This window comes from Rubritalea profundi, from assembly GCF_002954445.1.
GTDB classification, from domain to species: domain Bacteria; phylum Verrucomicrobiota; class Verrucomicrobiia; order Verrucomicrobiales; family Akkermansiaceae; genus Rubritalea; species Rubritalea profundi.
This window is the reverse complement of the sequence record NZ_MQWA01000001.1, coordinates 442221-557563: the sequence shown is the minus strand read 5'-3', so window position 1 is coordinate 557563 and position 115343 is coordinate 442221. Positions and strand designations below refer to the sequence as shown.

The window sequence follows — 115343 nt, the reverse complement described above, 5'->3', positions numbered from 1 at the left end:
CGAGAGCGGTGAACATGGAGTCTTGGAGATCAGCTTCGTGGATTCGGATGGAACCGCCGCCGAGCTCGTAGCCGTTGAGAACGACGTCGTAAGCTTGTGCGCGGAGGCCTGCATATTCACCAGCTTTGAGCTTTGCTTCGTCTTCGGGAACCGGACGAGTGAATGGGTGGTGCACAGCGTGCCAGCGTCCTTCTTCTTTGTCGAAGTGGAGCAGTGGGAATTCCGTGACCCAGAGGAAGTTGAGGTCTGTGTTGCCTTCGAGAAGGTTGAGGTAACCGGCACACATGAGGCGAACACGTCCAAGGACGTCGCATACTGTGTCCCAATCGCCAGCGCCGAAGAGGATGAGGTCACCTTCTTCGATGTTGAGCTTCTCTTGCATTGCTTCTAGTTCTTCAGGGCTGAGGAACTTAGTGATTGGTGAGCGCCAATCTTCAGGCTTAGGTCCACGAACTTGGATGTAAGCTAGGCCACGAGCGCCTGCTTCGATCGCTGCTTTTGTGAGCTTGTCGATCTGGCCAGTGGATGCTCCGCAGAGACCCTTAGCGTTGATTGCTTTGATGCAACCACCTGCTTTGAGTGCGCCAGAGAATACCTTGAACTTAGAGTTCGCGAACACGTCGCCGAGGTCGTTGAGGTGAATGCCAAAACGTGTGTCAGGCTTGTCAGATCCGTATGTGTTGAGCGCGTCGTTGTAGGTGATGCGCTCGAATTTAGCCGGTGCGTCAGCATTGATGGACTCTTTGAATACACGACTGAGAAGTTTCTCAGTGAGACCCATGATGTCATCTTGGTTGACGAAGGATGCTTCGATATCGATCTGTGTGAACTCAGGCTGACGGTCAGCGCGGAGATCTTCGTCACGGAAACAACGTGCAATCTGGAAGTATTTCTCGATACCTCCACACATCAGCAGCTGCTTGTATTGCTGCGGCGCCTGTGGGAGTGCGTAGAAGTTGCCTGGGTGCATGCGTGAAGGCACGAGGAAATCACGTGCTCCTTCAGGTGTGGACTTAGAAAGGATAGGAGTCTCGATTTCGAGGAAACCGCTTTCGTCGAGCACGTCACGAGTCGTCTTAGTGATGCGGTGACGGAGCTTCATGTTGCGCGCCATTGCTGGGCGGCGAAGGTCGAGGTAGCGATACTTGAGACGAAGGTCTTCGTTGTTTACTTCTTTATCGAGTGGGAAAGGGAGAACCTCAGAACGGTTCACAACCTTTACTTCAGAAACGATGAGCTCTACTTCACCAGTAGCGATGTCTTTGTTGAAAGTAGACTGGCCGTCGATCTCTGGACGCACTTCTACTTTACCGATTACTTGAACAACGTCTTCAGAACGAAGCGTCTCAGCGACATCTGAATTCTCTTTAGAATTCTCAGGCTTGAATACAACCTGAGTGACGCCTTCACGGTCACGAAGGTCAATGAAAATGAGGCCAGCGCCTTGATCGCGCTTAGATTTCACCCAACCGATGAGGGTGACTTTGTTGCCGACGTCTGCGCGGCTGATTTGGTTACATGTATGAGTTCTCATGTGAAAAAAGTGGTATTGATGGGTGGTTTAGCGATGTGGCTGCGATTGTCGAGCCAAAGCTGAAAGCATTTTGAACAGAATAAGTTAAGCCAATGCTGTGATGACTTGCTCTAGTTCAAGGGTTTCCTCGGTTCTGGCGTGGAGGTCTTTGAGTTGAAGTTCAGGGAATTCCGAGCCAATGATGACAGCTTTTGAAGCGCCTAGCTTTTCAGCGGTCTTGAACTGTTTGTTGAATTTCGTCTCCGTCATTGCGTATTCGACCTTGTGGCCGACATTTCGCAGTTCGGTGACGACCTTGAGTGCATTGAAGCGTTGCTCTTCATCGGCGATGACGACATAGATGTCGCATGGATTTTGAGTCTTGAGCCAAGCATCCATCTTCGCTTTAGCGTGTGGAGTCTCTTCGACAAAGTTGCGGATCACCATGTCGCCCATGGCAAAGCCGGTGCAGGGGAGGTCGACGACTCCGTTAGAAAGTGACTTGAGTAGATCGTCGTAACGGCCGCCACCAGCGACAGCGCGCATCGAGTGGGAGGTGTCGAAGATCTCAAACACTGTGCCAGTGTAGTAGGCTAGACCACGGACGATAGTGAGATCGAGCTTGAGGTACTTGCCGAGTCCACGTGCATCGAGGTTCTTCTGGATCTGCTGGAAAGCGGGGGACGCGTTCGCTGGATCGTTGATGAACGCGTGGACGAACTCAGATGTGAGATTGTATTTAGCGAGCTTCTCAGAAACCACTTCTGGCTTGTCGCGCTCGATCTTGTCGATGACTCCGAGGAATCCTGTGGTGTCTTCGACGTTGTTTTCAGCACAGAATTTGAGCCAGGACTCACGGTCAGATGCACGGATGACGAAGTCTTCTTCAGTGAAACCAAGTTCAAGCATGGTATCGATGGCGACTGAAATAAGTTCGGCATCAGCAGCTGGATCGTCTTCGCCTATGATGTCAGCGTTGAACTGGATGAACTCGCGGCCACGGCCTTTCTGCGGTTTCTCATAGCGGAAGCACTGACCGATCTCGAACCACTTCATCGGCTTCGGGTAATTGCGCTGGTGACCAGCAACAATACGTGCGAGCGATGCAGTGAGCTCTGGACGCATGGTGATGTCGCGCTTTCCTTGGTCCACAAAACGGAACAACTGAGTGTTCAGTTCGTCGCCAGCTTTCTTTTGGTAAAGGGCTGTTTCTTCCAGAATCGGAGCCTCGTATTCTACAAAGCCGTAGCGATGCGCCACACTGCGCCAAGCGGCAAAGAAGTAGTTGCGAATAGCACAGTCATCGGGTGCAAAGTCACGGAATCCAGGAAGTGAGTTGAAGCGCTTGTCAGCCATGCGCGAGACGTTGCACGTTCAACTCTAATATTCAAGTTTCAACTCACCTAGTTCGGCCTGAATGAGCCAAACTATTCAGCTTGCTTGATCAAGATGCGTCCAAAGTTTGGGCGTTGCTCATGAAATAACTCCCGCATTAGTCTCATTTTAAGATTCCAAATGAGATTCCAAATGAGATTCCATTTGGCTGTACGAGGAGTTCTGCTGCGTGCGTGCTTTGATTTCTTTTTCGGCGAGTCGGTTTTCGAAGTTTTCGACAATCTCGGCATTGCTGATACGGGTCTCGAGTTCGCTGATTCTGGCTTCGAGTTGTTGGAGTTTTTTGAGCGAAGCTGAATCGGACTTCCTAGGACGACCGAAGAACCAGATACTGGCCACTGAGAGTGAGCTCGTGACTAGGATGAGAATTGGGAGGTAGGCTGCGAAGCCGCCTAAGCTGTTTCCCGAGACGGCAGTGGTAATAAAGAGGACGGCGGTGGCTCCTGCCACCGCTGTGGTGGCGAGAGTCTTTGTGACGTTATTACCGAGGCTGTCTTTCATAAAATGAAATTAGGCTGGGGCGGTGAGACTGCCAAACTAATTAGCACCATCTCCATTTTCTAAATGAAGAGGGGCTGGGGTTTCCCAGTGAACCGAGTTGTCTAAGTCTCTCTTGTATCTGAATAAAAAGATCCTACAGATCTGACTCTGTAGGATCTGGAAATTGTTAAAAAGTATGACTGCTACGCTAATCAGTGGCGAGCTTCTCGATACGGAATACCACTGGCTCAGCGGTGGAGCAGTCGAGGGCTTCACACTTTTTGAGCGTTTCGCGAAGTTTGCCAAATGGGCAAGTGTGGAGAAGGAATACCATGTCGCAGAAGTCTTTGTCAGGGTGTTCTGGGTCGACTGGTGATTGAGTGCCTGAGATGCCGATCCCGTCGTTCGCGAGGATGTTGGCGATTTCAGCGATGACACCTGGACGGTCTTCGACTTCGAAGCGCACGTAGTAGGCTGTTTCTGTCTGATCAATGGGTAGCACCTTGCCATTCTCTGCGTATGGCAGAAATCCACGGTGTCCAGCAGCGTGAACGAAAGTGTAGGCGGCTTCGACGAGGTCACCAACAGCGGATGATGCGGTTGGTTCTTTACCTGCTCCACGGCCGTAGAAAAGAGCTTCACCTGAGGCGTCACCACGGACAGCAACAGCATTGAATACACCATTGACGGAGGACAGAATGTGAGACTGAGGAATGAAGGAAGGCTGAGTGCGAATCTCTACCGAGCCGTTAGCGTGCACGCGTATTACGGAGAGTAACTTTACTGCGTAGCCAAGTTTGGTGGCGAAGTCGATGTCGATGGTGCGTACTCGCTCTATGCCGCGAACGTAGACTTCTTCAGGGGGAACAGTGAATCCGTAAGCCAAGGTGGCTAGGAGGATCGCCTTGTGTGCTGCGTCCCAGCCATTGACGTCGAGTGCTGGGTCTGCCTCAGCATAGCCGAGGTCCTGTGCTTCTTTGAGTGCTGTTTGATAGTCTAGGCCAGCAGTGGTCATGCGCTCGAGAATGTAGTTCGAAGTGCCGTTGATGATGCCTGACATGGTCTCGATCCGGTTACCGACATACGAGTCCTGTACCGCCTTGATGACCGGAATTCCACCAGCGACTGCAGCTTCAAAGTGAATGGGGGTGTCATAATCCCGGGAGAGGGCAAAGAGTTCTTTGCCGCGCTCAGCGAGGAGAGCTTTGTTACCTGTGACAACGGGTTTCTTCAGCTTTAGCGCTGCAGCGACAATGTCGAAAGCTGTGTCGGTGCCGCCGATGAGTTCGACTACGATGTCCACCTCAGGGTGATTGACGACTTCTTGCCAATCAGTAGTGAAAAGCTCAGAGGGAGCATTCTCAATGCGCTTTTTGTTAATGTCTCGGACCGCTGCCTTTTTTATGCTGAGTGAGAAGGCACCTTTGGCTCGGTTTGAAATGAGCTGACCATTTCGTTCGAGAGTTTCCCAGACGCCTGTGCCAACTGTGCCGAAGCCAGCCATGCCGATACCTATGTGTTGCGTAGCCATGATAGTAATTTTGAAAATGCTTATTTTTGGGGGACAGCGAGATGTTGTATGAGATCGCGACTGAGTCAAAGCTTTATGGAGTCATATAATGCGCCTCCAGTAACTAACGGTGCTGCTATGTGATTTATTATTTCTTAAATTTGCGGACTTAGTTCGTTTTTGCAGAGAGATATCCTTCGGGCTGGGTGGCCTAGGCTTAGGCGCTGGATTTCCTCTCGGCTCAGAGCTTAAGCTGCACTACCTACAATTAACAGATTGCTGAAAACTCATTGAAAATCAGCAATTTATTGAAGTTTTCATTCTTTGCGCTCGCAATGTCAGTGGAAAATAAAAACCATTGGCGTAGAGACACTAGTCGATGGAGAGAGGACAAGTACCGCAACTCGTAACCCCAAAGCAGCTAAGATTTTAGCCCTCCTTCGAGGGGCGTTACTTGCAGTCATACCATTCCACGAGCACGACCAGGTCAACGGAGCAATGGCTCACTACGCGAATCATCCATGGCAAAACATTAACCTCATCAATAAATTGATCATCAGCGCCCCTAACCAGCCAATTACCCTGTTTGAAGTGTCAAGGCCGTGCGCAATCTTGTTGCTTTGTGCTAACAATTCTGGCTTTATAGGGAGTTAGAGATGCATGACTCCTTTCAAGATACTCTAGATCTGGTGCTGAAAGCCTCCAATGAGGGGATATGGGACTGGAATGTTGGAGAGGACTCGATCTATTATTCTGATCGAGTTTGTCAGTTTTTAGGCTGCAAAAAAGAGAATGCTCCTAACATCCTCAAGAACCCTGAGAGTGTTCTCGTGCCAGAGGATGCAGCGTATTTGAAGAATATTCTGGAACTCGCCTTGATGGACGAGGAGGAAGAACTTTTTGCCATTGATTGCAGAGTAATGCGCCCCACTGGGAAAATTGTATGGTTGCGCGTTCGTGGAGTTGTGGTGCGAGAGGATGGTGAGGCAGTTAGGTTAGTGGGGTCGATGATCGATATTTCTAAACGAAAGCATGCTGAAGAATCTCTGGCTGAGGAACGAGCAATGTTACGGCTAGTGGTGGATAATGTCCCGGTCCAAGTCTACTTTAAGGATATTCATTCAAGATTTACTTTGGTGAATAAAAGACAGGCCGAATGGGTAGGGTGCTCTTCCGAAATGGAATTGATCGGGAAGTCAGACGCAGATTTTTATACACCTACGGGATCAAAATATACCCACTTTGATGAACAGAAAATCATGGACACGGGGAAGCCGATCGTCGGGGAGATTCAGCGTGAAACGTGGCCTCACCGGGGTGACACCTTTGTTCAGGTGGTGAAACAACCTTGGTATGATAGTCGAGGCCGGCTCTCAGGTACCTTTGGCGTTTCAACAGACGTTACTGGCATTGTCGGATCTCAAGAGAGATTGGAAGAAATAGCCCTCGATCTACAGGCTAAGAACCACAGTTATCAAGAAGAATTAGGACTAGCGCGTGAAGTTCAGCAGGCATTACTACCATCTAACGACGGCCACTGGGATGAGCGGATAGCTACTGTTGCGGGCTTGGCAAAAATCGAGAGCAAATACATACCCGCTACCGAGCTTGCCGGTGACTACTTCGACGTGATTCCACTAGGTAAAGGAAAGGTAGGGCTGTTTATCTGTGATGTTATGGGACATGGAGTGCGCTCAGCTTTGGTTGTAGCTATGATTAAAGGCTTGATGGAAAAAGCGTCTCATCATGCAGATTGGCCAGCAAAGTTCTTAAGGAAAATGAATAAAGGTCTTTGTCGTATTTTAGGTACTACCGATGTGGATATGTTTGCTACGGCGTGTTACATAGTGGCTGATTTCAACGAGAACGCACTTCGAGTTGCAAGTGCTGGGCATGATCTACCATTACTTGTTGAGAGAGGGTCACGTGTTCTGATGGATTGCGATGTCCCCAAAGGACCCGCTTTGGGGTTCTTTGAAGATGCGGTGTTCGAGAGTCGCACTTATGAGCTTAACACGATAGCTGAAGCCTTGCTTTATACTGATGGCATTTACGAGTCAGCAAATAAGCGAGGAATTGAGTGGGGTAAGGAGCAATTTGTTGCCTCTTTCCTCGAGGTGCGTCAAAGCGGTGAAACTGAAGAGTTAGACCGACTCTGCGCCAAGGCTTTAAGCTGGGTGAAAGGCAAGGGTTTTGATGACGATGTCTGTATGTTGACGATTCGTATGGATTGATGACGGTTTATTGTTGCGTGGAAGCAATACGGGAGTTTTTATGGTAGTGATGCAAACTGCGGCAGAAGATAGGTTAGAACTTGCGCTACGTGCCTCGAATGAGGGTATTTGGCAATGGGACGTTATTGGCCAAGAGGTGAGTTATTCAGAAAGAGTGCTCAAATTTCTTGGATACGCTAGTGGCGATGCCCCCAATGTTTTTATGCATCCAGACCTGTATTTACATGAAAATGACCTTCCAAAATTCCGACAGTCTATCAGAGATATCATACGGAAAAATGGATCTGAATTGATTGCTGTGGATTGCCGGTATCGTCGCCCAGAAGGTCACTTCGCTTGGCTTCGTATACGCGGCGCTTGTGTGCGAGATGACGATGGAAATGTCACCCACATAGCTGGATCGATGATTGATATATCTCGTAGGAAAAATGCCGAGCATGCATTGGATGATGAGCGCCATTTACTGAGGCAATTAATCGAAAATATTCCCAATAATATTTATTTTAAGGATAAGGACTCTCGGTTTGTCATGGCAAACAAAGCTACCGCAGAAAAGATGGGATTAAGTAGCCCATCTGAATTGGTAGGTAAGTCTGACCATGACTTTTTTGATGCCGTGCATGCCGACAAGTCTTTGTCGGACGAAGTGCGTATCATGAAGACGTTAGAGCGTCAGGAAGAGTCTTTAGAGCGTGAAACCTGGGAGGGCGAGAAAGACACTTGGGTGCTGACCTCTAAGCTTCCTTGGCTCGACAGCAAAGGTGCAGTACGTGGTATTTTTGGGGTGACGAGTGATGTCTCTGACATGGTCAACGTTCAGATTCGTTTATCTAATGCAGCTGCTGAGCTAAAGGAGCGAAACAAAGATTACCAAGAGGAGTTAGAACTGGCCCGTCAGGTCCAGCAATCCGTTTTAGATTTGAAACCAAACCCATTCCCAAGAGGAACTGCGAGCGCTGGGATTACTGCGAAATTTAGCACACTTTATAAACCTGATAGTGAAATGGCTGGAGATTTCTATGAAATCTTCCCGATAAGTGACACTAAGGCTGGTGTCCTGATCTGTGATGTAATGGGCCATGGTGTGAGGGCGGCACTCGTGGTTGCTATGCTAAGGGGGCTGATAGAGAAGGAGAGTGATTCAGCCTCGAGCCCCGAATGGTTTCTCTATGGCTTAAATGACAGCTTGGTGAATATATTCAGCCACGCGGGTATTCAAATGTTCGCCACAGCTCTCTACCTGGTTATTGATGTCAAAGAGGCAACCTTAGAGTTTGCCACAGCTGGACACCCTATGCCAATTCTCGTAAAAGGCGGAGTGGCATCAAAGTTAAATTCGGAGAAAATAGTGAGGGGGCCAGCCTTGGGTCTGGTGCCAGAAGCTCCCTATGGTGCGGATAAAATTTCATTATCTTCAATCGACCAACTCTTTTTATTTACTGATGGTATTTATGAGATTGAGGGGGTAGATGGTGAGGAATTCGGCGTTGAAAGAATGCTAGAGGTTCTTTCTTCCAACGCCAGGAAAACGGGTTCAGATGCGCTTGATCGCTTGATAGAGGCCGGAACCATGCATGCGCAATCTAACAATCTAGGTGATGACGTCTGCATGCTAGCAATTGATATTGAGCCCAACGGGTAAATATTTGACTTCAGTGGGGACGTATTCTAGCGGACTTCACCACCAGAGCCTAAATCGATCTGAAACTGTAGCCATACTGCGTCTTCTGGCCCTTGGCCGTCTATCCAATCGCGGTTGTATTGAAGTCGGACATGGCCGCTTAGGCTGTCGTTGTACTGAAGGGATCGCGTGAGAGCTGCAGTTGACCTGTGGCGTTCTTCGAGTTCCTCGATAGGTTCGTCAACTCCTTGAAGGTAGTCGTATCTAAAGCCAAGTTCCCAGTTTTCTTTGAAGCCCCATCCAAGGCTTGAGTGGATACCCCATTCGTTTGCTGAACCCGAGAGGTCGCCGTCTTCATTGACATAGTCAAAATCTCGGTAGATTGGTTCAAAACTAGCGCGGAGGTGTTTCCCTCCTTGCTCTATCCCATTTTCACGCCAGAGGTAGGTAAGGTCACCTCCCATGATGCGGCCTGATTTTTTATAAGCATTTTTTCCTTGAAGGTAGCTTAAGCCGTAGATGAATTGGTGGAAGTCAGTATGCTGGTATATACCCTTCAATCTAGCTGTTAGAATATCATCTGTTAGTAGTGCTCCTTCACCTTCTACCGTCTCTTCCTCGTCGTGATCGTCGTGATCGCCGTGGTCGTCGTGGTCGTCGTGGTCGCCATCATGATGTTCATGTTCATCATGGGCTATAGCGTCACCAAAGGAGATAGAAAGAAGAGAGTCGTGTTGGATTGGTAATCTATATGAAACCTCGGCACTATTACTGATGAGACCTTCGTCGCCTAAGAAGCGTGTGGTAATAAGGTTGGCATCGACAAAGTTCCAGCTGTGGAGGTGTTGGTTATTTTGCGAAGTAACTCGGTTGAGGAATCGCCCACCACGGAGCTCGAAACCAGCTGGGAGCTCTTCTAACTTTAGGAAGGCTTCTTCGAACTCACCGTCGATTTTATTGTCGCTATCTAAAAATGTGTTGTAGCTGACAAGTCCAGCAATGTGGTCACCATATCTAGCCGAGAAGTTAAGCTCAAGGCCTTGAATAGTAAATTCATCATTGGGGTCATGGGCATGTGTTGCGAGAGCTGCCTCATCGGTTGATGCCTGCCCGAAAGTCATGTTGAGGTGAGCATTGTAATCAAGCTGAAAATCTGCGGCAGTGAGTGTGCCCAGAGTAAGAGCGAATAGTGGTGTATAGTAATTCATTATTTTAGTGATTTAGTGATTTAGTGATGGTGGTGACGTTGTGCTGGAACATACCAATAATAGAATTGGCGTTATCAGCATAAAGTGCTGGAGAGATCTTCGCTCCAGTGGATTTTGCGATTGTCTGCAAACCTTTCGAGTTGGCACCCTTTTCTGGGAAGATAGCTTTCACCCGGTTCTTTTTTACGGTTTCAACGGCCTCCGCAATGTACTGAGGCGTGGCTGATTGTTCTTTATTGAGTCCTTGTATTGGAATTGATTTAAAGCCGAATTCTTTACAGAAATATCCAAACGCGGCATGGGCTGTGGCTAGATTCCTCTGAGATCGGGGGACCGTAGCAATTTCTTTTTTTGCCCACGATTTGAGGCCGGATAGTTGGCTGCGGTACGCTTTAGTGCGTGCTTTATACGTCGAGGCATTGGCGGGATCTATCTCGATCAATGCTTTTTCAACAATGTTGGCCGCACGCCTCCAGTTTTCAATGGAATGCCACCAGTGTGGGTCGATGGACCCTTGGGCATGCTTAGGGCAGCAGGCGTAGATGGATGAATCTCCAGATATTCTCAAGGACGGGATCTTTAGTCCAATTTCTAGTACCTTAGCCTTGCTACCAACTATCGATTTTAACTTAGGTAGGAATGGCTCGAGGTTTTTGCCTGATGCTAGATAGAGTGCTGAACCCTGCGCTTCTACCAATTTGTTAGGACTTGGTTGAAATGTATGTGGGTCGCCATTTGGCCCCATGAGATCCACCACTGTGATTTTATCACCACCTATTTGCTTTGCTAGATCCGCTAGTAGCGGGCTCAAGGTGGCCACTTTAGTTTGAGCACTACACTGAAGTACTGTTGCTAGGATTATGAGTAAGAGCGGTGATTTCATGATGATAATGATTAGTACGCTAAAATTTATCTAAAGCAAGGCGTTAATGCGACAAAGTTGCATTTGTTAATTATCTCGTTTGATGTGCTAGCTTGTGGTCACAGCGAATGCGCTCTAGAGTGCCGGATATGAGCACAATCCCAGCGAATGAAAGTACTATTGAATGGAAGAATTGGAATGCAGAAATTCCAGCGACTTTGATGTTCGTTGTTCAGGATGGAAAGATTCTTCTGATTGAGAAATTGACGGGAATTGGTCAGGGGAAGATCAATGGCCCAGGTGGGAAGATAGACCCAGGTGAAAACGCTCTTCAAGCAATCGTGCGGGAGTGCCAGGAAGAGCTCCATATCACTCCGCATTCTCCAGTAAAAATGGGGGAGCTTCATTTCGCAATGTCAGATATTCCTGACATTCACTGCCATGTATTTATGAGCAACACATTTGATGGCGAACCCACTTCTACCCGCGAAGCCAATCCATTGTGGACCGCGCTCGATGCTATTCCCTATGACAAAATGTGGGAAGATGACAGGCATTGGCTACCTCAGATGTTAGATGGACAACTATTCAACGGACGATTCGAATTCGATGGCGAGAAAGTGGTCTGGATGGAGGTCTGTTTCGGTGACTCAGCAAAAGCCCTCTGGATCGAAAACGCGTAACTAACCCACATTCAGGCGATAAATCTCTTCTGAAAATGCGCATATTTGGATGTGTGCCGTATAGTCGCCATGGGTGAATTTTTTAGACGTCTAACTTACTTGATCAGAGTTAGTAATGATGGGTGTCGAAGATTTAGTAGCATTTCATCGCATTTGATCATCGCTATACAAAGGGATTTTACTTTCAAAGATCGCCGAATTATCTTGCCGCGCACCTTGGCTCTAAGGTAATAAATCCCCGACTTAGCATTGCGGACTATGTTCTCAGCGCTCACCGTCTCCCATTCACTCATGTGACTCTGGTTATTCTATAACCTCCAGTCAGTCAACATGCGGTGGTCAAGAGCGGTGGTCAATTAACTTTGAGAAGTGATTTCCGATCAATGTAACCTATTGGCTTAAAAGGAAAGGGGGTGTAGCTCAGCGGTTAGAGCAGGGGACTCATAATCCCTTGGCCGAGAGTTCGATTCTCTCCACCCCTACCAATTTAAAAGATGCCTCAGTCCCATATAACCAAAGGGATTGAGGCTTTTTCTTTCATAGTTAGTTTTTAGGTAGTTTTTAGGTAGTTTTTAGGTGATTTTGAGATATGTATTGATTTTTTCTTAAGTTCTTTCTTAAGTTTGTTTATGGACGGATCTGTATTTAAAAACCCCAACTCTAAGTTCTATCAAGCATCCTACAAGGTTTGGGACCAATCCAAGAACAAATGGAAGTGGGTTACGAAGTCCACAAAGACCACCAACAAGAAAGATGCTGAAGCTATAATGCTAGGATTGGCTAATACAGCACTGACAGCTTCAACCCTTCCGGAAGCACCACGCTCACTAAGGGACAAGTAGAGCTGATGGTGCTGAGTATTCTAGGCTCGGCGGGGATCAAGGTGGTAAACTCTGATCGCGAGTACATGGGAATCATTGAATACCTTGATCGATACATAGAGAACTTGGAAAGCAAAGTGTCCTCGTCGTCGTACCAAGCCTACAAATCCTACTATAAAAAATTGAAGGAATGGCTCAAAGATGAGGGGGCTCTGAAAGGTGGCTTAGATTGGCTCACTTTGAGGAAATGTGAAGATTGGTATGTGTTACTGCTGAAATCAATGACTCCCAAATCAGCGAACGAGAGATTGAACTACTTGTCTCGAGCATTGGATAGGGCCGTTGATGAAGAGCTCATAGAGGTGAATCCAGCAAAGAAGGTGAAGCGAGTGAAAAGGGGGGAGACGCTAGACAGAATGGCATTCGATCTGGATGAAGCGAATCAATTGATTTCCTGGCTAATCAAGAAAAAGGATCCGCTAATGAAAGAATGGGCTTATGCTGCGATGTTGGCAATGATGGCCGGGTGCCGACTAAAGGATGCAGTGAACATGCCGATCAGCGCGCTAAAGGATGGTGTGCTTACTTATACTAGCAGCAAAAGCAATAAAGAGCTCAAGGTACCTCTTATGATTAGTGAATACGCAGATCTACTAGCAAAAGTGAAAGGGGAGTTCATTTGTCCCGGACTCCATCAGTATTTTGAGAAGTCCGGGAAGAATAGGATGTCGAGTGAGTTCACTGAATTAGTTATCCTGGCCGGAATAAAGCAATCATATCACAAATTTGAGAAGTCTGAACGTGTGATAGCTCAAAAGACATTCCATAGTCTGCGTCACACACTGAGGACGTTGATTGTGTCCGGTGGAGGCTCAGACGCTCAAGCGGATCTAATCCTGGGCCATTCGCCTGGTGAGGGTAAGCGATACACTCACAGCGAAATGGACTCGCTCAAGAAAGTCCTGGATGATGCTTTGAATTAGAATTGTCGGTGTTTACGGATTGCATGACTATGTAGCCCCCCTAAATTTTTATCATGCTTGGCAACGAAGGACATCCAGAATGCAGCTCTGGTGAGCACAAACAACTCATGTTACTTGTTCGGCAGGGGAAGTTATTTGAGTTAATGGATTGGGTAAAAGAGGGCAAGCCCACGCTGATACCCTATAAGCAAAATGTGAGCAGATCTCCGATCATTCGAGCGGCTCGTATAGGTAACCATAGCATGGTGACATTTCTCTGGAAGCATGCTCTCCAAAGCCAATGGGAAATCGATGATCTGATCCACTATACGATGTGGGAGAATAGCCCAGCAGCCGCTGAAATTGTGCTGTATCTACTTGAGCATGGACTACCGATAGGGAGGCTGACTGCCTGCGATGTCTTCCCTACTCACAATGAGAAGTTGATTAGGCTCGCTCTCAAACGTGGTATGGATGTCAGAGGTGGTGATGGGTTTGCAGATGCACTCCTTTCCACAGGTTGCTCCAAGTTCTTGTTGCGACTCTACCGGGAACTCAAAGACGACTACCCAGATTTGATTTTTGAAGCTCACATTGCGCTCCGTTACGCAGCGAAGGAAGGTAAATTAAGGGCAGCAGCATTATTGACATGGGTTGGAGTAGATCCCAAGTTTGAGTTTCTGCAAGACCCCTATAATCCTAGCCTGACTTCGAGTGCATCAGCATTAGGTCAAGTCAGGCTGAATGAGCTGACGAGAGAAATGCTCAAAGCCATGAAGGTTGAGATGACGCAAGATGTGTGGTTTCAATTTTTTGATAAATCTGTGTGGTTGGTTCCTGAGATGTCCGATGAGATTTTCCATTGGCGAAGTGATGGAGAAAAAATATTGGCTAAAGACCCGGAAAAGGCCTCGAAGGTATTTATGTCAGCTCTCAACTGCTGTGCCGATTGGGTGTGCTCCTACCCGGATAAAGAATACCAGAAGAAGGGGCTTATAATCGCAGAATATTTGGCGAGCCGGGGCGTGCCATGTTTACTGCGGTTGAACGAAAGGGATGATTATAACTACTTACGCAGAACTTGCTATGGAGCTCAGGACACGAAGCCATTGGTCAGGGTGTTTTGGGTTCTGTTTCAGCATGGTGACAATGATCAACGCGATCGGCTCCGGGAGTTGTGCAGAGTCGGAAAAATGCAGTCGATTGTCAGGGATCATGACCCACAGTTAATCAGAGACCTTGGTATCGGAACAAAACGACAGTTGGAATACCAAACAGATCCCGAAGACCGACCATGGCGAATGGAGACGTATGAGCCCAGTTCCTTGGGGGGGGTAGGGAGGGGCTTTGCTGAGAATCCAGAACCATCTAGAAAGTCAAAACGTCGGGGCCGTAAGCCGAAAAGTGTGGAGTAGGCTATTTATAGTAGAGTACGGATGGAGGCCATTTCAAATGGATTACCCGACTCTCCCTGTAAAGACTTCTCAGATTCTAACCATGGCAAGGGTGTTTAGCTGGCAGTACTTGTCGAGTTCTTGGTAGATTTCATCCTTACGCTCAGGTGTGCAGTCAGGATGAATGGCTTCTTGGAAGCTTACCATGGCCATGTTGCCGTCCTGCACTCCCTCTAGTTCACTGTAGTTTAGATCTGAGCAGATGACAGGGAGTACCTTTTTTATGCTCCAGCTTCCTTGTTGGCTTGGGTGGTAGTAATGGGCGCGTGCGAGCGGCAGAAGATCCACTAGGCGATCAATGATCGCTGTGAGTTCAGTTTCATATTGGGGGAAACATTCTAATTGTTCGCGGATGATGTGGCTTGTAAATGAGGTCAGACCTCCTATCTACAGGGGTAGTTGGTGGTAGCGCTGATAGGTATTTGCGTGTGAGTTGATCTTTTAAGGTGGTCAAAAGTAAATGAACTCATTATTTCTTCACCATGTTAAAGAAGGTTTTATCACTTATATTGGCTCTCAATTGCCTGAGCTCTCTCTCCCATGGCGCTGAAGATTTTGTACTCGAGGAGTATATGCTAACTGGAGTGGAGAAGTTTTTTGGAATACTATATGAGGGGACTAGCTTAGATGAATCTTCTATCGGGATAACTGAGGAGGAATACAGTGAAGGTGTACTGAAGAAGTTGAGAGGTAGAAATTTGTATTCAGAGAATATCGAAAAAAGGATCAGAGCAAACCAGCCGATCAGAAAGCAGCAGTTCTATATAGACCGTGTAAATAAAATGTTGAAAGGAGCTGCATCAGAGAAATTTGGGAAGCAGTATATAAGTTATTTTGCAGATAAGGGAGTAAGCGTGGGAGAAAAAGAGGTGGTTTCTTTTCTGCTGTCAACGGTCACTTTAACTAAAATCCATAAGATTGAATATCCTGAATTTAATGGGGCTAGTCACGAAGAACTAGCAGCTCACTATCTTGAGATGTTAGCTCAATATTTTCAGGTATCATTTAGTGTGACTGATGTGAAGAGTGCTGAATTGGCCGCGGAAGAATTGGCAACATTAGCTGAGAAATTTGTGTGTATTGGGAAAGTTTTATCAGAGATGCAAACTCCGTCTGATGAGTTGCGCGTCAAAGTTCAGGGTGAGATGGATGTGCTTTCTGAAGCGTTTCAAAAGTCTCTGGCTGAGCTGAGATCTAACAACACAATGGAACCTGCTGCAGGTGTGATTTTTACAGCAGCTATCAAAGATTTCATAAAAAAAAGTGTGCCGGGTATGAATGAATGTGGAAGACACTTTCTGCTACAGGATAAAGATAAGTAGTTCTCATTGTAAAGGGCTTGCATTGTAAATGAGGTCAGACCTCCTATCGCTTATATTCCTAGGCGAGAGAATTGGATCGTCGATAATTTTAAACACTACTTGAATAAAGCACATGAATCATTTGGTAAAAGGTAGCCCACAGTCATCTGTTGAAGCAGGGGTGGAAATAGATGGTAAGCGTTATTATAACCTTACGGAATTGACGCGTCAGGTTGGCCGTAGTCGCTGGTATCTCTCTATGATGGTGCGTGCCGGTTTCGTGCATGAGTTGTCTCGCCGCTCCACTGTGACGCACTATGTGGCATGGCACAAAGAGAACCCTTACTTCGTGGCTAAGGACTATGAAAGCTCACCTATTCGGAAGAGGAGGGGGAGTTCGAGTTGCTAGTTCGAGTTGGGGAGTTTTTTGGTGAGTGGGGGTGTCTATGGTCGGAAGGTCGAAGGGTGTGGTTAGATCGCGTGGTCGCGATGGTTTTTGGGGGGGAGTAGTGAATGATGAATGTGTATTAAAGATTTATAGGTATCACCAGTAATAGCGTTCAGGCTCGAGTCCTTTAGCTACTGAAATTGGAATATGCCTCCATGGACTCCCAGAGCCTAAGAATGGATCGATCATTTCTAGACGAGCCTTCATCCACTGGATTTGTAGAAAGTCGTCCTCCGTAATATCGTAGCCTTCAGACTTTAGTCGAGAAGCTTGTTGTTCACACATCTGAATATACTCTCGCAGCTCCGTGACGTGCTTGTAGCTTGCCGAGCGTTCCAGCAATGATTCGTGTTGCTTTTCCTCAAACCGCTTTTGTTTGTTTCGGGCATCTCGGTACTCAGCAATGAACGCGTACCTTCTCTGTTCCTCTTCCCATGCCAGATTACGGGCTATGGTTTCCTCAACCTGTTTTATGACAGATTCGGATAGCGGCAAAATGAAAGACTCTAGTTTGGTCAGCTTGGTGTCGCGCTTTTTGCGGCTTCCAACAGTAATCTCTAGGAGGCCACTAGGTGAGTAACTATAGTCGTTCGAATTGTATTCTGATTTCTCCATGAAGCGCGTCATAGGCTCCCGAATTGACAACTTTAGTTCTTTATCAGCCCAACGCAGAAGTATTGCACCAGAATCCTCACTGTCGTAATACGCTGGCGTAATTTTTGGGTTGATTTGTACTGGGCAATGGATCTTGACCCCAGATTCTTCGCACAGGTAAAGGAACGAGTTTAGTATTGATAGTGCTCTTTCCATCATTTCTTTTGATGTATAGAGAGCAACATGTTTCCAATCCCACTTTGGAGATATGTATCCATCACTATCCACTTTCTCACCACGTAAGGCAGTGCGTGTAGCCTTTATGATACGGTGCTCCTTTTCTGGTATTCTGTGCGGACTAATTTCCTTTGCTTCCAACACAGCCTTCCTTTCCGTTTGTATTGAGGGTTGATCTCTGACGATCCACTCGAGAAGGTGATCTTCAGTCGGTTTGGGCAATTTAGGACGGCGGCCTGTCTTATGGCCATGTGCCTTTTTAGCCCAATAGCCTTGTGGTGGGCGAGGTACATTTAGCTTGGTGCAGATGCGTGCTATCATCGACCCGGATATTCCATACTCATCTGAGAGCGTTATTGCGGGTTTGGCCCATATGTCTTTGTAGAGCTGTTCTCGTGTGATCGTTTTTTGAATGGCCATCTCCCATACTAGTCGCGGCCGGTGTTCGGCATCAATACGATACATGATGCTGTTGAGCACGCTAGTTTACATCTGCACTCGTTTATCTGCTAAGATCTCACTGATACTACTTGTGGAGCAGTTGCTCATAACGCCACTTGAGAGCTCTCTCAGTGGGGTAGAAGGCTTCTTCGTTAGGTAGCATGATGTCGCTGCCGGCCAGGGCTAGGAGGTCGCTCTCGGCGGAGGATCGTCGTTTGTCGAAGATGCTGCTCACATGCCAAGCTCCATCTGGGCCCGGGCTGATGAGATGACGGTCCATCGCCCAGTGATGGTGCTTGCAGAGTGCCATGCCGTTACTTGGGTGATCGTTGTGACTTTCAGAGAAGGGGATGAGATGAGCGGCATCGACAAAACTCACTTCGTGGCTAGGGAGTTTTATACGGAGTCCACAGGCAGCGCAGCTGGAGTCGTAGAGGTCTGTCACACGCTTTGCGAATGCTGAGCTGCGAGCCGGCTTTACTGAGGTTGTGTTATCTTCCTGGCTCGCTTGATCGTGGCCAACTTGTTGAATGAGGAGCTTGTAGTGATCAGGGAAATAGCGTGAAACTAATAGTTTACGGATACTGTGTCGCTTCTCCGAGGTGTCAGTGGCGCTGATCATCTCCTTGCTGAACTCAGCATGCACTGAGCCAAACTGAGACTTCCTAGGTGGTGCTGCTAGGCCTGCCAGTGAACTCTGATCAAGAGGTATCCAGATCTTGTCCGATGAAAGGTAGAAGAATGGATTCTTCGGTGTGTTGTCATCATCAGCCGCCTTCACGATATTGAAAATCCGAGTGAAGCGATCGCAGAGATCCTTACTCCACGGAATGTGTTCTGGTGTTGCGAGACCATCGTCTATCAGCTCCAGCGCAGCTAAAAGCATCAGCGGCTTGTGCGGGCGCTCGTGGCGATCTTTACCTGAACCAACGCAACCAACCCGGAGGTTGTATAGCGTGTCGATGAGTGATTGGTGAATTGGTGGCATGGTGTGAAGCCTAGCTGAGAGATCAAACCCCAAGTTGTAATTGCTTAATGAGCCGTGAGCCCAGTTGCCTCGTATTCATCGGATTGCCGTTCGAGTTGATAATCGGCATACCGAGATCCGAACTGATCTTCCGTAAAATAGGTTTAGTTACAGGCTCAATGTCAGTATCGTTTATGACCAATATGGAACCAGATTCGAGTTCGCGTATTGTAAAACCTTTGTAGTCCGCTTCAGCTATGACTTGTTGATCCTTGATTGGTCGAATGGGATCGGTTATTTTACGTAGCTTACTGAGACTTAGATTATACTTGCCGCTACTGCTGACCTTGGAGAAAAGGCCTTTAGCTTCGGTTACTGAGCAATCGAGTAAGGTTTCGACCTGCATTTCCTCAGTATTGAGAAAAAAGACCATGACGCGATCCACTTGGTCGAGCGTATTGGAGTTAAAAGACATGTGGCCTCCAGGACCAGATTGGGTAGTAGTCTTCACCGAGATTCTCTCACCGGATGATGAAACTACATCGTAGCCAGCTTGATTAGTCTCCGGAGCCATCTGACCACTGGTCATGAGCGCTGCATAGAGTTCACCAATACGACCCACGAGATGCCGCTGCTCAGCCATTGCGACTCCCCATGATAGTTCGCGTTCTAGCCAGTTCATCGCTTCGCCGAGCGACTGAATGATTTGTATTTGAGTAAGGGCCATAGAGTTTAGATCTGACTTTCGTCATAGGAGTGATATTTCTGGTAGTTACAGTTGATGTACGGAAACCCCTAGTCGAGCTAAAATAAAATATCTGATAGTGTGAAAGATACTTAGGGGGTGTTCATCCCTATAGGTGATAGTTCTAGTGTGACTATTGGTTAACATTCTAAAAGTTAGGCGTGAGCTGTTGTGGTGGCTATAGAGTGGGTTGTTTGTCTAGTAGGGCGATTGAAAATTGGAAAAGCAAGTCGATGGAAATCAGCAATCCCCGAGGCTCCGCGACCTAGCAGCAAGCAAGTCGCGTGTAGAATCAAAAAAGCTTGTCTAATAGAGCCTATTATCGACTCTTTCGAAAGGTGAGGGGGCTTTTATATTTCCACGCGATGCCCCTCCATAGACTGAGATGAAATTTCATGATCCTTTATCACACTACACGAGGAAAATTGAGTTGAAGGTTGTAGAGTTAAGCCAGTGGAGAAATTCCTTGAGTCTGCTTTGATGACCTGAGTCTTTTGAATGGCAATCTGCTAGATTTAAAATATCTTCAAGGCCGAGTCGGAACAGGCTTTTGCGCTTTGTTGCCGCAGAGGTTTTCTGCTCCGAGGATCGAAGATGACATCCCCACGCAAAGCTCAATAGAAAGGCCATTGTAAGGATACCAAAGAGCTTTTCAAGCTTGGCTGGATTGGTCATGTGTGTGGCTTCAAGGTCAAACCCCTTTTTCTTTAAATGCCCAAAAATCCTCTCAATTCCCCACCGTAAACTGTAGAGACTCAGAGCCTCCTTGCCTGTAAATCGATTGCTAATAATGAGTAAATGACTTGTTCGTCCGTCTTTTTTCATTGGCTTACAGGCGAAGAAAAGTTCGAGACCAAAGACGGTTTGTAACCTCTGAGATTTACGACCACGGCGAGTTGCTAATTCCAAGGCTGAAAAACTTCCTACAAGCGTGTTTTTCTTGATACGCACAACATAGCCGACTCCTTTGTTATCGAGCCAAGAGAGCCACTCTTTACCCACAAACTCTCGATCCATAGTCAAGACCTTGATGTCCTTTGCTGGGATGATCTTGAGTAGCTTCTTTGTCAGGGTAATACGCTGAGCCGTGTTAGAGTTCCCTCGTTTCGTTTTAGCTGGGAGGACTTTCCAAATGATCGGAATAGAAACCTTTCCTGCAATAATGGCGATAGCTAAGAAGTTGATATCTTTGCGTCCAAATTGCCAGTTAGTGCGATCCATCGCCAACACGAACCCAGTTGAAGGCTTAGGTATACGGCTAAGAATGAACCTCGAAACAGATGAGAGACATAGAGAGACATTAAGAAAAAAGTCTTGGAAGCGCCTATAGCGGCTTTCGTTAGAGCAGGACTTTCCGTCGGAGGTGGTGGCTAGTATAGTGAGGTTGACAGTGCGATGTCTCAGTACCGCACTAATGAGCAAAGATAGGCACTTGAGTCGGGCGAGATTACAGCTAAGGTCCTTCTCGAGGGCCTGGATGATTTTGGTATTAAGCACCCAAATTTTGAAGGGCCCTCACCTAAGTCAAGGTTATCCGTCACTTTGTGACTATTTTTCAACAGGTTACGGGTTACATTTTCCTCGTGTAGTGTGATCCTTTATAAACAAAGGGATTACTCAAATTTCAGCTCAGTTAGTCTGTCTAATAGATGTGTTAAGTCTAGCAGATTACCACTCTCAAGACTCAGCTCATCAAAGAAAATTCAAGGAGCTTATGCACTGGCTTAATTCTGCCACCCAAAAAGAAAGGTGCGGAAGTCATCTAAATGATTTTTTTTGATACTTCACTTGTTAGGGGTTTAGTGGTAACTTTTATATCTAGAAACATTATGAATTTAGCAATACCCTTCAAGCTCATATATTTGACGATACTCTCCAGCTCACTCCTATTGAATTCCTGCTCAACCAATCCGAATCCAAAGCCAAGTAGATCTGTACATGAAAAGAAGGATTTCTCAGAGGTTATGAGGTTGCCTAATCTTATTGACACGCATGACTTGGATTGGAGAGATGCTTACATGGCGACGATTAAAAATTGCGGAACAGTAGATCTGCATAATTCGAGACTTGTATATGCTCTCAACGGAGCAGGGGCTTTTTTGGGTTACCATTTTCAAGAAGAAGCTCGTATAAGGGGCGAGGCACAGAGGTCGATGCTCAAATTGAATGCTAGAATTCAGAAAGAAATTGTAAGTGCCGAGACAAATTTAAAGCGTAGCCAAATTGGTCTCAGTGATGATGAGATCAATGAGATTAAAAGAAAGAGATAGAAACTGACTCTTTTAAGCCAAAGAGTAAAATAGCTCCATTTGAAAAGATCTATTTCTGTTAGTTCTAAAACATAAAATTACTGAACTAGAGGTAAGTTACCCAAAAAAATGAAAAAAATACATTGGGTTATAATCGCCGTCGTTTCAATCACACTACACTTGTTTGCTGTAGACTATATGAATAAATCATTACATTGGGTTATTCATGAACCACCACGCGGTGGTGATTTGAAATTTTATGAGGATAAGAACTGGATCAGTTATGATACTGATTCTAAACGCCACACAAGAGATGACGGCAGCTATTATACAATCAGTTATAATGTTGGCATTGGAGGTAGGTTTGGCAATACCTTCCTTGAAATACTTATAGGTTTCATTATTCCAAGCTTCATCATTTATCGCGGCTGGCGAGTTCAAAATAAATCAATTATCCTTACTAAGCTTGCCGCACTAGAAAAGGAACTGGCTGAAATGAAGGTCGGTTAGCTGCTCAAGCGAAAGGTATTCAGTTCGGTAGAAAAGAATCTGTTGATTGCAAGCAGCTAAGAGAACTTGTGGAACCTTGTGTCGGCGCAACCCAGATAGCCCAAGAGATGAAAATTGCTCGCTCCACGGTGTATCGATTGATGAAGCAAAAGGTGTGATGAGATAATCGTACTATCGGCGCGATTTTCAGCGGCAATGATTGAGGACAGGGTCTTTTCTGGACTATTATTTATTTCACCATGTTCGAAATTACGGCGTATAATTTTCGAAATCGACAATGTTCAAAGAGAAGTCTTTCTTGGATGGTTCAATCTTAGCAAGAATTACAGGGTTAGTGCGAGCAGAGAGCCACGTCTTAACTAAATCAATCTCATCCTGCCCTGTTCTAGAACCGAAAATTATACGTGTAAGCATCTTTTGGGGGAACTTAACTGAACTTTCCGCCATGTTACGCCGAAAAATTCGAAACTCATCTTCGTGGTTCCATTCCTTAAACTTACTAAAGATGAGATTTGTGAGTAACTTTTCTGACCCATACAACCTATGGTAGTTCAGCTCAGGAATCGTAAGTGGATATTCCACATCACGAAAAATAATTGTTCTTTCGTAAAGGTTGGAGGGATCACTTAAATCTCCATAAGGAATTCCACAAGGAACCTCGATGTCTGAAAACTGCAACTCTATCGCAATTCCGTAGTGATCATCAGCATAATAAGAGAACATTGGAATGGAGTCTGGGCGCTTTGATAGGCACAAGACACTGGAGTCTTCATAAATACTCTTAGCTGTATTTTCTCCAATTGCGCCTACTCGTCCCCATGACTTCTTCCGCTTGACCGTCACTAGTTTTTTTTTATTTTGGGGGTATTGAACTATCATCGAATCAATATAATCGATCCATTCCTTATCTGTTGAATCATCTGTATGCAACTTTAGGTTACAGTCAAAAGGGTCATTAAAAGTATTTGGTGTGGCGTAGTATAATTCTGATGACTTGATTATTGACTTCGTAAATTCATGCGGCGTTTTATGACGTCGGTCTGAATACAGTGGGCGATATTTATAGTAGAGTTTTGTTGGATAGGACATGCGTTATTTTAGCAGGACGTAAAGCTCGCGCACGGTATTCCGTTACGAGGAGTGTCTTTTTATTTTATTTAAGAGTTCAGTGTAAAGCCGAGTATGGAAAAAGGAAAAGTCTCACTGCAAAGCTTTCTGACGACTGTTTGTTGAGATTGTTGTCGATAGTCGCAGACAGTTTAAGCAGCGACACCCTTGATGAAGGTACTCACGTAGTCGATGACTCTGCTTAGCACTCGCTCTCTAGTCGGTTTGCGTTCGCTGAGCTTGAGTTTGCGCTCGATGAGCTGGATGATGTCGGGGTTGGAGAGTGGTTCTTTGCCTGTGTAGATGTAGCGGTCGATCACTTTCTTGAGCTTGTCTTCGTTGAGCTGTTCTTCCTTCACTAGCTCCTCGAATGCTTTGCGCCTTTCTTGTTCCCAGTACTCTTCGAAGCACTCTGGGATTTCGGCGGCGTTGGTGATGGTGGGGAGGGTGGTTTCGATGAACTTTTCGATGAGTTCCTTCTTGGTGCGTAGCTCTGGATCTCCTGCTAGAGCATCGAGAATACGCTTCTTGATTGCTTTCTGTTCGGCATCGTCAGCGTCATAGAGCTGGGCTAGGAGCTGGAGGATGTATTGGACGTTGATCACGTCGCGGTGGATCAGCTCAAGCTCGAAGTCGACATCGTCGAGGATCGAGACTTTCTCTTTCTCGGTGTCAGTTTTGACTTTGTTGTAGAGATCAAGGTAGGCGCTTTTAAAGTCAGCGTAGTCTTGAGCATCGATGCCTAGTTCATTCTGATCGAACTCAGCATAGCTTTCTAGGATGTTCATCAGCCTCATCAGCTCACGGAAGGTCTTGATGAATTTCAGCTCAGCTTCTTCGTCGGGTAGGTCTTTGACGTCATCGGCTGTTTCACACTGAGCGGTAAGGTCGTTGACCACTTCATTGAAGAGTTCGACGTATTTGTCGTAGGGAGGGATGAAGATTTCCTCCTTGGCATCGACGTTAGAGAAAAGTTTGAGGGCTTCATCGGTGCGTCCTTTGAGGTTACGGAACACCACGATGTTGCCCTGTGACTTCACTTGGTTGAGAATCCTGTTGGTGCGGGAGTAGGCTTGGATCAGTCCGTGGTAGCGCAGGTTCTTGTCGACGTAGAGTGTGTTGAGTGTCTTTGCGTCGAAGCCAGTGAGGAACATGTTCACGACTAGCAAGATGTCGACCTGCTTGGCTTTGACCTTCTTGGCGATGTCTTGGTAATAGCCGTAGAAGGACTTGGAGTCCTTGGTCGAGTAGTTCGTGCCGAACATCCCGTTGTATTCGCTGATGAAGCTGTCGAGGTGTTCTCTGGTGTGTTTGTTGCCCACATCACCTCCGACGATTTCACCACCCTCATCAAGAATGCCGTCAGCGTCTTTGTCGTCTTCATTGGCTGCGTAGCTGAAGATCGTGGCGATTTTGAGATTGTGTTTCCCTTCTTTCTTTTTCCTGGCGAAGAGCTGGTAGTATTGGATCAGCACGTCCACCGAACTCACGCAGAACATGGCGTTGAATTGTGGGTGCTTGGTCTTGGCTTTGTGGCGGTCGAGGATGTAGTCGGTGATCTTTTCTAGTCGAGCGGGAGACTCCATTAGCTCCTTGGTATCGATCCCTTCGACCTCGATGTCGACGTTATTAGGGGAGTCAGCCTTCTGCTTGTAGCGCCCCACATATTCTACGGAGAACTTGAGGACATTCTCGTCCTTGATCGCATCCGTGATGACGTAGGAATGGAGCTTCTTGTGGAAGAGGTCTTTGGTCGTGCGCTTCTTGCCATTCTTACTGGCTGCGTTCTCAGCAAAGATAGGGGTGCCAGTGAAGCCGAACATCTGCTGATTTCTGAAGAAATCGACAATGCGCTGGTGTGTGTCGCCGAACTGGGAGCGGTGGCACTCGTCGAAGATGAAGATGATCTTCTTGTCGCGTAGTTGCTCCATCTTGTTCAGATGTTGGGCTTTGCTGATCGCGGTGTTGAGCTTCTGAATCGTGGTGACGATGAGCTTGGTATCATCGGTGAATTGCTCGACAAGCTTTGCTGTGTTGTCGGTGCTATCGACACTCCCTTTGGAGAAGCTGTTGAACTCTGTGATCGTCTGGTAATCAAGGTCTTTGCGGTCGACGCAGAAGACTACCTTATGCACGTCTGTATGCCCTGTGAGGATCTGGGATGCTTTAAATGATGTCAATGTCTTACCCGACCCCGTGGTGTGCCATATGTAGCCGTTTCCGTTCGATTCTGGAGGATTCAGCACTCTATCAACAATCTTTTCGGTGGCGTAGAACTGATAGGGGCGTAGTACCATGAGGATCTTGTTCGCCTCATTGCGTACAATGTACTGGCTGAGCATCTTGGCGAGATGCTGGCGATTGAGAAAAGCATCGGTGAAGGCTGTTAGCTCACGGATGGTTTGGTTGTCTTCCTTTGCCCAATAGAAAGTCTGTTTGAACGACTGCTTACCTTTGCTGTTCGCATAGTACTTGGTGTTCACTCCATTGGTGATCACAAAGAGCTGAATGAAATTGAACAAGCCAGACCCAGCCCAATAGCTGTGGCGTTGGTATCGGTTTGTTTGGTTGAATGCCTCTTTCAGCTCTAGCCCACGGCGTTTGAGTTCTATCTGGAGCAGGGGAAGCCCATTGACGAGGACGGTGACATCGTAGCGGTTCTTGTAGCTTCCTTCCATCGTCACTTGCTGGGTGACTTGGAACAGATTGCGCTCTAGCTGGTTCTCATCTAGGAAATCGAGATAAACCGTTTCTCCATCCTCACGTTCCAACGCCATTTTATCGCGAAGGATCTTGGCTTTCTCAAACACCGCATTGGATCGCGTGAGGTGGTTCATCACCTTGCCGAACTCGGTATCAGTCAGAGCCACTCCATTGAAGGCTTCGAGTTGCGTCTTGAGGTTAGCTAACAGACTAGCTTCGTCTTCGACTTTGACGCGCTCATAGCCAAGCCCGACGAGCTGGTCGACGAGTTCATTTTCGAGGGTTTGTTCGGATTGAGTCATCTTACAATGAAGGAGGGTTAGACGGCTGTCTCAATAGCTGTTTGTTCCATGTGATTATCACACTCATCGATCACATATTGAGGGATTGTGTTAAATTTACTAGGGGCTAGTTGGCAGATGAGTTCGTTCTCTATGTGGTATGATTCGTTAATGAATTTTCGGATGATAGAGTTGGAGTGATCGCTATTTAAAATTCTAAAGATTTGGAGCTTTTCGTAAGCATTATCACATTCGTTATAGCGTTGAGTAATGTGGGAATTATTGCAGATGTCATCGAGTTCTTGTTGGTAATCAAATGTTCCAAACTTCGCTTCGATTATTGCTACGCCACAGTCAAACTCATCTGGGCTTATTGAGTTGACGCCACCAGCAATGGTAGGAATTCTACTGTCAGTAGCTTCTGCTATTGGACGCTTATGGAACAGGTTGGATAATACTTGGTAAGCGTCACCTTTGTCATCGACGATCTCATATAGTCTTCGAAGGTAGACTAGTTTCACTAGAGGACTTTTTTCAGATGCGAGGACAGAGTCGCAAATTTGAGAGAATGTAAGAATATCATTTCGGGTGATTCCAATTTCTGTAATTACGCCTCTGTTTTGACGTAAGAAAGAAGCATCAACTTGATTGTTGAATAGTCCACGTACGGACTTCACTGTGTCGATAATTGGCTCAATATCGTGGGTGAGAACGAGAACAGTTTTTCCTTTTAGACTCTGATTTTGTCGGAAGAGCATGTCCATAATGGCGTATTTCTTACTCTTATCGAAAGAGGAAATTGGATCGTCCAAGATTATGAGATCGGGTTCTCTAGATAAACATTCATACATGAATAGTACTAGAGCGAAGGCATTACGCTCACCGAAACTGAAATGTTGATTGCCTCTAGAAATGTTGTCAGCAAAATCTTTATGTCTGAGCTTCAGTTGGTACCTGTCATCTGCGCTCTCTATAAAAACATGGTATCGATAACCTGCGTTCGAAAGGAATTGGTTTATCCCTTTCTGATGCCTCTCTATTAGTTGTGTTACCTCTATTCTTTGTAGGTTGATTTGACCTTGAAGTGTACCAGCTCTATTAATTACGTCATCGAGCGAAGCATTTAGAGACTCTACTAGTTCGTTCGTTCTATCTGAATTTAGCCTGTCGAAGAACGTGAGATCAATCTTATACTCTGGTAGCTTTTCGGCGACAGTTTCGCCTAGTCCAAAGTGGACGGATGAAAGCACTTTGAGATTTTCTAATCTGCTAATTAGATCATCGATTTGGTTTTTCACACTGACCAGAAATTCTAAATGTTGGCTATTTAGTCCATCGCTAAGTGTTTTGATTATATCAAGTATAGCATTCGCATCGTCCGTAAAATAATGCCCTAGTTTATCAAGGATCTCGATAAGACCAGAAAGGTGTTTGATGGCGGTTTTATCGTACTCTTCACTAACCTTTTTTATTTGCTCTTTTTTATCTGCTACATGAGCTGTGCAGAAAGGGCAGTCATCGGAGATATCGAGAAAGGATTGACCTCTCATTTGCCAGTCAATCCAGCTAACATTATTAGAGTTTCTGAGAAACGCTGAATACGTCTCCAGACCTTCTGGAATATGTACAAGTTTGTTACCCGATCCTAATCCTTTGTAGGCAGGAGAAGCTTTTGAAATGCTTCCAGTGCTGGTAAGCTTTATATTGGATGATAGAGTTTTTAAATCGGTTAAAAATGCCTCTAGGTCTGCATTTTCAGCAAAGACTTGTTTTATGCCCGATACGATAGACTGGATCTGCTCTGTTTTATCTTTATAAGAAGGGGTTTGGATAAAGATGCTGAAACTGTCTTTAATTAGCTCATCTTGTCGGAATACGATCTGATTTACATATTCCTCGTTGAAGCACATAACCTCAGAAATGGAGTCAATCCCACTAACCAGTGGACTTTTGCTCTCTGGGTTGTCTTGGCGTAGCTTAAAAGGCATCAGCGTTTCAAGAGATTGATTGTCTGAAGCGATAGCGGTGGCAATAGTGCTTTTTCCTGTGCCATTTGATCCAAACTTAATGTTTAGTTTATTCTCAGTAAGGAGGATCTCTGCTGAATCGATGTTGTTACAGTTCTCGATTTTTATGGATAGTTGGCTCATTTTGGGAGGTGTGATTGTAAGGGAAGAGAGCTTCGTTAGTTGCTACACAAACATCTGTTGGAGCAGACCTTTTTTGAAGGTTTGGGTTTGGGTGATTTGTTGGGTGACTTGCTCGATTTTGGTGTCGAGGGTGCTGAGAAAATTGGCGATTTTGGTCTGCTCGGTTGGGTGTGGAACTTGAATCAAAATATCGGCAAGGTCTGAACTGTTAATTGCTGGATAGCTGGTGCCTGTGCAACGTTTGAGAACTGAGTCAGTGAACCTGTCTGTGAGCAATAACTGATAAATGAAATCGCTGGAGTTGTTACTTGCTCTTAGCTGAGCAAAGCCTGTTGAAGCCACGTAGTCGCCATCATTCTGAAACTGTAAATTGTTTTTTTGATAGGGTCTTACCATTTGGTAAAGGACGTCTCCTTTTTGCATTAATCGTTGTGCGCGGCTAGGTGCGTCGGAGATAATCATTTCTCTTGGTGGAGACAAGACTCCGTCATTTACACTTTCAAGATCGATGTAGAGGAATGTATCGGGGAGTAGTGCTGACTTGGGATTGATTTCTACAGCATCTCCGAGTTTCTTCTCTTGCCAGTCTGGGTAGGGGTTGCCGTTTTGGTCTTTGAAGCGGAGTTGTTGGGAAAAGAGGCGTTGCATGACGCCTTTTTTGTAGTCTTGGAGGAGGGATTTCTTGCGCTTGAGTTGCTCGATACGCGCGTCCACCGAGGTCAGAAATGCCGCGATCTTCTCTTGTTCGGGGAGAGTTGGGGCTGCGATTTTTAGTTTTTTAAAGAAAGGTAGACCTATAGTTTTGATTGTGCTGCCAACAGCAATTCTCTCAAAATGAGGTTTCATGATTTGCAGCCAATAGTAGAGGAACCATGTAGTCGAGACGCCACTCTTAGGCTTCCACACTATAAAATGCTGACTAACTGCCATAGAGTTTTGCATGACTGCGCTTTTTCCTACGCCAGCATCTCGCGAAAGCAGTACAGTTCCCTTGGGGTGAACTACTGCTGAAGAATTTTTAATTCCTAAGTCAGTTATCTTAGTTTTTGTAGAATCGATGAATCCTTTATCGAGGCTCTTGGAATCGGTTAGTGAGATCCAAGGGATGTCACCATCATAGTACTCTGGATGACTTTTACTAGGCGTGTGACCAGATCCTCTAGTTGCATAGTCGTCAAGCAAGCTTGTAGCCCATTCATCACTAAACTCTCGAAACCGTGACTGCGGCACCATTGTCTTTTCCATACTCATCTTAGAACGGAGCCTTGATGTTGAGTTCTTGGCAGAAGCTGGCGATGGTGGCGTTGGTCGCTTCCATTTCGCCTTCTAACGCCTTGAGTTCTTCGCTGACGGCGTCGAGGTCGACGGGTTCTTCTTCCTCGAAGGTGTCGACGTAGCGGGGGATGTTGAGGTTGTAGTCATTGTCCTCAATCTCGCTGAGTGGGGCGAGGTAGCTCCATTTGTCCTTTGCTTCACGCTGGGTGTAAGTGTCGATGATGTTGGCGATGTCATCGGGGCGAAGTTGATTTTTGCTGCCAACTTTTTCAAAGTGTTCATTACTTGATGCATCGATGAAGAGGACATTGTCGGCATGTTCTTCTCGGTTCTTTTTCAGAACAAGAATACAGACAGGAATACCTACGCCAAAAAAGAGGTTGGCGGGGAGACCGATGACGGCATCGAGGTAGTTGCGCTCGGCGATGAGGTATTTTCTAATCACTCCCTCGGCAGCTCCACGGAAGAGTACGCCGTGAGGGAGGACACACGCCATGGTTCCATTCTCGTCGAGGTGGTGGATCATGTGCTGGATGAAGGCGAAGTCCGCCTTGGTCTTAGGTGCGAGCTTGCCGTAGTCAGAGAAGCGTTCGTCGGCTTCGTGGATGGTGCTGGCTGACCAATCGGCTGAGAAAGGTGGATTGGCGACGATGGCTTCGAAGCGTTTGTCGGCGTGCTGTGGTGCTGGGTGTTCTAGCGTGTCCTCATTGCGCAGGTCGAAGCGGGAGTAGTGGACGTCATGAAGAATCATGTTCATCCGTGCGAGATTGTAGGTGGTGGGATTCATTTCCTGCCCACAGAATTCACCGACATTTTCGACCTCCTTGGCGACTCGGAGTAAGAGGGAGCCAGAACCACAGGTGGGATCGTAGACATTGCGCAGTGAGGATTTCCCTACGGTGACGATCTTGGCGAGGATGGAGGAGACTTGCTGAGGGGTGTAGAACTCACCCGCTTTTTTTCCTGCTCCAGAAGCAAATTGACCAATGAGGTATTCGTATGCGTCACCGAGGACGTCTGAGTCGGCGTCACCGAGCTTGAAGTCGATGGCGTCGAGGTGGGTGAAGACCTTGGCTATGAGTTCGTTGCGCTGGTTGACAGTCTTGCCGAGCTTGGAGGAATCGAGGTCGATCTCTTCGAACAGAGCCTCGAAGTCTTCTTCGGAGTTGGTGCCTTGGGTGGAGTTCTCGATGTGCTTGAGGACTTTGCCTAGGTCTTCGAGGATGAAGTTGTCGGTCTGCTTCGAGCCTTTCTGAGCGAGTGCGTGGAAGAGTTCAGCAGGGTAGAGGAAGTAACCGAGGTTTTGCAGGGCTTCCTCTTCGATGGCATCGAGCATTTCCTTGCCGTCCACCGTGGCGGGGTCGAGCTGGGTGAACTCGGTGATGTCTTCCTCAGCTAACAACTCGTTCGCGTAGAGGTGCATTTTCTCCGAGAGGTACTTGTAGAAGATAAACCCGAGGATGTAGTCGCGGAATTCATCAGCTCCCATTTTACCCCGCAGGGTGTTGGCGATGTTCCAGAGCTGGGATTCGAGCTGTTTCTTTTGGTCTTCAGACATGGATGGTTAGGAAAAAGGAGAAAGTGGGCGAGGGATGCTAGAAAATTCTAACGACGAAGCAACTAAACATAAGGAATCGCTGGGTGCCATATAAAATATGAGCCAGAGAGGAGAAAGTAGAAGAAGAGGCGCGATTGAGGTGTTAGGGGGTAGATTTGAGAGGCGTTACAAAACTCTGTTAGGAGTGTAACAGCTCCAATGGCAGATCTCTGATTAAGTTCCCAGCACTATGAAGAACAACACTAAAGAGAACGTTGCTGGCGCAGTAGGAGCAATTACTGGAGCTGCTGGCGGGATGGGTAGTACAACAGCAGCAATAGCATCGGCTGGTAGCATTACGGGCTTATCTGGTGCTGGAATTACAACTGGACTGGCTGCGATAGGTGGAGGAACTATGCTCGGAGGTCTAGCGGTGGCTAGTGGTGGAGTAGGCTTGTTAGCATTTGCTGGCTACTTCGGTGGACGTGCAATAGTTCGAAAATGCCGAGCAGCATAATCGGGGGGGGGATTGAAGGGGTCATAAGCTGTTTCTTGTTCGTGTCAGAGGCGTTGACTGCACGACGAATACTCGACTTTGACACGTATCCGATTCGGTGTTAGATTTTGATCTCAGCCAATACCCCTATGAAATCAAAGAAGAACCTAACCCGATTCACGTACGAAACCACAGCATTCCAAGGTTGGAGACTCTGCCTAGCTAGAGCTGGCACAACCTTTACCAAGTATTTCTCGGACAAGAAGTATGGTGGTGTTCGTAAGTCTTCAAAAGCTGCTGATGTCGCCTTGAAAGAGTTGAAGGAACTCGTGGATAGTTCGAGAAGAGTGGATGGGAAGCTAAGTAAGACTACTCTGGCGAAGGCTAAAAAGATCCTTGATGCAGCTTAAAGTCTACATTTTCGGTGGAGGTAGCCAGCTACTGAGGCAGTGGTGTTCCATGATTTCTCCGATAATGACAATTTCAAACACAACTCAAAACCTAAGTGTTGATAGTCTGTGAGACGTGCGCTTTACGCTTCTAACCAGTGAAAAAATTATTAAACATCTTCATCGTCGTAGCAGTACTCGCTTTTGTATACGTAAAATCTAGTGGTGGAATATCTGGTCTACCCAATGGCTCCACCAGTAGTGAACAAGTCACAGATGCTTATAATGATCATCGAAGTGGTGTTCAAATGTCTGGTGAAGGGGTCGTATCTAAAATTCTAGCAGACGACACCAAGGGTAGTAGGCACCAGAGGTTTATCTTGAGGCTTGATAACGGGCACACACTACTGATGGCGCATAACATTGATTTAGCTCCTAGGATTAACCACCTCAAAGTTGGAGATGAGATTTCGTTCAACGGGGTGTATGAGTGGAATAACAAAGGTGGTGTCATTCACTGGACGCATGATGACCCTAATGGGCGGCATCAAGCAGGCTGGCTCAAGAAAAACGGGAGTGTTTACCAGTGATGTTCATACACGACAAAGTTGATGACCAACTAGTGCAGGATGTCCTTTCTAGGAAGCACCAGATTGAATATAGTGTTCACGGCTTGCAGCATTGGCAGCGAGTAGAGCGTAATGGATTATTTTTATCCGAGAGGGAAGGTGGGGATGATCTGGTTGTTAGCTTATTCGCTCTGTTTCATGACTCCCAACGTCTGAATGACTTCGAGGATCCAGAACATGGATCTAGAGGAGCAACACTAGCAACCGAGTTCTACGACCAAGGTAGACTGTGTATTTCTGAAGCCCAACTTCAGACTCTCACGGAAGCTTGCCGAGATCACACCGAATCAATATATAGTGATAATGCGACGATCCGTTGTTGTTGGGATGGCGATAGACTGGATCTAACACGAATCAGCGTCATTCCCGACTCTGAGATGCTCAACACGGCGACAGCAAAGGAAATAGCTGACACTATGGACTACAGTATCCTAGATCGCTATAGGAGCTATTCTCGATGAAAGTACGAATGAGTCACAGGAGCTTAAAAGACTAGGAGTGTTTGCACGCTACATTTTAGTAGCGCAAGTATTGTTGTTGATCTAGCAGATTATTATTGCGTTGAGGTCTGTTCTGTAAGAAAAGACTCTAGTTTTTTACCTCTCCCATGTTTTCCGATAGTATTTACGAATTTTTGATAATGGCTGGGATCATACTGATCCTTGTGGATGTTTTCATACGGAATGATGTTTCCAGTCTTATAGCTCATGTCATATTTGCTTATGCTCTGGTCTTATTTGTTGACCTACCTTTGCTCTACAGCATTGCGCTTGGTATCTCGGCTTGGGTGCTGATGGTTTTTTGTCACTACACATTCTTCCGAAAGGGGATACAAATATTTTGTAATAAATATATATCTAAAACGGTGATCGATGAGATGCCGTTAGATCGGTTGATCGGCTATTCCACAAAGGTCGAAACCGTAGACGGAGTTCAAATGATTCGGCTAGAGGGGGATCTGGCACCGTTTAAAGACTCTTCAGAATTTGATGAAGGAACAATCGTGAGAGTTGTTAGCTTTGCTGATGGTGTCGCAGTTGTTTCTGAAGTAAAAAACTAATAAAAATAAAATATATAATTATGGGCTTAATTTACACAGTTCCTCAAAACCATGTCGTTGTTATAGAACGTCTTGGTAAGTATGCTAGACTTCAACGTTCTGGTCTCAGTTTTCGCATTCCTATCTTAGAGCAAATCAAAGAGGTTGGGGCAACATGGGGATCCCAAGCTAATAAGCGTGGATATTTTGTAGAGCTTTCTGAGCAAACATACGACACGCCTCCTAGGCAATGTTTAACCAAAGATAATGCGAACGTGACCACTAATGCTGTCATTTCATATAGAATTACTGATCCAGTAAAAGCTATCTATGAGGTGGATAACCTACCTGTAGCTATCGAAAATGCAGCTCTAAACGCCTTACGTGCTGTAGTTGGCAATTTAGACTTGGATGAAGCAGTTTCACGTAGACAAGAACTTAATGATCTCATTGCTTCTCAGTTGTCAGAATTGGGTAAAAAGTGGGGAGTTCACTTCTTGCGAGTAGAGGTTCAACAGTTTGATGCTGATGAACAGACATTAGCTATTATGCGCCAGCAATTGGATGCTGAAAGAGGTCGACGTGCTGCAATCGCCGAAGCCGAAGGTAAGGCTAAAGCTGCAGTTACTATTGCGACAGCAGAGGCTGAAGCAGCTCAAATCAGAGCGACTGGACAAGCTGCCGCAATTAGAATAATGGCTGCCGCTGATGCCGAATACGCTCAGAGCCTAACTCAAGCATTGGGAGCTAAAAGTGGTGCAGATGTAGTTCTAGCCCAAAAGTATATTGCTGGCTTCGAGGTGATTACTCAGAATCCTGCAGAAAAGGTCTACTTGCCAACAGACTTTAAAGGTATCATCTCTACAGGAGCATAGTTCATCCTCTATGGTCACTATAACGAATACAGAGCACCAAGCTCTTTTGTTGGATTCCCCTAAAAGGCGAATTCTTATCGGTAGTGATCCTAAAAATGACGTGATCGTTAGGGGGGGAGAACCATTTTCTGTAGAGATTAAAATAGGCAAACAGATTCGAATTGTTTCGCGTACTTCTAATCATATTGAAGTAAACGGGGTTACAGGAATAGTACACGACTGCGCCACGCTACCTGCTCTTATCGTACTCGATGGGAATAGGTTTAACTTAACGAATAACCATATCGAAGGCTATGGCACTGCTGGGCAAGAGAAGAATAATGTCAAGGAGTTGCCTAGTAGTTCTTCACGCGTTCAGCCTCCTAAGCTTGTTCTCCCCCCTAAGCTTGTTCCGCCTTCTACAGAGACTGCTAATAAAATAACTAAAGGCTCAAAAACAAAGAAGTTCTCACGGAAGTGGCTAGTCGCCGCAGTGCTTGTTTTTGGCTTTAGTTGGATAAGTTCTTTCTTAGAAAATGAAGAAGAAGCTTCGAAGTCTGAATCATCAGTGGAGACAGCAGAAACTGTAGAGGTAGCAGAGGTAGCAGAGGTAGCAGAGGTAGCAGAGGTAGCAGAGGTAGCAGAAACGAATTCAGCCTCACCCAGTGAAGGTGAAATAACGGTGAGCGAAATTGAGCTGTCTAAGCCAAGTCCTATAGCACAAAGGAAGGACATTTCAGTTGAGGCAGTATTTTCTATGGCTGAAGAGGCTGGGGATATAAAACTTTATGAGAAAGCCGCTACTCTAGGGCATTTAGAAGCGCAGCATATACTAGGTTCTTATTATCTAGGAGGTGAGGTTGAGACTCCTAATGGGCTTAAACCTATAACACGAAGTGAGGGAGCTGATTATAAACAGGCTCGCTACTGGCTTGAGAAGGCTAGTAATGGAGGCTGGGAAAAGTCATACTATCCACTGGCGATGATGTATGCTGAAGGGGATGGAGTGGAAAAAGACCTGAAGAAAGCTTTCGGGTGGTTTCTAAAATCTGCCGAGCAAGGTAATGCTGATGCTCAATACACAATAGGACTATTGTATAATGAAGGGACGGGCGTGGCAAAAAATCAGAAGAAAGCTTTAAAATGGTATCAAAAAGCTGCTGAACAAGGACATTTCTCAGCTCAAGACAATCTAGGATTGAAGTACCTCAATGGTACAGGTGTGGCAAAAGATCAGAAGAAAGCTTTCGAGTTGTTTCAAAAATTCGCAGAACAAGGAAACGCCTTAGCTCAAAATAATCTAGGATCGATGTACGACAATGGGATAGGTGTGGCAAAAGATCAGAAGAAAGCTTTCGAGTTGTTTCAAAAATCCGCAGAGCAAGGATATGCCACAGCTCAATGCAATCTAGGAATAATGTATTACTATGGGAGAGGTGTGGCAAAAGATTTCGAGAAATCAAAGCAACATCTCGAGTTGGCAAAACAGGGCGGAAGTAAGCTTGCAACACGGGTATTGACTGAATTATTAAAGGACGAGGTAAAGGTTAACCCGCAAGACTCGACTATTAACACTTCTGATGTTGTGGGTTTTATGCAGAATTTTTATCTAGCAGGGGAATCCAGCTCACAATCGATTAAGCAGAATACTGAGTTCTATGGAGCTAAGGTAGACTTTTTTGGAGAGGTGATGTCACGGGCTGAGATCCATGCTGACCAGAAAACTTATGAAGATAAATGGGGAACCCGTAAGTTTATAGTCAAACCCCAAGATGTTGTTGTTACTGAAGTGCAAAAAGGTAAACTTTTTACAGTCAGATCTCGATTTCAAATACACCTTGAGAATGATAAAGAGACTCTTCAAGGCGATCGGTCTAGTGAGCTTAAAATCACTACTGACAAAGGCGAATTAAAGATAATTGCAATTAATTCAAAACCTATTGGTAAAGACGTCAGAGTAGAAAAGGCTATAATAGCCCATGACCCAGCTAGTTCAGCCAAGTCAGTTACTCGAAGGATACTACAGAATGAGATTGCTGAGTATGAATCCGTCTACTTTGATGGGACAAATCTTCATTACACATTCAGTGCCCCATCTAAATTCGGAATTATTAAGAGTGTCATTCCCTTGAATTCATTGAGCTTAGATCACGGAGTTAATTCGCTGCATCAAGAACGTGGTTTTACAGGTGGAACATTCACAGTGACTATCCCATCATCCACCTCATTTGCGGTTAAGACGTGGCAAACCATGCAGGGTGATAGTCTAGAAGGTAAGCCAAGAAAAACCGCGTCATCGAACAAATTCTCTGTCCAAGCTACATCAAAATCTAATATTCAAAAAATCATAGAGACTTTAAAAATTCTTAAACAGCAAAGTCAAATATCTAAGGTTCCCGCAGCAGTCCCCTTAAAGCATGAACAAAGGTATCCAGTGCCGTCTGTAGCTGCTCAACGTAAGGAGTTAGAAGCTACTGGCGAGTCAGTTGGGTTGTTTTACATAAAGCATGTGAACAACCAGTCTAAATCAGTATGGAACTCAAGTTACGTTGATACCCATGTTGAAGGGGGCAAGAAAATCACGTACGAAGAAGCGTACCAAGCTAGATTGAAAGATGCTCAAATTAAATTGAAAGCTCTGAACTCTAGTGTGCAAGGTGAACCTCACTACATTCAAGTGGGGGGATACTAAAAATCAAGCACTCAAGTCCATTGGGGACAGACCTGTGGTTTGGTGAAGTTCTCTACAAACGCGAAGTTGATTCCTCAAAAATTACGAGCACATTGGCAGTTACCATTATTTCTAGGGCTCAAAATAATTGACTCGAGCGTGTCGCGCTAGAGAGTGGGCGTATGAAAGATACAATTACAGCGGCAGCGGGCTTACTTGGGGTAATCTTGTTGGCTGCGACACTTGTTCAAGGTGTCATGAGTTGGCGGTTTATGAGCGAATCTGATGAGTTTAAGCAAATGCTAAAGGATGAGCAGTACGCCTATTACGATGAACTAGGGACCGACAAGATCACAATGGCGTCTGAGCAGATACGCTTAACTAAAATTATTAAGGTTAAGAGCTATGCGCTCCATGGGGCCGTGGGCGGTGCACTTCTATTCTTCGTTTCATATGTAAACATGAAGAAAAAAGAAAATGGGTGATGGTGATCACTTTATTGTGATGTCCATTCTGTGTGTACGGAAGAAGCCAAGCTTCTTGTCCATCACGGCGTAAGCTTCATCAGAGCTTCCCTTTTTAAAGTCGCGGTATGCACCAACAGCGTGGCCCAAAGCCCTTGGTGTAATAACGAAGCGGGATGTATTTTCACTCTTAACTGCAGCGCGCACGCTTCCCCATTCTGGGCACTGAAGCTTGAGGTGGGTTTTGGTGAGTGAACACTGTATTGTGCGTACACCGCGCCCGCGGATGGCCTGCCTCATTGTGTTGACGGCTTTGGCAAATTCTATCTCATCGAGGGTAAACTTTATAACTGCCATGATTATTCGGGGGTGAAGAAATAGGTTCTATTTCCTTTGAGGTTTAGCTTGTACCATTTCCCTTTGCTGTCGGCTGCTTTCCAATCGGCCCAGAGTGAAGAGGGGAATTTCTGGTAGAGGTAGCCTTTGGATTTGTTGCTATTGAAGTAGACGATCAACCATTGACGCGGACTGCCGGGGTAGTACTCAACACGATGAATGTCTCTGCTGCTAGGTTCCATCACCTCGGCCGTGTATTCAGAACTAATCCACGCCCTAGCTGACTCATACGAACTGAGATCCTTTGCGGGTTTTGAGCAAGATGTAAGGGCGAGTAGGGTTAGGAGTGTGAGTAGGATTTTTAGGGGTTTCATTTTGTTGGGAGTACCGTTGACCATGCTCAGCATGATCGATTTATGTTATGTTTTTTTGCAATAACGAGACGCTAGTCTTATGATTGTGCAATGGCTATGGCACGTTCGATGCGATCTCTGACATTAGCGGTCAGTCTCTTGATTCCGAATGTGCGAGCTATATCTGTGGCGTCGGTATTGCGGTCTCGGTGAGCTGCTGAGATTTCCTCATAGGGGATTTCTTCGATACGTCTAGTTGACTGGCTGTTGGTTGGGCTGCGGTAGACTGAGTGGGTCGCTGGACCGTCTGGAGTTTTCCAGATGAAGCTACCTTCTACCGGGTCTTCTCTGAGGTGGAAATGCTCGTCGATGAGTTCTAATAGTTTTTCTCTAATTCGGCGGCCTGAGCGTTTGAAGTCGTGAGCACGAGCAATGCGCTGAACGAGTAACTCGTCCGAGATAGGAGCCTCTGATTCAAGAGTGTGTTCAATCATTTCAACCAGCGTGGAGGTGTACGCGTCATCGTAAAATAGGTCTGGATCAATCTTTGGCTGTAGTGATGCGAAATCCGTTGTGATGTAATTGGCCTTAGATGCCACTTCGGGTGTCGTAGCTGGCGTCTGAGGATCGTCTTGAACTACTTCAGTAGGTTCTGATGTCGTGGAGGATGGAGAGCTAGCTACCATTGCTAGAGGCTCTGAGGGGGTGACCTCATCAGCTATTTCAATGATGTTGTCCGGTGTTGATGGAACGTCGGAAATATCTGTTTGTTTTATGTCAGATTCATTGGCGGAACGGCTAGATTTGTAAAGCTCACGTAATGCTGCATCAAGCCTCTCAATTTCACCCTCCGGGTTGGTGAACCAATCTGTGGACCAAACACGAAGAAGGTTCCATCCTAGGCCTTCTAGCACAGCTGCTCTGACTTTATCGCGGTCTCGGGCAGTGGCTCCACTGTGGTAGGTGGCTCCGTCGCACTCGACACCGACGAGGAAGTCGCCAGGTCTATCTGGGTGAACGATACCAAGATCAATACGGAAGCGAGAAACTCCTACTTGAGGAACAACTTGCCAACCTTTTTTCTTGGAGGCGGTTAGACACGGCTTCTTCGAATGGTGAGTCGTAGCCGCCGACTGATCCTTTCACAGCTTCTTTCAAGGCGCGTGGGCCTCGATCAGCAAACTCAAGAAAGTGTTTGAGGTCTCGGACCGCACGTGAGCTGGTGCGGTTGAGGTCGATCATAGATGGATCGAAGGAGGTGAAGACCATCATCTCTTGCTTCGAGCGTGTGAGAGCCACGTTGAGTCGGCGCTCACCACCATCGCGGTTGAGTGGGCCAAAGCTCATCGACATTGTTTGGGAGCCTGGCTCGGTTGGGCCGTAGCCTATACCGAAGAGGATAACATCTCGTTCATCACCTTGAACGGTTTCAAGGTTCTTTACGACGACTGGCTCCGATAGACTATCAGAGAAATACGGCTCGATCTCTGGGTGCTTTTTACGAGCAGAGTCTAGAAGGTCTTCTACTAACCTTTGCTGATCAGTGTTGAGGGTGATGATAGCTAATGAGTAACCGGCATCTGTGAATGCTGAGTCGGTGAGACGTTTGACTGTCTCCGCTACCATGGCTTTGGCTTCGGCTTGGTTGGTGCGTGATTTGCCTTTGGCGTAAACTCCGTCGACCTTCACCCAGCTGACAGCACTCTCACGAGTGACAGCTGCCGGGAAGGTAATGAGATTACCTCCGTAATAACTGTGGTTAGAGAAGGCTATGAGGCTTTCGTGGCGGCTACGGTAGTGCCAGCTTAGGCTGTGACGGGGCACTCCCACTGCGAGGCATTCATCAAGGATACTTTCGAGATCACCTTCTGTATCGTTGTCAAATTCAGCACCACTGGCTCCACGTTGGAAGAAGTTGGTTGGGGGCATCTGGCGAGGGTCACCGGCAATGACTACCTGCTTTCCTCTCGCTATGGATCCCACGGCATCCCATGGACTGATCTGTGACGCTTCGTCAAAGATGACGAGGTCGAACTGTTGTTGATCTGCTGGTAGGTATTGAGCTATGGAGAGGGGACTCATAAGCATACATGGGGCGAGGTTAGAGAAGGCTTCGCCCATTTCACTGGCAAGCTGCCTCAGAGGCTTGTGCATGCGCTTTTTCTGAATCTCGTGTTTAAGGATACCGTACCCGTCTTTTTTACCGACTTCCGATTTCTTAGGAAGGCGTCCGCAGAGTACTGTGCGAGTGTACTCTACTGCGAGTTTGGAAACTTGTTCATCGATACGTCTGAACTCTTCGATGCTCTCCATGTGCTCAGCTGTGACGAAGTCTCGAAGAACGGGTTCGTTATCAATCGCATTTGCGGCGAACCACTTGCTGTAGGCTGTGAGGAAGACTAATTCGAGATCATCCTTCGGTATGCTGCCATTTTCGATGCCCTCTACGAGAGGTGTGAGGTTCTGATGGATTGCGCTGACTCTAACACGACGCCATCCGCACCATGCCCTTAGCGTGGCCTGTTTGGAGGTGACTTTCTTGGACGCAGCTTCTAGCTGATCGAGGGAATAGCCTTGGAGGTTTTCAGATGCACAGAGTTCTGAGAACTGTGACACTGTGGCATCAAGTTCTGAGAGGGCGTGTTGCAGTGCAGAGTTGGCGATAAAGATCTGGCCATCCGGGCTGAGTAGCTCGTTGCCGTCGGTGACTAAACGCTTTACTGAGGTCTTGAGAGAGATGAGTTCATCTGGGGTCGAGATGAGCTGAGGGAGTTGTTGCTGAATGTCGGCAGCAAGCTGAGTGGTTGCTGATAGAACGGTGAGGTCACTAGTCAATGCTGCGTATCCTGGGATGCCTATCAAGCTTGAGGATAGCTGATCCATCTTGGACAGCAGCTCACCTAGATTGCGTAGGACAGGGGAATCTTGTTCTACATTCGGCAGAGCACTGGTGTTAGCCTTCACGCCGAGTTCCTTGCTAATATTCTTTTGCGCTAGTGTTGCGAGGAACCAAAACTTCTGGCCTGCTTCGCTCCATTTTGCGTCGAGTTCATTAGTGTCGATATGACGGGCTGCCTCAGCAGCGTAGCGGACTGAGAGATTCTTTTCCGCTGCATGGTATTCCTCTAGTAGCTGGGTGAATTTCTTCACGGCTTCTAGCTTCTCAGTGAGTCCTGGAGAGAAGGCAAAGCTTAGATCTTTGCCGTGGGCTTTGAGGATGGAAATCAGAAAGTTTGCGAGCAGCTGAGTTGCTTGTGTCGTGTCAGTCAGAATACTAAATTGGCAACATTCCTTCAGCTTGTCAGTAGCAGTACGAAGGTTAGCAATTTTACCGGGCAGTAACTGAGCGGTGCTAATAATAGAGTCCTGCCACCCGTTAGACCATTCTGTCTTTTCGATGATGGAGAAGTCTTTAGGTGATTCTAAGAATGCTGAGTAGTTGAGGGAAAGTCGTCGTGCTGTTTCACCTAGAGCTTCAAATTCTTCGACTGAGTGTTGCGTGCCATTGCTCCATTTCAGGCGAGGGGTAGAGGAGTCGTGGTGACGTACAACTTGGCCTATGGCACGATAGACTGTGAGGCCGTTAGAGTGCGGGAAATGAAGTCTCTCGCAGACTGTATTGAGGCGATCTCTTAGGTGCTTAAGTTGAGATGTCTTTTTAGCCCAGTTACTTGCACTTAAGTCTCCGCGCGTATTCCATGCTCGGTCAAGCTGCTGTAAAATGTCTGTTTTGGATGTTTTATGCGAATGCACTTCTAGGCAAAACTCTGAGAGCCCCTGTTCAGCAAGGCGTCGGTGCACGACGTCCAGCGCAGCCATTTTCTCTGCGACAAACAATACACGTTTACCTATAGAAAGGTTGTGAACGATCATGTTCGCAATGGTCTGGGATTTTCCTGTGCCTGGAGGTCCATCGAGCACGAAGTTACAACCGTTGGCTGATGCTACGACAGCTGCGAGTTGAGATGAATCGGCTGGTAGTGGAGCAAAGAGTTCTGATGGAGGAATAGTTTTATCCAGAGTTGTTGGATCTGGGTACGAAGCTCCTGAGGCATTAAATTTCTCTTCACCTCGTTCCATGAGGTGTCGAACGACGGCATTTGATGTGAGCTGCTCACGGCGATCCGTAAGGTCTTTCCACATGAGGTATTTTGCAAAAGAGAAGGTGCCTAAAGCTGTATCGGTAGTGACCTCAAATCCTGGGATGTCCTTCACTTGAACCCGCATGTGATTCCATATGCCGGTGACATCGATACCGCTGTCGTCTTCCGGTAAACTACCGTCTAGTCCAGGAATATCTAGGTCGAAATCTTGCTTGAGTAGTTCAAGTAAGGTGAGGTTAAACCGTGGTTCATCCTCATGCACGGTCATGGTGACTCCCGACAATGCGCTCTTCCTCTTTAGTTTGACGGGAAGAAGGATTAGCGGTGCTCGGTATACTCGCGTGTCCTCAGCTGATTTTTTCCAATTGAGGAAGCCTAAAGCTAGGAAGAGGGTGTTAGCTCCACCTTCGTTGATGTCAGTCCGAGCCTTACGGTAGAGATCGATCAATTCGGCTTCGAGCTTCTTAGCAGGAAGTGAAGACATGACCTCATTCGAGCTAAGGGCATCTGTTGCGTACTGGGTTTTAAGATCTGCGTTGTTTTGTTGTGCATATAAAGCTGAATCTCGTCCGCCTGAATCGAAATCTGGGAAGGAGGCTATGCGAATAGTTTTACCGGCAGCAAGCAGATCTTCTAGTGTGCCCGGGTCTGGGCATGTTAGGGGAACGTGTTTAGTTCGTTCTGGGAGGTGGAGTAGTTTGTTGCGGGCTGTGAGGTCGAGTAGCTTTCTCTGCCACTGGGCTACCCTGTCATTAGCATTTTCTGGATCTTGTGTGATTTCGACATCAAATCCAGGAAGTGCAGGGGCTTCTTCAAGGCTGTCAATTACCTCAGGTCCAGTAGTGGACGTCTCGGTTGATGTCGTAGTATTCGTTACTCCGAGAGGCTTGATCTTACGCATGCGGGCACGCTGAATATCAATAGCCATGAGGAACTCTTCATCGCTGAGTTTTTTGATGGCTGACTCCACAGCAGTGCTGAATGGGGGAGCTGGAGACTCCGTGATGAGAGTTGTTTCGAAGACTAGAATCTCATTGAGCTCAACACGTTTGCGAACAGCTGAGGCCTCTTCCGTGATGAGCTGGCTAAACTGTTGTGGCTGTAGCCAGACTCCCACAAAGGCGTGGCCCTCGCTCAGGATGATGAGAGGGTTCAAGCGAGCCTGTTCCAATGCTGACGCGAAGAGCATACTGGAATCTAAGCATGTGGCTAGGCGGCCTTCGAGTATGGCTCCTGGAGTTCGAACCTTTTGGCCTGATAATTCAAAGCTGGCAGGGGGGAGAGCGTAGTCTAGATTTAAGCCAGCTACTGCGGACCATATTGCGGAAGTAAGCTCCCATGTGCGAGAGCGAGACCGGTTTTCATAACCGTTGATAGAAGCTTCTTTACCAGCCCTCCTCAGGACGTCAGCAGTAGCTTTAAGAACTTTATCTACAGCTGGGTCGTTAGGCATACAGAATGCCGGGAGCAATTCAGGCATAGAGCCTGTACCGCCCCAGTGTGACTTGGCTAAAAGTTCGATAGGGTGAGACTCATCTAGTAATGTAATCGGTGTCGCCTCAGCGTTTTCAGAGCTTGTGATGCTGACTGAAATTTCACCATTAAGACTTTCGGTTAACCCCATGAGTGTGGCCGCATCGAGCTTTACATTACGATCGGTAATCTTGGTTGTGGCCCCAGCATCAATCTGGTCGACCTTCCAAATTTTGGGCTCCAAGAATGACGGGTTTGAATCTAATCGGACGACTAAATTTGAGAGAGGAGCGTCACCTAGGTTTTCTATTCTGAACTCCTGAATAACAGCGACTGAGTTCTGGTGGGAAGCAAAGCCGATTTTCGTAGCTAAGCTGATATGTGATTTAAGGGACATGAGAGAAGTAGTGTGCTGTTAGCTGGTGGAGCTGAAGCTCTGGGGAGGTTTGCTTAGCCACTTGAGTGGTGAGACCAAGATGGCTGACGATGATTTTTGGATTTATGCCAGTACTTGGCGTCTCTAATTAAAAACTACTGCGTCTTAAGCTGTGTGAATCTAATTTCGATACGACGGGCATCTTGGTTGGGTGACAACCAGTTTGATTTAACTTGGCCGTCTGTGGCTGCTTTGGAGCCAATTGGAGGGGCTGTTTGAGCTGCTGAGTAGCAGCGAATATCAATTCCGTCGTAGAGATCAGATTTCCCTTCTTTACGTAACCAGTCTTTCCACGCTTTACGGATGGCTAGTGCCCGCATCAACCCAAGGTCACAGTTTGATCCTGCTATCATGGTTGAGAAATTGTTACTTCCCGCAAAGTGGGATGCGATGGATTCATCCAAGTTGCTCTTACTCGAAACAGGCGAACCATCGGTGTGACCAACAATTTCTAGAGTATCTACTGTGGTGTATTTTTCTAAGATTGCTCCTACTTTGGGGAAAAGTTTTCCTTCAAGATTTTGCACAAAGCGAGGCTGCAGAGTTGCTTTGCCAGATGAGAAAACAATGGCTGGTGGCGCATCCGGGTCATCAGCATTCTGTGAGCTGCCAGTTAGATTAATGATTGGCGGCTTATCGTTGAGCTGTCGGCGTAAGTCGTTATTCTCGGTTAGGAGTATTCCATAATCATGTTCCAATTGATCAATAATTTTCTGGGCGCTTTCAAGTTTTTTGAGCTGAGCTTTCAATGACTGATTCTCGTTTAGGAGTACGAGGTTCTTGTTCTCTAAAATCAAATTTTCAGATTTTAAGGTAGCGACCTCTTTCCTTAGTTTGGTTAATTCATCAGCTAAGGTATTGGACGAGAGTATTTCGATTTCTTTAATGGCTTCCTGACAGGTCTCTTCGAGCTTACTGATGACTAGCTTAGGTTTGGCGTTCTCGGAAATGGGGGGAAGTTCAAGAGTGGTACGCAGCTCTCCAACAGGTTGACGAATTTTTGACATGTTGATTCCCACAGCGTTGTTTATCGCCTCCTGGTCGCTTAAGTCATTAGTAGGCAGTAAGGCCACAATAATTGCCGCAATGGCAGCGATGGAGATAATGAATAAGGTCATGAAGAGGTCAGCAGCACTTGGCCAGTAGCTGATGCTCTCACTCTCGTCGTATGGATCCGGTAACATTGCAGGAAAGGTGTTTAAGCTTTAATTATTTCGATTAAAAAAGCCGCTCTTTTTCTTATGCTTACTAAGGACGCCCTCTACTTCCTTAAGTGATTTTTCTAGCTTCTCAGACGTAGCGTCTAATTTACCAATGTTAGTAAGATCACTGCTAATTTTCCTGGATGATGACTCAAGGTCTTGAGACGTTTGAGATAGCTTTGTAACTGTCTCCTCGATAATGGAGCTATTGTTGTCAATTTGAGCGCTATTTGTGCTCAAGGTTCCAGTCGCCTCAATAACGGAATCCATGACTTTAGTAAGATTTGATGTGGTTCCGAGCAGTGTGGCTTGACCCAACTTAATCGATTCTAGTGTGGATTCAGAAGTCGCGGATATTTCTTGCTGAGCAACTGATATGAGCTCCTTGGTCGAAGATGAAATATTCTTTTTAAGGATAGAAGTGTCAGACTCCACCGAAACTATTGACTTAGCTATCGAGTTTGCCGAGGTACTTAGTTGGTTAGCGAGAGGGGTGATGGTTTTTGAGATTTCTTGGGTAGCTTTGTCGGCTGATTTGACAAAACGTTCTTCTCTTTTTTCTAGAAGTCCGTCAAAATTTGAAGCTATTTTATCGCCCACATCTACGCATACTTCAGACAGTTGATCAGGGACTTTAGAGATCGACTCTTTGGTTAGCCCTAGCATTGAAACTAATTCTTTATGGGCCTTCTCTCGGTCGACTTCAATATTTTCTAATGCTTCAGAAGCATTGGATACCACACTCTGAGCCTCATCATAGGTAAAGCCAAGATTATCAAGTGAGCGGATGAGTAATGAACCTTCACCCAGGTTATTGTTAAGAGAAACCGATAAAGAATTGGAGTTCTCAGATAAAGCTCTGGCGGCATTGGTACAGGCAGTTGTTGCCGCATTCAATTCTGAGACGGTAGGGGTAATCTTATCAGACCAACCCTGTATAGCATCAACAGCGAAGGCAAAGTTTTTATCACGGTTTTGAATTTGCTCAGTTACCTCATAAAGTTTTTTCGTGATGTTCTCAAATTGCTGATTCAAGGGCGCTACACGAAACCGCGGTAAGATGATGGTGTCTGTCAGCTCATCTAAATCAACAACAAGGTGGTGTAGTTTCGAGACATACATGCCTCTGAAGATGACGACAAGAATGGTTCCACCCAGAGCTACCATGCTAGGAAGGAATGCATCAGCAAGACTATGCATGAGTTCATTTGCTTCAGTGGCATTTGCTGATGCACTAGAAACTTTTCCGTCAGCGTGAATGGCGATCTGAAACTCCTGTAGCACGCCTTTCACGCAATAGAGGGTCGAGACGATTCCGAAGACTAAAAGAGTAGCTGCAATACCAGACGCGAGTCGAGCTGAGTGGCGTTTGCGCTCCCTCCGAGCAATATTAGCATGGAACTCTGCCGCATTGGCCGGGCGACCAAGAAACCAAGATAGCCAAGCAGTACGAATAATAGATCTTACGTGGGATGCTTTCTCAATATTCTGGCTTGAAATCCAGGCGTCCAGGCTTTGCTGGTTGTCGACCTTAGCTTCTTCCCAAGGTGCGGCTGAAATTAACTGAACTCTTGCTCTAGCGAGGTTCTTCTTTTCCTTAGCGATGGAGGCCATCGCTTTAAACGAGGCGATGATTCCTGCAAACGCTACTAGACCGCAAAGAGCAGAAAGGTATACTGGGTAATTCATGATTTTTCTTTTACGGTTTTACTACCCATACTTCAGCTCTTCGGTTCTTAGCTTTTCCAGCCTCTGTATCATTAGATGCTACAGGTAGTGAGGAACCAAGTCCTGACGAGTGAGAATCCACACCAGATGTGCGTAGCTCTGACGCTACAGAGTAAGAACGCTTCTTAGATAATGGAACATTGACATTAGGGCCTCCCGAACTGTCGGTGAAGCCAAGGATGACCACCTTATGGTCAGCGTAGTTAGAGGCCACATATCTAGGTAGTCTTTCTAGGTCAGCTAAGGCTTTGATATCGAGTTTAGCATCGCCTGTGTTAAAGCGTAGGTTAGTGGATAGGCGCGCAGCAGACTGGATACTGTCCACTCCTAATGCTTCGCCGAGGGCAGCTAAAATTTCTGGAGCTACCTTCGTTTTCATTGGCTTGAGGCGAAGGTCAACATAGCCGGAACGATCGACAATAATTTGCCCTTTTTCCGAGGTGATGAATTTGACAAAGTCCAAGGCTTTCGAGCTAGCTGAGGTTGGTGTGTGTGCTATGATACGCCATGTGAATGCGTAGTCCTCTGTGGCAATGGTGAATGGACTAGGCTTGAGCGCGGCAGCAACTGGCGATGCTTTTACTTTGAGACGCTTAGACCGCACGTTAGCTTCCCTGTGGTAAACTCCGAGGGCGACATTGTTGCGACTGTTAAGGGTAAGTTCTTCTGAAGTTCCTTGTGCTTCAGAAGTGTTGCTTAAGCCGAAGCTCGCCGCTTTACTGAGAATGAATGTGTCCCCCTTCGGGCAAATCAATTTCTGAAGTGAGTCCCGTTGCAAGCTGTACAGGTCCTTAGAACTATCCGGGTGGACGAGTAGAGTAAGTGCGTCCAATGCAATCACTTCTGCATTAGATCGAGATAGTGGCTTCTGGTTGCTTTCAGCGCTAAAGGTGAGGTCTGCTTGCGCTGGAGACACACTGATCAGTATGTTGTTCTCACCAGCCTTTAAATATATCGAGCCATCAATCTTGCTAATCACAGCAGACGATCCACTCCATGATTCTAAGAGTGGCCGCACCAGGGTCTGGCTGAGTTCTTGGGGAGCATTGATTCGGAATGTCGCATTGGCTGCAGTGAACGGCAGTCGCTGCGGCTGTGTGACGATAGTTGTAGGAGCAGGTTGGTAGGCGTCTAACGCACTCTTCGTCACAGTTAGCTGTTTCTTGATGGAAGTAAGTGCGTCCTTGAATGCAGCATTAGGGGCTTGTTGCTTTTTCGGGCGAATAATGCCACGGACTGTGCGCATTTCAGAGGATATGCTGTCGAGTAGAGTGTCGAACTCTTCACTGTGATCCCCGCATGCTTGATTGGCTTGCTCAGCCGACAAGTTCACTTCCTCTTCTAGAGTCCGTAGCTCTGTCAGTAGGCGTTTACCTTCTGCTACATTGGAGCCAGTATTTGCACCAACGGCAATTGTAGTTTGAGATGCCTTGTCAATTTTAGCTATGAGCCCAGGATGGAGTGTCTTTAATTGAGCCACCTCTACGTCACTATTATTTGAGATAGCGTGGTTTGCTCTATTTGAGTAATCCTTCGTCGTCGCCTCCAGCTTACTCAAGGTGCCAGCACTGAGAGAGGGCGTAGGCTTACTACTCTTTTGAGCTTTCAGAGCAGACGCGGAGGAACTGATGCTACTGAGCGAGGCCTCATGCTTTTGGATGATGCCGGGGCAACTGTCCGTACCGCTCATAATAACTAGACTCAGAATGAGTAGGGCGGCTGCAGCTAAGATACCATAGAAGAGCCCGGGTTTACCGTTGCTAAGGCCTTCGACGAGTCCTACTTCCTTTTGGAAGCTCTCACACCGGGCGTTCTTCGATGGGCACGTCCACGATGGGTCTCTCTTTACGATTTCTTTAGTGACGCAGAGAGTACACTTCCCCTCAGGGTCACCGCATTTGAAGTATTTGGGGATCATTTAGAGAAAAAGGAGTTAAGGTAAGTGCGTTGTTCAACCCAATCTCTGTAGACTGAACTGGCTACACGATGTTCACTTTTCAGTGAGAGATCGTGTTCTGCGATCATCTGTTCTAGTTTTAGCTTCTGATCGGCAGGTAATTCTCTGACAGTGGATTCGACAGTGTCGGTCACAAGAGTGATGGCTCTCATATCTGGGGTTTGTTTCAATTGCTCCATATTAGAGGCTATTTGGACCGGACTCTCATTCCCGTCTTTATCTGCCAAAATGATGAATATGCCATCATCAAGTTCGTCTTGTATGAGTTCTTGTCCATCAGGGCTTGTTAGGTTTTGACCAAGCCATAATGCTGACTTAAGCATCATAACTCTTACCTTAGGTGCGGGGAGTAAGATGCTAGGTCTCGAACCACGTTCGGCAGATGGGTCCATGTTCGGAAAGTAGGTTTTTTCACCTGTTAAGTCATCAAGTGAGTCTTCAATTGCACGCACTTTGAGTTCTTGAACGACGTTAGCAAATCTTGCTGCCATCCATGTTACAGTCACATAAACTCGAATCTGAGTTTCGTCATCATGCTCGTACACTGATACGGTGTAACCACTCGACAGGTCTATAAGGGACTCGAAGGTGTCTTTAAATTGCTTATTGAAGGCGTGGTTCTTAGGAAGGCCGATGATGTAACTTTTTCGTGGCATCTCATCTATACCGCTTGAGTTTAAGACAACTTTTGGAGATAGTTGGCCATCATCGACTTCGATAAGGACGGCGCAATGACTAATGAAATCTTGAATTTCACTTTCTAAGCTTTCTGGGTCGTTATGATACTTATCCTGTAAAAGGGACATAATATCATGAGACATGGTGCCTTTATTTGCATTGAGAACATTTAAATTGTTCAACTTTCCGTATACTACCTTTTCAGAAAGTTGTTTAAAATGACCGTCTTTGTTATCTGAAATTATCGCAGCTATCCGGTCTAGGCTATCAGATGCTTCTAGTGTCGAATTGATGACCTCGTCTTTAAAAGTAGTAGCCAGAGACTTAGCTATCTCCGCATCCTTGGTTACTTGAGTTCGGATGTCAGCTAGTTGGGCTAGGGTGACTTCGCTCTTGTTTGTGTTATCCTCAGATTCTTGGCCCTCAAGTCCGCTTTCGATTTTGTCTTTGCGCTTGGTAGTTTTTTGAAGCTCCTGTGTAATACATGTTGAGAGCTCTGCGTACCTAGAAGCCAGTCTATTGATGGCTATGACCACTTCATCTCCAAAGAGATCGTTCTCAGCCTTTGTGTCATTGGTTAGAATGGCTAGACGCTGATTGATAATGTCATTCTTATGCGCGGCTAACATTTTTTTTGGCTTAGTGCTGAGCCGTGACAGTGGAGTAAGCTTCATCCATTCACCTTTTCGAGCATTAATTTGTGCATCTAGATCTAAATCACTGTGAGAGCTAACATCCGCTTGGGAATTTCTCATGGAGATAGAATTAGTGGCTGCTTCTAAGGTTTTAGTAATGGTATATATACCTATCCCTTTCTTCCAACTCTCTTTGATGGATTGTTGAATCTTTCGTTCAAGTTCAGCGACTCTTTTAGAGCGAGCTATCTCACTCGAGGAATCATCGAGGATCTCATGGAAATTTTGTTTTTGGGAATCGATCCGTCTGGTGAGGTTTTTCTCGAAGTGCTCTAAAGTTCTATGGTCTGCATTTTCTTTACTCCAAAAGTATTTAGAAATTTCTTCACCGATAGTGTTAAGGTGGTCAGATAATTTGGAGTTGATACGCTTGGGATCAATTTCAGTGTTGAAAATCTTAATGAAGTTAGCTTCCAACACTTCGTCCGAACTCGCGTCTATATCGGAATGGTAACCCTTACGTTTACTCCAGTTGTGAGACAAGAGGTTATGGTAAATTGATTCCAGAGCATCACATTCAAGGAGTTCACTGATTTTTTCTGTGGGTATCTCCCAGCGTTGCATACCGAAGCTAGAGTACCGGTAGCTTCTTAATGGCGCAATTCTGGGTTCAGCGGGAATCAACTTAAGTAAATCTTCACCTGTAAGAAAACGCTGGTCATTGGGGTCTAGGCTTCCATTACAGTATGCGTAGATTCTTTCAAAGGCTCCTTCAGCAATGATTTGACGCTGCTTCTCAAGGCTAACATCTTTGTTGTGTTCAGATACTTGGGAGCTGAGTGTGATTAGGTTGATGGGTGTTTTCCCCACAAATTCCTTACCGTCTATAGTGTTTAATATAGTTGGATTGATTCTCTCGCACATCAGAGCATTTAAATCGTGGAGAGCCGCGTTTTGGTTCAAGTGAAAGTACTCAACTTTTTGTTGGCTGTCTTTGCTTGTGACAAAGAGGTATAGAAAAATAGGGAATCCGTCCTCGATATCCGAATTTTCATATTTATTTCGAAGCATGGTTACCAAATCTACAATGCCGCCACTACCTGTACCCCCAGCGAGTGACGCGAAAATATGAAATGCGCAGCTGTTACTGTTACTGAGCATGGAGTCTACCTTATTGGTGACACCTTTCATTATTTTAGCCGAATTTTGGGCGAATAAGATTCGTCCAAAGCGGCGCTGTTGATTGGCACCCTGCCCAGTTTCTTTACCCTGGCTAATTTTCCGAATGTAGGATAGGTCTCCAATCCAAGGGGCTATGTCTCTTCTTTGTGCTAAGTTATCAATATCGAAACTCTGACTTGAACTCTTGAGCGGTACTAGATCTGCGGTTTTAAGACTCAAGTCTTTGCCGAAATAATTCCAGAGCTTTTTAGAATTTAGTTCACTCCTGCTGGAGTCTATGTACAGAAAGTCGTGAGCTACTGGATTCTTGAGGTTTTGAAGATGGAGGACATCCTTTTTCCGTGTCTCAATTACTTTTTTGAGTTCAGCAAGAGTGCTGCCACCTTGGCCACCAAGACCGATAAATAAGTGATTTTTCATGTTAGGGATAAAGTGATGTTAAGCTTTTGGATTTACTTGAATTTCTCCAAGAGCAATGGAGGGTATGAAGAAAATGAGGAGGGCGGCCAGTAAGCCAATAAGTCCCGTGCAGCCCATTCTGAGGGATTCGATTTCAGGTCCGACGATCTTTCTAAAGGCTTCGAGGGAATGGTTTGCTTGGATAGTTGCCGCTGTGCGAGTCCAGTCGTTGTTTGCTAGGACGATTGCTGGATACTCGCTGTCAGGCAGGCCTACAGCTTCGATTGTGGATGCAGCCGCGACTTCAGGAAGCATTGGTGAGAATGGGACACCCCAGATGAATGGGGCTTTTTTCCGGAGGACTGCTGAGGCTTCACTCGCTGATGCTGAAGCAAGGTGGCTGGCATCTGTTTTTTCGTTGAGTCGGAGCTCTTCGCCGCCTTCGTCAGGGTGGGTTAGTCCTTTCTGATCACTATTGGCAGAGATGATCTCCCAAGCGTCGACAAATACGTCTCGGTTGAATTTTCCGGAGGATGTGACAGAGCGTACGAGTTGGGCTCTTTCATTCTCTAGCCATTGATCAAATTTTTGGACATTGGCGAGGTTGAGGGTGGCGTACCCAGCAAGAATGGAAGCTACGGCTACGAGGGTGACGCGCATACCCGAATCAGTGAGACTCCAGCTTTTATTCCATAGTTTGCCCCAAACCATGCCAAATCCAAAGAAAAAGACGAGGGTGATGAGTATAGCCCAAATCCAAGCTGCAGTGGTTCCGGCCGAGGTGGAGTAGGTGAAACCAAATTGTAGTTTTTCTAGTAGGTTCATGTGAATGTATGTTAGAGCTAGAGGGTTATATAGGGTTTGAGTTTTTCGAGAGTTTTAGGACCGATGCCGCGTACTTTGGTGATGTCGGTGACCAGTTTAAATGGACGACCTTCGATGATCGCATTCGCGGTAGTTTCCCCAATGCCTGGGAGTTGCATCAGTTCGTCTCTTGAAGACGTGTTGATACTGATGCTTTCGGTAATGACTTTATTAGAGTCGAGAGCCATGGATACTAAGCGATCTTCCTCCCGTTGACTTTCTCTCGCAGAGATGAAGTCGTCCCAGTCAGTGTGAGCCCATATGCCTCTCTCTTTTTTAGCCGCGAGCATTTCTAAGTCTTTTAGCGAGGCCTGATAAGTCTTCGCATCGCGGTTGTCCCACGTCTTTCTGTAAACACCGAAGGCTCTGGCTAAGCCTTTCTCGACAAGGACACTTGCTAAGTCTCGGCCGTCACTGAGCTTGATGAATGCATAGTAGCGTTTGTAGCGACGGTCTCCTCGGGCGTCAGCAAAGCCAGTGTAGACAGTGAAGGGCTGCGCTAAGAGTTGTTTTCTAAGTATGGTTGCCTCATCACCGAGCTGCTTAGAAAGTTTGATAGAAGCTTGGGATGAACCATCGGCTTTGGTAATACCAAAATACCTCCTCTGAGCTCTCAGGCGGCGAGCGTCAGTTGTGTTAGTTACAGTGGACTCCAAGGTGTCAGCTCCATAGAGGCGGACAGTAAATTTTTCCTTGTTAGGAGTCTCTACAGGGAAACTGTCTCCGTCTGACCAGTCAGCATCAATAGCTCTGCAGCCTTCGATCATTTTGAGGTCTGCGCCATATGCATTGACGGATAAAGACACGAAAAAAATAAGCAGTAGTATTCTGCAAATTGTAAAATTCGTAATTTTACTGATTAGTCTACGAGGTGTCGGGGTGGTCATCTAGGGAGGGCGTGCAACTTAAGTCACATGGAGCTGGGAGTGAAATCTATGAAGAGGTGCTTGTGAATGACAATAATCATCTTAGCAGATGAGATAACAGGGCTTGAAATACGTTACGAGCTGAAAGTTAGAAAATGTTAATAATCAAAAGGGATAGAGTACACTTGTTGATAAAAATTTGGGCGCGAGTGATCTGCGTGAGCATGTCGGTTAGATGGATCATCCCACCGACACGTGTGCTTACCTTATCGAGTTCAGTCCGAGTCATGATTCAACGTTAGAATGTAGGGAGGGACAAATACAGGTGGATGTCGGCGGTGTGGAGGAAAGTAAACATAGGGAGGAGGCGTAAGCTAAGTAAGCAAACGAATGGAGTGGTGTAGCAATTAGTCAATGGCTCTAGCAAGGGGAAAGTCGGTGGCCAGTTTTGACTGTGTTAGAGGTGTCTTAAGTTGTGTGAGTTAGGGTTTTATTTTAAACGTTGTTTGAGTGGGGGAGGTGTTGCTCAAGGCATCGGGATAACTGAGGGGATGCAAGCCCGATGACTTGAGCGGGTTGGGAGAGTCTTTCGCCTTAGGCGTCTGCTTGCTTCTTAGTTTCTTCTGCGACAATTTCGGAGAGGTCGACGTCGGCGTCTTTGGCGAGTTCATCATCATTCCAAACTTCGCTGCACCGGATACGTGACGCTTTGACTTTGCGGGAGATACTTTGAGTGCTGGAGTGCATTCCTGTTTGGCTGAAAAGGACCTGGGCGGCATTGTTTTTGTCGATACCGTAGTGCGCCGCCGTGGCGATGGCGTCTTCGTTGGCTGCTAGGAACAGAAACTGCCAGTTGTATTGTTTGGTCTGATGTTTGATCATCTCGCGAATCCGAGTGGCGGAGTAATCGGTCGAGGCGTTCTCGTAGCCATCGGTGTAGATGGCGATGGTGACAGATCCTGGACGGTCCTTTTCCGGGGCGCAGGATAGCTTTGCCCCGATGGATTCGATGGTGCGCCCAATGGCATCTAGCAAGGCAGTTGTACCACGCGGAACGTAGCTCAGTGTGTCGAGCTTTTGGACTTCCTTGAGCGGAGCACGATTGGCGTGCAGGATGTATTCGTTATCGAACAGGACGAGAGTGAGACGAGCCTCGCCAGGCGCATCGAGCTGATCGTCGAGGAAGGAGTTGAATCCTGTGATAGCCGCATCGGTGAGTGACTGCATGGAGCCAGAGCGGTCGAGAATAAATGCAATTTCAGTTAGTTCGTTATTCATGGGTATTCTTTCTAGTTAGGGATTAAGCATGGTCGACACGACCAAGGGGTAACCTACTGGAAAGAATATAGAGGGTGGGGTGGGACATTTATGGGGGTAGGGTGGAGGAATTATGAATTATGAATTATGAATTATGAATTGGGGTGCTTACGCCTGGGGATATGGGAGTGAGGAGTCTGATGTTAGTGAATGTTCCCTGTGTACTCTTCCAGTTTGATAAGGGCGTAGCGTCTGTCGGCGCATTTGATGAAGGGGAAGGTGTAGCCTTCGCCAGCCTGGACCTCAGCGCAGTAGCCGTAGACAAGGTTGAGAGTGTCGTAGGCTGCGAGTGCAGGGTCCGTGTCCTCGTCGATATACAGATAATAGCCGGCAGGGGGATCTCCCGGGCCATCAGCGAAGAAGTCGTAGAGTGAGTCAGGGCCTTTAGTACGCTCAGCTAAGGATCGTACCAGCGGGCAATGCAGAGCACGAGTGATCTGCGTGAGCATGTCGACAAGGTGGATCATGCCACCGACACCTGCGCTTACTTTATCGAGTTCTGAGCGAGTCATGTTCCCACGCTAAAGGGAGGGTGGGACATTTATGGGGGTATTATCGAAACTATCCAGGAACTCTTAAAGTTGGTCGTTCATAACCTATGGTTATGACTTGGATGTTGCCATACTGTAAACATTCCCTATTGATTGATTTATGCCTTCTCACTTAGCTCAACAATTCAAGCACTACAGGATGAACGTCAAGAAACTCTCAATGCGCGCAGTCGCGACCGCAGCCGACTGTAATGTAGCGACCGTATTCAAGGTCGAGCATGACAAGCCAGTGTCGTATGAGACGTTTGAGCGCATTCTGATAGAGGGTTTAGGGTATGGCGTTAAGACTAAAGTGTACAAGGAGCTCCAGGCTCTCTGGATAGAGATGCGGGGGAGTGGCAATACATTTAACCTGGAGCTGAGTGAGGAGTTGGCGAATGTGGCCGTGAATAAACGCATGGAGGAGCTGATGAAGAAGGTGGCCCCACTGCTTCAGAATATCCCCTTCGAGATGGAAGAGGATTTTCTAAAAGCATTGGCCAACAAGAAGATCATTAAGCTGATTCCTGGATTAGTGAAGCTGGGTGATTAATCATCTACCATGTAGCCGACTTGGCGAGCGAGTTCACGCATCGCTAGGCCGGACTCTACCGAGATTTCTGCCCTACCATTTTCCCGGAAGGATAGAGTTTTACGGTTGAACCCGAGCATCTTGGCGACTTCCTTTTGTGTGCCTACTAACTTGCGATAGTATCGGTAGTCGTTGATGTCGGAGGCTTCGTTTAGATCATTCATTCGTTGGCTGGTTTTCCTAAAATCCATTATCTAGAGGTCTCCATTGTTTATGGTTAACTTTGATTTCATAATTTATTGAGAAGGTCTAGTGATATAGGTATTTATAGAGTTGGTGTCGCGTCGAAATCAAATTCATCAGTTGTAGTGGTTTCTGAGTCGTAACGTGCTTTAGGTAAGAGGTTAGGTGTGGTTTTGTTCGATCGATCTATGTTGACGCAACCCTTGCCAGATTCTTTGAAGATGTTGCTGACACATGCCGATGCTTTATCGGGGGAGACTCCGCGGCTGATCCACTTATCCAGCGTTTTGGTTAATTGGTTATCGAGTTCTTCAAATGTTGGGGAGCTGACTACGTAGGAGCCAGTCTTTCGGATTGAGGGGATGACTTCATCAGTAACCCATCGGCGGAATCTCTTTGCTGCTGGTTTCCTGGATTTGAACATGAGGTGGTAAAGACCGGACTCTGTGACGTAGGTCATTTCTTGGGAGCCACCAAGGGTGTCAGCTATCGTGACACCCTTTTCATTATCGTCTAATCTAGCGAGTGCTTGGCGGCTGTTCTTAATCTCCAGGACATCGCAGACATCCTTCGCTACGAACATTGGCTCCATTGCTGTTCCTAGAACACGGACCTTGTGGCCTTCAAATTTTGCAGTTAATTCAGTATTCATTATAGTGTTTGTTGTGCGTTATTCAAGTGAGTTGGCATGTTGCTTTTTTGTTGCTTGAGCTCATAACGCTCTAAGCTATTGGTTTTTCCTTTGGTTTGTTCCTAAATAGTCAACATGGGAAAAAATTACCTGCCGTAACCCGAATCGTCAAACACTTTAGAGTAAATATCTACTGCATCTAAATAATATGTGGTTCGAATAGATCGACGAACATGAGTTCTGAGTACGTTAGAGTCGTACCGAAACATAAGATCGCGTTATACAGAGGGAGGTGTAGAACTGTGAGAAATCTAACTGGGATTGTTAGGTTTAACTAAAAGGATAAGAAGCAAACCCCATTATAATGGTAATGCAAAATCCTTTTACCATGTGAATTTTGGGTAAGCAATGATAAAAAATAAATCAGGTCGATACTCATCTACTTTATATAGATAAAGGAATTTGGAAGCTCCGAACTCTAACTACTTCCTAAACAACAACAGTACCCCGCATCGGTACGGAACAATACATAGACGCTCCACGTAGACTGAGCCTTTAAGGGCTCATTACGCAGTGGCTATATGTATTTTTTCATACCAACTGAATGCTCTCAAGCTTAAAATTTAAAATGAACAATTTGCGTCGTAACTAGCCTAAATAGAGTGACTAGTAGAGTTGTTTTCGAGTTACATTTCTAATTTTTTGTTAAAATCGCTCCATGGGTGACACCTAACTAACTAACCCACTGTGGTTTGACTCCATTAATGTCCGTTTTTCTTAGCTATGGATCGCTTCAGCCCCTTCGTTTTTATCTCGTAGGTCCAGCCATGCATATTGTTGAATGTGCTCATGAGGGTAGCTCACGCGAGAACCCACTCTTCAGCCCGTAAGTGTTGTGCACATTGCTGGGCACGAGTTTGATGAAGGCACTGGCCAATGAGTTCATCCGAGCTGAGTTGCAAAAGTCGCATTTGAACCTATGACGACCGAGGTTGAGAAAAAAGGAGCCTAATCAGAATAGCACACGGCATCCAACTCGATGCTGCTCGGCTTTATCTAGCCTACCGAGAGGTGACTCCAGTCCCGCGACAAGAGCAGGTGAACGTCAACTTGGACATGAATGATCTCAATCCTGCTGAACTGATCGATAAGTTGTCAGAATCTCCGGCCATGCGTGAAAAGCTCCGTGAGATGTTGAGCGATGCTGACAAGAAAGCTGCGATCGATGTGTAGCGTGGAACACTAAAAGCACGTATTGCTTGTTGAGACTGACGAATAAGGACAATTTTCGAGGGTGTGAAAACTCCGTGGAACGTATGTGAATGCGTCTTATTGAGACCGGTAACTTAATACAACAGGTCTAATGCGGCGTGTTTTGGCCTGTTTTTTTTGTACATAAATTATGTTTGTTGACAGCATGTTGTCATGTCGCTAAATAGTAAACATGCCCAAGAAGCCAGATAACAAATTACTAGAAGTCTTTGAAAATTTCCCTAAACGTTCAACATACAGGCAAACGCTTCGTTGGATTATAGGGGGCTCGCTCTCAACTAATCAATCATCACTCACAGCTAAAATGGTATACAGTCAGGCTCGTGCTGCTCATGTCATAATAAAGATGGAAGATAATAGTTCAGAATTTGAACTTAACCCGGATTTCTACAAGGAAGGTAAGCCTCAATATTCCAGGTCCTACAAGTCCACGCTATCAACTACGGATGAACGTAGGTCAGAACTTCATGCTAAGTTCTCTAGTATGCAGCCAGGTTCGTTTGTCGAAGTTTTATCCTTCATTTCCGGAGCCGAGATTGTAGATGGAAAGATCCCACTAGCTGACTACAGGAGCGCATCGTTGTTGTGGCAGAGAGCTGATCGTAACAAGGTGATCATACAGGATATTGATAATCAGTGGAGGTACAACGGTCGGATGTTCACGTGACGCCGGGACCTCCACTAGGTGCATTTGCAGTCGCTTGAAATCAACTAGCGATGCAGAATGTCACGGGGCTGCTTATGCAGCCCCGTTTCATTGAGTCACGGCTTCAAGCTCCTTTGCCTGGACAGGCCTAACACTGTTCACAAATATAATATTCGCAGACTGCTATTATAGAGTCTTATCGCGTGACTTCTTTTTTAATACATTTCAAGGAGGGATGCTGCGGGGTTTTTGTCGGTTTTGACAAGAGGGGGGACTATATATCGAGAGCTGCCTTAGTTTTCGCTTCGGCGAGCATTTCTTCTAGTTTGCGAATCATAGCCGGAGACTCAGACAGCTTCTCGACTAACTCCGCCGGGTTCAGGTCATTCATATCCATGTTGTAGTTCACCTGCTCTTGGCGTTGGACCGGGGTGCCAAGGGTGTAGCTCATCACGAGTGTCAGAGCCCGCTCTCTTGTTCTGTAATCTGGCCGAGTGTTTCCGCCCTTGGTGACAATGTCAGCATGGAGCATATCCTGGAGGATTTCAGAAATTTGATTAGCTGAAACAGCGTCACGCATAACCTGAATGAGGTCTGTGCCATGAGAGGCCTTATTCCATTCCTTTTTTGTGATACCTGTAGGGGATGTGTTAGAAGTCGTTGACATGATTTTTGTAGTTACTTTATGAGCCATTTTTGGCATTTTTCACGCACGCGCGCGCAAGATCCTGTGATTTTAACTACAATTGATCGAATTGAGCAACATTCCCTAAGGTGACTTACTTCCTGCTCAGAGCTATATGCGATGATGTAGTGGGGGAGGAAGTGGAGTAGTTTCTTTAATTCACCTCAAAAGTTGAGGGTATGTGCTGAGAGCGTAGTTGCTAACGAGATGGTGCATTGCGTGAGCATGGAGACGTCTTCGGTTGCGAGGATTATCATTGAGTGCTGCCGGCATTTCCCAAATACGTTTGAGGTTCCGAACAGAGGCTATCTCATGGAGCTCTCCGAAACTGAGTTCCTCGAGAACATCAGAGGCGATGTCATGGAGCCTTCGGACAAATCGATTTCTCTCTAGCTGCGGCAGCCCGTACTGATAGACGATACCTAGTTCGGTGTGGAAGTTGTCGGTTTTTTGATAATAGATGGGGTCAAGATCATGTGTTCTCTCTGTGATTTTTTCAAAGAGTTGGTCTATTATTTCGTTCATACTGCGAGGTATTTTTCGGGGGTTAGTTTTGCTTCTCCATCCCAACGGTAGGCGACCATTGGTCCTCCTTTGGCGACGCTGTAGTCGAGGCAGGCTAGGTTAGTGAGCTCTGGCTCGAGCGGGCAGTCCTCGGGCTTGAAGTAGTGACCAAAGAACACAGGTGGTTCAGCTTGAGCATAGCCAGGGATGAGAGCCGCAGTTTCATCTGGAACTAGTTCCGCTGGAATATCGAAGTTGCCGGCTGGGAAGACTAGATCGCACGCCAACTTTCCTTTTGGGGCTTGGTCGAACCAACGCGCACGGAATTTGTCACGCCACTCACCAGTGTGGTCTTTATATTTGTGCTCACCAGGCATTGGGATTTCATATCCTTTTAGGACATTTTCTATCCACCCGTACTCCTTGGTGCCTTTTGTGGCAGCGAGTTTAAGGAAGCCGTCATCATGGAGCGTTTTGCCTGCAAGCTCTGCTATTGCCTCTTCGTGCCAGTAGGCGTGCACCAGGCGAAACCCGTCCAATTCAAGGTAGAAGGGGAGGGTCTTGAACCAGTCGATCCAGCCTTTCCATTCTTGGCCATCGAAGCCGTCTTTAAATGCCTCAAGTGTGATTTTCAGACCTTTGTCTTTATTGGGGAGATGAGGACGAAGGTAGCCACCGTTCCCATCTGGTGTGGCGTGGGCAACAGCATTGAACTCGTGGTTACCCATTACCGCCACAGCTTCTTTTTTATCTACCATAGTTTTAACTATTTCTAGTACGGCAGGAACGTCGTGGGGGATGTCGCCTTTGGGGTCAATGAAGTCACCTAAGAAGGCAACTTTGCGCCCGAGAGGATGACGGTAACACCCATCGACCAGCTTGTAGTCTAGAACGGTTAGTATGAGGAGTAGTTTGTCATGACACCCGTGGATGTCGCCGATTATGTCGTATTTTTGCTTTTCCATTACGTTACTAATGTAACATGAGATAGTTACTTTTGTATCGCTTAAATTACATTATATGTAACTTTATAGCCATGTTTGAAGCGCTCTTCTCGAAGCAAGGATTGTCAATGGATCGATTAAGGAATTTTCTGCTCGTCGTAGAGAAGGGAAGTATAGCTGAAGCGGCTGATAGAGAGCCGTCCCGGCAGAGTCTTATGAGTCGTCAAATTCGAGAGCTTGAAGCGTTCTTCGAAGTCGAACTCACCCGGCGTAAGGGGAAAACGATTGAGGTGACTGATGAAGGTAAAGAGTTAGCAATAGTCGCAAGGCGCTGCTTCAGTCAACTAGAAGACTACAAGCTAAGGAAGTCTGGAGAGAGGCCGGTGTTGAGAGTGGGAGCAGGGTTCAGCACAATGCAATGGGTGATTACTCCTCACACGGTGGGACTAGCTAATTTGTTGAGTGCTGAGCTAGAAATGGTCCAAATGAGGAGTCGCGCTGCTGAAGGGTTACTCAGGACTGGTGAGATTGATCTTGCTGTGGTCCGGAATGATGCAATCTCAGGGAGTAAGGATAAATTGATGATCCTGCCTATCGGGGGATGTGGGTATTCTTTATTTGGAGCAACAAATACAAAGCTCCCGCTGGCTGTTCCGACGGGAGGCGGTCAATTCGCTCAAACAGTGATTGAGGCAGTAGGGGATCAATACCCAGATCGGATCCATTGTGAGTCTCTACTGCAGATGGCGAGCTTGGTCGCGTCTGACCAGGCGTGCTCAATTCTACCTGACATTGCCGAGGCTGGATACAAACGAATGGATTGGGTCACGAAACAGCCATTTCCGGAAATAAAGCATTATCGACGTGAGTGGGTTCTAGCGGCCAATAAAAGACAAATGGAAGCACGTGGAATAACGAAGCAAATGTTAGTTCAGTGCGCAAGTTTGATGAAGGTCCTTTAATAGATGCGGAGAGGCATTAAGAACTTAGGCTTGCCAGCCTAAAGGGTGGGGCTAACTTCTAACATCACTCTATGTAGAGAGTTCTCCATATCATGTCCACTTCACCACCAACTGGCTGCCTCGGCATGCTGTTAGCCCCCTTTTTCAAGAAGACCACACCTCCTACCTATGAACTCAGCAAGGATCGATTACCCTATGGCAAACGAGATGATTTTCTTTCGGCTGCTGAGATCTCGTTTTTCCATGTGCTGCAAACAATCCTGACCGATGAGCATTACCTGCTTACCAAGGTCAATCTGGGAGATCTGTTTTTTGTGCGACGGCCCCATGAGAATAAAGGAGCCAGAGGAAGGATCAGCCAGAAGCATGTAGACTTCGTAATCTGTGACACTAGCACAATGGAGCCAGTGCTCGCCGTAGAGCTGGATGATAGATCTCATGAGAGAGAGGACAGGAAGCAGCGTGATGAGCTTGTGGATAGAGTCTTCGCAGCCGCAGGGCTACCTATCCTCCACATCCCAGCCGCCAAGGGGTATGTGACTCATGACATTCAGGCTCAGTTGAGTGAACATATTCATTTTCCCTCGCCACCTCACGAAGGAAATGGCCCAAGCTCAAATCCTTCCACCCAGAGGATAGAACAGACGCTAATGCAAAATGAAACCGCAGCGACCAAGGATGAGCCGCCTCTCATGCCAATCTCCGATGTGGGCAAAGATGATGACTCCACCCCCGTATGCCCTAAGTGTCACTCTGAGATGATCAGTCGCACCGCAACCAAGGGTAAACATGCTGGCAATACATTCTGGGGGTGCATCAACTACCCCAAGTGCCGCCATACCGTAGATATCTAAACAACCTAACCCCAAAGATAGCTTCTCATCGGAGCGATAGCGGGGCATGAGAGTTATCGGTTGTTGAAAAAAATTCGCTGCATCCGACAGCTAACCGTACTCGGAACGCAGAGGTCACTCACGAAACACCATTTTAGATTTTCGATTGTTGCCTAGGCTGCGGTTGTTCTTTAAGTTAGACTAAATTCACATGGCTTATCTGATACTGGCACTAATAATTCTAATTCCTCTAATCATCTTTGGGACTGGATTTTATTATGGGAATCGCAGAAAGTCTTGGCATGAAAACCAAGGAGAGGGTGCAGTAAGACAGTTACTGACAGAATACTGCGAAGCTTCAACATCACACTTTCTCAACAATGTCACCTTAGATTATAAGGACGGCACAACCCAAATAGACCATATACTCATAACAGAAAACGGCATCCTAGTAATCGAAACTAAGCATTACACTGGCTGGCTATTTGCTCACGAAAGACAACCTCAATGGACCCAGGTTATATACAAACTTAAGTATAAATTTCTTAATCCAATTCTCCAGAACCAAAAGCATCTAAAAGCTGTACGGCACCTGTTGGACTTTCTTCCATCAGATGAAATCCAAGGCTTAGTTGTATTTTCAGGTGACGCACAGTTCAAGACTGAGATTCCAAGGAATGTCATACACATTGAAGATCTTAGCTCTTATGTAGATGATTTTAGATGTGGATCACTGTCTTTAAACAGAGTTCAGTTTTGTGTTGGTAGATTAGAGTGCAAAAGGCTCGAGCTGACCTCTCAGACTGACGTGGAGCATCAAGCATATTTGGAGCGTAAGTTTGGTGAAACTCACGATTAGTACACCATCTAAACTCCATGAAATCGTACAGGTCTAATTCCAGAGATAGCTTCTTATCGGAGCGATAGCGGAGCATGAGAGTTATAGGTTGTTGAAAAAAATTCGCTGCATCCGACAGCTAACCGGCTCGGAGTAGTGGTTATTACTAGCGTGATAGCGTAACTAAAGATTCGAATCCTGTATGGCCGGACAAGGTAGAAGAATTGCACAGCAGTGGGACCTTGTTTTGTATTACGAGTATGGATTGAAGATAAACTGCGCGTTGTACCTATAAACTAACTACTACCTCAGAAAGATTTTCTTAAGTTTGTTCTTAAGTTGGCTGTATCGCTTGTATATGGGTTAAAAATAAAAGCAGGGGACTCATAATCCCTTGGCCGAGAGTTCGATTCTCTCCACCCCTACCAATTTAAAAGCCAGTAACTGTAATAGGTTACTGGCTTTTCTTGTTTGATGAGGAGTGTGTTGAAAATGCGAAAAGTTGCCGAAATACCTTTGATATACAGCCAAATGCAACCAGAAACGGTACTATAGTGGCATTTAGTACCCAGTCGGAAATAGCCAATTTTGGCTAAACAGTTTGTTTTAGAAACAGCATTTGACTGGTATATGAATTTTTTCCGTGATTTCGTTAAATATCCATCATTCTGAGTAGTGTTAGGTGGTCTATGCTTCTTACATGGGCGCAGGTCTCCCACTGTATTAGATTTTTGATCGGGTTAAGTCGCCCGTTTCCTCTTCGCCTTTCCCCGGACTTCGGCTTGTAACTCGTTGCCGATTTTGTGCTGGTTGTAGGCCAATACTCCTGAGCCGACATAACACTTGTATCTAGGGTAGCCTTTGTCTGGACAACTGTCCCGCCCGTGGTGTTCGAGGCAGTTGATGTCGCATTCCATCGCACTGTGGGCGAGCCGAAGTTGTTTCCATTTTTTGTTAGCCTGTTCGGTAACTTCTACCTTACTCAACTTCCCCTTCTTGGGCATGACAACGAGAGGTATCACATTTTCCCCATCTCCTTGTTAGCCTTGCTGCTAAAACCTTTGTCGGAGGAGATGTTTCGATGTTTTCAAACCCTGTCGAGCTAGAGAGGCGTTCGAGCAGCGGCACTTTACGAGCACAGAGATATACAGTCTCCGAGATTTAAGGAAAGAAGCATACCGATGTTGACTCGGATTTTCTGAGGTGATTATTTAGAGTCTTTAATCTCTACAGTAGGGCTCCCCATTGTTTGATAATGGCGGCTCTATAAATTTTCTCTAGCAGCACGACTAAGGCTATTTCGTGCATCAGAGTGAGAGCTGATAGACAGAGGTTGAAATCTGCGTCATCACGCAGTTATTGAGTGTGACTATCACTGGCACCGATAAGCGCAATCTATGAGACAGTAAGCCTGCGAACGTTATCAACAGGTAGGTGAAGGTCCTACTGTAATCCTTAACCTATTCGATTAGAAAGAGATGGTGACGGCTGGTGGGTCATACCCGTATCTCTAATCAACAGTCCGGAACGACGATGAACTGGAAAAATGTTTGAAATCCGTTGCTGATTTTGAGGATTTATGGATGTGTTCCTTTGGGGGAGATTTTTCTGCACATAGCTGTGAACTTAGCCTAGCGATTTAGGCTGTTCACGAAGGATGTCTAGCATGACTGTTTTTAGAGTTGCAGGATCTTGGTGCCAAGTTAGGTTTCGAGCACACAATGATGAGAAGCTGTGTTGTTCAAATGGTTAAGATCATAAAGACTTGTTACGTCGCTTCAGTTGGCTCTCCAACCATCATTCAATGGTGTGCTTTTTTGAACAAACGTTTTTGTAGATCTCTGAAGCTGATTAGCTTGGTGTCACTGAGTGTTTTTCTAGTTGGCTGCGCGACGAAGCCTCCTGAGTCTCAGATGCTCAAGGTAGAGCAAATGGCACCTGATAGTTGGACTGCTAGCCAGGAAGGGAAATCTGGTGTGGACAGGGAGTGGGTGCAGAGCTTTGGTGATTCTAGTTTGAATAAATTAGTGGCCGAGGCGGTCGCCCGAAATCCAGATATGCGCGCGGCTGCAGAGCGTGTGGTGCAGGCGCAGAAGGCGGCCTATGTTGCTGGGGCAGCGGCTCGCCCAGCATTGGCTGCTGAATTTAAGGGAGACAGGAGTAAGAGGCAATTTGTTGGGATGCCCTTTGGTGGTTCATCTGTGGAGAATGGAAGTTACGCGGATCTTCGGGTGAATTGGGAAATTGATCTCTGGGGCCGAATCCGTATGGGCCAAATGGCTGCCATTTCTGACGCTCAGGCAGCGGAGCTCGATGCGAAGGCGGCTGAGGCTGCGCTTGCTGCCGAGGTTTGTAAGGCTTGGTTTTCTTTAGGTGAGGCAAATGAACAACTCACTTTAGCGAAGCGTGTGGCTCAGATTCGCGATGATTCTGTTGAGACGATAGGTGAGAGATTTGCACAAAATTTGGGTAATGATGGTGGATCAGCGAGTCAGTTCCGATTGGCTCAAACTGATCAAGCCACTTCCAAGGCTGTGATCTCGCAGAGGGAGAGTGAAGTGAGAATGGCTCAACGACGTTTGGAGTTGCTCTGTGGTCGATATCCTGCAGGGAAAATGAAGGGGAGTTCGTCCCTCACTAAGATGCCAGCGCGCCCTCCTAGCGGGGTGCCATCCGCTCTTTTGCAGAGAAGGCCGGATGTGATTGCCGCGGAGCGTCGGTATGTCGCATCGGTAGCAAGGCTAAAAGAGGCGAAGCGTGCGATATTCCCAATTTTAAGTCTTACGGGATCGGGCGGCACAGCCAGTGATGCGCTTGAGCAAATCGTGAATAATAATTTTAGTGCTTGGTCGATTGGAGCCACAATCACCCAAAACCTTTTGACAGGTGGGCTAGTTAAGGGGGAGCAGGCAATTCGGACTTCAAAGGAGCGTGAAGAGTTAGCTAATTTAGAGGGCGTTGTTTTGGGGGCTTTCGGAGAGGTTGAAAACGCCCTAATGTTAGAAGGCTGGCTTAAGCGTCGCGTCCAAGATATGGGAAAGGCTTCAGCACTGGCAAATGAAGCAGCGAAGGCTGCCAGTGATGACTATTTAGAAGGTACAGGAGATATATTGACCTTGTTGACGGGCCAGAGCCGAGCTGTCGAGTTAGGCTCACAGTTGTTAGTTTTACGTAGGATCCAGTTAGAGAATAGGGTGGATTTGCATCTGGCCCTTGGTGGAGAATTTAGATTAGAAGGAAAATAGCCATGATTGAGCAGCAGAAAGTAACGAGACCATTGGTGAAGCTAATCGCAGTAATCTTAGTGTTAGGCGTGGGGGTGGCGGTGATGGGCTTCTTTATGGGGAATCCTGTGGAGGCGACAAAGCAGGATAAGGAAGTTTTCGAGCCACGGGTGGAGTTTTTCGATCTTGTGGCTGATGAGTATAAGGTGGAGCTGAGTGCTCAAGGCCAAGTGGTGCCAGTTACGCAAACAACAATAATAAGTGAGGTGGCGGGGGCTATCGAGTTTATTTCTCCCAAATTGAAGACAGGTGGGCAATTTGGAAAAGGTGAGAGTATGCTGAAGGTGAGTTTTGCTGATTACCAAGCCCAGTTGGCTCAGGCAAAATCGAGTGTGGCTGATGCCGAATTTCAGATTATTCAAGAGCAAGCGCGAGCGGTGCAAGCGATGCGCGACTGGAAAAAAATGGGCCGTGGCGGTGAGCCAGGAAAGTTGGTGACGCGTGAACCACAACTCAAGAGTGCGAGAGCAAAGCTCGCAGCTGCCCAAGCAAATACGGTGCAGGCTCAACGTGAGTTAATCAAAACTGAAATCAAGGCGCCCTATGATTGCATGGTGGGTTCAGCTTCGGTTGATACTGGCAGTTATTTATCGAGAGGTGGAAGGGTGGCTGAAGTGTACACTGCGGGTAAGATGCAGGTGCGTTTGCCCTTAAGTTTAGAAGATGTGAGTTATTTGCCGAAGACGCTAGTGGGTGCGAATGTTATTGTTAGAGCTGAGGTGGGTCGAGAGCCTAAGGTGTGGACTGGCTCGATCGTACGTAGTGAAGGAAAAATCGATAGGGCAACTCACACGATGATGATAGTGGTAGAAATCAATGAAGCCGATGGAGATGGAAGGTTTAAAGTTCCACCGGCCGGGCTGTTTGTGAAGGGGATATTTGAAGGTGAAATTTTTGAAAGAGCGGTGAAGGTACCGCGAGAAGCTCTACGGAGCGGCGATGTTGTTTGGGTGCTTGATTCCACTGACAAGTTGGTGGTCAGAAAGGTGCACGTGGAGCGAAGCGAGCGCGATTATGTAGTCGTTACCGATGGGCTCAATGATGGTGAGAGGGTGATCACAAGTCCGATAGAGCTCCCAGTGAATGGGATGAAGGTGGAGCCGGTGAGCAAGCAGACTAACCAATTGAACTGATGGGTGGAATGATCAAATGGTTTAGCCGCAATCACGTGGCCGGTAACTTTCTGATGCTGGTGGTGTTGGTGGCCGGAATTTCAACTTGGTTTAAGTTGAAGAAGGAGGTTTTCCCCGAGACTAGCTTGGATGCTGTCACCATCTCTGTTCCGTTTCCAAATGCTACACCAGAAGAAGTGGAGGATGGTATTTTGTTGCCACTGGAGGATGCCATTGCCGATGTGGATGGGATCAAGCGTTACACCTCGACTGCGACTGAGGGACGCGGTGGTCTTACAGTGGAGGTTGAGACTGGCTATGATGTGCGCAATGTGATGGACGATGTGAAAAGTCGTGTCGATGCTATAAGCAATTTTCCCGAGGAGGCGGAAAAGCCGATCGTTGAAGAATTACTGTTGTCCTATCAGGTGATGAGCGTGGCGGTGAGCGCAGATGTCGATGAAAAGACTCTGCGAGAAATTGCTCAGACAGTCCTTGATGGATTGCTTAATTATCAGGCTGGAGAGCCTGATGATATTTTTGAGCGGTTAGATCAAACCTTCAGAGGTAAGCCGAAAATCACGAAAGCGTCATTGGCTAATGTGCGACCGTATGAGATTTCAATAGAGGTTCCAGACGAGGTGCTGCGTCGCCATGGTCTAAGCCTTTCCGGGATAGCGGATGCCCTACGAGATGCCTCAATCGACCTGCCAGCTGGTAGTGTGCGGGAGCGTGGTGGTGAAGTCGTTGTTAGAGTAATGGGCAAGGTCTCCAACGCTGAGGATTTTAAAGAGATAGTCATCGTCAATAATAGTACCGGCGAACAGCTCAAGTTGGGTGAAATCGCCACTGTGATTGACGGCTTTGAGGATGTAGATCTAAAGGCCCGATTTGATGGGCGCAATGCAGCTTTGGTAAATGTATTCCGTACCGGTGAGCAGGATACGATGCTTTTGGCAAAAGGGGTGCGCGACTATATTGAGAATGTCGCGCCGTCCGAGTTGCCACCAGGTGTGAGCTTGGAGTTGTGGAATGATCAGAGTAAAATGCTGGGTGGTCGCTTGTCCTTGTTAGGCCGCAATGGTGGCTGGGGGCTACTGCTAGTTTTCATAGTGTTGGCTCTCTTCCTGAGGCCTTCGTTGGCGGCCTTGGTGGCGATAGGTATTCCCGTTTCATTTGCTGGTGGAATTTGGCTGATGCCTGAACTCGGTGTGAGTGTGAATATGATCTCACTCTTTGCCTTTATATTAGTGTTAGGTATTGTGGTGGATGACGCCATTGTGGTCGGCGAGAATGTGTATAGTCGCATTCGTAGTGGAGAAGATCCACGAGAAGCTTCTTGGAAGGGTACCCACGAGGTGGGAGTGGTGGTGACATTCGGGGTGCTAACGACTATGGCCGCTTTCACGCCGATGCTTGGGCTGAGTGGTGTCAGTGGAAAAATTTGGCCGAACATACCAATGGTGGTTATCCCGGTATTGTTCTTTTCGTTGATCCAGTCGAAGTTTGTTCTGCCAGCGCATTTGGCGATGCTGAAGTCGCGGGATGCCAATAAGAGCCATGGACCGATCACTCGGCTCCAGCACTGGATTGCCGATGGTCTAGAATGGTTTATAGAGCGTTGCTATCGTCCAGCTCTACGCGTGGTGCTGCACTCACGTTGGGTGGTGTGGTCCTGCTTCGTAGCGGTGTTGTTAGTTACTGTGGGGATGGTGGGGAGTGGCCGTGTGCCGTTCGAGTTCATGCCTAAAGTCGAGGGCGATGTGATCTCCGCGAAGTTGATCATGCCTGTGGGAGTGAACTTTGAGACTACTGACGATGCGATTGAAAGAATAGAAGCTGCGGCTCGAAAAGTGGGTGAAGAGTTTAAAGGCTACGATGGAAAAAGTGTGATTTCTCACTATCTAGCAAGTGCTGGGACGCAGCCTTTCCAGTCAGGATTTACTCCTAACAGCGACTCGGTAAATAGCCATTTGGGAGAAATTACGCTGGAGCTCATTCCTGCATCTGAGCGCGAGTGGAATGGCGGTGAAGTGATCTCAGCTTGGCGTAAAGAGATTGGGCGAATTCCAGGAGTTGTAGAGCTTTCCTTTAAGCAAGAAACCAATAGTGGCGGCAATGCGATAGACATTGAAATCACTGGTAAAAATCTCGCCGAGCTCAAACAAGCGTCTGACTATATCACCGATGGACTGGCGAATATGAGTGGGGTCACCGATATCAGTACTAACTGGCGGATGGGTAAGGCTGAGATGGTTTATCATCGTGATGACCTAACGGATTCTGGAAAGGCTCTGGGGTTTACCGTCGCCAATGTCTCACAGCAGCTACGTTCTTCGTTTTTTGGGGATGAAGTGCAGAGGATTCAGCGGGGCCGTGATGAGGTCAAGGTGATGGTGCGCTATCCTGAGCATGAACGCAAATCGCTGGAAACTCTCGAAGAAATTCGTCTGATTTCTCCCGCTGGAGATGAAGTGCCGATCAAGCAGGTGATCGCTGGTGAGCCCTACCGTGGCTTGTCCTCGATCAACCGAGTCGACGGTCAACGATCGCTGACGATTGCTGCAGATATTGATAAGACTTCTGGAGCTAATGCCAATACCGTGGTTGCGACTTTCAATGAAAGTGTCCTCGGGTCGCTGCAAGCGAAATTCCCTGGAGTAACCTGGGGGTACCGAGGCGAGCAAGAGGATCAGAATACCAGTATCAAGGAGATGGGGCAAAAATTCATCTTTGCAATTTTGATGATCTACATCTTGTTGGCAATACCGCTCAAGAGCTACAGCCAGCCCTTGATCGTGATGTCAGTCATTCCGTTTGGAATAGTGGGGGCTGTCGGCGGTCACGTGCTGCTAGGAATGGAACTGAGCATCATGTCTCTGTGCGGGATTGTGGCGCTTTCAGGAGTGGTTGTGAATGACTCACTCGTGTTGGTGGAATACACCAACCGTCATCGAAAAGATGATGGTGGGGTGATGGACGCTGTATGGAATGCTGGAGCGCGCCGCTTTAGGCCTATCTTGCTGACCTCTTTGACTACTTTTGCCGGTTTGATGCCAATGCTTACCGAGACAGATATGCAGGCGAAGTTCCTAATTCCAATGGCCGTGTCCTTAGGCTTTGGTATTCTCTTTGCCACGGCGATCACACTCATCCTAGTACCGAGCGTTTACTTGATGCTCGAGGATATGAAGAAATTTGGCTCGTGGGTACTCTTTAAGAAAAAGTAGCCGATTCGCCTAAACTAGGAAGCTGGGGTAAGACGCTGCGTTTGGCGTACTGCCAGGCTTCGAGTTCGGCACAGCATCGATAGCGGATGGGGCCATTATTGCTCTCTAGGCTGACGTGGTAGTGGCCAAAGGCGGTAGTGCTCGTTTGGCTGGCTTGGACTATCTGTGAGAGTAGTTCGCGCTCAGCTTTGACTTCGGCGGCGAGTGTCGGGTCTACATCAGCGTAATGGTCGAAAGTTTCCTTGTCGCGCTCGAGCGATGGCATGGCTTCACTCGCTCCAGCGTGGGTGATCAAGATGTCAGCTCTGCCATAGGCCTCGACCATGAGCTCTACTTGTTTTGGTGCCGCAGTTGAGACTCCTTCATTCTTCCACCAAGTTTGGCCTTCCACGCGATCTGGGTGACTGCGGTCTAGTGAGGTGCCTCCACCGACCATCATGACGTGGATGTTGTCTACCTTCATGCGGTGGATATCTGCAGGAATGCGGACGCTCTGGAGTGCTGCATTCCACTCTGAGCGACGGCGAAGCCAAATGTCTGGGTCGTCGTGGTTGCCTCGAATAAGCCAGACTTTCTGGCCGCGTAACGATGCTACAGTATCGACTTCGACTAGGCATTCAGGTGATTGAGAGTCACTGAATCCTAATCCAATGTCTCCAACACAGACCATTTGAGCTCCGATTGGGAGTTCAGAGAGAACTTGAGCTAGTTCGGGGAATTTCCCGTGAATGTCGCCGATACAGTAGAAAGCCATTGTTTTATGCCCAAATAGGTCGCCTAGATGCGAGCTGAGATCAAGTCTTCTAGTTTAACAATGTCAGCGGAGAATTGGCGGATGCCTTCTGCTGTTTTTTCTGTAGCCATAGCGTCTTCGTTGAGCATGAAGCGGAAGCCCTTTTCATCGAGAGAGATTCTTTCGATTTGGTTAGCATCTGCGTTTGCTTTGCTGAGTTTGAGCTCAACCTCACCAGTTGTGTCTTGGAGTTGCTGGAGGAGGCCGGGACTAATTGTGAGTAAATCACAACCGGAGAGTTCGATGATTTGGCTAACATTTCGGAACGAGGCACCCATGATCTCAGTTTTGTAGCCAAACTGTTTGTAGTAATGGAAGATCTGAGTGACAGAGATCACTCCAGGGTCTTCAGCCCCAGTGTAGTCGATGCCATTTTTTGCCTTGTACCAATCGTAAATGCGGCCAACGAAAGGTGAGATGAGTTGGACGTTTGCCTCGGCGCAGGCAACGGCTTGCGCCATTGAGAATAGCAGAGTGAGATTGCAACGAATGCCTTCTTTCTCGAGCTCTTCAGCAGCCTTGATGCCTTCCCAAGTAGAAGCGATTTTGATCAAGATGCGCTCTCGGCTGATACCTGCTGCTTCGTAGCTTGCTATGAGTTGTTTTGCTTTGGCTACAGTGCTAGCGGTGTCGAAGGAGAGGCGGGCATCAACTTCTGTTGAGACGCGACCTGGAACTACTTTAAGGATTTCTAAGCCAAAGAGAATGAGGAGTCGATCGATGATGGATTCCGTGAGTGCAGGACCCTTGAGTGGTGAGTCCGTGTGCTCCTTGATCGCCTGATCAAGAATGTATTGGTACTCGTCCTGCTGACTAGCCTTGAGGATGAGTGAAGGGTTTGTGGTGGCATCTTGAGGTTGGTATTCATTGATGGACTGGAAATCACCAGTGTCGGCAACGATGGTGGTATAGCCTTTGAGGCTGCTTAGTTTATTTGACATAGTTTTTAGATGTTAGTGGCTAAATTGGGCCGCGTATATTACAATGCGAGTCATTATTCCTTATGAAAACTCCAAGTGAACAGGTAGTTCACTTAGTTTTAGTGAAAAGGATCTTGAAGAGGTTTACTCGCTTAATGCTGCGAGAGCTTCTTCGATGTGTGGGTTGACGCTTTGTTCCACAGTTTCCATGGCCACTCGAATCGCGTTCTGCATAGCGAGTGCTGAGGAGCCGCCATGAGCGATGATACAGACTCCGTTCACTCCTAAGAGTGGGCTGCCGCCATAGGATTCATAGGATGAACGTTGTTTTACAGCCTTGAAAACCCCACGTGACATTGCCGCTCCGAGGACTCGGAATGGGTTACGCTTGAATTCGAGTTTGAGCCATTTGGACATGGCTTTAGCTGTAGCTTCGCATGACTTTAGAATGATGTTTCCTGTGAAGCCATCGCAGAGCGCGACATCGAGTTTGGTTTCAAACAGATCATGACCTTCAACGTTTCCTTTGAAAGTGAATGGGCATTTGCCGCTTGCTTCTAATTCTTTGAGTAGAGCAAAGGTTTCTTTTGTCAGACTGTTACCTTTTTCGTTTTCTTCGCCATTGCACATAAGACCTACAACGGGGCTTTTTACGCCCATCACGTGCTTAGAATAAATGGCTCCCATAAAAGCGTAGGCGACGAGGTGTTTGGCTGTGGCTTCAGGATTGGCTCCAGCATCGAGCAGGTTGCAGACGCCGTGTTCGTTGGGCATTGGAGATGCTATGCCGGCTCGCTCGACTCCTTTGAGAGTTCTGAGCTTTAGGGTGGCAGTCGCGACAGCTGCACCGGTGTTTCCGGCACTCACGACAGCATCGGCTTCACCTTGTTTCACTAGTTCTGTAGCGACGGCTATAGAGGACTTTTTCTTTGAACGGAGCGTTTTAGCTCCGGACTCATGCATTTCAACAACGTCAGGTGCATGGATAATCTCGACTCGTGTGTCCTTGAATTGATGTTTAGCGCATTCAGCCTTGAGGGTTTCCTCGTCACCGACGAGAAATATTTTTTCAATCTTTGGATAGAGTGCGAGGGCGTCTTTAGCGCCGATAATGTTGACGAGCGGGGCTTTATCTCCGCCCATGGCATCCAATGCAATCTTCATGACTATTCTGTATGTATTAGTTTGGTTTGGACACGAAAAAAACGTGCGGTAAATGATACTACAGCACGTTTTTGAAAAGTTTCAGGTGGTCGTGCGATTATTGCACGAGGCCTAATTAAAGAGAGTCAACTTCGAGAACCTGACGGCCACCGTAGTTGCCACATGATGGGCAAGCGATGTGACCAGGAACGCGGCTACCACACTCGGAGCAGGTCTGGAGTTTAGGCGCATGCCAACGGTTCGCGCCGCGGCGCATTCTTTGCTTACTTTTGGATGTTCTACGCTTTGGTACTGCCATAATCTTAGGTCTCTATTGGACGGTTAGTCTTTAAATTTTTTGAAATCATCGAGTGCGGCCCATTGGTCGTCACTGTTACTCTCGGGCGCTTCGTCTACACCATCATCGGGGTCTTTGTCTACTGCTAAATATTGTTCTTCTATTTCACAGACGTGCGGCTCGTCGGCTTCATCGCATCTTGGGTAGCTAGGGAAGTTCATCAAAACCTCTTCCCGTAAGGCTTCAGTGAGGTCTACGTTGCCTTCTTCAATCTCAAACGATTGACCAAATTCGTCTAAAGAAATTGTTTGGATAAACTCTTGGTTATCTCGGTTGCATCTAAATTTAAATGCGCTGGAAATGAATCCACGGACTAGAAGTTCGTCTTCAAATCGCTGGGCATGGAGTTCATAGTGGAGTGGTCCGACGGGTTGGGCGTCGTGTTTTGGCAGGTTGTAAATTGCGGGATCAATCTGGCCCTCGAAGGATTTCCCTTCCTCGGGTAGATGGATGAGTTCAATGACTAATGATGACTTCATGAGAAACTATTGGATGTGGATCGAGCGATTTTCAACCAAATTTCCTTAAGAATAGGAGAATTGTGCTCACTGCTTGATGACTTTGTATCTCTGGATGTATGCAGTGTACCCTGTATCAGGGGTGTAGCTATAGGGTTCTTCGTGAAGAATTCTCAATACGTACTCTCTTCCGCGCCCAAGGGGCTTTTCTGAAATGAGGTAAATGAGTTCAGCTTCAAATTCTTTTGGTTAAACGGTCTTTTTACCCACGACGATGGTTTTTCTGCCTCCGAGTGTGGTAGTGATTTGTTGGGTTACATCAATGGTGATTGGGGAGACAACTTTGCACAGGTAGCCATCAGCATGTTTTTTAACAACTTTGACTTTGGTCACTTGTGAGAGTTCTTGCTCCTGTTGCTCGACAATGCGCGAGATCATCGCTCGTTGGCGTTTTCTGGCTGCGATATCATGGGCTATCTGGGCGGATTTCTGAGCGACTGAGCGCTCGCTGTTGCGTTTTTCCCGGTAGGTTATTGCTGAGTCGTTGTAGCTAATGCCAAGTTCCTGCTGGAGAGCAGTTGGAAGATCTTCGACCTTGAGTCGGCAACCGCCGTCTTTGTGCATGATGGTGATGCTGTCGGGCTCGACTTGGAGGACTTTGACCTCTGAGAATTGTTGGCCAGAATGGGTCTTCAGTAGAGGATATATTTTGCCGCCCTCAGCTTGGATTTTAGCGCCAATGAGTAGGGAGCTAAATATGAGGGACTGAAGCAGTGGGTGGCGAAACATCACAAAGACTTATAAAGTGGAGCTGTGGTGATGGCAATACCCCAGTTGCGGAGAGGATTACGATTTCTTATGAGACGGGTCGTAAAAGATCTTAATATCCGCAGTCTTGGTGCCAAGTAGCTCCTGAGCACGTAATAGAGCGTCACGTGTCGATAAATTGGGGTTACTTGGTGCATAAATGAAGACGTTTGTTTCGCCTTGAGAACGGTCACAGTCGCCTTGGATAGTTTCTAGCGCGCCAGAGAGCTTGAGAACTTTGTAGACTTCCCTGGTCGCTCCTGAGATGAGCACGAAGCGTCCCTGTTCTCGCATGTGTTTCACCAGACTCTCTAGGGCCATGACGCTGGTGGCGTCAAGGTGGCGTGCGTTCTTGAGGCGCAGGATAATGACTTTGAGGTTGGGGTCAGAAGCTGTGATTTGGACTTGAGTGTGGAATAGGTCAGCAGCGCCGAAGAAGAGGTCGCCTTCGACGTGCACGATGGAGATCGCAGGGTTTTGGCGATTTTTCTTTTTGTCAAGTTCTCGCAGGTCGCCTTCATCACTTACTTCGTATTCGATGAGGTGTGGTTTAGAGGCCTTACGTAAGAAGAGTGTGATAGAGAGGGCTACACCCGCGAAGATAGCGTAGTCGAGCCGAGTGATGAGTGTGGCGCTAAAGGTGCTGATGATGACGAGGGCGTCATCATGGGTGGCACGGAGGCAGATACGGATTTGGTGCCATTTGATGAGAGTGATGGCGATGCCTATGACGAGGCCTGAGAGTGAGGCCTTGGGGATATGTTCTACAATGGGAAGCTCAACGAGTGCCCAAAAACCGAGCAAGCAGAGTAGCGAGCAATAGATTGAGGCGAAGCGGGTTTTAGCTCCAGAATCGTAATTGAGGGCTGAGCGAGTGAGTGAGCCAGAGGCTGGCATGGGTGAGAGTAGTGACGCTCCTAGGTTGGCCATGCCGACGGCAAACATATCTTGGTTTACATCAGGTCGTTCGCCACTGCGCGAGCCGAGTGATTTGCCCATCACTGTGTTTTCTAACGACGCTAGAAAAGAGATGGCAAAAGCGACTCCGAAAAGTACAGAAATAGTATCAAAATCGAGGGTGGGTAGGCTGGGGGAGAAGGAAAAATCATTGAAGGGAGTGAAGGTGGCAATTTCTGAGAATGCTGGCACAAACATTTTTAGTAGGTAAGTAATCAGTGTGGTGACAGTGAGGCAGATTGCAAAATTGGGGAGGGCTGCAAGCCGTTTTTGCATGTAAAGGTAGAGGGCTAAGGTGCAGCCACCAAGAAGGAAGGGTTGCCATTGGTAGGATTGCCAGAAAGACCCCATCGCATGGAGGATAGAAAAAAAGGTTTTAGCGCCAGCCTCAGCCATGGGTTCGGCTACCCCTAGGATGTGCTTCATCTGATTGGTCATAATCAGGATGGCTGCACCAGTAATGTAGCCGACCAGCACACTGCGGCTGACGTACTGCAAAAGGTCCGCTACTTTAAAATACGCTCCAGCGACCGAGAGAGCTCCGACCATAAATACTAAGAGCGGCATCATTAGCATCTTGCTCTGCATGTCGACCTCCGGGTGGGATACGAAGAAACTAAAGACCATGAATGCCGTAGCATTGGTGGGGCCTAGAATAGTGAAGCGTGAGCCCGCAAAAATAGGTGCTAGAACGCCAGCAATGATCGCGCAAATAATGCCGTAGTATATAGGCAGTTCCGCAATCGCTGCATAGGCCATCCCTTGAGGGAGGGTCAGCAAAGCAACATTGAGTGCCGCTTTGCTGTCGGCTCCTATGTTGCGCGGAGTCAGTTCCGACAAGGAATGGCGAATAGGAAAGGGGTCCAGCGCATTTTCCCGAAAAAATGTGCAGACGTTTCGCCAAAGGTTTCTGTAGGGGTGACTGTGCTTAGCCATGAGGACTGTGAGTTATTTTCTGCTCGCGCGTCGGAACAGGTAAATGCCTAGGAGTAGTGCGAGGAAATTGGGCATCCAGTAGAGAATTGTCGCCAGATCTTCTGAGTCAGCATCGACCTGATTGGCAAAAATGTGGAACAGGAAGTAGCCTAAGCCGATGGCGATCGAGAGCGCGAAGCCGCTGGAGGATTCCTTGCGTCGAGATGACATCCCGAGCGGTACGCCAACGAGAGCGAAGGCGATGCATGCGAGCGAGTACGATTGGCGGTGGGTGATTTGGTTCTTAAACTCGGTGACTTTCTCAGGCTTAAGATTGGGATGGTCCTGCAGGTGTTGCGTGATCTCAGTATTCGTCATCCAGGACGCCTTGATGCGTTTTTTCTTTTCTAGGCTGAAGTCGAAGATCACGGGGTTGATTGCTGAGACTGTGATGGGTGTGTGAATGCCGTCTTTGCTCACGGTCTCAATCGTTGCGTCCTGAAGTTTGAGCTGGAGTTGCCCTTTGGTGATGTCGATATCTAGGTGCGCACTTTCAGCGTAGGTGTAGAGCTTTTCGCCGTATGCTGTGCTCTCGTCGCCAATATCGTGGATGTGCACTCCGTAAAGGATGTCACCCTCGCGGGCTTGAACGTAGATGCGCTTGTCGTCGAGTTGGGTCTGAACAACGCCAGGGTCGAGGAATTTATTGGGGTCTTCTTTGACAGCTTGGATCAACAGGTCCTTCACATTGCCCTTTGCCTCAGGAGCAATTTTGACGTTGAGCCAATAACAAAAACCAGAGAGTAGGATGGCCGAGGCAAATACAGGCAGAGCAATGCGGGGAAGACTACGGCCCGCCATACGCATGCCGACTAGTTCGTTGTCTGCAGAGAGACGTCCAAATACCAACATCACAGCAGCCAAGAAACTGAATGGGATGGTGAACATAAGTGAAAACGGCAAAACGCTGAATATGAACTCTAAAATCAGATAGGCCGATGGATGCTTCCCTACAAAGAGTGGGCGAGCCTCCTTGAAGATGTTACCCAGTAAGAAGACTCCACTGAGGATGAGCACGGCAAAGATTGTGGTGCTTATGATTTGTTTTCCGATGTAGCGATCTGCTGTTAGCATTGGTCACGTCATAATCAGCATAAGCTTGGCAGGTGTCGAGCGTAGGTTTGTGCTTTTTTAGAGGGTGACTGGGCGATTGGCTAGACAGTTACTCAGTCTTACGCGGACTAGAACTCATTTTGCTAAACAGTGAGCCTCATTTTTTCAATAGTAAGCGGTGAAGTTAACCCAATTGCCTATTCCCACTGCGAGGCTAAAACTCAGAACTGCGACTGAAGAAGCTGAAGTCAATCTACTTCGACAAGCTCTCAACCGTGAGCATTATCTCAAAGCTGGGAGGGCTGTAGGTCACTCCCTCTGGCAGGGAATCTACGAAACCAACATCGAAGACGGTAGCTCAAAGTTAGCCCATCACTAGCATGTTAAAGATGGGTTAGCCTATCCCAAAGCCCGAACTCGAAGCATAGAGCTTCCTAATTAGAGAGCTGTGTAGCGCACAAAAAAGCGATGGGCATTGCTGACCATCGCTTTTGAAATTGAGATTTGTTAAGGGGCTAACCAGTGATGGACTTTTGGATAGCTGCGATGACTGTGCTGTCCTCAAGCGTTGTGATGTTTCCTGTGACTTTGCCGGTGGCGACAAGTTCCTTGAGGAGACGACGCATGATCTTGCCTGAACGGGTCTTTGGCAGGCCGGGTGCGAAGTGAATCGCGTCTGGTTTTGCAATCGCACCGATGACTTTTCCGACGTGGTTGCGGAGCTCGACTTTGAGCTCGTCAGTTTCTGTGATGCCAGTTTTGAGGGTGACGAAGCAGACGACTGCCTGGCCCTTGATTTCGTGAGGCTTACCAACAACAGCGGCTTCGGCTACTGAGTTGTGGGCAACGAGAGCGGACTCGATCTCGGCAGTACCGAGGCGGTGGCCTGAGACGTTGAGTACGTCGTCGAGTCGGCCAATGATGTAGATGTTGCCATCTTTGTCCTTACGGGCACCATCACCAGCTGTGTAAATACCGTCGTAGTCACTCCAGTAAGTGTCCTCGTAGCGCTGCTTGTCACCGTAGACGCTGCGGAGCATGGATGGCCATGGCTTGCGGATAACGAGGCGACCTGGTTGGTCGACTTCGCATTCCTTGCCGTCTTCATCGAGGATCGCAGCATCGACACCGAAGAATGGGCGAGTGGCTGTGCCTGGCTTGATGGGTGTGCAACCTGGCAGCGGTGAAATCATCGCTGCGCCAGTTTCAGTCTGCCACCATGTGTCAACGATCGGGCAGCGTCCACCACCGATCTTGTTATAGTACCATTCCCAAGCAGCTGGGTTGATAGGCTCACCGACTGTGCCGAGGAGGCGAAGTGAGGAGAGATCGTACTTGTCGACGAACTCGTCACCGGCCTTGATGAAGGCCCGGATAGCTGTCGGTGCTGTGTAGAAAATAGTCACGCCGTATTCTTCGATGATGCTCCAGAAGCGTCCCCAATCTGGGAAGTTTGGTCCACCTTCGTACATGACCTGAGTCACGCCAGCGAAGAGTGGTCCGTAAGTGATGTAGGAATGACCAGTGATCCAGCCTACATCGGCAGTGCACCAGTAGACGTCGTCTTCTTTCATGTCGAAGATGTACTTGCAGGTGGTGTAAGTGCCGACCATGTAGCCACCCGATGTGTGGAGGATGCCTTTTGGCTTACCTGTAGAACCGGATGTGTAGAGGATGAAGAGTGGGTGCTCGGATGAGAACCCTTCAGGCTTGTGCGTTGCTGTAACTTTGGCCGTTTCTTCGTGCCACCAGAAATCGCGGCCTTCAGTCATGTTGATCTGATTCTCACAACGCTTGAGAACGATGACGGATTTGACGGTGTCGTTGTTTTGGAGGGCTTCGTCCATGTTGTCTTTGAGAGGGACAACGCCAGCGCGGCGCCATGAGCCATCAGAGGTGATTACGGCAACAGCCTTGGAGTCCTCGAGACGGTCTTTGATAGACTCTGAGGAGAAACCGCCGAAGACGATAGAGTGAACTGCTCCGAGACGTGCGCAGGCTAGCATCGCGATGGTTGCTTCAGGAACCATTGGCATGTAGATGAGTACGCGGTCTTCAGACTTGACGCCTTTCGCGATCAGTACGTTGGCCATGCGGCAAACTTCATGCTGAAGTTGCTGGTAGGTGACAGTGCGCTTGTCGCCGGGCTCGCCTTCCCAGATGATAGCAGCCTTGTTGCCACGGCCGGCTTCGACGTGGCGGTCGACAGCATTTTCGCAGACGTTGAGCTTAGCTCCCTGGAACCACTCGGCGTAGGGTGCTTTCCAGTCGAGGACTTTGTCCCACTTCTTCTGCCACTTGAGGTCGCTAGCTTCGTTAGCCCAGAATGTGTCTGGATCTTCGATGGACTGTTTGTGCATGCTCTCGTATTGCTCCATGCTGGATACGCGTGCTTTTGCTGAAAATTCCTTGGAAGGGTGAATGACGGTGTTTTCGTCGATTACGAGTGTGTTATTGGTACTCATGAAATAATTGGGTCACTGGGTGAATAAGAGTGATTTCTGAGCGGAATTTAGCAGCGAAGATCCGCTCATGACAATGATGAATTCTGTGAATATTATACAGATGTATGATAAATGTAACGATTGCGACTGCGATCACGGCTTTGTGGCGTGAAAACGAAAAAGCCCATTCGTATTCGAATGGGCTTTTTTGAAATGGTGAGTAAAAATAAATTCTTTAGCGGCGCTTTCTAAAGGTCTTTTTTGTGGGGAGAGCAGTCCTGTCGGGTGCGCGTCTTCTCGCTGTCTTCTTCTTTGTCGCTGCAATTGGTCTAGCCTTGAGGGTCGCTTTAGTGCGGTAGGCCTTGTCGGTCTTTGGATTGCGCTGGAGGAGCTCGATGTCGTGAGCGTCGAGCTCGGAGTATCTACCAGGTGCTAGACCGCCGCCAGTGACGTGGCCGATACGGATGCGGACGAGCTTTACGACATTGAGGTGGGCGGCCTTACACATCATGCGGATTTGGCGCTTGAGGCCAGTTTCTAGGATGATGAGGAAGCGGCGTGGTGAGAGGCGTTTGACCGCCTTGGCGTGAGCCTTAGTATCGCCAGTCCAGATGCCTTTGAGAAATTGATCGAGCACTTCATTGCTGAAGGCTTGGTTGACGGTGACGAGGTATTCTTTCTCGATCTTCTTTTTCGGATGCGAAAGTTCCTGAGCGAGGTCGCCATCATTGGTCATGATTAGCAGACCTTCGGAATCCTGGTCAAGGCGGCCAACGTGGTTGAGGTGGCGCATATTGGGCGGGAGCAGCTCGTAGATAGTCTCGCGCTTTAGTTCGTCGTCCTTTGTGCAAATAAGACCTTTTGGCTTACAGAGCAGGATAGTCGTCGTGTCACGTGGGAGCACACGGGAGTTACCGATTTTGACAAAGTCGTCTTCGGTGACAGTGGTGGAAAGGTCAGAGCAGACTTTGCCGTTGACGACTACGCTGCCCTTCTTGATGAGCTCATCGCATTTGCGGCGTGAGCCAACCGCGCAGGATGCGAGGTACTTGTTGAGGCGAATGCCTAGTTCTTGGTCTGACATGGTTACTTTCCTTAATGTTTTTGTGCTAATGCTAGCACAAAGGCTATGGACAAGAATACCCGCAGGGTGAAATGAACACCGAGCGGGTATTTAAAGGTTCTAGCAAAAGAAGATTACGAAGTAACCTTTGTCTTAGGAAGACCGATTGGGGACTTGCCCTCTTCCCACCTACCGGATTCCTGAAGGGCTTTTACGCGCTCGAAACGCTTCATTACTGAACGCTTACCTGCTGCGCTTCCTTTTGCTTTGAGACTTGAATGCTTAGACATAATAAAAAATTGTACTTGGGTGTGAGGGCGCAAGCTAGGAGGAAGTTTTGGGATTTGCAACTGGAAATTCACATTTTTCACAGATTTGCTGGGGAACCAAACAAAATAACGCAGAACGGCCTTAGTTGGCGAGCTTTTTAGCGATAATGCTAGTGCCACCGGTGATGCTGTATCCATAGCCGTAACCCTACCCGGCCTCAGTCATTTTTTGGATATTATGTTTCCATTATCCAGAGGTGACCGGATGATGGATAGGATTTCATAGCCGTCTGTGATGAGTGCCTCCACAGCCGCTGCGGCATCCTTTGTGAGTTGTTAGCCATTGATTTCACAATCCGAATCGCGATCGTATTCGAGTTCAGTGACGATTTCTGTCACCCATTCCGCTTTATTGAAGATGCCAGTTTTCGTCTCACCGGTGGGGACTTCTCTGGAAACTTCTTTGTAGAGAGCTCTGAACTTGGCTTTAACCTAGACCTACTTGACTGTGGGTGATGACATGAATGGGTTTGTTGAGCTTAGGTGGCGGGAGCCCATTTCTGGAGCATGAGTGACAGGCCAAAGAGCACGAGACAGACTAAGATCCATGGCCAGCCAAATTGCGCCGCGAAGGTGGCATCCAGCAAGCAGAAGCCAGCTAAAGACATCGAAACGAACTTGTCTTTGTTGCTGTTGATCTGGCGGAAAGCACTGACCATCCAGAGCCAGTAGAGCAGCAGGGCTGAAAGACTAGGTAAGTCGAAGTTAGCTTTGAATAGAATATTGAGGTTCAGTGGTAATGCTAGAAGAGGCAGTAGCAGCATAGTTAACATGAGCGATTTCCTCCAAGTAATGGGCTTCGGTGAAGATTCACTGCGCGCGACACTGGCGAAACAGATGGTGTAGAGTCCGACGCAGAGGGCGTAGAGAAAGGGAATTGGACGCACGCCTTCGTCTCCACAAACAACTGTAATTGAAGTGTCATTGGGAGCTTTTGGGTGGGAGTCGAAAACTTCCTGTAAACTTGGAACTGTCGTGATCGCTATATATGCACCAAAGAGCACAAGAAAGAATCTGCAAGCACCGATGAAGGGAAGGCCAATCCACGGCGAGCGTTTATGCCATAGAGAGTAAATGATAATGGCACCAGCTAGCAAAAGGCTAGCAACGAGAGCTGAGGGAGCGAAACTCCCAGTTGAGAATTTAATATAGGCGAATGGGAGAACGATGCCAGTCGTCAATAAAAAGGCGGCATACCCGTAAATACTATTTCTATCAAGAACACCCATCGGAATCGGCCGGTCGGGCTTATTCGATTTATCAAATTCCACATCGACAGCATCGCCAAGAAAGCAACCACCAACATAAAGGCATGATGCCGCTATACAAGTGACAAGAAACAAAGGGACGGAAAAAATGGAGCTAGGAAAGTCTCCAAACATCACAGGTGCTAGCTGAACCAGCAAAAAGGCCACCAAGACATTACACCAGACAGTCGGCAAGTTAGAGATGCGGCCAGTCGCTAGGATGGCAGAGAATTTGGTCATGAATAATGTGATTTGAAATTTGTGATTTGAAATTGGAGATTGCTAGGACGATGAATCTCGGAATTACGAGTTTCATCGTACAGGATGCTCGCTACTACCTACTCGCTACTTGTTCGAGCGTCCACAGATACTCCTTGGTAAGCTGGTCTTCGATCGGAACTTGAAGAGTGTCTGGCAGAACTCCCCAAGTATACGTCTCCATTTCTAAATGCGGACAGGTTTCTGGCTTTTCTTTGAGATAGGCGAGAGCTGCTTCGGCGTGGTCGCGGGTTGATCCCAGCGGCGACTCGGGATCGTCATAGAGCGGGATATGGAAGTGGATGCGGGCTTCGGTGGCTCCATCGTGTGGGTAGTCAGATTGCTCGGCTGCTGCAAAGTATTCTGGCAGGTCACGGAAGCGTAGGATCGAGCCATCAGACTTCTTGATCAATACTTGGTGGAGGTAGGTGGGTTCGTCGAATGGACGGATTGCCTTTTGCGCCTCACTGTTGTGCGGGTCGATCGAGAGTGCATTTGACAGGTGGATTTTAGAAATGCGGATGCCTGCGTTTTCGAAGCGGGTGAGCGAGTCGTGGCAGTCTTCATATTCGAGGGCGAAGTGGCAGGTGTCGTAGTTGACGCCGATCCGCTTCGAGAGAACGTCAGCGCGAAGTTCGTTATTCTCCGCCCATTGGTGGAAGCGGATGAAGAATTCGATCGTCTCCTGGGTGTTTTCAAAGTGCCCTAGCGGCTCCGGTTCGAGCCCGAGGTGGAGATCTTTTTCGTATTGCTCAGAGAGTAAATCAATGTGCATCGCGCAGGCGTAGAGGTTCTCAAACATTTTTTCCTCGTCGGCATCAAATTCCTTGAAGGAACCTGGCAGAGTAGAGACCGAACCTCCAGCGTCTGCAGGTGCGAGTTCGGCAATGATGTTGAAAAGCTCAAGCGTGTAGCTGAGGCGCTCTGGCGTGGTCCAGTCTGGCTGGTAGACTTTTTCTTTCACCCGTGTGCCGTGGAATGCGCCGTAGGGGAACCCATTGATCGTGTAGACATAGGTGTTTTCCTTTTCTAACCAAGCGATGAATTCATCGAGTTTTGCGCCATCAGTGAACTCACTAACAGCCTTAGCTGAAAGCCTAAGGCCGATGGCAAAGGGAGTGTCTGAGTCGAGCTTCTGGGCTGCTACCACCTTGTCACGCACGACTATCGTGTGCTCTTTAAGCGCCGTAAATGTCTCCTCCCATGTTTCAGCTGGGTGGATGTTGGTGCAGTAGGATAGGTGGATGTTGGAGGACAATTTCATTGTCTTGTTTTTAGGTGTTAGGTGTTAGTTGTTAGGTTGTTACGTGTTACGTCTGGGACGATGAAACAAGTAGGTGCTGCGTTAGACTTTTTTTCAATCTTGGCTTCAGGAGTAATCGTGTATTCTAGTTTCATGGCTATCTTTGGGACTGCTATAAAAAAACGCCAAGCCGGTGAGTTCGGACGAGGCGTTTTGGAAATTTGGGTCAGAGGCGAGACGCCTCTTTTACGATTACTCAGCGAGTGATGGGACACCCGTAGCTGGGTCAATCTCAGCGTCGTAATCAACACCGTCGATTCCGAAACCGAAGAGTTTGAGGAATTCGTCTTTGTAGCCTTTGAAGTCTGCTACGTCTGCGAAGTTCTCGTTGGAAACTGAGCTCCAGATATTTGCGACAGCAGCCTGGATGTCATCACGCATTTCCAAGTCGTCGATACGGATGCGGCCAGCTTCGTCAAGTTTGCGGTCGGCTGCGTAGAGGCGGTCGGAGAAGAGTCGTTCGATTTGTTCGATACATCCTTCGTGGAGACCTTTCGCTTTCATCTCTTTGTAGAGAATCGAAATGTAGAGTGGCACGACGGGGATCGCGGAGGATGCCTGAGTGACGAGAGCTTTGTTGACGGAAACGAATGCTTCGCCGCCGAGTGATGCCTTGAGCTTAGCATCGAGCTTAGCGCAGGATTTCTCCACGTCTTTCTTCGCCCGACCGATGGTGCCATCGGTGTAGATCGGCCAAGTGAGCTCAGGTCCGATGTAGGAATAAGCAACAGTTTTGACGCCTTCGGCAAGCACGTTAGCGTCAGCCAATGCGTTGACCCAGAATTCCCAGTCTTCGCCGCCCATTACTTTCACTGTGTTGTCGATTTCTTCTGCAGTGGCAGCGCCGATAGTGACTTCGTCTACTTCGCCTTTATCGGTATTGAGGGTTTTGTTAGTGTACTCGCCGCCAGTGGTTTTGAGCACAGACTTGTACACTTCGCCAGTGTTAGGGTCGGTGCGTCGTGGCGATGCGAGTGAGTAAACGATCAGGTCGATCTTGCCATCCATGTCGTTCTTGATGATGTCGATCGCTTGTTGCTTGAGCTCGTTAGAGAAGGCATCGCCATTGAGTGATTTTGCAAAGATGCCTTCAGCAGTTGCTGCCTTTTCGAAAGCAGCAGTGTTGTACCAGCCGGCGGATCCTGTGCGCTTTTCTGATCCTGGCTTCTCAAAGAACAGGCCGAGGGTGTTTGCACCTGCTCCGAATGCTGGGACAATACGTGAAGCCAGACCGTAGCCAGTGGATGAACCAATCACCAGCACATTCTTAGGGCCGTTCTCGCTCTTTGGCTTGGACTTTACGTAGTCGATTTGCTCCTGCACGTGTGCTGCACAGCCATCTGGGTGTGAGGTGGTGCAGATGAATCCGCGAATTTTTGGTTTAACGATCATGATTTAGAATATTGTAATGAAAATTGCGAGGAGCGAGTGCGCCTCAGATCGGTACACGCTAGAGGGAGGTCAGGCCTAGGTCAAGCAGGACTGAGGCTACTGAATGAGGTCGTTGGTCTCACGGCCAAATGTGTGAGCTAGTTCCAAAAGAAGCCGTTGGTTAGGCTCTAGCTCAGCTCGCTGTTGGAGAACCTCCTGCGCGGTGGTCGGGGTGTCAGTGATGAGACCGTCGACTCCGCGACTTGCCATGGCTGAAATGTCGAGTGGGGTGTTGACGGTCCAGACAAATACTTGGATGGCATTGTCGTGTGCTCGTTTGACTAATTTTGGAGTTGCAGCACGGCTGTTGAGCCCTAAGAAATCGACGTCAAGCTTGGTTATATCGCCTAACGCTACTGTCGAGAGTAGACCAATTTTCCAATCGGGGCGCATCTTGCGCACTTTCTGGATGCCTTTGTAGTTGAGTGACATGATCATGACTTCCTCGGTCATTTTCTCAGCTTCCACGATGTCGATGACTTTTTGTTCTAACTCTACATCGTGTCCGTAGTATTTGAGTTCGATCAATACTCCCGACTTTCCTCGGCAAATGTCGAAGACTTGCTTGAGTGTCGGGGTTGTCTGGTCAGAGAATTTCGGGTCGAACCACGAGCCGATCTCAATGCCGGGTAGATCGCGTGACTTAGCGTCCCAGATGTTGAGTTTCTTGCGAGCTAGCCGCTTGTAGTCCGAGTCGTGGAATACGACAACGACACCATCGGCTGTTTCCTGCACGTCGATTTCGACAAAGTCAGAGCCAGCATCGACAGCCATTTGAATCGCAGCGAGGGTGTTTTCTGGGGCATCCATTGAGGAGCCACGGTGTGCAATGATGAGGACGTCGTCCTCCTGATGAAGGTTGCCGATCCAGTAGTAGCAAAATACGCCGCAGACCGCGAGTGCCGTGAGTGCAGCGAAGAAGGCATATTTTTCTTTAAGCGGCAGGTGAAATTTTTCGTCAGCCCCAAAGTGGACGGGGACAGTAGTGTCTAGTCCACACTTCTCAAACATCTGGAGGTTCTGGTGGGCTAGCATGCAGATAGAGATGAAGCCTATGATGAAGGAGATCGCGGAAGTGATAGCGAGAGAGCCCCCAAGAGTGAGAGCCAGCAATGGAAGACGGTCTGATAGTTGAGGAATGAGCCAGCCGGCTGCTAGATTGAATGGAGAGTTGAACAGAGAGATCACCAAAGGTGTGCCGAAGAGCCATAATGCGAGCCAAAGAGTGATGTGTTTCTTCTGGCCTTTGCTGATCACTGTACTGCGTTTCTTTGCAGATTTTGCAGAGATCGAGGCAAATAAAACCAGCGGGGGGGCATAGAACCAGCTGACTGCAAGCTTGATCAAGAGTATGGCCATGACGATGAGCAATACGGCTGCGATAATAACAGCTTTGATAAACTCAGGAGGCTTCTCTGCTAGGTAATAGTTGATGTCATTCTCACTGATAAAGTAGAGATAGTCAGCTGCAATCAATGCAACAAAGGGTAGTGCTACAAGCAGAATGGCAAAGGTGAAGCGTAGGCAAAGTTTGACGAGTTGCGGGCCCCTACGAGTGATCGCTCTAAAAATTCCTGTCAGGTGGGCGTGTGAGTGGTGGTAATACGCGTGGCTGCCGACTAACAGGGCGGCATAGGTGATGAAAGCAATCGTGAGCACTAGTGTGGCAATCAGGATGCCTGCGACAGCTCCAATTGGGCTAAGTAGAAATGTGGCAATCTCCGTGTCACTCAAAGCAGCTTGGCCAGAGAGAGAAACAATGGCTTGAATAGTGATGCCTACCATTGGAGCTAGTATGAGTGCTGAGACCAATGAGAAGGCGATATAGATCACCAAGAGGTCTTTCCAGCTTCCCTCGCGTAGAGTCTTCAATGCTTGTTTCGCTTCTAGCAGGGCGCTGGGTGGAGGTGTAGCTTCTTTCATAGTTGTGTGAACGGTATCTAAGTTATAACGGCTCCTAACTTTAAATGGAAGTTCTTTGTTAGTGGCGTCGGCCTAGACGCACCAAAAAGTGAGAGGTTCTACGAAAGCCCCTCACTTTTAGTTGGCTTCTTATGCAGAAGCTTAGATCTGTGATGCGCCTTATTTCATTAGATTTTCAGTCGCTTCCTTACGGGTGAGTGAGACTGCAATGTTGCGGATGTGATTGACGCGGCCTACCTTTGTCTCCTTCTTAGAAATAACCATCGTCTGGTCACAAAGGTCGATTGCGTAAGGGATGTTTCCTGAAGACATCGAGAAAGCTCCCTGAAGACCAAGCTGGGTAAGCGCGTCAATACAGTCGCGGATACGTTCACCTGAAAGCTTCGAAAATGCCTCGTCAATAGGGACTAGACCAATGCTAGGCTCCTTGCCGCGGCGCTCATAGCGATGGTATGCACGGAGGTAACAGGCGAGGATAGCGATGAAGTAGGGTGACTGGTTCTCACCACCTGAGAACTTGCCTGAATGCTTGTCTACTGATGTTTCACGGCCATCTGGGTCGCGGGTGTCGAGTACGGACATGTCGTAGTCGTAGTAGTTTCGGTAGTCGAGGAAGTTGAGAGCTTCAGCATTGTTAGGGTCTTCAACAAGAGTGTCGAAGATTCGTTCGACTTCTTCCTTCGCTTCCGAATCGATGGATTCAAAGAAGAGAGAATCTTCATCGGCGAGTGCGCTGTTATCAACCAATTTCTGATAGATTGCGTAGTCTGGATTACGCTTCTTACGGATCTGGTAGAGATGAACGCCGATCGGTTTGTTGAGCTCTTTGTTGAGGAGCTTGAGAGTGAGGTCGACTCGCATCAGTGCGCTGCGCAACTTGACGAGAACTTGCTTGCGGAAGATTTCTTGCCAGTTGCGTTCCTCGCGCTCGGCTTTGCCTTCGTAGGCTGGAATATCACTTTGCGCAATGCGCTCAAGTCTCTCATTCCAGGGAGTATTGCCTTCATCCTCAGGAGAGAATTCATTGTAGATTGGAAAATCCCTAGCGAGCTCTTTACGCGTTTCTACGACAGATGCCCACGAGATGTGTGCTCTGTCGATACAGGCACGCTCGAGTCTAGCAGACTGTGAGACTGCGAGATCTAGCGCCGGGAACTCAGTCATTAGATTTTGATAGAGTTGTTCACGTCGCTCGTCGTGCTCACCGAGACCGATGCATTCAGCGCGGAATCGAGCGAGTTCAGCATCTGCTTTATCGAGTTGTTCTTGGTAATCTTCTAGGCTGCCTTGTCGGCGTCCAAGTTCGAGCTTGAGTTCAGATTTTCTGAGGCTCTTGAGTTCGCGATCGTAGCCGCCAAGTGTGTAATCGAGGTTGCCGAGCTCCGCTTCCTTTTCTTCGAATCCACCACCTTCGATGGTCTTGAGACGATTGATATTATCCTGAAGTCTGTCTTCAGAGCTTTTGAGCTGTTGGAGGTCGGCGAGTTGGGCGCCGAGGCTTGGGCTATCGAGACGTTGTTTGCGGTAGTTGTTTTCACATTCAGCTAACAACTCAGCGAGTGGCTGGAGACGCTCTAGTTCTTTACGGATTCGCTCACGCTCTTTTTCGAGAGTGATTTTTTGCTGCTCGAGTCCACGGCTACCAATGTACGGAATATTGTCGTAATGCGCTCGGCGCTCAGCGAATGGCTTACGGTAGGTGAAACCATCCGGGAGGATCGATGAATTGTACTTGGTGAGGTCTTTAGCGTCTTCCACGCAAATTAAGCGCCCAAAGAGGTGATCGACAATCGACTGTGCTACTGGGTCGTGACATTCTAGATGGTCAGCTAAACAGTTAGGCTCACAGCGTGAGTTGAGATCGAGCGCTTGATCTGGATTGATCAATGACTCACCAGGTGCTCCACCTTTCATTTCACGGTAGATTGTTTCAGCGAAACGGTAGTTCTCGGGTTCTACGACTACGGCGAACTTTCGGCTAAAGGCAATCTCGATGGCTGGACGCCAGCGTTCGTCTTTGACCTCACAGAGCTCACGCAGGGCGAAGGCTGCTGGGTCGCCATTCCTACGGCGAGGTAGAGTGGTGTTGACGGCGTCTAACAATACTGAGCGCTGGCTGACTTTGCCGCGATCCAGAGTTTCTAGTCGGGCTGAGAGCCCGCGCAGTTTGTTGACCTTTTTCTCCACATCATCACGCAATGGCTTCTCAGCATCTTTCGATGCGTAGTGAAGGTTACGGACATTGTCGGCGAGTTCTTCTAAATTTTCGGTGAGTTCGTGAAGTTCGCAGTTCTCCGTGGCTGTGAGGGATTTCTCTACAGACTTGACCATGCCGTGGGGGAGTTTGATCCCAGTTTTTTGGAGTGACTGCACCCAGTTGCGGATCATGCGGCAGCGTAGCACACGTGCCTCGCTGATAGTTTTTCCAGCTTCACGGAGTTGGTTGATCTGAGCTACAAGCTTGCGGTTGTCTTCACGGATGTGAAGGAACAAGCGACCGTCTTCGGTCTCGTTCAGCGCGTCACGTAAAATATCACGGCGTTCACGACCACCTTTGAGGAGACTTTCAAGCTCTGTCTCACGTGAGTTTTCTGACTTGGCTTGTTTCTCGAGTTCGTTGATTTCCTCTTCTAACTCTTCGACCATTTCACGCAGTTCCTCGCACTGGAGATCGCGGGAAATATCGGCGTAGAGGTCCTTGTCGATGATCGACTGTTTATTCGTTTTGAAGTCTTTACCAATCGACTCTAGTAAATCTAGTTGCTTGCGAAGGGCTGTGAGTTCTCGCCGAAGGGACAGGAATGCGTGGTAGGAATCGCGCACTTCTTGAATGCGTACTTCATCAGGTGGAAGAACGTAATTACGGCAAAATTTGTTGAAATTATCGAGGAAGGTGAAGGACATTGCCGCCGGAAGCAAATAGTCGAGAGTCTGGCGATCGTAGTTGAGGTGGCTTGGTAGAGCCATTTCGCGGCGGTACGACTCCATGGTGTCGAAGACCTTGCCTTCGCATTCACTGACGTAGTCGCGGAAGCTCGACCAATCGAGCGGGAAGTCGAATTGGTCAATCCAGTCAGTCTTATCCAATCGGCGCGGGATCATGAATCCATGACGGCGTGATGCTTGGTTTTGAGCTGCGCTATCGAATTCGATACGCAGCCCCCAAGTTTCCACCTTCTCACTGTTAGGCCAAGTGAATTCTAGTGCGACGTAGGTGGTAGCTCCATCATTACGCATGTACTGGGGGAGACCATCGATTTCATCTTTGGTGTCACCGAGACAATAGGATTTTAGCGTACGTGATGAAGCTTTACCAGTTGCAGATTGGTTATATTTGGACTTCTGGTCACCAATCAGGACAAGCTGGATCAAGTCCATCAAGATGGATTTACCAGAGCCCGTGACACCAGCAATAAGAAGGTTTCCATGGATGTCAAAAACATCTTGGTAACCAAACCAGTTGATAGCGTGGATGCGTGTGAGTTCGATTTTTCGGCTCATGCGTAGAAAGTTTGTTAAGAGTTATGTGGTGTGTGTTATTCCTCGTCTTCATCGAAATCGAGGAGCGCCTTTTCTTCGTTATCATCGTCTTTATCCTTAGCCTGTGCTGATTTGGGCTTGGATGCTCCCTCTGCTTTGTCGGTTTCATCGCTTGTGATGATAGGGGTTTCATCTGACTCGGTGTCGTCATCATCGACGTTGTCGTCATCATCGAGTGTCGGGTCGGTGGACTCCGGCTCGGCCTGGAATATACTAGCAGCTTTGACCCATTGTTCGACGCCAGGAAACGGGATAGCGAAGCGAAGTGTCGGTAGAATCTGGATAACTGAGTCGGTGAATTGCTCTTCCCAATCCATTTCGATCAGGTTGAAGCGCGTGAAGCGGCGGAGGATTTCCTTCATGCGTGACTGCGAGAGGGACTGCATGCTAGGAAATTTATTTTGGAACTGCTCGTTAAATTCTCGGAGGTTGAAATAAACATCGTGCGCTCCATTTTCTCGGACTTCGACGTCGAAGTCGTACCAGAGCGCGAGGGCCACGAGGGTTTCGTCTCGTTTGAGTTTACGGGTGAGGGACGGGACCTCAGGGATCGCCATGATGAGCCTCTCGTCTCGTTGGATAATGATTTTTAGCCCTAACAGCACCGCCCATTCTTCTAACCATGGTTGGTGTTCGACCGACCAATCGTAGAGAGGACGCTCGGCGCCACGTGCACGAAGGAGAGATCCATGTGCTAGGAGACGATGCGCTACATCTTGTAGCATCTGGCGATCTCGATCGCGCAGGGTGTTGTTGAACAATGACTGATCTGTATCAGTTACTATAGCTGTTGGGTTCATCGTGCTTTAGGGTGGATGGTGAATTGATCGAGGAGCATTTCGTCGACTAGATCTGGCTGCGGAAGGGGGGCGTGCGTGGTTTCATCACGCGGTGTGTTGATTTCGTACTCGCTTGCTAGTGTGTCGCTATGGAGTAGGAGACCTACTGTGTTGAGTAACCATTGATCTACGTCAGTGGGGATGTCTTTCGAAGCTAGCCCCTCAGAGCCCACGTTGAGATTTTGGAAGAAGCGATTGGCTCGTAAGGTGGTGAGTGAGGAGTTTATGTTTTTACTCATTTCTTCGAGAGCGTAGAATGAATCATCGTCGTCGTAGAAATCATTGAGAGGCAAAGGTTCCCCTTTGGCTCTTGTCGTTCGAGGTTTGAATAACGAGTCGATACCAGCGAGCAGACTCACTGCTGGGATTTTAAGGCTTGGTAGTTCTAGCTCTTCCGGAAGAGCATTGAGCTTACATTCAGCATAACGCTCATTGACACGTTCAAAGAGTTCACGAACCTCGGATCGTCGGCCACTGGAAACCTCTTGGAGGTAGCGGAAGCGGGCAAAAGAACGGCGGGCGAAATCGGCGGCACGGCGGTCGACAGCCTCAGCCTGTGGCTCCACGCTATCGAGCATGCTAGCCGTGTCAGCGAGGGATGTTTGTACGCGGGAGGCGACCTCTTTGTCAGTCAGCTCTGGGTGACGCTTCTGTAGCTCCAACTCCATCTTAGCAATGACTGTCGGGTTGCTGTGGATCACGTTGAGTTGTTCTCGAGCTAGTGGAATACGCACTGGAATGTCGAGGTCAATTAATGACTTGTAGGCGCGCTGGCCGATGTTCTCTGAGAAGTCGTCGTAGAGAACTCGGAGGTTTTCTTTGATCGAGTCGGATTTAAGTTGGCGCTGAGTGAGTCGGGCCATTCCTTGCTGCATGGAGCGCAATTCCTGTAAGCCGTAGCGCAAGTTGTCGGTGCAGGCTTCAAGGTCGGAAAGTGGGTGCTTATCGAAAGCATCCTTGTCCATGATTCGGGAACACACGAGGTGGAGCTTGTCAGTAAAGGTGACTTGCTCAGGGTACGCCATCCTGCGTAGGCACTCTAGCAGAAGTTCAGCACGGCTATCGAGATAGTAAACGCGTTGGTAATCTGAGCGCTTGGGCTCCTCTAACCACTCGGACTGAAGCATCTGGCGCAGCATTTCAGCTGCCGTGATGCGGCTCAGCTCTTCGTCTAGGTCTTCAGGGAGGTCGATGTTCTCGATGCCTCCAACGATGATGTCGTCACAGACTTGGATCAGCTCTGGGCGTGTGAGGCCTACACCGTGACGGTGGCGCTGGATGCTTTCAATCTTATCAAGCGCATCAATATAGAGTCGACCATAACGCCATGTTAGTACGGCGAAAAATCGGCTGGGTGTGTCTCGAAATATTTGTTGGCTCAGGCTCACAGCCCAGAATTCTATAAATAGTCCCCGCTCTGGAAAGCTGTAAAAATAGTTTTATAGGGGATCTCTTATTAGTGCTTTAAATTTTAAAATTAGAGGGTCTTTTTGTTTGATCCTTACCTGATCAATCACCTCTAAAACCCCCTTATGGGGCTTCATTTATTTCTCTATATCCATAAATTAGAGGCTAATTTTTTTAATCTCACTTTGCTGATGGTTAAGGTATATTGATTACCTATTTACGTGTAACGAGTGTGATTTTAGATGTCACTAATACCATTTGAGCAGTTAGGTTGTCGGAATGACTCAGAGAATTTGAAAGCCTCAGAGTCCCTCAACGACTCAGCTCTGTTGCTAGAAGAAAACCCACAAACTCGTCATTCCGTAAATATATCTGGGAAAATGGTATAAAACACAGGAAGAGTGCGTGCGCAATTTTAGCCTCCTTTGAGCTCGCTCATGAGCGGCAGCTCTTCGAGTTAAGTCTTTAGCTCATCAAGCACTTTCTCGCTGTGGCAACGGTGCTTATAGAGTAAAACAATAGTCGATTAAGGACTAATATTGTCTGTCTTCGCAATTGTGCCCTATGAAAGCCCCTCCGAACATCTCCCCCCAAAAGAAAATTTCTAGCAGTCAGTCAGTGAGAAACATGGAAACTTCTAACTTCCCGACCTTGTCAAGATACCTCTTTGGTGGCCCGTTATTCAGAGTCATGCTGTTGCTTGGCTTAATCATTTCTACCTTTGAATCTTCCGAGGCGATGCCCGCAGGTACGATGGACTCGGCCTACAGACATTAAATCGGAGATGCTAGTTTATTCCATGAACTTGCCAGCAAAGAGGCGGCAAGCTACGGGCCATCGGCCATCAGAAATGATAAAGATTTAAAGGAGTTTGTTCTTAAAAATCCAGATGCTCGACTTCTTAATTTAGAGCGCTCCACGGTAACCGACGCGGGCTTAAAGCATGTGGCTAAGCTGCAAAAATTGGTCGCTATTTTTTTTCAAAAACAATGAAAATAACGGGCCCGGGTCTAGAGCATTTGGCTGGATTGAAGAAGTTGAAGGAATTAGTATTATACAATATCGGGTTTTCAGACTTTAGCCCATTATCGAAATTGAAAAATTTAGAGAGGATCTATGCCCCAATGATATTTAATGCCCGAAGTAGCCTTCAAGGAATGAAAAGCTTGGCACAGCTAAAGAAGTTGCGTTATTGGCATCTGAGTTGGTCATCGATTAGAGCTGAAGAACCTGAAAAGTCTAATCATCCCATCCCATCCTGCGCAGGATCCTCTCATTACTCAGGTGGAGACAGACATTTTTATAACAGCGATGAAAAAATCGTCTCCTACTATAGAAGTGCGAACAGGCTACTAAGGCATATTCGGCGAGGCTAGCATATTGGCCTTACTTTCTGCTTCGGTGAGCAATCTACGGAGCAAACAATAAATAATCTAGGGTAATCTACGGAACAGACAATAGGTGATCTGAAGACACCAATCGCTGTGTTTAAAGGGAATTTCTTCAGATTCACTTTTCTGTGAACGATGCATGGGTGATCTAATAAGATCTAGATGCCTCTGATCTACCCAAACTGCCACTGGCGAAAGATATACCCTAGCCACCGGCTAAAACTGGTTTGAAGCCGGCTTCAGTTAGGATGCGCTTCATCTCGTCTCGTTTGTCGCCTTGGATTTCGATGCAGCCATCCTTGACGGTGCCGCCTACACCGCAGGCTTTCTGGATCTTCTTCGCGAGTTGTTGTTTTTCAGCAAGTCCGATTCCGATGAAATCCTTGGCGACCGTGACCGCTTTACCACCGCGGTGCGCCGTCTGGCGGACGATGTCGACACGCCCTCGATTGGTATTTTTCTGACCGCGGGTTTTCTCAGTGCTGACAACAGGCAGAGATCCTTCCGGCCCTGCCGGCAAGTCTCCGAGCGCGTCTAGGGCTCCAAACGCATTGGGGATTTGCTGATCTTCTGCAGAACTATCAGACTTTCTTTTCTTCCGACTCATGGAGTGGATTCAATGGCGAATCTTAAAAGAATTCACGCTTATTCGATATGAACGGTTAAAATGGGAATCAAAGGACTGATCTAAATGGCATGATTTCAAGCTCAGATTTGTTAACTCTGAGTGTAGTGGCGGTGGTTTCCAACCGCCAAGCCCAAGAGTATCAAATACGGACGAGGCGGTTGGAAACCGCCGTCACACTCCCAAGTATCACTCAGCCAATCAAAAAAACTGATACTCTAAAATAGAGCTCGGCACGCACAAATAAACAGACAGACTAATATCGACTAAATTGCTCCAATCCTCTATTTTATGAGGAATATGCAAAACGATGTCCCTCCTATAAGGCTCTATGAAGCACGAATTGACTAGTAGTATTGTAGCAAGGCAAAAAGATAAAAACCATTTGCTTTACATGTATAGCACGAGAATTCTTCACCCATGCTAGCTATCCGACTAAAGCCCGAACTCGAGGAACGGCTTGCCTCTCTTGCAAAGAAGACGGGTAGGACGAAGACTTTCTATGCCCGCGAGGCCATCGAGCAGCATCTTGAGGACTTGGAGGACTTGGAGGACTATTACCTAGCCGCTGAAGCCGCCAAGAACCCCGGCCGTATTTATAGCTCGAAGGAGATGAAGCGTGAGTTGGGATTATAGTTTCACTGCCAAAGCTCGTAAAGAACTCAAAAAGCTCGGGCACGAGCCAGCACGCAAGATAATTCAGTTTCTTGATGAACGTATTCAAGGTGGTGATAACTCTCGTGAATTTGGCAAGGCTCTAGGAGGCGACCTCGGCGAATATTGGCGTTACCGCATCGAGGATTATCGCATTGAGGATTATCGCATTCTCTGCGAGATCAAGGATGACTCTCTCATTGTTCTTGTCGTCAAGGCGGGACACCGGCGCGATGTCTATCTTTGATCCTCTTTTGCTGCTGATTGCCCGTTAACCTATGAGACATAGAATCCTTGAGATGGTAACTGATTATTTGGTCTAGCGAGCGAGGGATATTCGCCTTTTTCGGAAAACCAACTATCTCTCAACCCCTCTCCCTATCAATGGGCGTGGGTTTTACTATCCAATAGAATATCCAACAGCCAACAAGGAATATCCAATTTTCAAGTAGATTGTGCCATCGCGGTATTTCGACCTAGCGACCTAGGGAACAGACAATATGTGACCTGAAGACTCATCTTCGCGAGTTGTTGTTTTTCAGCAAGTCTGGTCCCGATGAAATTCTTGGTGAACGTGACTTCTTTGCCGTCACGGTGCGGCGCCTGCCTGGCGGACGACGTCCAAACGCCATCGATTGGTATTTTACTGACTACAAATATGGCATTATTAAATAATGCTTAAATAGTGCCGTATACTGGAGCGTCATTTACAGAAAATGCACTTTTTTGAAAAAATTAGCATTTCTTGAATCCGAATTCGAAAAATCGTCGAATACTACAATGAAGACCCCAACTGAGGGTCGATTAACAAAACACAAAATATTAAATAGAAATACTATGAAACACATTACTACTACAATCGCACTCGGTCTTTTCGCTCTCGCCACACCAGTATTTGCGGATGATGCTAAATCTGCCAACAATTCTGCCGTAGCTACCGCTAAGAAAGACATCGTAGATACAGCAGTAGCCGCTGGCTCATTTAAGACTCTCGCTGCCGCACTCCAGGCCGCGGGTTTAATTGACGCCTTGAAAGGTGATGGCCCGTTTACAGTTTTTGCCCCCACTGACGAAGCATTTGCTAAACTGGAAAAAGGAACAGTCGAAAACCTCTTGAAAAAAGAGAATAAAGATAAGCTCGTTGAAATTCTCACTTACCATGTTGTCTCGGGCAAGGTCATGGCTAAAACAGCTGTAACCCTAGATAAAGCTACAGCCCTAAACAAAAAAGATATCGCTCTAGCTGTGAAAGGTAAATCCCTAACACTTAATTCTACCGCCAAAGTTATCAAGGCTGATATCGATTGTACCAATGGTGTGATCCACGTCATCGACACAGTCATCCTACCACCAGCTAAGTAAGAAAGCATCCACCTCAGTCTCTCCGTTGCCACACTTTCGTGGCGACGGAGATAAATATTGACCCACTCTAACCACTTTGTACTCTACTCAGGTGATAGAAAAAAAATTCATACGCCTCTGGCGGTGAGGTCCTCAAAGACGTAGCTCAAGGCATTGAACTTGCTATGAATCACTGTATAGATAAATATAGTGGCCTAGTGTGGACTATTGCCAAACGTTATGTGAAGAATCAATCTTCCGCTGAAGATCTCGTTCAGGAAATTTTCACAGAACTCTGGAAAGTCGCTGATCGCTTCGACCCAGATATTTCTACAGAGTGCACTTTTATCGGCATGCTTGCACGGAGAAGATCTATTGACTTTGTTCGCAAACAAAGCAGACAACCTCAATTTGAGTCACTTCCCGAAGTTGAATCGATGGATCATGCAATAGAAACTCCTTCAATCCCAATCTCCTGCGAAGGTGAAGATATCCGATCAGCAATTAAAGAACTCCCTCCAGAAACTCAGAACATTTTTTATCAATACTTTGATGAAGGAATGACACACTCCGAAATCGCCCAAAAATCCGGATTCCCTCTAGGAACTGTAAAGACGCGACTCAGAAGAGGTCTAATCGAAGTACGAAACAAACTACGCCATCTCGACGTAGTTCAACCCTTAACCTCAGCCAACTAATGAGCGATCAACATAATCATCAACGCTACGAAGAGCTCGAAGCTGGATACATTCTCGGTGACTTAGTTGCCGCTGAGATAAAGGAATGGAAAGATCTTTCCAAGCTATTTAGCAGTGAGAACGACATCTCGCTAGAGCTCACAGCTTCGGCCATAGAAACCGAGTTTCTCCAGTATCAGGGCGCCGTCGTTCCTGAAAACCTACTAGCGGCCTTACACTTGGGAAAAGCTCAATTTATCAATGAGGCAAATGAAGAAACCCAGTCCGAAGATACTATTATAAGGCCGTCAATTTGGAACAAAGTATTTGCTGCACCTCAGACTGCTTGGGCAGTAGCCGCAGCGCTCGCTATTCTATTAGTCATAAATGCAGTCTTACCTAATTCCCAAAAAACTCCTGACCCAGCTATTGCTGCATCCCCTATTCCAGCAATGGAAGCTAGGGACAAACTCATCAACCAAGCAACTGACATAGTTGAACTAGAATTCAGTGGGGGGAAGCAATATGAAGGAATGGCCGGTAAGGTGGTATGGAGTGATAAACTCCAGGAAGGATATATGACTTTTACAAACCTTGCGTCAAATGATCCTAAGATAAATCAATACCAACTATGGATTGTTGACCCGACCCGTGATGAGAAGCCAGTGGATGGGGGAGTCTTCGACATACCATCCGGTGGGGAACCCATGGTCATCCCCATCAATAACCCTCTAATTGTCACAGCGCCCAAAGCTTTTGTCATTACTCTAGAGCAACCCGGTGGTGTGGTGGTATCTAAGCAGGATATTGTAGTTGCCTCAACTGCCAATTCTTAACAACTATCGAAACAAGTTACTACTGTCTCAACTTTAAATGACAAGCTAGCTGATGAGCTGCTTTACGGGTTTGCCTTTGCTGGCGACTTTGAATGAGCGTCCTAGGTGCGACCTGAGAGAACAGACAATATGTGACCTGAAGACTCCGATCCTTTTGTTTACAGGGAATACCTCCACTGTCACTTTTCTATGATGGATGGGTGATCCAAAACGCATGGCTCAGTTTCCAAAGCTCTTCACTCTGTCCAATTTTAGAAATCCTGTAATTCAGCCTAGGTTTACCTGCTCTTTTCCAGAACACCGCGGCATGTGAAAAATGACAGATCTGTTTTGGGGGACAAGCACTAGTAGAGGGCTTGTTGGGGGAGTTGGAGTTTGGCGGTGGGGGCTGTGGGTTAGCAGCTTTGCTGGGTTTTTTTGAGCGACCGGGACGGTCGCGCTACGTGGCAAAGAATCCACGGAACGGACAATAGATGAGATGAGGGCGCTGATTCCTGGGTTTACTTGGAAATATCTCAACGGTCACTTTTCCATGAGCGGTGAATGGATGAAATTATAGGCGCGTAATTTTTGCGGATAAAGGGCTGAGATTTCATCAATAAATCGGCTCGGAGAAACTGCGTTCGCGTGCATGTGCTTGTGGGGATTTTCCCCTTGCTTGAGCTTAGATCAATGGTCAGTGTCCACATAATCAAGCCCATCTCAACCGCAGCCTCAAGGACGCCACTTATATAGCAAATTTCTAGCAGTTAGTTTGAATCATCGGCGAATGCTGCGACCGAACCCATTTCAATGATCATTTATCTTCTCGTTTTTCTCTCAGGTTTTTGCGCCCTAATCTATCAGGTTCTGTGGATGAAGCAGCTGGGCTTGTTGTTTGGTAACACATCGCATGCTGCTGGGGTGACATTGGCGGCATTCTTTGCGGGTTTAGCTGTCGGCAGTTGGTTCTGGGGAAAGCGCTCAGCTCAAAGCCGAAAGCCGCTGCGCATCTATGCTGGGCTGGAGCTGGGGATTGCCACCACAGCGCTGCTGTACTTTGTGGTGATGAAGGGCTACCACGTTATTTATCCTGAGTTGTATCAAAGTGTGCATTCGGGCGCTTGGCTTTTATTGGTCAAATTCCTGCTGGCGCTGGTGCTGATTTTTCCACCTGCATTTTGCATGGGCGGGACCATACCAGTGATCGGGCAACACGCGATCCGGATCAAGTCCCAGTTCGGATCGACCTCGGCATTGCTTTATGGAATCAATACACTGGGAGCGACGCTTGGCGCATTGCTGGCCGGTTTTTTCATGCCGCTCTGGTTTGGGTTTCGGGGGACTTGTTTCACCGCCATCGGGATCACGTTGATCATCGCGGTTCTGGCGATTCTGATTTCCCGTTCGTCTTCGGCATCGCAGGTGGTTGATGCTAATAGTAATGAAGACGAAGCTCCGTCTAGCGGGAAGGAGCCGGCTGGGGTGCTGAAGCGCGACCGGAACCGGATCGTGCTGACGGCGATTTGCTTTATGTCAGGGTTTGGGGTGCTGTCACTTGAGGTGCTTTGGACGCGGATGTTTGCGCTAGTGTTAGAAAATTCGGTCTACACCTTTGCTGCGATTCTTGTTGTGGTGCTGTCCTGCCTTGCCGGCGGATCATTGATCAGTTCCGTGCTTGCCCGATGCAAGTGGTCGCCGAACCTTGTGCTCACGGTCTTGCTTAGCCTTAGCGGGCTGGCGATCGCTCTGACGCCCACTGTTTTCATGGCGTTGACTGATTCATTCCAGTTCCAAGCACTGAAGGCGACGTGGGTGGATTTTGTGTTATTCATATTCAAGATATGCGTGCTGACCATTGGTCCACCGGCCTTGTTGCTGGGTACGGTTTTCCCTTACCTGCTGAAGACTGAGGAGCAATACACCATCTCGCCAGGCAGGAGTTTGGGACGGCTCGCGACGATCAACACCATTGGAGCGGTCCTCGGTTCGATGGTCTGTGCGTTTCTGTTTCTCGAGCTATTCGGCATGTGGCGTTCCATGCAGATCATCGGTGGCATCTACTTTCTGATGGCGGTAGGGATGCCGGCGGTTCGCGGTCGCGCGGGCATTGTGATAAAGAGTGCCAGCGTTGCCGGGCTGATTCTGTTGTTCACGGCGCTCAACCCGTCCCAACTGCCGGTGACTGGTGGGCTCGAGGGGCGCGAGGATGAAGTGACCCTGAAAGCATGGGAGGGGAGCGATTGCACGGTTTCGGTGGTGCGAGGCAACGACGGGCTATCTATCAAAATTAACTCCGACTACGGTTTAGGGTCGACGAAGGGTCGCATCAGGCAAGCTTGTCAGGCTGAAATCCCGCTGATGCTCAAGCCCGATGCGAAGTCGGTCTTTTTTCTGGGAATGGGAACGGGAATCAGTGCGGGTGCAGCTCTGTCTGATCGCTTTCCTCAGGTGGAGCGGGTGGTCACCTGCGAGCTGTCACCCCATGTGATCACCGCCTCCAAAGAGTACATGACCGATGTGGATGGGGTGGATCTCACCAACGGCCTTTTTACAGATCCGCGCTCCACGGTTCTGGTAGAAGATGGTCGGCATTATCTGATGGCTACCAAGGAGAAGTTTGATGTGATCGACGCGGATCTATTCGTTCCCCACCGTTCAAGTGCCGGCAGCCTGTATACCAAAGAACATTTTGTAAGTGTGAAAAATCGTCTCAATCCGGACGGGATCTTCGTCCAATGGTTGCCTGCTTATCAGGTGACGGATTTCGAATTCCACGTGATTGGCCGAACGATGCTGGAGGTGTTTGATCAGGTTTCGCTCTGGCGCTGTGACTTTGCACCATTTGATGAGGTGATTGCCTATGTGGGGCACAATGGTGACGCACCGCTGGCAGCATGTGATATCGACGATTCGGAGGCGAAGATGCGTTTTCTCCAGAGCAATGGGCAAGACGACATTTACACCACCCTCAATCGACAAACGGCGCTGTTGTATTATGGCGGAAACATCACGGCTTCGAAGGAGCTGTTCGCTGAGTATCCGATCAATACGGATGACAAACCGGTGATCGAATACATGGCACCAAGGTATTACCGAAACAAGGGCGAGAATGAGACGCCATGGTTTGTGGGTCCCTACATCCTCAAGCTTATCAAAAATCTACAGGAAGCATGTCCACCAGATAAAGACCCCTTGCTGGTCAATCGCAAGCCAGCCAACCGTCGCTTGCCGCTAGCGGGGAGTGCGTATCAAGAGACCAAGCTGTGGTCTCAATTTGGCAAGAATGATGAAGCGCAGGAGAGTTGGCAACAATTCGTCAAGGAATGGCTGGACCAGTAGAGCCACGAGGACAACGGGCAGGCATAGAAATGTAGGATTTTCGCCTTGAACTCCCTCTGTTCATGCCTTCGTGTTCACACATTCCATTTGAACAGTTCGAATTATTAGACAGACTAATAACGCTGTGAGGTTCTGTTTGACGGCGACGATACCGGCGATAAGCGCACTCTAGTTCTCGATCCCACAGATACTCCATTTACCTCCGTATTTCAAAATACACTGCTGCGAAAAATCTCCTTGGCACGGCGGGGAAGGGGACTAAAATCCCAAATTAGTGAAAGGCACGAAAATGGGTCGTTTCACCGCCAGCACGATGCACTCAGCCACCTCACTCAAAAAACGAATTGCTAGAAATGTGATTATCTTGCTTGTCTGCGGAATCGGCATTGGAATCACCCTGCGAACCATTGACCGTGGAAACGCCCTGGTGGAAGTTGCGATTGCTGAACCCTCAGCCGGAACTTACGAGGAACAGTTCTCGACTGCTCTGAAGCATAGCGACGAAGAGCAACAAAGGTGGGCCGCACGCGCCGTTTTTGCGAATCTCGAATTGGCCGAGCTTACGCCTCTTGTGGCGCGGGTCGAAAAGTTTACTGGAGAATTCTCCGAGAAAGAAGGCGGACGCGGAGGCTGGATTCTCTGCGACGAGTTCTACGGTCGTTGGGGCGAGCTCGCGCCGCTCGAGGCGCTGAAATCCCTCAAGAGCCACAAGTCATACTGGGCTGGGCTAGATGGAGCCGTCTGGACCGGATGGGCGCGGACCGATCCCGATGCCGCGGTGGCAGCCTACGATCCAAAACTCGAAAGTCAGTATTCACGCGAACTGCAAGACGCCATTCTTGATGGACTCTGCGCGGTGGATCCCACCAAGCACTCCGTTTTGCCGATGCACAGGAAATTGGCAGTGATTATAACTTCACTCCTGAAAACCGCGACGAGATCCGTGCCCGCTATTCCGCCAGCTTGGACCTGCTTGAATATGTCCCGGTCGAACGTCCATACGACACCTTCGGGCTGGCTCTCTACTCGTGGATTCACCGGGATCCGGAAGGTGCGCTAAAGGGAATGTTAACACTCCGATACGACTACTTGCAGCAAGCCTCGCTAAACGCCCTTTTTTCCAACTGGATGATACGAGACCCGGATGCCGCGCAACTTGCGCTCGCTAAGATCACCGACCGCGGCCTGCGCGAGTCCACCACCCACACGGCGATGCAGGCTTACCTTCTTCGCCACCCACGAGAGGCCTTCGAGAGAATCATCGAATTACCCAAATACGTAGCATATGTGTATTCAGATGGATCTTCTATTAATGCCGACCCATTCGCGGAAAGTGACCCCTCCGAGGAAGCCGAAATAATCGAAGTTGACGAGGAGGATAGTAACTATCCTCTTCCTGATCGTTTCTGCTATACGGACCGCGGAGGATCCCACGACAGATTGGAACTGATCAGCGAAGCTGCCGCCTCACTCGCTATATTAGAAGGAAAGGCTGCCTGGGACAGAGCTGCCGCAATTAAGAATAAAAACAAGCGTTCCGCAGCGCTCGGTGGAGCGCTCGCCGGTTGGCTCATTTTCGATCTTGAGGAAGCGGCCAGCTTCGCCGCAGCGGGGATTGCCAATCACTCCTTCGAAGATCCCGGCGGTCCCGACTTCCCTAACTTTGCCGCACGCTTGGTCAGCAAGAACCTAGCACAACGCGATTTCAAACAAGCGATCGCCTGGGTAGAGGCTTTGCCCGCTGGTCGATTGCGGGAGGCGGGTATCAAAACTGCTGCGGACACTCGGCTCGATCAGGCTTTGCAGATTGCCCGGAAAGAAGCCTCGCCCGATGGCTGGGTGAATGAGAAGGTTTTCCAAAAAGCCCAGAAGCGGGAGTACGCACCTGTGATGGAATGGCTCGCATCACTGCCTCCCTCCAAGGGTCGGGACGATGCCACTTACTGGCTCGTTCACAAATTGGAAGATCATGATGATCCAAGCTGAGCCTTGAGGTGGGCTGCTACTATAGGCAACCCTCGCTCGCGCCGCCTTTGTTTCGAGTCTCTCGCCAAACATATTTTTCCTAAGAAAAAGCAAAGTGATTCAGTGAGTTTTGATTTCGACGCTTGGTCGGTCGGCCACCCGGAGCTGGCTGCTGAACTGCGGCTGGAACTCATACGAAAAAATAACGACAAAGGAGGAAGCGACGATGAATAAAATCGCGACAGGAATCTTAGCTCTTATAGCGGGAGTCACCATCGGCTGGTTCGCGATGCCGACGGGAGAAACTTCCGTCTCCTCAGACAAGCCAGTTGCCAGTCAGGTTCTTAGCAAGCTTGTAGAGGCGGGTGAGATCATCGACGCCGAGCAGAGGTCGAGGGCGGTGAGGGCGGCTTTTGCGGACGCCAAAGCTGCTGAAATGAAAACTCTGGCAGCCCCAGTCATGCAACTCGCCGAGCGCCGGCCGGACATGAGCATTCGTAAAGAATTTCTAAGCCGCTGGGGGGAGCTTGCACCGCGAAAAGCACTTGCCTATCTCGGCGCCGAGTCTCTGCTCCGTGACCGAACTCCGGTGCTCACTGGTTGGGGCAGAACAGATCCTGACGGAGCCGCCGAGAGCTTTAGTCCTTCGGAAAAAGAATTGTCGGATAATTCCCATGCTGAGGCGCGGGCACTTCTTGCTGGGATCGCCGAAGCGGACCCGGTGAAGGCCCTCCTATTCGCTGACCGCTTCGCCCTAGCCGACCTGACACGCTGGGAGCCTAAACCTAGTATCTTTCCATCGAATCCGTCCTACGAGCCGTCGGGCAGTTACCAGAGGTCGATCGACACCTGGATTCCACACGATCCAACGGGAGCCTTCGAGGTAATGATCGCCCTCAAATCTAGCAGGGTGCGTGAGCAAGCTTTGAACGAGCTATTCACTGAGTGGCCATACCGGGATCCAGAAGCCTCGCAAGCGGCTGCCATCCGATTGTGGGAGCGCGCGCAACTCGACGGTGATTCCAGCGTTCCTTTCCATAGCCTCAAGCTGGTGGAAACTTTGGCTCAAAATTACGGCGAACTGAAAGGCGCGAAGGCATACGATCAAGCGATCAGCCTTGCCGCTCCAGATCAACGCCTTGCCGCCCTTAAAGCAGCGTTAGGAGGATGGAAGGGGTGGAGAGGACAGGGCTTGCCAGCCGTCGCGGATTTTGTCGCTATGCGCTTGAACAGCGACGATAAAACATCCGCTGAATCTGTATTGCTCGTTCATGCCGCGGGATGGACCGCCGGGTGGCTCACTGAAGATGGCGAGAAGGATGAGGGTATAGGGAAAGCAGCAGCTTGGCTGGAGAAACTTCCTGCTGGCGAAGCGCGTGACGCCGCTATCCGCAGCATTGTCTCCGCGTGGTCGTGGAAGCCAGAGCAGCAGAAGAAGTTGGCTGAATGGGCCAATACTCTCCCGCCCTCGCATCAGAGGGACATCGCCGTTGCCACCAGTGTGGCGACAATTTCCGAAAAGGAACCGGCAAGAGCCATGGATATGGCAGCGACCATCGATGACCCTACTCTGCGTGCCGAGGCACTCGCCCACGTAGGGGCTCGCTTTATTTCAAAAGAAGAAGGTGGGGACATGGCCTTTGACGTCCGAAAGTGGATGAGTCAGAATCCCAAAATAGGTAAAGAGCTGCGCGAAAACACCAAGACTAATTGAGCTGATTGAGCTGGAGATTGACTAATCTCGTTGTTTATAATCGGCTTGAAAATAGAGAATTCTCTATGAGGAGCTATGCTGTATCCGGGTCAGAACTTGAAGCCAATCCCTTGATCCAGATTCACTGCTCGAGTTGGCCTTCAGCTTGCAGTGCTTCCATGATCTTCAGGGCGGCGAAGGAGTCGTTGGCGGCGTAGAGTAATTGCCGTGGGGTGAGTTCGCGAAGCGCCCAGTTACTGGTGGTGGTTGATTTGGATTTCTTGAAGCATTGCTGGAGTATAACTCCCATGGCTCCACGGACGCCGATCTGTCCGCGGTAGCCCATCTCGCGGAAGACTTGGTCGAGGTCGAGGACGTGGTTGAGGGCGATTCCAAATCGCCTGCGGATCTGTGCGTGATCGTTCTTCAAGCCGAAGCCCACCTTGAGGACCTGCTTTGAGGCGATGAGATCAGCGGCGGCTTTCTCACACTCACTCCGATGAAGCTGGAAGATGAAGGCTTTGTCGGTGAGTGCGAATTGCACGACGTGGGGGCCGTCACATTTCTGTCCTTTTCGGAAAATTGGCTTGGCTTCGGTGTCAAACCCGCCAATCCCAGCGGCGAGAATTTCATCGACGGCATTGTTGCATTCAGCTCGGGTCCCAGGCACGTAAATTTGGTCTGGAGAAAGTCCTAGGAAGGCGGGTAAGAGAGCTGTATCGGCTTTCGTCGGCCCCATAAGCTGAGTTTTTTTTTGCTGGCCAGCCTCCGCGGGATTGGCACTGGAGTTCGGTGACGACGAGGCCGGGCGGCGACGTCGTCTTTTGGGATGTGGTTCAGGTTGATTCATCTCGTTGTAGTTACTTGGTATCTTTGGGTAAATTGTGTCCCTCAGCAAACTCTATTTCATGAATAAATGTTAGAACTCTACAGGATTTTGAAAATTGACCTCTGTTCCCGAAGTTTTATAAGGGTAGCTCCGCCAACTAGCGATGATGATGCAGGTTTACTTTCCTGCCCGTAGGGTTCTATTTTAATCATCTAAGCTTCACTTACAAATTTTCAACCTAAACATACAAAACAGCATCGTCGGTAGTTGCCGGAGGTGCCGATAAGTCCCAACCTAAGCAAATATGAGATCTCTGCGCACCAAACAACCTGAGTAGACCTGAGTATAACATCGGGGGCCGATAAATTATCAGTTCGTAAAGCAACGTGGATGCTGGTGGCCCGTATTTCAAAAAATATGTTATTGCGGTTTGTGGCTTTGTATAGAAAGTTTCAAGCGACTTTATTGACCAAAGAATCACAAAATAATGAATAAGATAACACGCATTCGACAGACATTCACCGGCCTATTGTTAGGAGTAATGATAACAGGAGCATCTGTCCCAGCTCTGGCGGCGGAGGAGAAAAAGCAAAAGCAGGAGAGCTACACGATTGGCTTGTCGATGTATTCGCTGCGTCATTTGTTTAAAGACGGGAGTTTGAAGCCGTTGGACTATCCTGCATTTGCGAAAAAGACATTTGGCATCACCGAGATTGATATCTGGGACGGTGGGTTCCCGGTAGATAAGAGAAACGATCTCAATTTTTACAAAGAGCTGAAAAAGCGCTCAGACGCAGCAGGAACAAACATTTTCCTTGTGATGGCTGGTGCGGTGGATGCTACGGGTGAAACAGCCGAGGAGCGCAAGAAGGGTGGAGATGCATTTCGCCAGTATGTGGACCATGCTGAGATCCTTGGTTCCAAGTTCGTGCGTGTTTTCCTGAAGGCTCCCGACGGTGGGAAGCGCAAGGTGGCGATCACTAACTCGATCGAAGCCCTGACTCCACTTGCCGATTACGCGAAGCAAAAAGGCGTGATGCTGGTTATCGAACCTGGTGCGTCAACTTGGGCTAGAAACGGGCATTTCCTCGCGGCTCTCGCGCGGACAATGAAACATCCAGCTTGCCGCTTGATGCCGGACTTCGGTAAGCTATCCGATCCATACTGTGGCACGGTGGCTATGCTGCCATACTCAGAGTCAGTTTCAGCCAAGAGCTGGGGATTCAATGAAGAGGGTGACGAGAAGAGCCTTAGTTATTTCCGACTCATCAGAAGTATCAATGATGTCGAATATAAGAAAATTATCTCGATCGAATACGAGGGCGAGAAAATGTCACCAGTGGAAGGTGTGAAAGCGACTCAGAAGTTGCTTGAGCGCCACCGTCCAGAATAAGGCTCATACCACTCGAAATTAGAAAAGAAACACATGCTGGAGTGATTCCTTGATGAGCCAAGACACTACGAAGCCGCGGTGCGAGCACCGTGACTGAGGGTGAGTCTAGAATAATCAAGGAGGCGCCCAGCATTTTACTTCATCAGCTCTGAAGCAACTGAAGAGGCTGGTGAAAAATAGAGTTGAACAACCTACTGCTAAAAGGCGGTAAACATTAATTATGAAAAGAGAATTTTTTATTATAGCCAGTGCAGCGTGTCTGTTGGTGGCTCAGAGTATTTCCGCAGCCGTCACAAGCGCAAAACCATCGAACGTGGTGATTATCCACGTTGATGACATGGGTTGGCGCGATCTCGGATGCATGGGCAGCCCAGTTTATGAGACGCCGCATATTGATGCTCTCGCGAAAACTGGCACGCTCTACACCAGCGCCTACGCGGCGGCTAATATCTGCACGCCGTCTAGATCTTGCATGCTAAGTGGTTCACAGCCCTCACGGCACGGAGTTTATACGGTGGTTAGAAATCGCGGTAAAAAAGAGCACTGGAAGGTGACTCCGCTAAAGAATAACCAATTCATGCCAAAGGATTTCCCAACGCTCGGGACCGTGCTGACAGCAGCTGGCATAGCCAACGGAGCCGTTGGCAAATGGCACGTCGGGGGGGCATCTCCCTCGAACGGTTTTAAGGAAGGCTACCTAGGTGGCTACCTTGGATTGCCGATCGATTATTTCGCTCCATTCAAGCTTCCGTTCCTACCGAAGAATGTTCCAGCTGGATCCTATTTACCGCCCTATGTTAGAGCAGCAGGTGTCGACTTTCTCGAACGCCACCAGAAGGAAAGGTTCTTTCTCTACTTTTCGACCTACCTGCCACATGACCAAATCAAAAATAAAGAAGGAGCGACACTGACTGCACCAAAAGAGGTGGTTGCCAAGTACCAGCGCAAGATCGCCGCTATGAAAAATGCGGGTCAAGATCTGCAGGGTCACAGCAATCCAGTCTACGCCGCCATGATTGAAGAAACCGATCGTTCGGTGGGCGCTATCATCAATAAGCTTGAATCTCTAGGACTGCGCGAAAATACCCTCGTTCTGTTTATTTCAGACAATGGAGGCGTCAGCCAATACACCAGTCAAAAACCACTGCGGGGAGAAAAGTGTGAGCTCTACGAGGGCGGTATTCGGGTGCCGATGATTGCCTCAATGCCAGGCAAGGTGGCGGAAGGTAAGCGCTCGGACGAGCCCATTTCCGGTATCGATTTTTACCCGACGATTTGCTCGTTCATGGGAGTGAAGCCGAGCGATGCAGACAAGGTCGATGGTGAGGATTTAAGCGAAGTATTCTTTGCTGGTAAAGCATTAGGAGAGCGCAACCTATTTTGGAACTTCCCTTCCTACAATAGCCCTAAAAACCCAGCCAGATGCCCGCGCACAGTCCTGCGCCGTGGTGACTGGAAAATCCACCATCGCTATGAGGACAACGGCTATGAACTCTACAATCTCAAGGAGGATATCGGTGAATCCAAAGACCTATCGAAGACCCGGCCTAAGGTTTACGAGATGATGCGTAAAGAACTTGATGCCAGCTACGAGCGCTTTGGCGCCGTCAAATCACTACCAGCCAATCCACAATATAACGCGAAAGAAGCCGAGGCCGAACGCGCCAAGCTCACCCCCGAAACCCTACCGCCAGCAATGACATCGGCACAGGCATACAAACTCTTGAGATGACCAACTCCCTATCCCCCCCCAACATCAGCCAAGAGAGATGAGTTTATTCTGCGGCCGTATCCGCTTTTGATTGATACCGTGGTTTAGCGGATGACTTCCACTAGCGCGACCGTCTCGGTCGCTTTAATTATCGAGGCGAAGCTAAAACCTAATAACGGATTCTAGCGGCTTCGCCGGAATGGTTTGGGGCGACCTAGGCGGTCGCACTACGTTCAACCACTTAATTAATCACACTAGAATCTTGTTCACCACATTGCCGTGTACATCGGTGAGGCGGAAGTCTCGGCCTTGAGATCGGGTGGTTAGTTTGGTGTGATCGAAACCAAGAAGATGGAGAATCGTGGCGTTGAGGTCGTGGACGTGCACTTTGTCTTCGACTGCGTTGAAGCCGAGGTCATCGGTCTTGCCGAGTTCCATACCGCCTTTGACTCCGCCGCCAGCCATCCACATACTGAAGGCGTTAGGGTGGTGGTCGCGACCATCGTTGCCGCCTTGGACCATAGGAGTACGGCCGAACTCGCCACCCCAGACGATCAGGGTTTCATCTAACAGTCCTCGTTGTTTCAGGTCTTTGACTAGTGCAGCGCAGGCTTTGTCGACATCCTTGCAGTTTTTCTTGAGGTCTTTCTCGAGGTTTCCGTGCTGGTCCCATGATTCATGGAAAAGCTCGACGAAACGCACCCCGCGCTCGACCAGGCGACGGGCGAGCAGGCAATTATTTGCAAAGGATGCTTTGCCGGGTTCCGCCCCGTACATTTCTATTGTTTTCTCTGATTCTAGCGAGATGTCGGTCACTTCTGGAGCGACGTCCTGCATGCGGAATGCCATTTCAAAGGCGGCCAAGCGGGAATTAATTTCAGGGTCACCTACCGACTTTAATCGTTTGTCGTTGAAGAAGTTGACTGCATCAATCGTGTCACGTTGCTGCTTTCTGGTAATGCCTTTTGGGTTAGAAAGGTAGAGGACTGGCTCACCGGTGGAGTTAAATGTGACACCATCATGCACGCTGGGTAGGAAACCCGAGGACCAGTTAGAGTTACCGGCGGAGGGGCCCTTAGTACCTGATGACATGACGACGAAGCTAGGAAGGTTCTGGTTTTCCGAGCCTAGACCATAGGAAACCCACGAGCCGAGTGACGGACGCCCGAACTGCTGTGAACCGGTGGACATGAGGATCTGCGCTGGGGCGTGGTTGAACGCATCGGTCTGCATTGAGCGGATCAGCGAGATGTCATCTGCGCAGGAGCCGATGTGGGGCAGGATGTCGGCCATTTCCATACCGCAATTGCCGTAGCGCTTGAATTCAAATTTCGAGCCGAGCAACTTGTTGTTTGGTCGGATGAACGCAGATTGGTAGCCCTTAAGAAGCTCGGGAGGGGGGACTGTGCCATCCATGCGACGCAGTTCCGGTTTGTTGTCGAACAGATCGAGATGGCTCGGCGCACCACCCATATAGAGAAAGATGACGTTCTTCGCTTTGGCGGGAAAATGAGGAGCTTTAGGAGCCTGCGGGTTTGCTATTACCTGGGATGCAGAGGCGGCACCTTTTCCTAACATGGTTGTAAGCGCGACGGAACCAAGGCTGAGACCGCAGTCCTTCATGAACCATCGGCGAGAAAAGGAGCGCTGGGTGTCGTTGAGTGTAGAATTGGGAAACATAGATTAGTTCTTGGTGATGGTTTCGTCTAAATTGAGAAGGGTCCGTGCAACGGTGGCTGCGGCGAAAAGTTTCTCTATAGGATGCGCTGAGAGATCTAGTGTGACCGGGTTGTAGGTCTTCTTGAATAACTTCGCCTGCTCGGAATCGGGAGTGAGGTTTGCCTTATAGACAGAAACCAAGGCTGCGACTTCTTCGGCATCAGGTGTCCTCGATGTGCAGCGCTCGAAGGCGCGGCTGAGCTTTTGCTCCAAGCTTCCTTCGTCGGTGAGCATCCTATGGGCGAGACCAAGCGCGGCTTCTAGCGAGACTTGCTCGTTGAGTGTCACTAGCGCCTGCAGTGGAGTCGTGGAAAGCGTCCTGCGGACACAGGAAATCGCACCGCTCGGTGCGTCAAAGGTCGTCAGCATTGGGTAGGGGACAGAACGGAAGCGGAAGGTGTAGAGCGCGCGGCGGTATCTCTGCGAATCTTCTTCCACAAGCCAGGTCTTAGGGCCGTAGGAGACAGGTCGCTCGAAAAGGTATCTAGGAGCCGGGGGGAAGACACTGCGTCCGCCAAGCTGGGGATTGAGCAGGCCGGAGCTAACGAGTTGGATGTCACGCACGGTTTCCGCAGGGACTCGGAAGCGCGAGGCACGTGCCAGTAAGCGGTTTTTGGGATCGCGATCCTGCAAGGCCGGGCTGACGAGCGAGCTCTGGCGGTAGGTCGCACTGGTGGTGATGAGGTAATGGATACGCTTCATGTCCCAGCCGCTCTCCATGAACTCGACGGCAAGCCAGTCTAGCAACTTAGGGTGCGAGGTTGCAGCAGCCTGATGGCCAAAGTCCTCTGAAGTTTCCAGAAGTCCGATCCCAAAGTAGGCCTGCCATATACGGTTAACCATAACGCGGGCGGCAACCGGAGACGCGGGGTCTACGATCCATTTTGCAAAGGTTAGGCGGGACTCTGGATCTCCCTCCGGCAGTGGATGTAAAAATCCGGGGACGTGCGGCTTCACCAAATGCTTGGGGTGCGTCTGCTCGCCACGGTCGAACAGTCGGGTCTCGCGAGATTTGGCAGTTTCCGCAGCTACCAGCGCCCAGGTAGGCTCGGGGACCTTGCTGTAAATACTCTCGATCTGTTTTGTTTCGGCAGCAAACTTGGGGTTGTTTTCGCGCCAATGAGCGAACATCCGGGCTGACTGCTCGGTGGTGCGTTTCTTCGGGTCTGTCAGCAACGCTTCCAGCACCAATGGCGGCATCTGATCCAGAGTGTTGGGCAAGGTGGGAGCCACCGAGATGCGCACGCGTCCGAAGTTGTATGTCTGGTTGTCGTCAGAGTTGAATCCGCCGTGCGGCTGAACGAGGCGATATTTGAAATGGAGTTTAGCATCCGCCTTGAGTGGCTCGGCAAGCTCAAGCGTGAGCACTGCAGGCTCGTTATTCCGGGCCGGGTCACGCTCGTTGGTCCATGCTGTCTTTCTGTCACCGTCTAGCGCAAAGCTTGCTGGGCCAGTCTTGCGGTCATCTGGATCCCGTTTGGCATTTTTCGGGAAGCGTAGAGGATCGAGCGTGGTAACTGGTGGGTTCACACTGGCCACCGGATTGGTGAACTTAAGATCCTCTAATTTAGCTGGGTCGGTTCCCGCGAGCAGGATGAACTCACCGAGCGCAGCAGTGCCCTTGGTTGAGCGTCCTGGCCCTAGCATCGGTAAATAAGGATCATTCATCGCCTCAAAGCGCACCGAACGGACGACTGGGATTTCCAGCGAGGAGGTAAATGATTCGGTGCCCTTAGTGGCAGCATAGCCCATATTGATGATGGATTTATCTGGCAGTGGGAAGTACTTCTGGCCGGAGTCGCCTAGTTGATAAAGCTCTAGTGCCTGCCACTTTGTGCGTGGTAGCGAGAGCATTTCTTCTTGCCATTTTTTGTAGGCTGTATCGACTTTGGAGGATTTCTTCGTGATTTCTCGATCGATCGCAGAAATCTCAGCAAACAGTTTATCTGTAGCTCGTTGTTGTTCTAGAGTGAGTGCAGCAATTGAGGTTTCCTCAATGCCATTCAGAAAGGCAAACATCCCGTAGTATTCATCATGGGTCAGAGGATCATACTTGTGTGTGTGACATTGCGCGCACTGCGCGGTGAGACCCAGCATGGACTTTCCAATCGCGTCGATACGGTCGAACACTCCCTCGATACGGAACTGCTCGGGCTTGGCTCCACCTTCTTCATTGGTCATCGAGTTTCGCAGGAACCCCGTGGCTATGCGGTCGCTCTGAGTGGCATTTGGCAGCAAATCCCCAGCGATCTGTTTGATGACAAACTCATCATAAGGCATGTTGTTATTCATCGCGTTGACAACCCAATCGCGATAGAAATGATGGTATTAACCC

96 protein-coding genes, 1 tRNA gene and 1 pseudogene (1 of these 98 only partly in view) are annotated in these 115343 nt (G+C 48.1%); 40 read left to right on the top strand and 58 right to left on the bottom strand.

The features are described from left to right. From aspS to BSZ32_RS02450, 4 genes are all read right to left on the bottom strand, one after another. Positions 1-1534: the 5' portion of an aspartate--tRNA ligase gene (aspS, locus tag BSZ32_RS02465; protein ID WP_105041953.1), read on the bottom strand. The gene continues 383 nt to the left of window position 1, outside the view; only the first 1534 of its 1917 coding nucleotides appear in the window; the start codon lies at positions 1532-1534; its stop codon lies off the left edge, out of view. Between the two features lie 84 nt (positions 1535-1618). After that, the gene (hisS, locus tag BSZ32_RS02460) at positions 1619-2869 is read right to left on the bottom strand and encodes a histidine--tRNA ligase (RefSeq protein ID WP_105041952.1); all 1251 of its coding nucleotides are present in this window, start codon (positions 2867-2869) and stop codon (positions 1619-1621) included. 147 nt (positions 2870-3016) lie between these two features. Then, positions 3017-3409: a hypothetical protein gene (locus BSZ32_RS02455; protein WP_105041951.1), complete on the bottom strand. Its 393-nt coding sequence runs from the start codon at positions 3407-3409 to the stop codon at positions 3017-3019. 187 nt (positions 3410-3596) lie between these two features. Then, entirely contained in the window at positions 3597-4919 is a 1323-nt protein-coding gene (locus BSZ32_RS02450) for a homoserine dehydrogenase (protein ID WP_105041950.1), read from the bottom strand. A 635-nt stretch (positions 4920-5554) separates the two neighbouring features. On the opposite strand from BSZ32_RS02450, the gene BSZ32_RS02440 reads away from it, so the two are divergent. Together BSZ32_RS02440 and BSZ32_RS02435 are read left to right on the top strand one after the other, a co-directional pair. Continuing rightward, a complete protein-coding gene (locus tag BSZ32_RS02440; RefSeq protein WP_105041948.1) occupies positions 5555-7132 on the top strand; it encodes a SpoIIE family protein phosphatase in 1578 nt (525 codons plus the stop codon). Positions 7133-7172: 40 nt separating this feature from the next. Further along, positions 7173-8774 (top strand): SpoIIE family protein phosphatase, encoded by a 1602-nt coding sequence (locus BSZ32_RS02435; RefSeq protein ID WP_105041947.1) that lies wholly within the window; start codon positions 7173-7175, stop codon positions 8772-8774. A gap of 26 nt (positions 8775-8800) precedes the next feature. Here BSZ32_RS02435 and BSZ32_RS02430 read toward each other — a convergent pair whose 3' ends face one another. Continuing rightward, on the bottom strand, positions 8801-9961 hold the full coding sequence (locus tag BSZ32_RS02430; RefSeq protein WP_105041946.1) for a hypothetical protein: 1161 nt from the start codon (positions 9959-9961) through the stop codon (positions 8801-8803). Positions 9962-9965: 4 nt separating this feature from the next. Then, positions 9966-10844, bottom strand: coding sequence for a metal ABC transporter substrate-binding protein (locus tag BSZ32_RS02425; protein ID WP_105041945.1), 879 nt, complete (start codon positions 10842-10844; stop codon positions 9966-9968). A gap of 128 nt (positions 10845-10972) precedes the next feature. Between BSZ32_RS02425 and BSZ32_RS02420 the strand changes: the two genes are divergently transcribed. From BSZ32_RS02420 to BSZ32_RS02400, 5 genes are all read left to right on the top strand, one after another. Next, a complete protein-coding gene (locus BSZ32_RS02420) occupies positions 10973-11506 on the top strand; it encodes an 8-oxo-dGTP diphosphatase (protein WP_105044747.1) in 534 nt (177 codons plus the stop codon). Between the two features lie 409 nt (positions 11507-11915). Then, a tRNA-Ile gene (locus BSZ32_RS02415) sits at positions 11916-11991 on the top strand. A gap of 144 nt (positions 11992-12135) precedes the next feature. Beyond that, positions 12136-12348, top strand: coding sequence for a hypothetical protein (locus tag BSZ32_RS02410; protein ID WP_105041944.1), 213 nt, complete (start codon positions 12136-12138; stop codon positions 12346-12348). Between the two features lie 5 nt (positions 12349-12353). Then, positions 12354-13310 (top strand): site-specific integrase, encoded by a 957-nt coding sequence (locus BSZ32_RS02405; RefSeq protein ID WP_105041943.1) that lies wholly within the window; start codon positions 12354-12356, stop codon positions 13308-13310. A gap of 53 nt (positions 13311-13363) precedes the next feature. Next, complete coding sequence (locus BSZ32_RS02400) at positions 13364-14704, top strand: hypothetical protein (protein WP_105041942.1); 1341 nt, start codon at positions 13364-13366, stop codon at positions 14702-14704. A 69-nt stretch (positions 14705-14773) separates the two neighbouring features. On the opposite strand, the gene BSZ32_RS02395 is transcribed toward BSZ32_RS02400, so the two are convergent. After that, entirely contained in the window at positions 14774-15121 is a 348-nt protein-coding gene (locus tag BSZ32_RS02395; RefSeq protein ID WP_276308449.1) for a DUF2779 domain-containing protein, read from the bottom strand. Positions 15122-15225: 104 nt separating this feature from the next. Here BSZ32_RS02395 and BSZ32_RS02390 point away from each other — a divergent pair, with 104 nt between their 5' ends. Then, a complete protein-coding gene (locus BSZ32_RS02390; RefSeq protein WP_105041940.1) occupies positions 15226-16065 on the top strand; it encodes a hypothetical protein in 840 nt (279 codons plus the stop codon). A 112-nt stretch (positions 16066-16177) separates the two neighbouring features. Next, positions 16178-16453 carry a hypothetical protein gene (locus tag BSZ32_RS18190; RefSeq protein ID WP_129589549.1) on the top strand — a complete coding sequence of 92 codons (276 nt, stop codon included), beginning with the start codon at positions 16178-16180 and terminating at the stop codon, positions 16451-16453. 135 nt (positions 16454-16588) lie between these two features. Here BSZ32_RS18190 and BSZ32_RS02385 read toward each other — a convergent pair whose 3' ends face one another. The 4 genes from BSZ32_RS02385 to BSZ32_RS02370 form a co-directional block, all read right to left on the bottom strand. Then, on the bottom strand, positions 16589-17803 hold the full coding sequence (locus tag BSZ32_RS02385; protein ID WP_105041939.1) for a hypothetical protein: 1215 nt from the start codon (positions 17801-17803) through the stop codon (positions 16589-16591). Between the two features lie 46 nt (positions 17804-17849). Continuing rightward, positions 17850-18752, bottom strand: a complete 903-nt coding sequence (locus BSZ32_RS02380; RefSeq protein ID WP_105041938.1) for an HNH endonuclease — start codon at positions 18750-18752, stop codon at positions 17850-17852. Positions 18753-18774: 22 nt separating this feature from the next. Further along, positions 18775-19458 (bottom strand): DUF6998 domain-containing protein, encoded by a 684-nt coding sequence (locus BSZ32_RS02375; protein WP_105041937.1) that lies wholly within the window; start codon positions 19456-19458, stop codon positions 18775-18777. A 429-nt stretch (positions 19459-19887) separates the two neighbouring features. Beyond that, a complete protein-coding gene (locus BSZ32_RS02370; protein ID WP_165788589.1) occupies positions 19888-20973 on the bottom strand; it encodes an IS4 family transposase in 1086 nt (361 codons plus the stop codon). A gap of 332 nt (positions 20974-21305) precedes the next feature. Here BSZ32_RS02370 and BSZ32_RS02365 point away from each other — a divergent pair, with 332 nt between their 5' ends. From BSZ32_RS02365 to BSZ32_RS20275, 3 genes are all read left to right on the top strand, one after another. Further along, positions 21306-21746: a hypothetical protein gene (locus BSZ32_RS02365; RefSeq protein ID WP_105041935.1), complete on the top strand. Its 441-nt coding sequence runs from the start codon at positions 21306-21308 to the stop codon at positions 21744-21746. Between the two features lie 177 nt (positions 21747-21923). After that, positions 21924-22235, top strand: coding sequence for a hypothetical protein (locus BSZ32_RS02360; protein ID WP_129589546.1), 312 nt, complete (start codon positions 21924-21926; stop codon positions 22233-22235). A 17-nt stretch (positions 22236-22252) separates the two neighbouring features. Further along, positions 22253-22393, top strand: coding sequence for a helix-turn-helix domain-containing protein (locus BSZ32_RS20275; protein WP_105041933.1), 141 nt, complete (start codon positions 22253-22255; stop codon positions 22391-22393). 91 nt (positions 22394-22484) lie between these two features. On the opposite strand, the gene BSZ32_RS02350 is transcribed toward BSZ32_RS20275, so the two are convergent. The 5 genes from BSZ32_RS02350 to BSZ32_RS02330 all read right to left on the bottom strand — a co-directional run bounded on the left by BSZ32_RS02350 (position 22485) and on the right by BSZ32_RS02330 (position 31309). Then, positions 22485-23324, bottom strand: coding sequence for a DUF2971 domain-containing protein (locus BSZ32_RS02350; RefSeq protein ID WP_105041932.1), 840 nt, complete (start codon positions 23322-23324; stop codon positions 22485-22487). A 170-nt stretch (positions 23325-23494) separates the two neighbouring features. After that, entirely contained in the window at positions 23495-26347 is a 2853-nt protein-coding gene (locus BSZ32_RS02345; protein ID WP_105041931.1) for a type I restriction endonuclease subunit R, read from the bottom strand. Between the two features lie 17 nt (positions 26348-26364). After that, on the bottom strand, positions 26365-28476 hold the full coding sequence (locus tag BSZ32_RS02340; protein WP_105041930.1) for an AAA family ATPase: 2112 nt from the start codon (positions 28474-28476) through the stop codon (positions 26365-26367). 42 nt (positions 28477-28518) lie between these two features. After that, positions 28519-29721, bottom strand: coding sequence for a restriction endonuclease subunit S (locus BSZ32_RS18605; RefSeq protein ID WP_206018698.1), 1203 nt, complete (start codon positions 29719-29721; stop codon positions 28519-28521). 7 nt (positions 29722-29728) lie between these two features. Next, positions 29729-31309, bottom strand: coding sequence for a type I restriction-modification system subunit M (locus tag BSZ32_RS02330; RefSeq protein WP_105041929.1), 1581 nt, complete (start codon positions 31307-31309; stop codon positions 29729-29731). Between the two features lie 229 nt (positions 31310-31538). On the opposite strand from BSZ32_RS02330, the gene BSZ32_RS02325 reads away from it, so the two are divergent. From BSZ32_RS02325 to BSZ32_RS02285, 8 genes are all read left to right on the top strand, one after another. Beyond that, positions 31539-31805, top strand: coding sequence for a hypothetical protein (locus BSZ32_RS02325; protein WP_105041928.1), 267 nt, complete (start codon positions 31539-31541; stop codon positions 31803-31805). A 128-nt stretch (positions 31806-31933) separates the two neighbouring features. Next, the gene (locus tag BSZ32_RS02320) at positions 31934-32194 is read left to right on the top strand and encodes a hypothetical protein (protein ID WP_105041927.1); all 261 of its coding nucleotides are present in this window, start codon (positions 31934-31936) and stop codon (positions 32192-32194) included. Positions 32195-32331: 137 nt separating this feature from the next. Next, positions 32332-32763, top strand: coding sequence for a DUF3465 domain-containing protein (locus BSZ32_RS02315; protein ID WP_206018697.1), 432 nt, complete (start codon positions 32332-32334; stop codon positions 32761-32763). Continuing rightward, complete coding sequence (locus BSZ32_RS02310) at positions 32763-33263, top strand: HD domain-containing protein (RefSeq protein WP_105041926.1); 501 nt, start codon at positions 32763-32765, stop codon at positions 33261-33263. Before BSZ32_RS02315 ends, BSZ32_RS02310 begins: the two co-directional genes overlap by 1 nt. A 179-nt stretch (positions 33264-33442) precedes the next feature. Continuing rightward, positions 33443-33862 (top strand): hypothetical protein, encoded by a 420-nt coding sequence (locus BSZ32_RS02305; RefSeq protein WP_129589545.1) that lies wholly within the window; start codon positions 33443-33445, stop codon positions 33860-33862. A 20-nt stretch (positions 33863-33882) separates the two neighbouring features. Next, positions 33883-34716: an SPFH domain-containing protein gene (locus BSZ32_RS02300; RefSeq protein WP_105041924.1), complete on the top strand. Its 834-nt coding sequence runs from the start codon at positions 33883-33885 to the stop codon at positions 34714-34716. 10 nt (positions 34717-34726) lie between these two features. After that, entirely contained in the window at positions 34727-37387 is a 2661-nt protein-coding gene (locus BSZ32_RS02290) for an SEL1-like repeat protein (RefSeq protein WP_165788587.1), read from the top strand. 161 nt (positions 37388-37548) lie between these two features. Beyond that, the gene (locus BSZ32_RS02285) at positions 37549-37851 is read left to right on the top strand and encodes a hypothetical protein (RefSeq protein WP_105041921.1); all 303 of its coding nucleotides are present in this window, start codon (positions 37549-37551) and stop codon (positions 37849-37851) included. Between the two features lie 6 nt (positions 37852-37857). On the opposite strand, the gene BSZ32_RS02280 is transcribed toward BSZ32_RS02285, so the two are convergent. The 12 genes from BSZ32_RS02280 to BSZ32_RS02230 form a co-directional block, all read right to left on the bottom strand. Further along, on the bottom strand, positions 37858-38187 hold the full coding sequence (locus BSZ32_RS02280; protein WP_105041920.1) for a hypothetical protein: 330 nt from the start codon (positions 38185-38187) through the stop codon (positions 37858-37860). Positions 38188-38189: 2 nt separating this feature from the next. Beyond that, positions 38190-38540, bottom strand: coding sequence for a KTSC domain-containing protein (locus tag BSZ32_RS02275; protein WP_165788586.1), 351 nt, complete (start codon positions 38538-38540; stop codon positions 38190-38192). A gap of 77 nt (positions 38541-38617) precedes the next feature. Continuing rightward, on the bottom strand, positions 38618-39553 hold the full coding sequence (locus BSZ32_RS19085) for a DUF3320 domain-containing protein (protein ID WP_240610690.1): 936 nt from the start codon (positions 39551-39553) through the stop codon (positions 38618-38620). Next, entirely contained in the window at positions 39549-44492 is a 4944-nt protein-coding gene (locus BSZ32_RS02270) for a DUF4011 domain-containing protein (RefSeq protein WP_206018695.1), read from the bottom strand. The genes BSZ32_RS19085 and BSZ32_RS02270 overlap by 5 nt, the downstream gene beginning before the upstream one ends. A 134-nt stretch (positions 44493-44626) precedes the next feature. After that, positions 44627-45715 (bottom strand): hypothetical protein, encoded by a 1089-nt coding sequence (locus BSZ32_RS02265; protein ID WP_105041918.1) that lies wholly within the window; start codon positions 45713-45715, stop codon positions 44627-44629. Between the two features lie 21 nt (positions 45716-45736). After that, positions 45737-47422 (bottom strand): hypothetical protein, encoded by a 1686-nt coding sequence (locus BSZ32_RS02260; protein ID WP_105041917.1) that lies wholly within the window; start codon positions 47420-47422, stop codon positions 45737-45739. A gap of 10 nt (positions 47423-47432) precedes the next feature. After that, positions 47433-49379, bottom strand: coding sequence for an OmpA family protein (locus BSZ32_RS02255; RefSeq protein ID WP_105041916.1), 1947 nt, complete (start codon positions 49377-49379; stop codon positions 47433-47435). Beyond that, a complete protein-coding gene (locus BSZ32_RS02250) occupies positions 49376-52333 on the bottom strand; it encodes a tubulin-like doman-containing protein (protein WP_105041915.1) in 2958 nt (985 codons plus the stop codon). The genes BSZ32_RS02255 and BSZ32_RS02250 overlap by 4 nt, the downstream gene beginning before the upstream one ends. 18 nt (positions 52334-52351) lie before the next feature. Then, positions 52352-53137, bottom strand: coding sequence for a hypothetical protein (locus tag BSZ32_RS02245; RefSeq protein WP_105041914.1), 786 nt, complete (start codon positions 53135-53137; stop codon positions 52352-52354). 17 nt (positions 53138-53154) lie between these two features. After that, entirely contained in the window at positions 53155-53982 is an 828-nt protein-coding gene (locus BSZ32_RS02240) for a helix-hairpin-helix domain-containing protein (protein WP_165788585.1), read from the bottom strand. A 654-nt stretch (positions 53983-54636) separates the two neighbouring features. After that, positions 54637-55320: a vWA domain-containing protein gene (locus BSZ32_RS02235; protein WP_105041912.1), complete on the bottom strand. Its 684-nt coding sequence runs from the start codon at positions 55318-55320 to the stop codon at positions 54637-54639. Between the two features lie 182 nt (positions 55321-55502). Continuing rightward, the gene (locus tag BSZ32_RS02230) at positions 55503-55871 is read right to left on the bottom strand and encodes a hypothetical protein (RefSeq protein WP_105041911.1); all 369 of its coding nucleotides are present in this window, start codon (positions 55869-55871) and stop codon (positions 55503-55505) included. 139 nt (positions 55872-56010) lie between these two features. Here BSZ32_RS02230 and BSZ32_RS02225 point away from each other — a divergent pair, with 139 nt between their 5' ends. Next, complete coding sequence (locus BSZ32_RS02225) at positions 56011-56442, top strand: hypothetical protein (RefSeq protein ID WP_129589544.1); 432 nt, start codon at positions 56011-56013, stop codon at positions 56440-56442. Here BSZ32_RS02225 and BSZ32_RS02220 read toward each other — a convergent pair. Both BSZ32_RS02220 and BSZ32_RS02215 read right to left on the bottom strand, forming a co-directional pair. Next, on the bottom strand, positions 56439-56645 hold the full coding sequence (locus tag BSZ32_RS02220) for a helix-turn-helix domain-containing protein (RefSeq protein ID WP_165788584.1): 207 nt from the start codon (positions 56643-56645) through the stop codon (positions 56439-56441). The genes BSZ32_RS02225 and BSZ32_RS02220 overlap by 4 nt on opposite strands. A gap of 101 nt (positions 56646-56746) precedes the next feature. Then, positions 56747-57316, bottom strand: a complete 570-nt coding sequence (locus tag BSZ32_RS02215) for a BRO-N domain-containing protein (RefSeq protein ID WP_105041908.1) — start codon at positions 57314-57316, stop codon at positions 56747-56749. A gap of 1423 nt (positions 57317-58739) precedes the next feature. On the opposite strand from BSZ32_RS02215, the gene BSZ32_RS02210 reads away from it, so the two are divergent. Next, a complete protein-coding gene (locus BSZ32_RS02210) occupies positions 58740-59234 on the top strand; it encodes a hypothetical protein (protein ID WP_105041907.1) in 495 nt (164 codons plus the stop codon). A gap of 253 nt (positions 59235-59487) precedes the next feature. On the opposite strand, the gene BSZ32_RS02205 is transcribed toward BSZ32_RS02210, so the two are convergent. The 3 genes from BSZ32_RS02205 to BSZ32_RS02195 form a co-directional block, all read right to left on the bottom strand. Continuing rightward, on the bottom strand, positions 59488-59880 hold the full coding sequence (locus BSZ32_RS02205; RefSeq protein WP_129589543.1) for a hypothetical protein: 393 nt from the start codon (positions 59878-59880) through the stop codon (positions 59488-59490). Between the two features lie 177 nt (positions 59881-60057). Then, complete coding sequence (locus tag BSZ32_RS02200; RefSeq protein WP_105041905.1) at positions 60058-60423, bottom strand: hypothetical protein; 366 nt, start codon at positions 60421-60423, stop codon at positions 60058-60060. After that, positions 60420-61367: a metallophosphoesterase gene (locus BSZ32_RS02195; RefSeq protein WP_105041904.1), complete on the bottom strand. Its 948-nt coding sequence runs from the start codon at positions 61365-61367 to the stop codon at positions 60420-60422. The genes BSZ32_RS02200 and BSZ32_RS02195 overlap by 4 nt, the downstream gene beginning before the upstream one ends. 71 nt (positions 61368-61438) lie before the next feature. Between BSZ32_RS02195 and BSZ32_RS02190 the strand changes: the two genes are divergently transcribed. From BSZ32_RS02190 to BSZ32_RS20495, 3 genes are all read left to right on the top strand, one after another. Then, positions 61439-62308: a LysR family transcriptional regulator gene (locus tag BSZ32_RS02190; protein ID WP_105041903.1), complete on the top strand. Its 870-nt coding sequence runs from the start codon at positions 61439-61441 to the stop codon at positions 62306-62308. Between the two features lie 92 nt (positions 62309-62400). Next, positions 62401-63162 carry a DUF2726 domain-containing protein gene (locus BSZ32_RS02185; protein WP_105041902.1) on the top strand — a complete coding sequence of 254 codons (762 nt, stop codon included), beginning with the start codon at positions 62401-62403 and terminating at the stop codon, positions 63160-63162. A 190-nt stretch (positions 63163-63352) separates the two neighbouring features. Further along, positions 63353-64000 (top strand): nuclease-related domain-containing protein, encoded by a 648-nt coding sequence (locus BSZ32_RS20495; protein WP_105041901.1) that lies wholly within the window; start codon positions 63353-63355, stop codon positions 63998-64000. A gap of 719 nt (positions 64001-64719) precedes the next feature. On the opposite strand, the gene BSZ32_RS02170 is transcribed toward BSZ32_RS20495, so the two are convergent. Both BSZ32_RS02170 and BSZ32_RS20490 read right to left on the bottom strand, forming a co-directional pair. After that, complete coding sequence (locus BSZ32_RS02170; protein ID WP_129589542.1) at positions 64720-65001, bottom strand: hypothetical protein; 282 nt, start codon at positions 64999-65001, stop codon at positions 64720-64722. A gap of 205 nt (positions 65002-65206) precedes the next feature. Beyond that, positions 65207-65287 carry a hypothetical protein gene (locus BSZ32_RS20490; protein ID WP_240610688.1) on the bottom strand — a complete coding sequence of 27 codons (81 nt, stop codon included), beginning with the start codon at positions 65285-65287 and terminating at the stop codon, positions 65207-65209. A 413-nt stretch (positions 65288-65700) separates the two neighbouring features. On the opposite strand from BSZ32_RS20490, the gene BSZ32_RS02160 reads away from it, so the two are divergent. The 3 genes from BSZ32_RS02160 to BSZ32_RS02150 are packed head-to-tail and all read left to right on the top strand — an operon-like array spanning position 65701 to position 71605. Beyond that, positions 65701-67224, top strand: a complete 1524-nt coding sequence (locus BSZ32_RS02160; RefSeq protein ID WP_129589541.1) for an efflux transporter outer membrane subunit — start codon at positions 65701-65703, stop codon at positions 67222-67224. A 2-nt stretch (positions 67225-67226) separates the two neighbouring features. Continuing rightward, a complete protein-coding gene (locus tag BSZ32_RS02155) occupies positions 67227-68396 on the top strand; it encodes an efflux RND transporter periplasmic adaptor subunit (RefSeq protein ID WP_105041897.1) in 1170 nt (389 codons plus the stop codon). After that, positions 68396-71605: an efflux RND transporter permease subunit gene (locus tag BSZ32_RS02150; protein ID WP_105041896.1), complete on the top strand. Its 3210-nt coding sequence runs from the start codon at positions 68396-68398 to the stop codon at positions 71603-71605. Before BSZ32_RS02155 ends, BSZ32_RS02150 begins: the two co-directional genes overlap by 1 nt. Here BSZ32_RS02150 and BSZ32_RS02145 read toward each other — a convergent pair. From BSZ32_RS02145 to BSZ32_RS02110, 8 genes are all read right to left on the bottom strand, one after another. Continuing rightward, the gene (locus BSZ32_RS02145) at positions 71592-72359 is read right to left on the bottom strand and encodes a metallophosphoesterase (RefSeq protein ID WP_105041895.1); all 768 of its coding nucleotides are present in this window, start codon (positions 72357-72359) and stop codon (positions 71592-71594) included. The two genes, BSZ32_RS02150 and BSZ32_RS02145, sit on opposite strands and share 14 nt — an antisense overlap. Positions 72360-72382: 23 nt before the next feature. After that, entirely contained in the window at positions 72383-73339 is a 957-nt protein-coding gene (tal, locus tag BSZ32_RS02140; RefSeq protein WP_105041894.1) for a transaldolase, read from the bottom strand. Positions 73340-73462: 123 nt separating this feature from the next. Next, positions 73463-74482 carry a phosphate acyltransferase PlsX gene (gene plsX, locus BSZ32_RS02135; RefSeq protein ID WP_105041893.1) on the bottom strand — a complete coding sequence of 340 codons (1020 nt, stop codon included), beginning with the start codon at positions 74480-74482 and terminating at the stop codon, positions 73463-73465. Positions 74483-74597: 115 nt separating this feature from the next. Beyond that, a complete protein-coding gene (rpmF, locus tag BSZ32_RS02130; RefSeq protein WP_105041892.1) occupies positions 74598-74780 on the bottom strand; it encodes a 50S ribosomal protein L32 in 183 nt (60 codons plus the stop codon). A 23-nt stretch (positions 74781-74803) separates the two neighbouring features. Next, on the bottom strand, positions 74804-75298 hold the full coding sequence (locus BSZ32_RS02125; protein WP_105041891.1) for a YceD family protein: 495 nt from the start codon (positions 75296-75298) through the stop codon (positions 74804-74806). A 228-nt stretch (positions 75299-75526) separates the two neighbouring features. After that, on the bottom strand, positions 75527-76066 hold the full coding sequence (locus BSZ32_RS02120) for a hypothetical protein (protein ID WP_105041890.1): 540 nt from the start codon (positions 76064-76066) through the stop codon (positions 75527-75529). A 57-nt stretch (positions 76067-76123) separates the two neighbouring features. Continuing rightward, complete coding sequence (locus BSZ32_RS02115) at positions 76124-77977, bottom strand: SulP family inorganic anion transporter (protein WP_105041889.1); 1854 nt, start codon at positions 77975-77977, stop codon at positions 76124-76126. A gap of 12 nt (positions 77978-77989) precedes the next feature. Continuing rightward, on the bottom strand, positions 77990-79090 hold the full coding sequence (locus tag BSZ32_RS02110; RefSeq protein WP_105041888.1) for an LptF/LptG family permease: 1101 nt from the start codon (positions 79088-79090) through the stop codon (positions 77990-77992). Positions 79091-79247: 157 nt separating this feature from the next. Between BSZ32_RS02110 and BSZ32_RS02105 the strand changes: the two genes are divergently transcribed. Further along, positions 79248-79448: a hypothetical protein gene (locus BSZ32_RS02105; protein ID WP_105041887.1), complete on the top strand. Its 201-nt coding sequence runs from the start codon at positions 79248-79250 to the stop codon at positions 79446-79448. A gap of 136 nt (positions 79449-79584) precedes the next feature. On the opposite strand, the gene acs is transcribed toward BSZ32_RS02105, so the two are convergent. The 11 genes from acs to BSZ32_RS02045 form a co-directional block, all read right to left on the bottom strand. Next, a complete protein-coding gene (gene acs / locus BSZ32_RS02100; protein WP_105041886.1) occupies positions 79585-81534 on the bottom strand; it encodes an acetate--CoA ligase in 1950 nt (649 codons plus the stop codon). Between the two features lie 214 nt (positions 81535-81748). Beyond that, positions 81749-82597, bottom strand: coding sequence for a pseudouridine synthase (locus tag BSZ32_RS02095; protein WP_105041885.1), 849 nt, complete (start codon positions 82595-82597; stop codon positions 81749-81751). A gap of 113 nt (positions 82598-82710) precedes the next feature. Further along, positions 82711-82866 (bottom strand): small basic protein, encoded by a 156-nt coding sequence (locus tag BSZ32_RS02090; RefSeq protein ID WP_105044745.1) that lies wholly within the window; start codon positions 82864-82866, stop codon positions 82711-82713. 518 nt (positions 82867-83384) lie between these two features. Then, entirely contained in the window at positions 83385-84392 is a 1008-nt protein-coding gene (locus tag BSZ32_RS02080) for a UbiA family prenyltransferase (protein ID WP_105041883.1), read from the bottom strand. A gap of 94 nt (positions 84393-84486) precedes the next feature. Further along, positions 84487-85674, bottom strand: coding sequence for a metabolite traffic protein EboE (gene eboE, locus BSZ32_RS02075; RefSeq protein WP_105041882.1), 1188 nt, complete (start codon positions 85672-85674; stop codon positions 84487-84489). A 231-nt stretch (positions 85675-85905) separates the two neighbouring features. Then, complete coding sequence (gene fabV / locus BSZ32_RS02070; RefSeq protein ID WP_105041881.1) at positions 85906-87105, bottom strand: enoyl-ACP reductase FabV; 1200 nt, start codon at positions 87103-87105, stop codon at positions 85906-85908. Between the two features lie 96 nt (positions 87106-87201). Next, a complete protein-coding gene (locus BSZ32_RS02065; RefSeq protein WP_105041880.1) occupies positions 87202-89067 on the bottom strand; it encodes a glycerophosphodiester phosphodiesterase family protein in 1866 nt (621 codons plus the stop codon). 159 nt (positions 89068-89226) lie between these two features. Next, entirely contained in the window at positions 89227-92568 is a 3342-nt protein-coding gene (locus BSZ32_RS02060; RefSeq protein ID WP_105041879.1) for an SbcC/MukB-like Walker B domain-containing protein, read from the bottom strand. Between the two features lie 35 nt (positions 92569-92603). Further along, positions 92604-93407, bottom strand: coding sequence for a DUF4194 domain-containing protein (locus BSZ32_RS02055; RefSeq protein ID WP_105041878.1), 804 nt, complete (start codon positions 93405-93407; stop codon positions 92604-92606). Continuing rightward, on the bottom strand, positions 93404-94834 hold the full coding sequence (locus tag BSZ32_RS02050) for a Wadjet anti-phage system protein JetA family protein (protein WP_105041877.1): 1431 nt from the start codon (positions 94832-94834) through the stop codon (positions 93404-93406). The genes BSZ32_RS02055 and BSZ32_RS02050 overlap by 4 nt, the downstream gene beginning before the upstream one ends. A gap of 1615 nt (positions 94835-96449) precedes the next feature. After that, positions 96450-96851 carry a translation initiation factor gene (locus tag BSZ32_RS02045; RefSeq protein ID WP_105041876.1) on the bottom strand — a complete coding sequence of 134 codons (402 nt, stop codon included), beginning with the start codon at positions 96849-96851 and terminating at the stop codon, positions 96450-96452. A gap of 438 nt (positions 96852-97289) precedes the next feature. Here BSZ32_RS02045 and relB point away from each other — a divergent pair, with 438 nt between their 5' ends. The 9 genes from relB to BSZ32_RS01995 all read left to right on the top strand — a co-directional run bounded on the left by relB (position 97290) and on the right by BSZ32_RS01995 (position 107377). Continuing rightward, the gene (gene relB / locus BSZ32_RS02040; RefSeq protein ID WP_105041875.1) at positions 97290-97505 is read left to right on the top strand and encodes a type II toxin-antitoxin system RelB family antitoxin; all 216 of its coding nucleotides are present in this window, start codon (positions 97290-97292) and stop codon (positions 97503-97505) included. Continuing rightward, positions 97489-97770: a type II toxin-antitoxin system RelE family toxin gene (locus BSZ32_RS02035; protein ID WP_105041874.1), complete on the top strand. Its 282-nt coding sequence runs from the start codon at positions 97489-97491 to the stop codon at positions 97768-97770. Before relB ends, BSZ32_RS02035 begins: the two co-directional genes overlap by 17 nt. A 590-nt stretch (positions 97771-98360) precedes the next feature. Next, positions 98361-98885, top strand: a complete 525-nt coding sequence (locus BSZ32_RS02030) for a fasciclin domain-containing protein (protein WP_105041873.1) — start codon at positions 98361-98363, stop codon at positions 98883-98885. 164 nt (positions 98886-99049) lie between these two features. Then, entirely contained in the window at positions 99050-99562 is a 513-nt protein-coding gene (locus tag BSZ32_RS02025) for an RNA polymerase sigma factor (RefSeq protein WP_105041872.1), read from the top strand. After that, positions 99562-100377 carry an anti-sigma factor gene (locus tag BSZ32_RS02020; protein WP_105041871.1) on the top strand — a complete coding sequence of 272 codons (816 nt, stop codon included), beginning with the start codon at positions 99562-99564 and terminating at the stop codon, positions 100375-100377. The genes BSZ32_RS02025 and BSZ32_RS02020 overlap by 1 nt, the downstream gene beginning before the upstream one ends. A gap of 792 nt (positions 100378-101169) precedes the next feature. Next, positions 101170-103698, top strand: a complete 2529-nt coding sequence (locus BSZ32_RS02015) for a fused MFS/spermidine synthase (RefSeq protein WP_105041870.1) — start codon at positions 101170-101172, stop codon at positions 103696-103698. 274 nt (positions 103699-103972) lie between these two features. Beyond that, positions 103973-104758 carry a hypothetical protein gene (locus BSZ32_RS02010; RefSeq protein ID WP_129589540.1) on the top strand — a complete coding sequence of 262 codons (786 nt, stop codon included), beginning with the start codon at positions 103973-103975 and terminating at the stop codon, positions 104756-104758. Positions 104759-104763: 5 nt separating this feature from the next. Then, positions 104764-105684: a hypothetical protein gene (locus BSZ32_RS02005; RefSeq protein ID WP_105041868.1), complete on the top strand. Its 921-nt coding sequence runs from the start codon at positions 104764-104766 to the stop codon at positions 105682-105684. Between the two features lie 205 nt (positions 105685-105889). Continuing rightward, on the top strand, positions 105890-107377 hold the full coding sequence (locus BSZ32_RS01995; RefSeq protein ID WP_105041866.1) for a hypothetical protein: 1488 nt from the start codon (positions 105890-105892) through the stop codon (positions 107375-107377). A 121-nt stretch (positions 107378-107498) separates the two neighbouring features. Here the strand turns inward: BSZ32_RS01995 and BSZ32_RS01990 are convergent, their stop codons facing one another. Then, positions 107499-108206, bottom strand: coding sequence for a 3'-5' exonuclease (locus BSZ32_RS01990; protein WP_105041865.1), 708 nt, complete (start codon positions 108204-108206; stop codon positions 107499-107501). 466 nt (positions 108207-108672) lie between these two features. Here BSZ32_RS01990 and BSZ32_RS01985 point away from each other — a divergent pair, with 466 nt between their 5' ends. Beyond that, positions 108673-109578, top strand: coding sequence for a sugar phosphate isomerase/epimerase family protein (locus tag BSZ32_RS01985; RefSeq protein ID WP_105041864.1), 906 nt, complete (start codon positions 108673-108675; stop codon positions 109576-109578). A gap of 220 nt (positions 109579-109798) precedes the next feature. Beyond that, positions 109799-111310, top strand: a complete 1512-nt coding sequence (locus BSZ32_RS01980; protein WP_105041863.1) for a sulfatase — start codon at positions 109799-109801, stop codon at positions 111308-111310. Between the two features lie 228 nt (positions 111311-111538). Here the strand turns inward: BSZ32_RS01980 and BSZ32_RS01975 are convergent, their stop codons facing one another. The 3 genes and pseudogenes from BSZ32_RS01975 to BSZ32_RS19965 form a co-directional block, all read right to left on the bottom strand. Further along, entirely contained in the window at positions 111539-112969 is a 1431-nt protein-coding gene (locus BSZ32_RS01975) for a DUF1501 domain-containing protein (protein WP_105041862.1), read from the bottom strand. Positions 112970-112972: 3 nt separating this feature from the next. Continuing rightward, on the bottom strand, positions 112973-114655 hold the full coding sequence (locus tag BSZ32_RS19970; RefSeq protein WP_338066249.1) for a DUF1553 domain-containing protein: 1683 nt from the start codon (positions 114653-114655) through the stop codon (positions 112973-112975). A gap of 357 nt (positions 114656-115012) precedes the next feature. After that, positions 115013-115315: pseudogene (locus BSZ32_RS19965) on the bottom strand (DUF1549 domain-containing protein); the annotation flags it as partial. Positions 115316-115343: the final 28 nt, after the last annotated feature.

Excerpts from the sequence above, each read along its gene's own strand:
- hisS (WP_105041952.1), bottom strand. The coding sequence starts at position 2,869 with ATGGCTGACAAGCGCTTCAACTCACTTCCTGGATTCCGTGACTTTGCA.
- BSZ32_RS02455 (WP_105041951.1), bottom strand. The coding sequence starts at position 3,409 with ATGAAAGACAGCCTCGGTAATAACGTCACAAAGACTCTCGCCACCACA.
- BSZ32_RS02450 (WP_105041950.1), bottom strand. The coding sequence starts at position 4,919 with ATGGCTACGCAACACATAGGTATCGGCATGGCTGGCTTCGGCACAGTT.
- BSZ32_RS02440 (WP_105041948.1), top strand. The coding sequence starts at position 5,555 with ATGCATGACTCCTTTCAAGATACTCTAGATCTGGTGCTGAAAGCCTCC.
- BSZ32_RS02435 (WP_105041947.1), top strand. The coding sequence starts at position 7,173 with ATGGTAGTGATGCAAACTGCGGCAGAAGATAGGTTAGAACTTGCGCTA.
- BSZ32_RS02430 (WP_105041946.1), bottom strand. The coding sequence starts at position 9,961 with ATGAATTACTATACACCACTATTCGCTCTTACTCTGGGCACACTCACT.
- BSZ32_RS02425 (WP_105041945.1), bottom strand. The coding sequence starts at position 10,844 with ATGAAATCACCGCTCTTACTCATAATCCTAGCAACAGTACTTCAGTGT.
- BSZ32_RS02420 (WP_105044747.1), top strand. The coding sequence starts at position 10,973 with ATGAGCACAATCCCAGCGAATGAAAGTACTATTGAATGGAAGAATTGG.
- BSZ32_RS02410 (WP_105041944.1), top strand. The coding sequence starts at position 12,136 with ATGGACGGATCTGTATTTAAAAACCCCAACTCTAAGTTCTATCAAGCA.
- BSZ32_RS02405 (WP_105041943.1), top strand. The coding sequence starts at position 12,354 with ATGGTGCTGAGTATTCTAGGCTCGGCGGGGATCAAGGTGGTAAACTCT.
- BSZ32_RS02400 (WP_105041942.1), top strand. The coding sequence starts at position 13,364 with ATGCTTGGCAACGAAGGACATCCAGAATGCAGCTCTGGTGAGCACAAA.
- BSZ32_RS02390 (WP_105041940.1), top strand. The coding sequence starts at position 15,226 with ATGTTAAAGAAGGTTTTATCACTTATATTGGCTCTCAATTGCCTGAGC.
- BSZ32_RS18190 (WP_129589549.1), top strand. The coding sequence starts at position 16,178 with ATGAATCATTTGGTAAAAGGTAGCCCACAGTCATCTGTTGAAGCAGGG.
- BSZ32_RS02380 (WP_105041938.1), bottom strand. The coding sequence starts at position 18,752 with ATGCCACCAATTCACCAATCACTCATCGACACGCTATACAACCTCCGG.
- BSZ32_RS02375 (WP_105041937.1), bottom strand. The coding sequence starts at position 19,458 with ATGGCCCTTACTCAAATACAAATCATTCAGTCGCTCGGCGAAGCGATG.
- BSZ32_RS02365 (WP_105041935.1), top strand. The coding sequence starts at position 21,306 with ATGAATTTAGCAATACCCTTCAAGCTCATATATTTGACGATACTCTCC.
- BSZ32_RS02360 (WP_129589546.1), top strand. The coding sequence starts at position 21,924 with ATGAATAAATCATTACATTGGGTTATTCATGAACCACCACGCGGTGGT.
- BSZ32_RS02350 (WP_105041932.1), bottom strand. The coding sequence starts at position 23,324 with ATGTCCTATCCAACAAAACTCTACTATAAATATCGCCCACTGTATTCA.
- BSZ32_RS02345 (WP_105041931.1), bottom strand. The coding sequence starts at position 26,347 with ATGACTCAATCCGAACAAACCCTCGAAAATGAACTCGTCGACCAGCTC.
- BSZ32_RS02340 (WP_105041930.1), bottom strand. The coding sequence starts at position 28,476 with ATGAGCCAACTATCCATAAAAATCGAGAACTGTAACAACATCGATTCA.
- BSZ32_RS18605 (WP_206018698.1), bottom strand. The coding sequence starts at position 29,721 with ATGGAAAAGACAATGGTGCCGCAGTCACGGTTTCGAGAGTTTAGTGAT.
- BSZ32_RS02330 (WP_105041929.1), bottom strand. The coding sequence starts at position 31,309 with ATGTCTGAAGACCAAAAGAAACAGCTCGAATCCCAGCTCTGGAACATC.
- BSZ32_RS02325 (WP_105041928.1), top strand. The coding sequence starts at position 31,539 with ATGAAGAACAACACTAAAGAGAACGTTGCTGGCGCAGTAGGAGCAATT.
- BSZ32_RS02320 (WP_105041927.1), top strand. The coding sequence starts at position 31,934 with ATGAAATCAAAGAAGAACCTAACCCGATTCACGTACGAAACCACAGCA.
- BSZ32_RS02310 (WP_105041926.1), top strand. The coding sequence starts at position 32,763 with ATGTTCATACACGACAAAGTTGATGACCAACTAGTGCAGGATGTCCTT.
- BSZ32_RS02305 (WP_129589545.1), top strand. The coding sequence starts at position 33,443 with ATGGCTGGGATCATACTGATCCTTGTGGATGTTTTCATACGGAATGAT.
- BSZ32_RS02300 (WP_105041924.1), top strand. The coding sequence starts at position 33,883 with ATGGGCTTAATTTACACAGTTCCTCAAAACCATGTCGTTGTTATAGAA.
- BSZ32_RS02290 (WP_165788587.1), top strand. The coding sequence starts at position 34,727 with ATGGTCACTATAACGAATACAGAGCACCAAGCTCTTTTGTTGGATTCC.
- BSZ32_RS02285 (WP_105041921.1), top strand. The coding sequence starts at position 37,549 with ATGAAAGATACAATTACAGCGGCAGCGGGCTTACTTGGGGTAATCTTG.
- BSZ32_RS02280 (WP_105041920.1), bottom strand. The coding sequence starts at position 38,187 with ATGGCAGTTATAAAGTTTACCCTCGATGAGATAGAATTTGCCAAAGCC.
- BSZ32_RS02275 (WP_165788586.1), bottom strand. The coding sequence starts at position 38,540 with ATGAAACCCCTAAAAATCCTACTCACACTCCTAACCCTACTCGCCCTT.
- BSZ32_RS02270 (WP_206018695.1), bottom strand. The coding sequence starts at position 44,492 with ATGTCCCTTAAATCACATATCAGCTTAGCTACGAAAATCGGCTTTGCT.
- BSZ32_RS02265 (WP_105041918.1), bottom strand. The coding sequence starts at position 45,715 with ATGTTACCGGATCCATACGACGAGAGTGAGAGCATCAGCTACTGGCCA.
- BSZ32_RS02260 (WP_105041917.1), bottom strand. The coding sequence starts at position 47,422 with ATGAATTACCCAGTATACCTTTCTGCTCTTTGCGGTCTAGTAGCGTTT.
- BSZ32_RS02255 (WP_105041916.1), bottom strand. The coding sequence starts at position 49,379 with ATGATCCCCAAATACTTCAAATGCGGTGACCCTGAGGGGAAGTGTACT.
- BSZ32_RS02250 (WP_105041915.1), bottom strand. The coding sequence starts at position 52,333 with ATGAAAAATCACTTATTTATCGGTCTTGGTGGCCAAGGTGGCAGCACT.
- BSZ32_RS02245 (WP_105041914.1), bottom strand. The coding sequence starts at position 53,137 with ATGAACCTACTAGAAAAACTACAATTTGGTTTCACCTACTCCACCTCG.
- BSZ32_RS02235 (WP_105041912.1), bottom strand. The coding sequence starts at position 55,320 with ATGAATAACGAACTAACTGAAATTGCATTTATTCTCGACCGCTCTGGC.
- BSZ32_RS02230 (WP_105041911.1), bottom strand. The coding sequence starts at position 55,871 with ATGACTCGCTCAGAACTCGATAAAGTAAGCGCAGGTGTCGGTGGCATG.
- BSZ32_RS02225 (WP_129589544.1), top strand. The coding sequence starts at position 56,011 with ATGCCTTCTCACTTAGCTCAACAATTCAAGCACTACAGGATGAACGTC.
- BSZ32_RS02220 (WP_165788584.1), bottom strand. The coding sequence starts at position 56,645 with ATGAATGATCTAAACGAAGCCTCCGACATCAACGACTACCGATACTAT.
- BSZ32_RS02215 (WP_105041908.1), bottom strand. The coding sequence starts at position 57,316 with ATGAATACTGAATTAACTGCAAAATTTGAAGGCCACAAGGTCCGTGTT.
- BSZ32_RS02210 (WP_105041907.1), top strand. The coding sequence starts at position 58,740 with ATGCCCAAGAAGCCAGATAACAAATTACTAGAAGTCTTTGAAAATTTC.
- BSZ32_RS02205 (WP_129589543.1), bottom strand. The coding sequence starts at position 59,880 with ATGTCAACGACTTCTAACACATCCCCTACAGGTATCACAAAAAAGGAA.
- BSZ32_RS02200 (WP_105041905.1), bottom strand. The coding sequence starts at position 60,423 with ATGAACGAAATAATAGACCAACTCTTTGAAAAAATCACAGAGAGAACA.
- BSZ32_RS02195 (WP_105041904.1), bottom strand. The coding sequence starts at position 61,367 with ATGGAAAAGCAAAAATACGACATAATCGGCGACATCCACGGGTGTCAT.
- BSZ32_RS02190 (WP_105041903.1), top strand. The coding sequence starts at position 61,439 with ATGTTTGAAGCGCTCTTCTCGAAGCAAGGATTGTCAATGGATCGATTA.
- BSZ32_RS02185 (WP_105041902.1), top strand. The coding sequence starts at position 62,401 with ATGTCCACTTCACCACCAACTGGCTGCCTCGGCATGCTGTTAGCCCCC.
- BSZ32_RS20495 (WP_105041901.1), top strand. The coding sequence starts at position 63,353 with ATGGCTTATCTGATACTGGCACTAATAATTCTAATTCCTCTAATCATC.
- BSZ32_RS20490 (WP_240610688.1), bottom strand. The coding sequence starts at position 65,287 with ATGCACGAAATAGCCTTAGTCGTGCTGCTAGAGAAAATTTATAGAGCC.
- BSZ32_RS02160 (WP_129589541.1), top strand. The coding sequence starts at position 65,701 with ATGATGAGAAGCTGTGTTGTTCAAATGGTTAAGATCATAAAGACTTGT.
- BSZ32_RS02155 (WP_105041897.1), top strand. The coding sequence starts at position 67,227 with ATGATTGAGCAGCAGAAAGTAACGAGACCATTGGTGAAGCTAATCGCA.
- BSZ32_RS02150 (WP_105041896.1), top strand. The coding sequence starts at position 68,396 with ATGGGTGGAATGATCAAATGGTTTAGCCGCAATCACGTGGCCGGTAAC.
- BSZ32_RS02145 (WP_105041895.1), bottom strand. The coding sequence starts at position 72,359 with ATGGCTTTCTACTGTATCGGCGACATTCACGGGAAATTCCCCGAACTA.
- tal (WP_105041894.1), bottom strand. The coding sequence starts at position 73,339 with ATGTCAAATAAACTAAGCAGCCTCAAAGGCTATACCACCATCGTTGCC.
- plsX (WP_105041893.1), bottom strand. The coding sequence starts at position 74,482 with ATGAAGATTGCATTGGATGCCATGGGCGGAGATAAAGCCCCGCTCGTC.
- rpmF (WP_105041892.1), bottom strand. The coding sequence starts at position 74,780 with ATGGCAGTACCAAAGCGTAGAACATCCAAAAGTAAGCAAAGAATGCGC.
- BSZ32_RS02125 (WP_105041891.1), bottom strand. The coding sequence starts at position 75,298 with ATGAAGTCATCATTAGTCATTGAACTCATCCATCTACCCGAGGAAGGG.
- BSZ32_RS02120 (WP_105041890.1), bottom strand. The coding sequence starts at position 76,066 with ATGTTTCGCCACCCACTGCTTCAGTCCCTCATATTTAGCTCCCTACTC.
- BSZ32_RS02115 (WP_105041889.1), bottom strand. The coding sequence starts at position 77,977 with ATGGCTAAGCACAGTCACCCCTACAGAAACCTTTGGCGAAACGTCTGC.
- BSZ32_RS02110 (WP_105041888.1), bottom strand. The coding sequence starts at position 79,090 with ATGCTAACAGCAGATCGCTACATCGGAAAACAAATCATAAGCACCACA.
- acs (WP_105041886.1), bottom strand. The coding sequence starts at position 81,534 with ATGAGTACCAATAACACACTCGTAATCGACGAAAACACCGTCATTCAC.
- BSZ32_RS02095 (WP_105041885.1), bottom strand. The coding sequence starts at position 82,597 with ATGTCAGACCAAGAACTAGGCATTCGCCTCAACAAGTACCTCGCATCC.
- BSZ32_RS02090 (WP_105044745.1), bottom strand. The coding sequence starts at position 82,866 with ATGTCTAAGCATTCAAGTCTCAAAGCAAAAGGAAGCGCAGCAGGTAAG.
- BSZ32_RS02080 (WP_105041883.1), bottom strand. The coding sequence starts at position 84,392 with ATGACCAAATTCTCTGCCATCCTAGCGACTGGCCGCATCTCTAACTTG.
- eboE (WP_105041882.1), bottom strand. The coding sequence starts at position 85,674 with ATGAAATTGTCCTCCAACATCCACCTATCCTACTGCACCAACATCCAC.
- fabV (WP_105041881.1), bottom strand. The coding sequence starts at position 87,105 with ATGATCGTTAAACCAAAAATTCGCGGATTCATCTGCACCACCTCACAC.
- BSZ32_RS02065 (WP_105041880.1), bottom strand. The coding sequence starts at position 89,067 with ATGAAAGAAGCTACACCTCCACCCAGCGCCCTGCTAGAAGCGAAACAA.
- BSZ32_RS02060 (WP_105041879.1), bottom strand. The coding sequence starts at position 92,568 with ATGAGCCGAAAAATCGAACTCACACGCATCCACGCTATCAACTGGTTT.
- BSZ32_RS02055 (WP_105041878.1), bottom strand. The coding sequence starts at position 93,407 with ATGAACCCAACAGCTATAGTAACTGATACAGATCAGTCATTGTTCAAC.
- BSZ32_RS02045 (WP_105041876.1), bottom strand. The coding sequence starts at position 96,851 with ATGAGTCGGAAGAAAAGAAAGTCTGATAGTTCTGCAGAAGATCAGCAA.
- relB (WP_105041875.1), top strand. The coding sequence starts at position 97,290 with ATGCTAGCTATCCGACTAAAGCCCGAACTCGAGGAACGGCTTGCCTCT.
- BSZ32_RS02030 (WP_105041873.1), top strand. The coding sequence starts at position 98,361 with ATGAAACACATTACTACTACAATCGCACTCGGTCTTTTCGCTCTCGCC.
- BSZ32_RS02025 (WP_105041872.1), top strand. The coding sequence starts at position 99,050 with ATGAATCACTGTATAGATAAATATAGTGGCCTAGTGTGGACTATTGCC.
- BSZ32_RS02020 (WP_105041871.1), top strand. The coding sequence starts at position 99,562 with ATGAGCGATCAACATAATCATCAACGCTACGAAGAGCTCGAAGCTGGA.
- BSZ32_RS02015 (WP_105041870.1), top strand. The coding sequence starts at position 101,170 with ATGATCATTTATCTTCTCGTTTTTCTCTCAGGTTTTTGCGCCCTAATC.
- BSZ32_RS02005 (WP_105041868.1), top strand. The coding sequence starts at position 104,764 with ATGTTAACACTCCGATACGACTACTTGCAGCAAGCCTCGCTAAACGCC.
- BSZ32_RS01995 (WP_105041866.1), top strand. The coding sequence starts at position 105,890 with ATGAATAAAATCGCGACAGGAATCTTAGCTCTTATAGCGGGAGTCACC.
- BSZ32_RS01990 (WP_105041865.1), bottom strand. The coding sequence starts at position 108,206 with ATGAATCAACCTGAACCACATCCCAAAAGACGACGTCGCCGCCCGGCC.
- BSZ32_RS01985 (WP_105041864.1), top strand. The coding sequence starts at position 108,673 with ATGAATAAGATAACACGCATTCGACAGACATTCACCGGCCTATTGTTA.
- BSZ32_RS01980 (WP_105041863.1), top strand. The coding sequence starts at position 109,799 with ATGAAAAGAGAATTTTTTATTATAGCCAGTGCAGCGTGTCTGTTGGTG.
- BSZ32_RS01975 (WP_105041862.1), bottom strand. The coding sequence starts at position 112,969 with ATGTTTCCCAATTCTACACTCAACGACACCCAGCGCTCCTTTTCTCGC.
- BSZ32_RS19970 (WP_338066249.1), bottom strand. The coding sequence starts at position 114,655 with ATGCTAGGGCCAGGACGCTCAACCAAGGGCACTGCTGCGCTCGGTGAG.